The 109,739-nt window shown below is 68.2% G+C and carries 104 protein-coding genes, 1 tRNA gene, 1 other RNA gene and 1 riboswitch (1 of these 107 cut by a window edge); of the genes, 53 read left to right on the top strand and 53 right to left on the bottom strand.

Annotated features, from left to right (window positions below):
• Positions 1-17: 17 nt before the first annotated feature.
• The 4 genes from AC3WLY_RS21640 to AC3WLY_RS21625 all read left to right on the top strand — a co-directional run bounded on the left by AC3WLY_RS21640 (position 18) and on the right by AC3WLY_RS21625 (position 3,648).
• Positions 18-1,187 (top strand): ABC transporter permease subunit, encoded by a 1,170-nt coding sequence (locus tag AC3WLY_RS21640; protein WP_175961873.1) that lies wholly within the window; start codon positions 18-20, stop codon positions 1,185-1,187.
• 23 nt (positions 1,188-1,210) lie between these two features.
• Positions 1,211-1,987 carry an ABC transporter ATP-binding protein gene (locus AC3WLY_RS21635; RefSeq protein ID WP_034178806.1) on the top strand — a complete coding sequence of 259 codons (777 nt, stop codon included), beginning with the start codon at positions 1,211-1,213 and terminating at the stop codon, positions 1,985-1,987.
• Positions 1,987-2,703 carry an ABC transporter ATP-binding protein gene (locus AC3WLY_RS21630; protein WP_034178805.1) on the top strand — a complete coding sequence of 239 codons (717 nt, stop codon included), beginning with the start codon at positions 1,987-1,989 and terminating at the stop codon, positions 2,701-2,703. Before AC3WLY_RS21635 ends, AC3WLY_RS21630 begins: the two co-directional genes overlap by 1 nt.
• 273 nt (positions 2,704-2,976) lie before the next feature.
• Positions 2,977-3,648 (top strand): DUF2278 family protein, encoded by a 672-nt coding sequence (locus AC3WLY_RS21625; RefSeq protein ID WP_175961872.1) that lies wholly within the window; start codon positions 2,977-2,979, stop codon positions 3,646-3,648.
• A gap of 27 nt (positions 3,649-3,675) precedes the next feature.
• Here AC3WLY_RS21625 and AC3WLY_RS21620 read toward each other — a convergent pair whose 3' ends face one another.
• From AC3WLY_RS21620 to AC3WLY_RS21610, 3 genes are all read right to left on the bottom strand, one after another.
• Positions 3,676-4,131 carry a GNAT family acetyltransferase gene (locus tag AC3WLY_RS21620; RefSeq protein ID WP_492309237.1) on the bottom strand — a complete coding sequence of 152 codons (456 nt, stop codon included), beginning with the start codon at positions 4,129-4,131 and terminating at the stop codon, positions 3,676-3,678.
• A 13-nt stretch (positions 4,132-4,144) separates the two neighbouring features.
• A complete protein-coding gene (locus AC3WLY_RS21615; RefSeq protein WP_034178802.1) occupies positions 4,145-5,329 on the bottom strand; it encodes an acetylornithine transaminase in 1,185 nt (394 codons plus the stop codon).
• Positions 5,330-5,615: 286 nt separating this feature from the next.
• Positions 5,616-6,647, bottom strand: coding sequence for a CDP-6-deoxy-delta-3,4-glucoseen reductase (locus AC3WLY_RS21610; protein WP_492309236.1), 1,032 nt, complete (start codon positions 6,645-6,647; stop codon positions 5,616-5,618).
• Between the two features lie 107 nt (positions 6,648-6,754).
• Here AC3WLY_RS21610 and AC3WLY_RS21605 point away from each other — a divergent pair, with 107 nt between their 5' ends.
• Positions 6,755-7,792, top strand: a complete 1,038-nt coding sequence (locus AC3WLY_RS21605; protein WP_492332716.1) for an NAD-dependent epimerase/dehydratase family protein — start codon at positions 6,755-6,757, stop codon at positions 7,790-7,792.
• Here the strand turns inward: AC3WLY_RS21605 and AC3WLY_RS21600 are convergent.
• Positions 7,775-7,963, bottom strand: coding sequence for a hypothetical protein (locus tag AC3WLY_RS21600; protein ID WP_072444863.1), 189 nt, complete (start codon positions 7,961-7,963; stop codon positions 7,775-7,777). The two genes, AC3WLY_RS21605 and AC3WLY_RS21600, sit on opposite strands and share 18 nt — an antisense overlap.
• A gap of 105 nt (positions 7,964-8,068) precedes the next feature.
• On the bottom strand, positions 8,069-8,785 hold the full coding sequence (locus AC3WLY_RS21595; protein WP_492309235.1) for a pseudouridine synthase: 717 nt from the start codon (positions 8,783-8,785) through the stop codon (positions 8,069-8,071).
• A 104-nt stretch (positions 8,786-8,889) separates the two neighbouring features.
• On the opposite strand from AC3WLY_RS21595, the gene copC reads away from it, so the two are divergent.
• The 4 genes from copC (at position 8,890) to AC3WLY_RS21575 (ending at position 11,906) form a co-directional block, all read left to right on the top strand.
• Positions 8,890-9,264, top strand: a complete 375-nt coding sequence (gene copC / locus AC3WLY_RS21590; protein ID WP_492309234.1) for a copper homeostasis periplasmic binding protein CopC — start codon at positions 8,890-8,892, stop codon at positions 9,262-9,264.
• A gap of 65 nt (positions 9,265-9,329) precedes the next feature.
• The gene (locus AC3WLY_RS21585; protein ID WP_072444858.1) at positions 9,330-9,830 is read left to right on the top strand and encodes a DinB family protein; all 501 of its coding nucleotides are present in this window, start codon (positions 9,330-9,332) and stop codon (positions 9,828-9,830) included.
• 179 nt (positions 9,831-10,009) lie between these two features.
• Entirely contained in the window at positions 10,010-10,783 is a 774-nt protein-coding gene (locus AC3WLY_RS21580; protein ID WP_310139039.1) for an SDR family oxidoreductase, read from the top strand.
• 187 nt (positions 10,784-10,970) lie between these two features.
• On the top strand, positions 10,971-11,906 hold the full coding sequence (locus AC3WLY_RS21575) for a LysR family transcriptional regulator (RefSeq protein WP_425131450.1): 936 nt from the start codon (positions 10,971-10,973) through the stop codon (positions 11,904-11,906).
• A gap of 40 nt (positions 11,907-11,946) precedes the next feature.
• On the opposite strand, the gene AC3WLY_RS21570 is transcribed toward AC3WLY_RS21575, so the two are convergent.
• Positions 11,947-12,843: a LysR family transcriptional regulator gene (locus AC3WLY_RS21570; RefSeq protein ID WP_425131449.1), complete on the bottom strand. Its 897-nt coding sequence runs from the start codon at positions 12,841-12,843 to the stop codon at positions 11,947-11,949.
• A gap of 106 nt (positions 12,844-12,949) precedes the next feature.
• On the opposite strand from AC3WLY_RS21570, the gene AC3WLY_RS21565 reads away from it, so the two are divergent.
• The gene (locus AC3WLY_RS21565; protein WP_492309233.1) at positions 12,950-13,840 is read left to right on the top strand and encodes an alpha/beta fold hydrolase; all 891 of its coding nucleotides are present in this window, start codon (positions 12,950-12,952) and stop codon (positions 13,838-13,840) included.
• On the opposite strand, the gene AC3WLY_RS21560 is transcribed toward AC3WLY_RS21565, so the two are convergent.
• Both AC3WLY_RS21560 and AC3WLY_RS21555 read right to left on the bottom strand, forming a co-directional pair.
• Entirely contained in the window at positions 13,741-14,118 is a 378-nt protein-coding gene (locus AC3WLY_RS21560; RefSeq protein WP_425131447.1) for a Rossmann-fold NAD(P)-binding domain-containing protein, read from the bottom strand. The two genes, AC3WLY_RS21565 and AC3WLY_RS21560, sit on opposite strands and share 100 nt — an antisense overlap.
• A gap of 171 nt (positions 14,119-14,289) precedes the next feature.
• Positions 14,290-15,027, bottom strand: a complete 738-nt coding sequence (locus AC3WLY_RS21555; RefSeq protein WP_310139029.1) for an SDR family oxidoreductase — start codon at positions 15,025-15,027, stop codon at positions 14,290-14,292.
• Positions 15,028-15,144: 117 nt separating this feature from the next.
• On the opposite strand from AC3WLY_RS21555, the gene AC3WLY_RS21550 reads away from it, so the two are divergent.
• Positions 15,145-16,047 (top strand): LysR family transcriptional regulator, encoded by a 903-nt coding sequence (locus tag AC3WLY_RS21550; RefSeq protein WP_175961862.1) that lies wholly within the window; start codon positions 15,145-15,147, stop codon positions 16,045-16,047.
• A gap of 39 nt (positions 16,048-16,086) precedes the next feature.
• Here the strand turns inward: AC3WLY_RS21550 and AC3WLY_RS21545 are convergent, their stop codons facing one another.
• The 4 genes from AC3WLY_RS21545 to AC3WLY_RS21530 form a co-directional block, all read right to left on the bottom strand.
• Positions 16,087-16,254 (bottom strand): hypothetical protein, encoded by a 168-nt coding sequence (locus tag AC3WLY_RS21545; protein WP_165948135.1) that lies wholly within the window; start codon positions 16,252-16,254, stop codon positions 16,087-16,089.
• 152 nt (positions 16,255-16,406) lie between these two features.
• Positions 16,407-16,491 (bottom strand) — tRNA-Leu (locus AC3WLY_RS21540).
• Positions 16,492-16,586: 95 nt separating this feature from the next.
• On the bottom strand, positions 16,587-17,744 hold the full coding sequence (locus AC3WLY_RS21535) for an ABC transporter substrate-binding protein (RefSeq protein WP_492309232.1): 1,158 nt from the start codon (positions 17,742-17,744) through the stop codon (positions 16,587-16,589).
• A 172-nt stretch (positions 17,745-17,916) separates the two neighbouring features.
• Complete coding sequence (locus AC3WLY_RS21530; protein WP_175964192.1) at positions 17,917-18,858, bottom strand: CysB family HTH-type transcriptional regulator; 942 nt, start codon at positions 18,856-18,858, stop codon at positions 17,917-17,919.
• A gap of 215 nt (positions 18,859-19,073) precedes the next feature.
• Between AC3WLY_RS21530 and AC3WLY_RS21525 the strand changes: the two genes are divergently transcribed.
• The 6 genes from AC3WLY_RS21525 (at position 19,074) to cobA (ending at position 25,262) form a co-directional block, all read left to right on the top strand.
• Positions 19,074-20,753, top strand: coding sequence for a nitrite/sulfite reductase (locus tag AC3WLY_RS21525; RefSeq protein WP_492309231.1), 1,680 nt, complete (start codon positions 19,074-19,076; stop codon positions 20,751-20,753).
• A 25-nt stretch (positions 20,754-20,778) separates the two neighbouring features.
• Positions 20,779-21,321 carry a DUF934 domain-containing protein gene (locus AC3WLY_RS21520; protein WP_492309230.1) on the top strand — a complete coding sequence of 181 codons (543 nt, stop codon included), beginning with the start codon at positions 20,779-20,781 and terminating at the stop codon, positions 21,319-21,321.
• Positions 21,318-22,061, top strand: coding sequence for a phosphoadenylyl-sulfate reductase (locus AC3WLY_RS21515; protein ID WP_425131444.1), 744 nt, complete (start codon positions 21,318-21,320; stop codon positions 22,059-22,061). The genes AC3WLY_RS21520 and AC3WLY_RS21515 overlap by 4 nt, the downstream gene beginning before the upstream one ends.
• Positions 22,062-22,135: 74 nt before the next feature.
• Positions 22,136-23,098, top strand: coding sequence for a sulfate adenylyltransferase subunit CysD (gene cysD, locus AC3WLY_RS21510; protein WP_072443575.1), 963 nt, complete (start codon positions 22,136-22,138; stop codon positions 23,096-23,098).
• 22 nt (positions 23,099-23,120) lie between these two features.
• Entirely contained in the window at positions 23,121-24,437 is a 1,317-nt protein-coding gene (locus AC3WLY_RS21505) for a sulfate adenylyltransferase subunit 1 (protein ID WP_425131443.1), read from the top strand.
• A 75-nt stretch (positions 24,438-24,512) separates the two neighbouring features.
• Positions 24,513-25,262, top strand: a complete 750-nt coding sequence (gene cobA / locus AC3WLY_RS21500; protein ID WP_175964196.1) for a uroporphyrinogen-III C-methyltransferase — start codon at positions 24,513-24,515, stop codon at positions 25,260-25,262.
• A gap of 78 nt (positions 25,263-25,340) precedes the next feature.
• Here cobA and AC3WLY_RS21495 read toward each other — a convergent pair whose 3' ends face one another.
• The 3 genes from AC3WLY_RS21495 to lptF are packed head-to-tail and all read right to left on the bottom strand — an operon-like array spanning position 25,341 to position 27,998.
• Positions 25,341-25,724, bottom strand: coding sequence for a sirohydrochlorin chelatase (locus AC3WLY_RS21495; RefSeq protein WP_034178781.1), 384 nt, complete (start codon positions 25,722-25,724; stop codon positions 25,341-25,343).
• 27 nt (positions 25,725-25,751) lie between these two features.
• A complete protein-coding gene (lptG, locus tag AC3WLY_RS21490) occupies positions 25,752-26,900 on the bottom strand; it encodes an LPS export ABC transporter permease LptG (RefSeq protein ID WP_175964197.1) in 1,149 nt (382 codons plus the stop codon).
• 3 nt (positions 26,901-26,903) lie between these two features.
• Positions 26,904-27,998: an LPS export ABC transporter permease LptF gene (gene lptF / locus AC3WLY_RS21485; RefSeq protein WP_072443565.1), complete on the bottom strand. Its 1,095-nt coding sequence runs from the start codon at positions 27,996-27,998 to the stop codon at positions 26,904-26,906.
• A 122-nt stretch (positions 27,999-28,120) separates the two neighbouring features.
• On the opposite strand from lptF, the gene AC3WLY_RS21480 reads away from it, so the two are divergent.
• From AC3WLY_RS21480 to AC3WLY_RS21470, 3 genes are read left to right on the top strand one after another with little or no spacing between them, the layout of a single operon-like run.
• The gene (locus AC3WLY_RS21480) at positions 28,121-29,632 is read left to right on the top strand and encodes a leucyl aminopeptidase (RefSeq protein WP_175964199.1); all 1,512 of its coding nucleotides are present in this window, start codon (positions 28,121-28,123) and stop codon (positions 29,630-29,632) included.
• A gap of 34 nt (positions 29,633-29,666) precedes the next feature.
• Positions 29,667-30,083, top strand: a complete 417-nt coding sequence (locus AC3WLY_RS21475; protein ID WP_034178777.1) for a DNA polymerase III subunit chi — start codon at positions 29,667-29,669, stop codon at positions 30,081-30,083.
• Between the two features lie 25 nt (positions 30,084-30,108).
• A complete protein-coding gene (locus AC3WLY_RS21470; RefSeq protein ID WP_492309229.1) occupies positions 30,109-30,849 on the top strand; it encodes a DUF2486 family protein in 741 nt (246 codons plus the stop codon).
• Positions 30,850-30,979: 130 nt separating this feature from the next.
• On the opposite strand, the gene AC3WLY_RS21465 is transcribed toward AC3WLY_RS21470, so the two are convergent.
• Positions 30,980-31,306 (bottom strand): c-type cytochrome, encoded by a 327-nt coding sequence (locus tag AC3WLY_RS21465; protein ID WP_175964201.1) that lies wholly within the window; start codon positions 31,304-31,306, stop codon positions 30,980-30,982.
• A 127-nt stretch (positions 31,307-31,433) separates the two neighbouring features.
• On the bottom strand, positions 31,434-33,107 hold the full coding sequence (gene ilvD, locus AC3WLY_RS21460; protein WP_175964202.1) for a dihydroxy-acid dehydratase: 1,674 nt from the start codon (positions 33,105-33,107) through the stop codon (positions 31,434-31,436).
• Positions 33,108-33,242: 135 nt separating this feature from the next.
• Between ilvD and AC3WLY_RS21455 the strand changes: the two genes are divergently transcribed.
• Positions 33,243-34,157: a LysR substrate-binding domain-containing protein gene (locus AC3WLY_RS21455; protein ID WP_310138983.1), complete on the top strand. Its 915-nt coding sequence runs from the start codon at positions 33,243-33,245 to the stop codon at positions 34,155-34,157.
• Between the two features lie 89 nt (positions 34,158-34,246).
• Positions 34,247-35,137 carry a prolipoprotein diacylglyceryl transferase gene (lgt, locus tag AC3WLY_RS21450; RefSeq protein ID WP_310138980.1) on the top strand — a complete coding sequence of 297 codons (891 nt, stop codon included), beginning with the start codon at positions 34,247-34,249 and terminating at the stop codon, positions 35,135-35,137.
• 111 nt (positions 35,138-35,248) lie between these two features.
• Here the strand turns inward: lgt and AC3WLY_RS21445 are convergent, their stop codons facing one another.
• The 5 genes from AC3WLY_RS21445 to AC3WLY_RS21425 form a co-directional block, all read right to left on the bottom strand.
• Positions 35,249-35,989: an SIMPL domain-containing protein gene (locus AC3WLY_RS21445; protein WP_492309228.1), complete on the bottom strand. Its 741-nt coding sequence runs from the start codon at positions 35,987-35,989 to the stop codon at positions 35,249-35,251.
• 193 nt (positions 35,990-36,182) lie between these two features.
• Positions 36,183-36,644, bottom strand: coding sequence for an EVE domain-containing protein (locus AC3WLY_RS21440; protein WP_425131439.1), 462 nt, complete (start codon positions 36,642-36,644; stop codon positions 36,183-36,185).
• Between the two features lie 111 nt (positions 36,645-36,755).
• Positions 36,756-36,937, bottom strand: a non-coding RNA gene (gene ssrS, locus AC3WLY_RS21435) — 6S RNA.
• A gap of 81 nt (positions 36,938-37,018) precedes the next feature.
• Entirely contained in the window at positions 37,019-37,333 is a 315-nt protein-coding gene (locus AC3WLY_RS21430; RefSeq protein ID WP_011352906.1) for a cell division protein ZapA, read from the bottom strand.
• Entirely contained in the window at positions 37,330-37,680 is a 351-nt protein-coding gene (locus AC3WLY_RS21425; RefSeq protein WP_006478092.1) for an ATPase, read from the bottom strand. Before AC3WLY_RS21425 ends, AC3WLY_RS21430 begins: the two co-directional genes overlap by 4 nt.
• Positions 37,681-37,834: 154 nt before the next feature.
• Positions 37,835-38,088: riboswitch (cobalamin riboswitch) on the top strand.
• 62 nt (positions 38,089-38,150) lie between these two features.
• Between AC3WLY_RS21425 and AC3WLY_RS21420 the strand changes: the two genes are divergently transcribed.
• The 6 genes from AC3WLY_RS21420 to cobC are packed head-to-tail and all read left to right on the top strand — an operon-like array spanning position 38,151 to position 44,348.
• Positions 38,151-40,049 carry a TonB-dependent receptor domain-containing protein gene (locus AC3WLY_RS21420; protein WP_492309227.1) on the top strand — a complete coding sequence of 633 codons (1,899 nt, stop codon included), beginning with the start codon at positions 38,151-38,153 and terminating at the stop codon, positions 40,047-40,049.
• Between the two features lie 39 nt (positions 40,050-40,088).
• The gene (locus AC3WLY_RS21415) at positions 40,089-41,087 is read left to right on the top strand and encodes a FecCD family ABC transporter permease (protein ID WP_175919237.1); all 999 of its coding nucleotides are present in this window, start codon (positions 40,089-40,091) and stop codon (positions 41,085-41,087) included.
• Positions 41,084-41,905, top strand: coding sequence for an ABC transporter ATP-binding protein (locus AC3WLY_RS21410; protein ID WP_425131437.1), 822 nt, complete (start codon positions 41,084-41,086; stop codon positions 41,903-41,905). The genes AC3WLY_RS21415 and AC3WLY_RS21410 overlap by 4 nt, the downstream gene beginning before the upstream one ends.
• 52 nt (positions 41,906-41,957) lie before the next feature.
• Complete coding sequence (cobT, locus tag AC3WLY_RS21405) at positions 41,958-43,013, top strand: nicotinate-nucleotide--dimethylbenzimidazole phosphoribosyltransferase (RefSeq protein ID WP_492309226.1); 1,056 nt, start codon at positions 41,958-41,960, stop codon at positions 43,011-43,013.
• Between the two features lie 13 nt (positions 43,014-43,026).
• Positions 43,027-43,779 carry an adenosylcobinamide-GDP ribazoletransferase gene (locus AC3WLY_RS21400; RefSeq protein ID WP_492309255.1) on the top strand — a complete coding sequence of 251 codons (753 nt, stop codon included), beginning with the start codon at positions 43,027-43,029 and terminating at the stop codon, positions 43,777-43,779.
• Positions 43,764-44,348: an alpha-ribazole phosphatase gene (gene cobC, locus AC3WLY_RS21395; RefSeq protein ID WP_492309225.1), complete on the top strand. Its 585-nt coding sequence runs from the start codon at positions 43,764-43,766 to the stop codon at positions 44,346-44,348. The genes AC3WLY_RS21400 and cobC overlap by 16 nt, the downstream gene beginning before the upstream one ends.
• A gap of 102 nt (positions 44,349-44,450) precedes the next feature.
• On the opposite strand, the gene AC3WLY_RS21390 is transcribed toward cobC, so the two are convergent.
• From AC3WLY_RS21390 to cobU, 4 genes are read right to left on the bottom strand one after another with little or no spacing between them, the layout of a single operon-like run.
• Positions 44,451-45,368: a cobalamin-binding protein gene (locus tag AC3WLY_RS21390; RefSeq protein WP_492309224.1), complete on the bottom strand. Its 918-nt coding sequence runs from the start codon at positions 45,366-45,368 to the stop codon at positions 44,451-44,453.
• Entirely contained in the window at positions 45,365-46,384 is a 1,020-nt protein-coding gene (cobD, locus tag AC3WLY_RS21385; RefSeq protein ID WP_425131434.1) for a threonine-phosphate decarboxylase CobD, read from the bottom strand. Before cobD ends, AC3WLY_RS21390 begins: the two co-directional genes overlap by 4 nt.
• Complete coding sequence (gene cbiB / locus AC3WLY_RS21380; RefSeq protein WP_425131433.1) at positions 46,377-47,321, bottom strand: adenosylcobinamide-phosphate synthase CbiB; 945 nt, start codon at positions 47,319-47,321, stop codon at positions 46,377-46,379. Before cbiB ends, cobD begins: the two co-directional genes overlap by 8 nt.
• Positions 47,315-47,869, bottom strand: coding sequence for a bifunctional adenosylcobinamide kinase/adenosylcobinamide-phosphate guanylyltransferase (cobU, locus tag AC3WLY_RS21375; protein WP_175964215.1), 555 nt, complete (start codon positions 47,867-47,869; stop codon positions 47,315-47,317). Before cobU ends, cbiB begins: the two co-directional genes overlap by 7 nt.
• 74 nt (positions 47,870-47,943) lie before the next feature.
• Here cobU and AC3WLY_RS21370 point away from each other — a divergent pair, with 74 nt between their 5' ends.
• The 4 genes from AC3WLY_RS21370 (at position 47,944) to AC3WLY_RS21355 (ending at position 51,031) form a co-directional block, all read left to right on the top strand.
• Positions 47,944-49,446, top strand: a complete 1,503-nt coding sequence (locus AC3WLY_RS21370) for a cobyric acid synthase (protein ID WP_492309223.1) — start codon at positions 47,944-47,946, stop codon at positions 49,444-49,446.
• 80 nt (positions 49,447-49,526) lie between these two features.
• Entirely contained in the window at positions 49,527-49,670 is a 144-nt protein-coding gene (locus tag AC3WLY_RS21365; protein ID WP_175964185.1) for a hypothetical protein, read from the top strand.
• A 151-nt stretch (positions 49,671-49,821) separates the two neighbouring features.
• On the top strand, positions 49,822-50,235 hold the full coding sequence (locus tag AC3WLY_RS21360) for a DoxX family protein (RefSeq protein WP_492309222.1): 414 nt from the start codon (positions 49,822-49,824) through the stop codon (positions 50,233-50,235).
• A 136-nt stretch (positions 50,236-50,371) separates the two neighbouring features.
• The gene (locus AC3WLY_RS21355; protein ID WP_175964218.1) at positions 50,372-51,031 is read left to right on the top strand and encodes a ParA family protein; all 660 of its coding nucleotides are present in this window, start codon (positions 50,372-50,374) and stop codon (positions 51,029-51,031) included.
• Between the two features lie 136 nt (positions 51,032-51,167).
• Here the strand turns inward: AC3WLY_RS21355 and panD are convergent, their stop codons facing one another.
• The 4 genes from panD to AC3WLY_RS21335 all read right to left on the bottom strand — a co-directional run bounded on the left by panD (position 51,168) and on the right by AC3WLY_RS21335 (position 53,775).
• The gene (panD, locus tag AC3WLY_RS21350; protein ID WP_031398432.1) at positions 51,168-51,554 is read right to left on the bottom strand and encodes an aspartate 1-decarboxylase; all 387 of its coding nucleotides are present in this window, start codon (positions 51,552-51,554) and stop codon (positions 51,168-51,170) included.
• A 44-nt stretch (positions 51,555-51,598) separates the two neighbouring features.
• A complete protein-coding gene (panC, locus tag AC3WLY_RS21345) occupies positions 51,599-52,438 on the bottom strand; it encodes a pantoate--beta-alanine ligase (RefSeq protein WP_174384252.1) in 840 nt (279 codons plus the stop codon).
• A 271-nt stretch (positions 52,439-52,709) separates the two neighbouring features.
• On the bottom strand, positions 52,710-53,582 hold the full coding sequence (locus AC3WLY_RS21340; RefSeq protein ID WP_034178758.1) for a segregation and condensation protein A: 873 nt from the start codon (positions 53,580-53,582) through the stop codon (positions 52,710-52,712).
• 4 nt (positions 53,583-53,586) lie between these two features.
• Positions 53,587-53,775, bottom strand: coding sequence for a DUF3460 family protein (locus AC3WLY_RS21335; RefSeq protein ID WP_034178757.1), 189 nt, complete (start codon positions 53,773-53,775; stop codon positions 53,587-53,589).
• A gap of 252 nt (positions 53,776-54,027) precedes the next feature.
• On the opposite strand from AC3WLY_RS21335, the gene AC3WLY_RS21330 reads away from it, so the two are divergent.
• Entirely contained in the window at positions 54,028-55,842 is a 1,815-nt protein-coding gene (locus AC3WLY_RS21330; RefSeq protein ID WP_492309221.1) for an autotransporter assembly complex protein TamA, read from the top strand.
• Positions 55,843-55,870: 28 nt separating this feature from the next.
• Positions 55,871-59,902 carry a translocation/assembly module TamB domain-containing protein gene (locus AC3WLY_RS21325; RefSeq protein WP_492309220.1) on the top strand — a complete coding sequence of 1,344 codons (4,032 nt, stop codon included), beginning with the start codon at positions 55,871-55,873 and terminating at the stop codon, positions 59,900-59,902.
• Between the two features lie 25 nt (positions 59,903-59,927).
• Here AC3WLY_RS21325 and AC3WLY_RS21320 read toward each other — a convergent pair whose 3' ends face one another.
• The 4 genes from AC3WLY_RS21320 to AC3WLY_RS21305 all read right to left on the bottom strand — a co-directional run bounded on the left by AC3WLY_RS21320 (position 59,928) and on the right by AC3WLY_RS21305 (position 65,608).
• On the bottom strand, positions 59,928-61,064 hold the full coding sequence (locus AC3WLY_RS21320) for a DNA methyltransferase (protein WP_175962790.1): 1,137 nt from the start codon (positions 61,062-61,064) through the stop codon (positions 59,928-59,930).
• The gene (locus tag AC3WLY_RS21315; RefSeq protein ID WP_492309219.1) at positions 61,048-62,256 is read right to left on the bottom strand and encodes a radical SAM protein; all 1,209 of its coding nucleotides are present in this window, start codon (positions 62,254-62,256) and stop codon (positions 61,048-61,050) included. The genes AC3WLY_RS21320 and AC3WLY_RS21315 overlap by 17 nt, the downstream gene beginning before the upstream one ends.
• A 203-nt stretch (positions 62,257-62,459) precedes the next feature.
• Positions 62,460-64,613, bottom strand: a complete 2,154-nt coding sequence (gene metG, locus AC3WLY_RS21310; protein ID WP_492309218.1) for a methionine--tRNA ligase — start codon at positions 64,611-64,613, stop codon at positions 62,460-62,462.
• 350 nt (positions 64,614-64,963) lie between these two features.
• Positions 64,964-65,608 carry a YiaD family glycine zipper/OmpA-like lipoprotein gene (locus tag AC3WLY_RS21305; protein ID WP_096471514.1) on the bottom strand — a complete coding sequence of 215 codons (645 nt, stop codon included), beginning with the start codon at positions 65,606-65,608 and terminating at the stop codon, positions 64,964-64,966.
• Positions 65,609-65,957: 349 nt separating this feature from the next.
• Between AC3WLY_RS21305 and apbC the strand changes: the two genes are divergently transcribed.
• The 5 genes from apbC (at position 65,958) to AC3WLY_RS21280 (ending at position 71,675) form a co-directional block, all read left to right on the top strand.
• Entirely contained in the window at positions 65,958-67,049 is a 1,092-nt protein-coding gene (apbC, locus tag AC3WLY_RS21300; protein ID WP_492309217.1) for an iron-sulfur cluster carrier protein ApbC, read from the top strand.
• Positions 67,050-67,182: 133 nt separating this feature from the next.
• Positions 67,183-67,719 carry a superoxide dismutase [Cu-Zn] gene (gene sodC / locus AC3WLY_RS21295; protein ID WP_175962792.1) on the top strand — a complete coding sequence of 179 codons (537 nt, stop codon included), beginning with the start codon at positions 67,183-67,185 and terminating at the stop codon, positions 67,717-67,719.
• Between the two features lie 195 nt (positions 67,720-67,914).
• Complete coding sequence (gene dcd / locus AC3WLY_RS21290) at positions 67,915-68,484, top strand: dCTP deaminase (RefSeq protein WP_006398615.1); 570 nt, start codon at positions 67,915-67,917, stop codon at positions 68,482-68,484.
• A gap of 81 nt (positions 68,485-68,565) precedes the next feature.
• Entirely contained in the window at positions 68,566-70,845 is a 2,280-nt protein-coding gene (locus AC3WLY_RS21285; RefSeq protein WP_034178750.1) for an arginine/lysine/ornithine decarboxylase, read from the top strand.
• Positions 70,845-71,675, top strand: coding sequence for a lysozyme inhibitor LprI family protein (locus AC3WLY_RS21280; protein ID WP_175962793.1), 831 nt, complete (start codon positions 70,845-70,847; stop codon positions 71,673-71,675). Before AC3WLY_RS21285 ends, AC3WLY_RS21280 begins: the two co-directional genes overlap by 1 nt.
• Positions 71,676-71,781: 106 nt before the next feature.
• Here the strand turns inward: AC3WLY_RS21280 and AC3WLY_RS21275 are convergent, their stop codons facing one another.
• From AC3WLY_RS21275 to AC3WLY_RS21265, 3 genes are all read right to left on the bottom strand, one after another.
• On the bottom strand, positions 71,782-72,465 hold the full coding sequence (locus tag AC3WLY_RS21275) for an HAD family hydrolase (protein WP_175962794.1): 684 nt from the start codon (positions 72,463-72,465) through the stop codon (positions 71,782-71,784).
• Between the two features lie 94 nt (positions 72,466-72,559).
• Positions 72,560-73,969, bottom strand: coding sequence for an argininosuccinate lyase (argH, locus tag AC3WLY_RS21270; RefSeq protein WP_175962795.1), 1,410 nt, complete (start codon positions 73,967-73,969; stop codon positions 72,560-72,562).
• 128 nt (positions 73,970-74,097) lie between these two features.
• Positions 74,098-74,907 carry a helix-turn-helix transcriptional regulator gene (locus tag AC3WLY_RS21265; RefSeq protein WP_034178744.1) on the bottom strand — a complete coding sequence of 270 codons (810 nt, stop codon included), beginning with the start codon at positions 74,905-74,907 and terminating at the stop codon, positions 74,098-74,100.
• Between the two features lie 264 nt (positions 74,908-75,171).
• Between AC3WLY_RS21265 and AC3WLY_RS21260 the strand changes: the two genes are divergently transcribed.
• Positions 75,172-75,924, top strand: a complete 753-nt coding sequence (locus tag AC3WLY_RS21260) for a class I SAM-dependent methyltransferase (RefSeq protein ID WP_492309867.1) — start codon at positions 75,172-75,174, stop codon at positions 75,922-75,924.
• A 137-nt stretch (positions 75,925-76,061) separates the two neighbouring features.
• Here AC3WLY_RS21260 and ppc read toward each other — a convergent pair whose 3' ends face one another.
• Entirely contained in the window at positions 76,062-79,076 is a 3,015-nt protein-coding gene (ppc, locus tag AC3WLY_RS21255) for a phosphoenolpyruvate carboxylase (RefSeq protein WP_425132774.1), read from the bottom strand.
• A 207-nt stretch (positions 79,077-79,283) separates the two neighbouring features.
• Between ppc and hemC the strand changes: the two genes are divergently transcribed.
• The 3 genes from hemC to AC3WLY_RS21240 are packed head-to-tail and all read left to right on the top strand — an operon-like array spanning position 79,284 to position 83,445.
• The gene (gene hemC, locus AC3WLY_RS21250; RefSeq protein WP_175962798.1) at positions 79,284-80,285 is read left to right on the top strand and encodes a hydroxymethylbilane synthase; all 1,002 of its coding nucleotides are present in this window, start codon (positions 79,284-79,286) and stop codon (positions 80,283-80,285) included.
• Positions 80,285-82,255 carry a fused uroporphyrinogen-III synthase HemD/membrane protein HemX gene (gene hemDX, locus AC3WLY_RS21245; RefSeq protein WP_492309866.1) on the top strand — a complete coding sequence of 657 codons (1,971 nt, stop codon included), beginning with the start codon at positions 80,285-80,287 and terminating at the stop codon, positions 82,253-82,255. The genes hemC and hemDX overlap by 1 nt, the downstream gene beginning before the upstream one ends.
• Positions 82,256-82,257: 2 nt before the next feature.
• The gene (locus AC3WLY_RS21240; RefSeq protein WP_175962800.1) at positions 82,258-83,445 is read left to right on the top strand and encodes a heme biosynthesis protein HemY; all 1,188 of its coding nucleotides are present in this window, start codon (positions 82,258-82,260) and stop codon (positions 83,443-83,445) included.
• A gap of 119 nt (positions 83,446-83,564) precedes the next feature.
• Here AC3WLY_RS21240 and AC3WLY_RS21235 read toward each other — a convergent pair whose 3' ends face one another.
• From AC3WLY_RS21235 to AC3WLY_RS21220, 4 genes are all read right to left on the bottom strand, one after another.
• Entirely contained in the window at positions 83,565-83,930 is a 366-nt protein-coding gene (locus tag AC3WLY_RS21235; protein WP_492309865.1) for a DUF4180 domain-containing protein, read from the bottom strand.
• A 40-nt stretch (positions 83,931-83,970) separates the two neighbouring features.
• Positions 83,971-85,275, bottom strand: coding sequence for an MFS transporter (locus AC3WLY_RS21230; RefSeq protein ID WP_492309864.1), 1,305 nt, complete (start codon positions 85,273-85,275; stop codon positions 83,971-83,973).
• Positions 85,276-85,501: 226 nt separating this feature from the next.
• Complete coding sequence (locus tag AC3WLY_RS21225; protein WP_492309863.1) at positions 85,502-86,260, bottom strand: SDR family oxidoreductase; 759 nt, start codon at positions 86,258-86,260, stop codon at positions 85,502-85,504.
• A gap of 84 nt (positions 86,261-86,344) precedes the next feature.
• The gene (locus AC3WLY_RS21220; protein ID WP_175962804.1) at positions 86,345-87,784 is read right to left on the bottom strand and encodes an aldehyde dehydrogenase family protein; all 1,440 of its coding nucleotides are present in this window, start codon (positions 87,782-87,784) and stop codon (positions 86,345-86,347) included.
• A 192-nt stretch (positions 87,785-87,976) separates the two neighbouring features.
• On the opposite strand from AC3WLY_RS21220, the gene ppa reads away from it, so the two are divergent.
• Positions 87,977-88,504 (top strand): inorganic diphosphatase, encoded by a 528-nt coding sequence (gene ppa / locus AC3WLY_RS21215; protein ID WP_034178734.1) that lies wholly within the window; start codon positions 87,977-87,979, stop codon positions 88,502-88,504.
• Positions 88,505-88,559: 55 nt separating this feature from the next.
• Here the strand turns inward: ppa and AC3WLY_RS21210 are convergent, their stop codons facing one another.
• Together AC3WLY_RS21210 and AC3WLY_RS21205 are read right to left on the bottom strand one after the other, a co-directional pair.
• Positions 88,560-89,453: a GIY-YIG nuclease family protein gene (locus tag AC3WLY_RS21210; RefSeq protein WP_492332715.1), complete on the bottom strand. Its 894-nt coding sequence runs from the start codon at positions 89,451-89,453 to the stop codon at positions 88,560-88,562.
• Positions 89,454-89,502: 49 nt separating this feature from the next.
• The gene (locus AC3WLY_RS21205; protein WP_492309861.1) at positions 89,503-90,537 is read right to left on the bottom strand and encodes a helix-turn-helix transcriptional regulator; all 1,035 of its coding nucleotides are present in this window, start codon (positions 90,535-90,537) and stop codon (positions 89,503-89,505) included.
• A 151-nt stretch (positions 90,538-90,688) separates the two neighbouring features.
• On the opposite strand from AC3WLY_RS21205, the gene AC3WLY_RS21200 reads away from it, so the two are divergent.
• Positions 90,689-92,947 carry a glycoside hydrolase family 3 C-terminal domain-containing protein gene (locus AC3WLY_RS21200; RefSeq protein ID WP_492309860.1) on the top strand — a complete coding sequence of 753 codons (2,259 nt, stop codon included), beginning with the start codon at positions 90,689-90,691 and terminating at the stop codon, positions 92,945-92,947.
• Positions 92,948-93,042: 95 nt separating this feature from the next.
• Here the strand turns inward: AC3WLY_RS21200 and AC3WLY_RS21195 are convergent, their stop codons facing one another.
• Positions 93,043-94,221 carry a GNAT family N-acetyltransferase gene (locus AC3WLY_RS21195; RefSeq protein ID WP_310138889.1) on the bottom strand — a complete coding sequence of 393 codons (1,179 nt, stop codon included), beginning with the start codon at positions 94,219-94,221 and terminating at the stop codon, positions 93,043-93,045.
• A gap of 108 nt (positions 94,222-94,329) precedes the next feature.
• Here AC3WLY_RS21195 and AC3WLY_RS21190 point away from each other — a divergent pair, with 108 nt between their 5' ends.
• The gene (locus AC3WLY_RS21190) at positions 94,330-96,036 is read left to right on the top strand and encodes an NAD+ synthase (RefSeq protein ID WP_492309859.1); all 1,707 of its coding nucleotides are present in this window, start codon (positions 94,330-94,332) and stop codon (positions 96,034-96,036) included.
• Between the two features lie 77 nt (positions 96,037-96,113).
• Positions 96,114-96,452 (top strand): P-II family nitrogen regulator, encoded by a 339-nt coding sequence (locus AC3WLY_RS21185; protein WP_006398637.1) that lies wholly within the window; start codon positions 96,114-96,116, stop codon positions 96,450-96,452.
• A gap of 140 nt (positions 96,453-96,592) precedes the next feature.
• Here the strand turns inward: AC3WLY_RS21185 and AC3WLY_RS21180 are convergent, their stop codons facing one another.
• Both AC3WLY_RS21180 and AC3WLY_RS21175 read right to left on the bottom strand, forming a co-directional pair.
• Positions 96,593-97,678 carry a porin gene (locus tag AC3WLY_RS21180; RefSeq protein WP_175962810.1) on the bottom strand — a complete coding sequence of 362 codons (1,086 nt, stop codon included), beginning with the start codon at positions 97,676-97,678 and terminating at the stop codon, positions 96,593-96,595.
• 556 nt (positions 97,679-98,234) lie between these two features.
• Positions 98,235-99,161 carry a LysR family transcriptional regulator gene (locus AC3WLY_RS21175; protein WP_175962911.1) on the bottom strand — a complete coding sequence of 309 codons (927 nt, stop codon included), beginning with the start codon at positions 99,159-99,161 and terminating at the stop codon, positions 98,235-98,237.
• 133 nt (positions 99,162-99,294) lie between these two features.
• Between AC3WLY_RS21175 and AC3WLY_RS21170 the strand changes: the two genes are divergently transcribed.
• Positions 99,295-99,792 (top strand): GNAT family N-acetyltransferase, encoded by a 498-nt coding sequence (locus AC3WLY_RS21170; protein ID WP_072440889.1) that lies wholly within the window; start codon positions 99,295-99,297, stop codon positions 99,790-99,792.
• A 62-nt stretch (positions 99,793-99,854) separates the two neighbouring features.
• On the opposite strand, the gene AC3WLY_RS21165 is transcribed toward AC3WLY_RS21170, so the two are convergent.
• The 4 genes from AC3WLY_RS21165 to AC3WLY_RS21150 form a co-directional block, all read right to left on the bottom strand.
• Entirely contained in the window at positions 99,855-100,634 is a 780-nt protein-coding gene (locus tag AC3WLY_RS21165) for an ABC transporter ATP-binding protein (protein ID WP_175962812.1), read from the bottom strand.
• A gap of 18 nt (positions 100,635-100,652) precedes the next feature.
• Positions 100,653-101,366 (bottom strand): ABC transporter permease, encoded by a 714-nt coding sequence (locus AC3WLY_RS21160; protein WP_034184765.1) that lies wholly within the window; start codon positions 101,364-101,366, stop codon positions 100,653-100,655.
• Positions 101,363-102,052, bottom strand: a complete 690-nt coding sequence (locus AC3WLY_RS21155) for an ABC transporter permease (protein WP_034184766.1) — start codon at positions 102,050-102,052, stop codon at positions 101,363-101,365. Before AC3WLY_RS21155 ends, AC3WLY_RS21160 begins: the two co-directional genes overlap by 4 nt.
• A gap of 229 nt (positions 102,053-102,281) precedes the next feature.
• Positions 102,282-103,064 (bottom strand): ABC transporter substrate-binding protein, encoded by a 783-nt coding sequence (locus tag AC3WLY_RS21150; protein WP_143155758.1) that lies wholly within the window; start codon positions 103,062-103,064, stop codon positions 102,282-102,284.
• A gap of 373 nt (positions 103,065-103,437) precedes the next feature.
• On the opposite strand from AC3WLY_RS21150, the gene AC3WLY_RS21145 reads away from it, so the two are divergent.
• Complete coding sequence (locus AC3WLY_RS21145; RefSeq protein WP_492309858.1) at positions 103,438-104,133, top strand: pirin family protein; 696 nt, start codon at positions 103,438-103,440, stop codon at positions 104,131-104,133.
• Between the two features lie 72 nt (positions 104,134-104,205).
• Here the strand turns inward: AC3WLY_RS21145 and AC3WLY_RS21140 are convergent, their stop codons facing one another.
• Entirely contained in the window at positions 104,206-104,754 is a 549-nt protein-coding gene (locus AC3WLY_RS21140; protein ID WP_492309857.1) for a Spy/CpxP family protein refolding chaperone, read from the bottom strand.
• A gap of 224 nt (positions 104,755-104,978) precedes the next feature.
• On the opposite strand from AC3WLY_RS21140, the gene AC3WLY_RS21135 reads away from it, so the two are divergent.
• Complete coding sequence (locus AC3WLY_RS21135; RefSeq protein WP_009693256.1) at positions 104,979-105,704, top strand: response regulator; 726 nt, start codon at positions 104,979-104,981, stop codon at positions 105,702-105,704.
• The gene (locus AC3WLY_RS21130) at positions 105,688-107,004 is read left to right on the top strand and encodes an ATP-binding protein (protein WP_105392925.1); all 1,317 of its coding nucleotides are present in this window, start codon (positions 105,688-105,690) and stop codon (positions 107,002-107,004) included. The genes AC3WLY_RS21135 and AC3WLY_RS21130 overlap by 17 nt, the downstream gene beginning before the upstream one ends.
• A 42-nt stretch (positions 107,005-107,046) precedes the next feature.
• Here AC3WLY_RS21130 and AC3WLY_RS21125 read toward each other — a convergent pair whose 3' ends face one another.
• Entirely contained in the window at positions 107,047-107,313 is a 267-nt protein-coding gene (locus tag AC3WLY_RS21125; RefSeq protein WP_011545926.1) for a double-stranded DNA-specific endonuclease, read from the bottom strand.
• A 515-nt stretch (positions 107,314-107,828) separates the two neighbouring features.
• Here AC3WLY_RS21125 and AC3WLY_RS21120 point away from each other — a divergent pair.
• Positions 107,829-109,586 carry an ABC transporter permease gene (locus AC3WLY_RS21120; protein WP_175962815.1) on the top strand — a complete coding sequence of 586 codons (1,758 nt, stop codon included), beginning with the start codon at positions 107,829-107,831 and terminating at the stop codon, positions 109,584-109,586.
• A 22-nt stretch (positions 109,587-109,608) separates the two neighbouring features.
• On the top strand, positions 109,609-109,739 hold the 5' end (the start) of the coding sequence (locus AC3WLY_RS21115; protein ID WP_034184771.1) for an ABC transporter ATP-binding protein. The gene runs 1,207 nt beyond the window's last position; the window shows 131 of its 1,338 coding nt (coding positions 1-131); the start codon lies at positions 109,609-109,611; its stop codon lies off the right edge, out of view.

Raw genomic sequence — 109,739 nt, 5'->3', positions numbered from 1 at the left:
GGAAGGGAGCAAACAACATGACATCCATTCAACCGATCGAATCCTCGACGTCGCTCGTCGAAGAGCGCAATACCGCCAAGACCGTCATCATCGGCATCCTGACCGCTGTGTTCGTGATCGCCGCGCCGATCATCATCGGCTCGGCCGGCGGCAACTACTGGGTCCGCGTGCTCGACTTCGCGATGCTGTACGTGATGCTCGCGCTCGGCCTGAACGTGGTGGTCGGCTTCGCCGGCCTGCTCGACCTCGGCTATATCGCGTTCTACGCGGTGGGCGCGTACACGGCGGCGCTGCTGTCTTCGCCGCACCTGACCTCGCAGTTCGAGTGGATCGCGGCCCTCGCGCCCGGCGGGTTGCACATCCCGTTCCTGATCATCGTGCCGATCGCGATGGCGCTGGCGGCCACCTTCGGGATTCTGCTCGGTGCGCCGACGCTGCGCCTGCGCGGCGACTACCTGGCGATCGTGACCCTCGGCTTCGGCGAAATCGTCCGGATCTTCATGAACAACCTCGACCGTCCGGTGAACATCACCAACGGCCCGAAGGGGATCACGGGCATCGATCCGGTGCATGTCGGCGGCTTCAACCTGTCGCAGACGCACTCGCTGTTCGGCCTCCAGCTGCCGTCGGTCTACATGTACTACTACCTGTTCGTGCTGTGCTCGCTGCTGGTGATCTGGACGTGTACGCGCCTGCAGCACTCGCGTATCGGCCGCGCATGGGCGGCAATCCGCGAGGACGAGATCGCGGCGAAGGCGATGGGCATCAACACCCGCAACGTGAAGCTGCTCGCGTTTGCGATGGGCGCATCGTTCGGCGGCCTGTCGGGCGCGATGTTCGGTTCGTTCCAGGGCTTCGTGTCGCCTGAATCGTTCACGTTCTGGGAATCGATCGTGGTGCTGGCGTGCGTGGTGCTGGGCGGCATGGGCCATATCCCGGGCGTGATCCTGGGTGCGGTGCTGCTCGCGATCTTCCCGGAATTCCTGCGCTCGACGATGAGCCCGCTGCAGCATGCGCTGTTCGGTCATGACATCGTCGATACGGAAGTGATCCGTCAGGCGCTGTACGGCCTCGCGATGGTGATCATCATGCTGTACCGCTCGGAAGGCCTGTGGCCCGCGCCGAAGCATGAGGACAAGATCGCGAAACTGGCGAAGCGCGCCAGCAAGAAGCCGGTGCGCGCGTAACGAACGGACAAGGGGATACACACATGAGCGACAAGCAAATCCGACTGTCCGTGCAGGGCGTGAACAAACGCTTCGGCGGCCTGCAGGCACTGTCCGACGTCGGCCTGCAGATCAAGGAAGGCGAGATCTACGGTCTGATCGGCCCGAACGGCGCCGGCAAGACGACGTTCTTCAACGTGATCACGGGCCTCTACACGCCGGACTCCGGCGACTTCAAGCTGGACGGCCAGAACTACACGCCGACGGCCGTGCACCAGGTCGCGAAGGCCGGCATCGCGCGCACGTTCCAGAACATCCGCCTGTTCGGCGGGATGACGGCCCTCGAGAACGTGATGGTGGGCCGCCACGTGCGGACCAAGCACGGCCTGCTCGGCGCGGTGTTCCAGACGCCGGCCGAACGCCAGGAAGAGCGCGAGATCAAGGAACGCGCGATCGAGCTGCTCGAATACGTGGGCGTGCTGCAGTACGCGGACTACACGTCGCGCAACCTGTCGTACGGCCACCAGCGCCGTCTCGAAATCGCGCGGGCGCTGGCGACCGACCCGAAGCTGCTCGCGCTCGACGAGCCGGCGGCCGGGATGAACGCGACCGAGAAGGTCGAACTCACGCGCCTGCTCGACAAGATCCGCTCCGACGGTCGCACGATTCTGCTGATCGAGCACGACGTGAAGCTCGTGATGGGGCTGTGCAACCGGATGACGGTGCTCGATTACGGCAAGGTGATCGCCGAGGGTCTGCCGCAGGACGTGCAGAAGAATCCGAAGGTGATTGAGGCATATCTCGGCGCAGGGGTGCACTGATGGCAGCGGCAATGTTGAAAATCAAGGGCTTGCAGGTCAACTACGGCGGCATCCAGGCCGTCAAGGGCGTTGACATGGAAGTCCGTCAGGGCGAGCTCGTGACGCTGATCGGCGCGAACGGCGCAGGCAAGACCACGACGATGAAGGCGATCACGGGTCTGAAGCCGTATTCGGCGGGCGACATCGAGTACGACGGCAAGTCGATCAAGGGCATCCCGGCGCACGAGCTGCTCAAGCGCGGCCTCGCGATGGTGCCGGAAGGCCGCGGGATCTTCGCGCGGATGTCGATCGTCGAGAACATGCAGATGGGCGCGTACCTGCGCAACGACACCGAGCAGATCAAGAAGGACGTCGACCGGATGTTCGGCTTCTTCCCGCGCCTGAAGGAGCGTGCATCGCAGCTCGCGGGCACGCTGTCGGGCGGCGAGCAGCAGATGCTGGCGATGTCGCGCGCGATCCTGTCGAAGCCGAAGCTGCTGCTGCTCGACGAGCCGTCGATGGGGCTGTCGCCGATCATGGTCGAGAAGATCTTCGAAGTGGTGCGCGAGATCTCGAAGGAGGGCATCACGGTGCTGCTCGTCGAGCAGAACGCGCGCCTCGCGCTGCAGGCGGCCGACCGCGGCTACGTGATGGACTCGGGCATGGTCACGATGGAAGGCGATGCGAAGCAGATGCTCGACGATCCGAAGGTGCGGGCCGCGTATCTGGGTGAGTAAGTGAATGAATGAGCGGGCCCGGTGACGCGCGGCGGCAGGCGCCGCGCGCGTCGTGCAAGGGCTTTCGAAAGGCTGTCACGGGATGCCGTGACAGCCTTTTTTTCGTGTTGTGCGATTCGTGTCGAACTGTGCGTGCGAAGGCGACTCCATTCGACTGTTGCGCTGCGTACATGGCGCGGGAAACGACAGGACCGGTCGCCCGCAGCCGGTCGCCCGCAAACCGACACACGGGCCGCGTAGCATCGACAGCCCGTCGGCACACGGAGAACACGCATGAGTCTGGACTACGGTTTCGTGAAGGCGAAGGTGACATCGGTGGCGAAGCTGAAGGGCTCGCCGCACGGCAGCGAGATCCAGTATCACATCCACCTGACGCTGGCGCTGCCGGCCGGCGACTGGGATGTCGCGATCAACGTCGGCACCAGCGATGCGGACGACTTGCTGAACTACAAGCTGGTCTACGATTTCCACCATCCCGTCACGCAGACGCTCGCGGCTGCGGCGGAGGGCTACACCGACCTCACCGGGCAGGCCGCGCTGCCCGCGCTCGACTACCTGCGCAGCGACATCCTGAACGAGACGGGCGCGTGGCGCGCGAGCGCGGTGATGGACGGCACCGAGAACCCGGAGCCGATCCCGTCGCTGCTGCGGCTCGTGAGCGCCGCGCAGTCGCAGGGCCTCGACGTCGTCGTGTTCGGCCGCACGTATGCGGAAGGCAACGGCATTCACGACACGCACATGAACCAGGGCTCGACGGGCTCGAACTACCTGCATCGCGCAGGCGACGACCATAACGACCACAACGACGTCTGGCAGGACGGCGCGCTGATCGTGCGCGTGAGCGATACGCAGTGGGCCGCGTATTTCGCGGCGTTCGAACAGCAGGCCGTGCCCACCGACGCGCTCGGCAATCCGCTGCCGGGCGCGGGGCCGATCACGCGCTGAGGCCGGCCGCTGTCGCGGCCGGCTGCATCACGCGGCCGGCAGCGTCTTGCCGAACGAGATGCGCTCCTCGACGCGATAGCCGAGCGCCGCATAAAAGCGGCACGCGTCGTCGTTGCCGGGCAGCACCTGCAGGTTGATCTTCAGGCAGCCGCGCGCGGCGAGCGCGCTTTCCGCGTGCGCGATCAGCGCGCGGCCGACGCCGAGCCGCCGCGCGTCGTTCGCGACGCCGAACGAGTAGAGCCAGCCGCGATGTCCGTCGAAACCCGCCATCAGCGTGCCGACGACGCGCGCGCCGCTGGTCGCGACGAAGAACAGCTCGGGCTGCGTCGCGAGCTTCAGTTCGATCGATCGCAGCGGATCGCGGTGCGGCGGCGCGCCGGCTTCGTCGTACTGCGGGAACGCGTCGCGCCATACCGCCAGCACGGCATCGGTGTCGGTGCGTTCGAACGGGCGGATCGCGACAGCATCGGCAGCGGCATCCATCGCGGCGGTCTCCTTAGAGCGTGTCGAGGATCGACCGCAGCATCGCCATCATCTGGTCGATCTCGTCGGTCGTCACGTTCAGCGCGGGCATGAAGCGCAGCAGGTTCGGCCGCGCGGCGTTCAGCAGCAGGCCGTCGGGCTGCATGTCGCGCGCCTTCTCGACGATCTGCGGGCCGATATCCTTGCCAAGCAGCAGCGCGCGCAGCAGGCCTTCGCCGCGTTCGCCTTCGAAGCCGCGCTCCTCCGACAGCTCGAGCAGCTTGCGCTTCAGGTATTCGCCGCGTGCGCGCACGCCTTCGAGGAAGCCGGGCGCGACGAGCTGCGAGATCACCGAATAGCCGGCCGCCGTCATCAGCGGGTTGCCGTTGTACGTGCCGCCCTGGTCGCCGGCCTCGAACACCGCGACGTCGGCCTTCGACAGCAGCGCCGCGAGCGGCACGCCGCTGCCGATACCCTTGCCGAGCGTCATGACGTCCGGCTCGATGTCGGCGAGCTCGTACGCGAACAGCGTACCCGCACGGCCGCAGCCGCTCTGCACTTCGTCGACGATCAGCAGCAGGTTGTGCTGCTTCGTCAGCGCGCGCAGTTCGCGCATGAACTCGCGCGTTGCCGGGATCACGCCGCCTTCGCCCTGGATCGGTTCGAGCATCACGGCAACGGTCTTGTCGGTGATCAGCTTCTCGACCGAGTTGATGTTGTTCAGCTCGGCCTTCGGGAAGCCCGGCACCTGCGGCGCGTAGATCGTGTCCCAGCCCGGCTTGCCGCTGGCCGACATCGTCGCGAGCGTGCGGCCGTGGAAGCTGTGGTCGAACGTGATGATCTCGTATGCGCCGTTGCGGAACTTGCGGCCCCACTTGCGCGCGAGCTTGATCGCGCCTTCGTTCGCCTCGGCGCCGCTGTTCGTGAAGAACACCTTGTCGAACACGCTGTGCTGGGTGAGCAGGCCCGCGAGCTTCGCCATCGGCTCGTTGTAGAACGCCGGCGACGGGTTCAGCAGCTTTTCGGCCTGCGTCTTCAGCGCTTCGACGACACCGTCGTTGCAGTGGCCGAGGCTGTTGACGGCCCAGCCCTGGATGAAGTCCAGATAGCGCTTGCCCGTGTGATCGTAGAGCCACGAACCCTTGCCGTGCGTAAACACGATGTCGGGGCGGTTCGTGATGTACATCAGCGAGTCGATCGGGTAATCGTTCAAGGGCATGGCAGCAGACTCCAGCGGACGTTGAAAGGGAAACGGGCAATAAAAAAGCCACGGAAGGCCGTGGCTGGTGGGTTCGAACAGCTTGTGCGTAACCGGTGAAGCAGTGTGGGGTTACGCGCGAGTCCGTGACGAGCCTGCGGCATCCGGGCGGAGCGGCGAGCGGCGACGTCGAAGAGCGGACAGGAAGCGGTTCATGTGCGCAAGCATAAGGCATCCGGCGCCCCACTGTAAACCGCCGCGACGCCACGGATGTGACAGCGCGGCGCGGAACGCGGGTGTGCCGTACTCAGACCGGATGCGCGAGATCGGCAGCGCTCGTGAACGAGTCCGCGTAGAACTCGTCGGCCGGCAGCGCGTGGTGCTGCGTGAAGTCGCGCTGCGCGGATTCCACCATCACCGGCGCGCCGCACGCGTACACCTGGTGACCCGACAGATCGGGCAGGTCCTCGATCACCGCGCGATGGACGAAGCCCGTGCGACCCGTCCACTGGTCGCCGTCGTCGGGCTCGGAGAGCACCGGCACGTACTTGAAGTTCGGGATTTCGCCGGCCCACTGCTCGGCGAGCTCGCCGAGGTAGATGTCCTTCTTGCGGCGTGCGCCCCAGTAGAGCGTCATCGGGCGCGTGATGCCGCGGTGCTTTACGTGTTCGATGATCGCCTTGATCGGCGCGAAGCCCGTGCCCGATGCAAGCAGTACGATCGGCTTGTCGGAATCCTCGCGCAGGAAGAACGTGCCGAGCGGGCCTTCGAAGCGCAGGATGTCGCGCTCCTTCATCGCGCCGAACACGTGGTCGGTGAACTTGCCGCCCGGCATGTGGCGGATGTGCAGCTCGATCGGGCCTTCCTCGTACGGCGCGTTCGCCATCGAGTAGCTGCGGCGCGAGCCGTCCTTCAGGATGAACTCGACGTACTGGCCCGCGAGGTACTGCAGGCGCTCGTTGGCAGGCAACTGCAGCTTCACGACCATGACATCGTCGGCCTTGCGCTCGAGCGCGGCGATCCGGCACGGCAGCTTCTTGACCTGCACGCCGTCGACGCCGGCGATTTCGCGCACGTCGATCTCGAGATCGCACTGCGCCTTCGAGCAGCACAGCAGCGCGAGGCCGCGCGTGCGCTCGTCATTGGACAGGGCCGACGCGGCATGCGGGCCCTGTTCGATCTGGCCCGACACGATCTGGCCCTTGCAGGAGCCGCACGCGCCGTTCTTGCAGCCGTACGGCAGATGGACGTTCTGGCGCAGCGCGGCCGCCAGCACGGTTTCGTCCGACTCGACCTGGAATTGCCGGCCGCTTTGCTTGAGAGTGACGTTGAATGCCATAGAACCAAACTAGAACAAAATGTGGGGACCGTGCATGTCGAGCACGGCAGCTACAATGCAAATCCGTTGCGCGTCGCGCAACGGTGGCTACTGATTTCGCAACCAACATGATCGCGACACGAATCCTGCGCCGGCCGCGCGCACTGATCGTCGGCTGCGGCGACGTCGGCATGCGCTGCGTCGCGCAATGGCGCGACACGCGCCGCAATCTGCGGATCTTCGCGCTGACGAGCCACCCGGCCCGCCGCGACGAGCTGCGTGCCGCAGGCGCGACGCCGATCGTCGGCGACCTCGATCGCCCGGCGACGCTCGGCCGCCTCGCGGGCCTTGCCCGCACGATCCTGCATCTCGCGCCGCCGCAGTCCGACGGCCGCGACGACCGGCGCACGCGTGCGCTGATCGCCGCAACGACCGTGCCCATGCGGCGACCGTCGGCACCGCCGGCCCCTGCGGTCGGCCGGCTCCGAACGCTGCGCGCCGCTGCCCGGCAGGCCGGCGCGCCCGTTCGGGCAGCGCGTATTGTACCCGACGGTCTTCGCGCGCCGAGGCTCGTCTACGCGAGCACGACGGGCGTATACGGCGATTGCGGCGGCGCGCGCATCGACGAAACGCACCCGCTGCGTCCCGCGAATCCGCGCGCGTTCCGGCGCGTGTCGGCCGAGCGGCAACTGCGCGCGGCGACGGTGCGCGGCGTGCTGTCCGCGCGCATCGTGCGCATTCCCGGCATCTACGCGGCGAACCGTCTGCCGGTCGCGCGGCTCGAGCGCGGCACGCCGGCGCTCGAGCCGCGCGACGACGTCTACACGAACCACATCCACGCCGACGATCTCGCGGCGATCCTGCGCCGCGCGGCCGAGCGCGGCAGGCCGGCGCGCACCGTGCACGCGTCGGACGACAGCGAACTGCGGATGGGGGAGTATTTCGACCGGGTCGCGCAGGCGCTCGGCCTGCCGCGGCCGCCGCGCGTCAGCCGCGCGGACGCCGAACGCCAGCTCGAACCGGCGCTGCTGTCGTTCATGCGCGAGTCGCGGCGCCTGTCCAACACACGGCTCAAGGCCGAATTGTGCGTGACGTTGCGTTATCCGACCGTAGACGATTTCCTTCAAACGCTCGCGCCGGGCAGCGCGTCAGGTCAGCGCCGGTAACGCCTCGATCAGCAGGAAGCACAGCAGCGCGCCGATCAGCGCGCCGATCAGGTTCGGATGATATTTGTGCTTCCGGTGCATCGCGGCCAGCAGCCCGCCGATCACGATGACACCGACGACCGCGAACGCGATCATCACGTACGGCAGTTCGAAAGAATGGTTGATGTTCATGACGTCTCCCCTGCATCGCTGCTCGTGCAGCTTGTGATTCGAGTATAGCGGGGGATCGTGCGGCCGAGACGCGGCCGGACATCGAACGGTCGTGCGGATTTTCCCTTACAGGGTTTTGACGGGATTGCGCAACGCTGAAAGGTCGGCGTCATCGAGCCACCGCCACGCGCCGGGTTCGAGGTCGTCCGGCAGCGCGAAGCCGCCGATGCTTTCGCGGTGCAGCAACTCGACGCGGTTGCTTGCCGCCGCGACCATGCGTTTCACCTGGTGATACTTGCCTTCCAGAACGGTCAGCGCGAGCGCGTGCGTGTCGCGCGCATCGGCGGCGACCGCCGCGATCGGCTTCGGCTCGCCGTGGAGCTGCACGCCGGTGCGCAGCGCATGCAGTTGCGCGTCGTCGAGCGGATGGCGCACGGTCGCCACGTAGGTCTTCGGCACCTTGCGCTTCGGCGACGTGTACGCGTGCACGAACTGGCCGTCGTCGGACAGCAGCAGCAGGCCCGTCGTGTCCTGGTCGAGACGGCCGACGCACTGCACGCCGCGCGCGACGAGCGGCGCGGGCAGCAGGCTGAACACGCTTGCATGATGTTGCGGATCGCGCGAACACTCGTAGCCGGCCGGCTTGTTGAGCGCCAGATAGGCACGTGCGTGGAACGGCCAGGCCGTATCGTCGACCGAGAATACGAGGCCGTCGGTGTCGAACGACGCGTCGGGGTCGGTCGCGCTGGCGCCCGCGACGGCGACGCGGCCCGCTTCGATCAGGCCGCGGCACTGGCGGCGCGAGCCGAAGCCCTGGGTGTAGAGAATGCTTTCGAGATCCATAGCGCGCGCATTCTATCAAGCGGCGCGCGGTCGGCATGAACACGCATGCGCTGGTAAGCTCCCGGAACGCCGCGCGGCGCTCGTTCATTCTTCACGGAAAGTCCATGCATTTCGATTCGTTCCCGTTCGGCCGCAAGGCTGCCGCCGTCATCCTTGCCGCGACCGTTTCGTCGGCCGCGTTCGCGCATGCGCATCTCGCGAAGAGCGATCCGGCGGCGGGCGCGGCGCTGGCCGCCGCACCGGCCGCCGTCACGATCGACTTCACCGAGCCGCTGGAGCCGGCGTTCAGCTCGATCGTCGTCGTCGACGGCGACGGCAAGACGGTGTCGGACGGCAACGCGCGCATCGATGCGTCGAACCGCAAGCGGATGACGGTGCCGCTCACGGCGATCGGCACCGGAGCCTATACGGTGAAATGGGTGGCCGTCGCGACCGACGGGCACCGCACGCAAGGTGCATACGGCTTCGGCGTGAAGTGACGCAACGGCGGCGGCAGGTCCGTGCCAGGGTTGCCGCCGCTCTTATCCGACAGGGAGTTTCCCGCATGAATCCGACGACGCTCGATGCACTCGCCGATTTCCCCCGTCTGCTCGAAGCCCATTTCGCGGCCGTGCCCGACGGCTATGCGCGCTGGACACCCGACGACTGGGCCGGGATCCCGAGCGAGCACTTCTCGCCGCTCGGGCAGCTCTGTCATGTGCGCGACATCGAGATCGACGGTTATCACGTGCGGCTGCGGCGGATGCTCGACGAAGATCGGCCGCTGCTCGTGTCGATCGACGGCGACGCGCTCGCGGTCGAGCGCCGCTACAACGATGCCTATGCGTCCGACGTGCTCGCGGCGATCCGCGAAGCGAGACGCGAGACGCTGGACCTCGTGTCGCGCCTCACGCCCGAACAGTTCGAGCGTATCGGCGAGTTCGACGGCTACGGCTCGCTGACCGTGCGCGGGCTCGTCCATTACCTGTGCAGCCACGATCAGCAGCATCTGGCCGGCATGCAGTGGCTGCTCGGCAAGATCGACGCGGCGCTGTACGCACGCTGAACCGGCCGGCGCTCGCGCCGCCGCGAGCGGATTCCGGCGCCGCCGTCGGTGCGGCAGGGCACACTGCGGCGTTCCGATTGGATCGGTTTTCTGGATAATCCATCCAGCCGCGACCGGCTGACCGACGCGGCGCGCGTGCCTACACTCCAAGCTTCGTTCAACGAAAAAAGGAGTCAACCGTGACTACTCACACGCTCGCAGACAAGGTCGTCCTGATCGCAGGCGGCGCAAAGAATCTCGGCGGCCTGATCGCGCGGGACCTGGCGGGCCATGGCGCGAAGGCGGTGGCGATTCACTACAACAGCGCGGCGTCGCAGGCGCAGGCCGAGGAGACGGCCGCCGCGGTGCGCGCGGCCGGCGCCGAGGCCGCGACGTTCCAGGCCGACCTGACGACGGCCGCCGCGGTCGAGAAGCTGTTCGACGATGCGAAGCAGCGCTTCGGCAAGATCGACATCGCGATCAACACGGTCGGCAAGGTGCTGAAGAAGCCGTTCACCGAGATCAGCGAAGCCGAGTACGACGAGATGTTCGCGGTCAACAGCAAGTCGGCGTTCTTCTTCATCAAGGAAGCGGGGCGGCACCTCGAGGATCACGGCAAGCTCGTCACGCTCGTGACGTCGCTGCTCGGCGCGTTTACGCCGTTCTATGCGGCGTACGAAGGGTCGAAGGCACCGGTCGAGCACTTCACGCGCGCGGCGTCGAAGGAGTACGGCGCACGCGGGATTTCGGTGACGGCCGTCGGGCCCGGCCCGATGGACACGCCGTTCTTCTATCCGGCCGAGGGCGCCGATGCGGTCGCATATCACAAGACGGCGGCCGCGCTGTCGCCGTTCAGCAAGACGGGCCTGACCGACATCGAGGACGTCGTGCCGTTCATCCGCCATCTCGTGACCGACGGCTGGTGGATCACGGGCCAGACGATCCTGATCAACGGCGGCTATACGACCAAGTAAGCGATCACGTAACGGGTCGCGCTGGCCGCCGCCGCGGGTGCGCGGAGCACCGCAATGGCTCGTTTGCGTGGACAATGGACGGGCGCGCAGCCGCGAGGCCGCGCGCCCGTTTTCTCTGTGCCGCCGGGCGCTGCCGCGATGCGCGACGGCTGCCGGCGACGGTCGTCCGAACCCATGTTCCCCGCCGATGGACAAGCTGGATCAGGTCAGAATCTTCCTGCAGGTTGCCGAGATGGGCAGCTTCATCAAGGCCGCGCATACGCTCGACGTGCCGCGCGCGACCGTGTCGGCGGCCGTCCAGCAGCTCGAGGCGGAGCTCGGCACGCGCCTCTTGCACCGCACGACGCGCCAGGTGCAGTTGACCGCCGACGGCGCGCTGCTGCTCGAACGCGGCCGGCGCCTGCTCGCCGAGGCCGACGAGCTCGATCGACTGTTCCGCCGCCGCGACCGCGACGTGGTCGGGCGGCTGAACGTCGACGTGCCTAGCCGGATCGCGCGCCGCGTGGTCGCGCCCGCGCTGCCGTCGCTGTTTCGCCGCTACCCGAAGCTGCAACTTTCGCTCGGCTCGACGGACCGCTCGATCGACCTCGTACAGGAGGGCGTCGACTGCGCGATCCGCGTCGGGCGGCTTGCCGACAGCAGCCTCGTCGTGCGGCCGCTCGGGCAGTTCACGCTGATCAACTGCGCGAGCCCCGACTACCTGCGCGAATGCGGCGTGCCCGAGCATCCGGATGCACTCGCGCACGGGCACTGGGCGATCGGCTATGCGTCGCCGACGACGGGGCGCGAGCTCGACTGGGAATACTGCGTGGACGGCGAGCGGTACACGCTGACGCTGCCGAGCCGCGTGATCGTCAACAACGCCGAAACCTATATCGCCGGCTGCATCGCCGGGATGGGGCTGATCCAGATTCCGCGGTTCGACGTCGAGCATCTGCTGGACAGCGGCGCGCTCGTCGACGTGATGCCCGGCCACCGCGCCGAGCCGATGGACGTGTCGGCCGTGTACCCACACCGGCGGCACCGGTCGCGCCGGCTCAACGCGTTCGTCGATTGGTTCGGGGAGCTGATGGCGGATGCGTTGACGGGGGCGGCGGCCGGGAAGGGCGCGGAAGGCGATTGACCGGGGCGGCCGGTTTGCGTCGTGCGCCGTCGCGCGTGTTTCAGTCGGCCAGCGCTGCGAACCGCCGGTTGCGCCCGACTTCCCGCACCGCTTCGATCAGCGCCGCGCCGGTGCCGTCCGGCTTCGACGCGAACGCATAAAAACGCGCGGCCGGCAGCGCGGGCAGGCCGTCCTGCGGCCCGCATGCGCGCAGCCCGTCGCGCAGCTGGCTGCGCGCCAGTGCAGTGACCGCGAAGCCCGCGAGCGCGGCCGACACGCAGCCGGCCATGCTGCTGCTCTCGAACAGCACGCGAAACGGCCGCAGCGCGGCGGCGAGCGCCGATACGGCGGCTTCACGATAGACGCACGGTTCCGGAAACAGCGCGAGCGGCACTTCGCCGCCGGCGTCGAGCGTGCGGTCCGACGCGAATGCCCAGACGAGCGGTTCTTCCCACAGCAGTTCGCCCGACGCGTCGACCTGCCGGCACTGCTTGCCGAACACGACATCGAGCCGGCCGAGCGCCTGCTCGCGCAGCAGCGACGCGGTGATCCCGACCTTCAGCTCGATCGCCGTACGCGGATGGCGGTCGCGGAACGTGCGCAGCACGTGAGGCAGCCACGCACCCGCGAAATCCTCCGATGCGCCGACGCGCAGCCGCCCGTGCGCCGGCGCGCCGCGCAGCCTCGCGCGCACTTCGCGCTCCATGTCGACGATGTTGCGCGCGTACGCGTACAGCGTGTCGCCGGCCGGCGTGAGCGCGATACGGCGCGTCGTGCGCGCCAGCAGCACGGTGCCGGTCGCCTGTTCGAGCCGCTTGATATGGCCGCTGACGGCGGACGGCGTCAGCGCGAGGCGTTCTGCTGCCGGCGCGAACCCGCGGCTGTCGACGACTTCGAGGAAGGTGCGCAGCAGCGCGATGTCGAGCGAGGTCGACGCGGGGTCGGTCAGCGGTTCCATAGGTCAATTAAACGCAATATTCGATGAATGAATCATGATACTCCGTGAATCGTGATGAAAGGCCGACCTACCATCGTTTGCTCAAGTTGACCCGACGGAGAACACGATGACTGCCTATGCGTATGCGACGACCGCGTCGCTCGATATCGCCTATCTCGAATGGAACCCGCGCGGCGAACGCGTGGCCGTGCTGCTGCACGGCTGGCCGGACAGCCCGGTCGGCTGGGAGCCCGTGGCGGCGGCGCTTGCCGCGCGCGGCTACCGCGTACTCGCGCCCGCGCTGCGCGGCTTTGCGCCGACGCGCTTTCGCGACGCATCCGTGCCGCGCAGCGGCGAGCTCGCGGCGCTCGGGCGCGACCTGCTCGAATTCGTCGATGTGCTCGGCGTCGAGCGGCCCGTGCTGGTCGGGCACGACTGGGGTGCCCGTGCGGTCGCGAACGCGTGCGGGTTGCGCGACAGCGTCGCATCGCATCTGGTGATGCTGTCGGTCGGGTACGGCACCAACGATCCCGGTCAACCGCTGTCGCTGCAGCAGGCGCGCAACTACTGGTATCACTGGTTCATGGCGACGCCGCGCGGCGAGCAGGCGCTGCGCGACGATCGCCGCGCGTTTGCCCGCGTGATGTGGGACACGTGGTCGCCGCCCGGCTGGTATCGCGACAGCGATTTCGATGCGGCCGCCACAGCGTCCGACGGGCCCGACTGGATCGACGTCGTGCTGCATTCGTACCGGCATCGCTGGGGTTTCGCGCCGGGCGCGCCGGCCTATGCCGACGACAACGCGCGGCTGAATCCGGCGCCCGTGCTGTCGGTGCCGACGCTCGTGCTGCACGGCGGCGCGGACACCTGCAATCATCCGGACAGCTCGGCTGGGCGCGAACGGTTCTTCGCCGGGGGCTACGCGCGGCAGGTGCTGGACGGCGTGGGGCATTTTCCGCAGCGCGAGGCGCCGGCGGCGGTCGCCGACGCGATCCTCGGGTTCTGCGAGCGCGGCTGACGCGCGCCGGCCGGCCCGGCGACGAGGTCGGCGATCGCCGTCGCGACGGCGCCGGCATCGGCGTCCGTGGGTTCGAGCGCGGCGAGGCCCTGCAGCGCCTGCTCGGCGACGCCCGCGTACGGCCCGCTGTCGTAGGCCGCCTGCACGATGGCATCGGCCGGCTTGCCCGCGTGGACGAAGTGATTCGTGCCCCGGGTGAACGCGCCCGGCACGACGATCGACGTTTCGATGCCCCAGCGGGCGAGCTGGGCCGCATACGACACCGCGAGCGAATCCATCGCGGCCTTCGCGGCGAAGTAGGGCGCGAGGAACGGCGGGGTGCCGCCGCGCCGACTAGGACGATACCCCGGACGAGCAGGCCGCGGCCCTGGCGGCGCCGGTGACGAGAATGACTTCCTTCATGATCGATCTCCTGCAAGCGTGAGGGAGCGGGCGCGGCGTGCGGTTCGTCAGCACATGCCGCCGTTGGCACGCAGGACCTGGCCGTTGACCCACGCGCCGTCGGGGCCGGCGAGGAACGCGACGACGCCGGCGATGTCCCCGGGCTGGCCGAGCCGCTCCAGCGGATTCATCTTCGCCATCCGGTCGACGAGTTCGGGGCTCTTGCCCTGCAGGAACAGCTCGGTCGCGACCGGCCCCGGCGCGACCGCATTCACGCTGATGCCGCGGCCGCGCATCTCCTGGGCGAGAACCTGCGTCAGGCCTTCGACGGCCGCCTTGGTTGCGATGTACACGCCGTAGGTCGGCAGGCGCATGCCGATCACGCTCGACGTCAGGTTGACGATGCGGCCGCCGTCGCGCACGCGCTTCGCCGCCTCGCGGCTGACGTTGAACGCGCCCTTCAGGTTGATTGCGACAACCTGGTCGAAAGCCGCGTCGTCGACGTCGGCGATGGCGGCGAGCTTCATCACGCCCGCGCTGTTGACGACCACGTCGACGCGGCCGAACGCGCGCTCGGCCGCGTCGAACAGCGCGGCGGTCGCCGCGGGGTCGGCGACGTCCGCCTGCACCGCGACGGCTTCGCCGCCGTCGGCGACGATCGCGTCGACCACTTCCTGCGCGGGGCCGGCGCTGCCGGCATAGTTCACGACGACCCTGAAACCGTCCCGGGCGAGACGGCGGGCGATTTCCGCGCCGATGCCGCGCGATGAACCCGTGACGAGGGCGACCTTTTCCGATGTGCTCATGTCCTGCTCCTTGGTTCGTGAGTGCCGTACGAGCCGGCGACAGGACTAATGTAGGCTTCCTCGATCAATAAAAATAATGAATAATGATCAGATCAAGAATGACTAAAAGTATGTCTCATGGCATTCGACAGCAGGCTCCTGAGCGGCATCGGCGTGCTCTCGGCGGTGATCGAGGCCGGCACCTTCGCGCGCGCGGGCGAGGCGATGGGGCTGACACAGCCGGCCGTGAGCCGCGCCGTCGCGCGGCTGGAAGAACGCGTCGGCATCCGGATCTTCAACCGGACGGCGCGCGCGATCACGCTGACCGACGAAGGGCGGCGCTTTTACGAGGCGGTCGCGCCGCTGCTGGCCGGCATCGAGGAGGCGGCGGTCGACGCAGGCCGTTCCAGGGCGCGCGTCAGGGGGCGGTTGCGGGTCAACGTGGACGGCACCTTCGGCCACTACGTGCTGGCGCCGCGGATGGCGGAATTCCTCGATCGCTTCCCCGAACTGTCCGTCGAAATCAGCGTGCGCGACCGGATGGGCGATCTCGTCGCCGACGGCTTCGACGTGGCGGTGCGCTTCGGCATTCCGGAGCCGTCGTCATACCGCGCGCGGCTGCTGCTCGAGACGCGAGTGCTCACCTGCGCGTCGGCGGCCTATGTCGCGCGTCACGGCGAACCGCGGCATCCGCGCGATCTCGCGGACGGGCATCGTTGCGTGCTGATCCGCGATCCGGTAACGGGGCGGCCTTTCGAATGGGTTTTCCGTCGCGGCAACGAGGTGGTGCCGTTCGATGCCGGCGGCCGGCTGATGGTCAACGACACGGGCGCGCTGCTCGGCGCCTGCCTCGGCGGCGCGGGCGTCGCGCAGCTGCTGGAACTCTACGCGCGGGACATCCTCGCCGACGGGCGGCTGGTCCTGCTGCTGCCGGAATGGGCGGACGAGACGTTCCCGCTTTATGCGTATCACCACGCGTCGAACCTCGTCTCCGCGAAGGTGCGGGTGTTTCTCGACTTCGTTCGCGAGCTGATGGCCTGAGGTTGCGCGGCGGCGAAAGGCGGCCGGGCGGCCGTCGGGTCATTCGGTGCGATGGGGGATGTTGTCCGGGAACGGATAGGGCGCATGCGGTCCCGGCCAGTCGGGCACGGGCGGCGCGCTCAACACGTCGCATCCGCCCAGCATGAGCGACAGAACCGCGGCGAGCACGCCGCGGCAAATCGGGCTTGAAATGGCGCGCGTGCACATGGCCTGCCTCCATGCTGCGTTCCCTGATGCTTGGACTGCCAGGCGAGGTCACGCGTTGCGGTGCACGTTGCGCGCGGCAAAAAACAAAAAACCCGCGAAGCCGTGAGCTTGCGCGGGTTTCGACAGGTGCAGCGCATGACGCTGCGAAATGCTGGTGCCCAGGGCCGGAATCGAACCGGCACGCCTTGCGGCGGGGGATTTTGAGTCCCCTGCGTCTACCAATTTCACCACCTGGGCTTGTTCCTGGCCGCGCATGCGATTGTGTGCGGCGAAACGCGGATTATGGCGGAAATCCGGATGCCGGGCAAGCTACCCGGTTGCCGACGCGCGAGTTACTGGCTCAGGTAGACGAACCGGCCCTGCTTCACGATGCCCATCACGCTCGCGCGCTGGTCGAGCCCGACGTGATCCTTGTCGCTGGTGTTGACGACCCCGTTCGGCACGACGAGCTCGTGCGCGCGTTCGAGTTCGCGGCGCAGCGCCGCGCGGAACGCCGGCGTGCCGGGCTGCGCGGTCTTCAGTGCGCGGCCGACCGCGTCGGCGAGGCGCGGGTAGACGCCCGCCGCGTCGCCCGCGAACTGCGTGACCGTGCCGGCACCGTACTTCGCCTCGTACGCATCGACGAACGCGAGCGCGGCCTTGCGCGCCGGATGGTCGGCCGGCAGCGTGCGCGCGACGACGACCGGCTGGGTCGGAAACAGCGTCCCGTCGACGTCCTTGCCGCCGAGCTTGATGAATTCCGGCGTCGCGATCCCGTGGGTCTGGTAGATCGCGCCCTTGTAGCCGCGCTCGATCAGCGTGCGCTGCGGCAGCACGGCCGGCGTGCCCGAGCCCGCGATCAGGATCGCGTCGGGCTTCGCCGCGATCAGCTTCAGCGCCTGGCCCGTGACGCTCGCATCGGTGCGGTTGAAGCGCTCGGTCGCGACGACGCGGATCTTGCGCAGGTCGGCGAAGCGCGTGAACTCGTTCAGCCAGCTGTCGCCGTAGCTGTCCGCGAAGCCGATGAAGCCGACCGTCTTCACGCCGTGGTTCGACATGACGCGCGTCATCACGTCGGCCATCGCGCGGTCGCTCTGCGCCATCTTGAACGCCCAGGTCCGCGCGCCTTCCTGCGGCTCGACGATCGCGCCGGAGCCGACCAGCGTGATCATCGGCGTCTGCCCGGCGGCCACCGCGTCGAGCGCCGCGAGTGCGGCCGGCGTGATGTTCGGCCCGACCACGACGTCGACGTGATCCTCGTCGACCAGCTTGCGGATGTTGCGCACCGCGGTGCCCGGGTCGGACGCATCGTCGAGCACCGTTACCTGCACCGGCTGCCCGGCGATCGTCTTCGGCCACATCAGGATCGCGTTCTTGCTCGTGATGCCGATCGCGGCGGCAGGGCCGGTCGACGACAGGTCGACGCCGACCTTCAGGTCGGCATGCGCGGCCGCGCAGGCCAGCACGAGGGCGGCGCCGGCGGTGCGGCGCAGCAGGGCGGGAAGCGTCATGCGGGAATCTCCGTCGGGCAGCAAAAAGGGGGCGCGATATGCGCCCCTGTATTTATACACGCCGATTTCAGGAAAACGCCGGGCCGCCCCAAGTTTTCCGCCCCGAAGGAAGTCCCCTAGGGGGATGGCCCCGTCCGGGGGCCTGGCGCGAAGCGACAGGTCCGGGGGGCGCTTACAGTTCGTACGATTCGGATTCGCCCTTGAGCGCCTGCTCGATCAGCTTGCGGTTCAGCGTCGGCGACAGCAGTTCGACGAGCGTATACACATAGCTGCGCAGGTAGGCGCCCTGCTTGAGCGCGACGCGCGTCACGTTGCTGCCGAACAGGTGGCCGACCGGGATCAGGCGCAGGTTGCGGTCGCGCTCGGGATTGAACGCGATGTCGGCCATGATGCCGACGCCGAGGCCGAGTTCGACGTAGGTCTTGATCACGTCGGCGTCGATCGCCTCGAGAACGATGTCCGGCGACAGCCCGCGCAGCGCGAACGCCTGGTTGATCTTCTTGCGGCCCGCGAACGCGTCGTCGTACGTAATCAGCGGATATTGCGCGAGATCGTCGAGCGACGGCGGCTTGCGTTCGAGCAGTGGGTGATCGGCCGGCACGACGGCCGCGTGGTGCCACTGGAAGCAGGGCAGCGACACGAGTTCCTTGTAGTCGGAGATTGCCTCGGTCGCGATCCCGAGATCGGCCTGGTCGTGGATCACCATCTCGGCCACCTGCGTCGGGCTGCCCTGCAGGATCGACAGGTGCACCTTCGGGAAGCGCTTCTTGAATTCGGCGATCGCGGCCGGCAGCGAGTAGCGGGCCTGCGTGTGGGTGGCCGCAATGGTCAGGTTGCCCTGGTCCTGCGCGGCGTAATCCTTCCCGACCCTTTTAAGGCTTTCAACCTCCTGCAGGATCCGCTCGACCGATGCGAGGATGATCCTGCCCGGCTCGGTGAGCGAGCGCACGCGCTTGCCGTGCCGCGTGAAGATCTCCACGCCCAGCTCGTCCTCGAGCTCGATGATCGCCTTCGATACCCCCGGCTGCGACGTGTAGAGCGCCTTGGCGGCCTCGGTGAGGTTGAAATTCTGCCGGACGGCCTCGCGCACGAAGCGAAATTGGTGCAGGTTCATTTATAACCCTTCCGCATATCAACAGAATTTTTTAGTCGTTTGAAATATAAGGCGAGTTTATTACGATTCACCGGAGTTTTTCAAATATGGATATCTGTTTTCGTCATTAGCAATCCACCCGGCAGCGGATGGCGGCAGTGGCGACGGAACGGAGATTCGGGCGCGACGTGGCTAGGACGTCGCGCGGTCACCACGAAAACCCCTGGGGTCCCCGAATGTATCAGTACGACCAATACGACCAGACGATCGTTGACGAGCGTGTCGCGCAATACCGCGATCAGGTGCGCCGCCGCTTGTCGGGCGAGTTGAGCGAAGACGAATTCCGTCCGCTGCGTCTGCAGAACGGCCTGTACATGCAGCGCCACGCGTACATGCACCGCATCGCGATTCCGTACGGCAACCTGCGCAGCGACCAGCTCCGGATGCTGGCGCGCATCGCCCGCGAACACGATCGCGGCTACGGCCACTTCTCGACCCGTTCGAACATCCAGTTCAACTGGATCCAGCTCGAAGACACGCCCGAGATCCTCGCGAAGCTCGCGTCGGTGCAGATGCACGGCATCCAGACCTCGGGCAACTGCATCCGCAACATCACGGCGGACCAGTTCGCGGGCGTCGCCCAGGACGAGGAGATCGATCCGCGTCCGTGGTCGGAAATCCTGCGCCAGTGGTCGACGTTCCATCCCGAATTCGCGTGGCTGCCGCGCAAGTTCAAGATCGCGGTGTCGGGCTCGAAGCACGACCGCGCGGCCGTGCAGATCCACGATCTCGGCGTGTACCTGAAGAAGAACGCGCAGGGCGAGGTGGTCGCGAGCATCCTCGCGGGCGGCGGCCTCGGCCGTACGCCGATCATCGGCGCGGTGATCAAGGAAGACCTGCCGTGGCAGCACCTGCTCACCTACTGCGAAGCCGTGCTGCGTGTGTATAACCGCTTCGGCCGCCGCGACAACCTGTACAAGGCGCGCATCAAGATTCTCGTGAAGGCGCTGTCGCCCGCGAAGTTCGCGCAGCAGGTCGAGGAAGAGTGGCAGCACCTGAAGGATGGCCCGTCGACGCTCACGCAGGCGGAAGTCGACCGCGTGTCGCAGTATTTCAAGCCGCCCGTCTACGAGAAGCTGGCCGACACCGACGCATCGTTCGAACAGCACCTGCTCGAGAACAAGGCGTTCGCGCGCTGGGTCGAGCGCAACGTCGCGCCGCACAAGGTGTCCGGCTACGCGGCCGTCACGCTGTCGCTGAAGGATCACCGCGTGGCGCCGGGCGACGCGACCGACCAGCAGATGGAGCTGGTCGCCGACTGGGCCGACGCATACTCGTTCGGCGAGCTGCGCGTGTCGCACGAGCAGAACCTGATCCTCGCGAACGTGAAGAAGCGCGATCTGTTCGCGGTGTGGGAAAAGGCGAAGGCGGCCGGTTTCGCGACGCCGAACATCGGCCTGCTGACCGACATCATCGCGTGCCCGGGCGGCGATTTCTGCTCGCTCGCGAACGCGAAGTCGATCCCGATCGCGCTGGCGATCCAGCAGCGCTTCGACGATCTCGACTACGTGTACGACCTCGGCGACCTGTCGCTGAACATTTCCGGTTGCATGAACTCGTGCGGCCATCACCACGTCGGCAACATCGGCATCCTCGGCGTCGACAAGGACGGCGCCGAGTGGTACCAGGTGTCGCTCGGCGGCGAGCAGGGCACGGGCCGCGACGGCGCGCGCCTCGGCCGCGTGATCGGGCCGTCGTTCTCGGCGGAAGAAGTGCCGGGCGTGATCGCGAAGCTGATCGACACGTTCGTCGAAGCGCGCATCGACGGCGAGCGTTTCGTCGACACGTACGACCGCATCGGCATCGCGCCGTTCAAGGAGCGCGTGTATGCGGCGCGCCAGGCAGTGAACGCGTAACCAACCGGGTACAAGGAATTTGCAGATGGCTTCGATTATCAAGAATCGCGCAGTGATCGACGATGCATGGCAGGTCGTGCGCGCGACGGAAGACGGTGCGCTGCCCGCGGTCGACGCGTTGCCGGCCGGCAAGGTGCTGGTGCCGTTCGCGTTGTGGCAGGCCGAGCGCGCGGCGCTCGTCGCCGCGAAGACGAAGGACGAACTCGGCGTGTGGCTCGCGCCGGACAGCGAGCCGGCCGATCTCGCGGCCGATTTCGGCGCGATTTCGCTGATTGCCGTCGACTTCCCGCGCTTTGCGGACGGCCGCGGCTACAGCATCGCGCGCCTGCTGCGCGAGCGTTACGGCTGGACGGGCGAGCTGCGCGCGATCGGCGACGTGCTGCGCGACCAGTTGCTGTACATGTCGCGTTGCGGCTTCGACGCATTCGCGGTGCGTGCCGACAGGGACATCCACGACGCGCTGAATGCGTTCACGGAATTCACGCAGCGCTACCAGGGCGCGTTCGACGAGCCGGCGCCGCTGTTCCGCCGCCGCGCCGCCGCAGCCGACGCCAAGGTGGGCGCATGAGTACCGCTACCGCGCTGACGCCGGAACTCGCCGCGAAGGTCGAGCGCCTCGACGCGCTGCTCGCGCAGATCGGCGCACGTCACGAGAAGGTGAAGTTCGCGAGCAGCCTCGCCGCGGAAGACATGCTGCTCACGCACGCGATCCTGTCGAAGGGCGTGTCGATCGGCATCTTCTCGCTGAACACGGGCCGTCTGCACGCGGAAACGCTCGGCATGATCGACCGCGTGCGCGAGCGCTACGGCTACGAGATCGAGCAGTTCCATCCGCAGCAGGATGCGGTCGACCAGTACGTCGCCGAGCACGGCCTGAACGCGTTCTACGAGAGCGTCGAGCTGCGCAAGTCGTGCTGCCACATCCGCAAGGTCGAGCCGCTGAACCGTGCGCTGGCCGATGTCGGCGCGTGGGTCACGGGCCAGCGCCGCGAGCAGTCGGTCACGCGTGCGGAGCTGCACGAGGAAGAACAGGACGAAGCGCGCGGGATCGCGAAGTACAATCCGCTCGCCGACTGGACGGAAGCCGATGTATGGGCGTACCTCGGAGCGTTCGACGTGCCGGTCAACCCGCTGCACGCGCGCGGTTATCCGAGCATCGGCTGCGAGCCGTGTACGCGCGCGATCCGCCCCGGCGAGGACAGCCGCGCGGGCCGCTGGTGGTGGGAATCGCGCGACACGAAGGAATGCGGGCTGCACATCACGATCACGCCGATTCCCGCGACCGCCGAAGCAGGCGCTGCGCACTGAAAGCCTGACAAGAAACTGAATATTGCGCCGCCTGCGACAGCGGGCGGCACGAACCCAGAAGAAGGACTGAAATCATGAGCACGACGCTCGAGCAATCCGCCTTTGCCCCGGCCACCGGCGGCGACAGCCGCATGGGCCACCTCGACTGGCTCGAAGCCGAGTCGATCCACATCCTGCGCGAACTGGTCGCCGAATGCAGCAAGCCGGCGCTGTTGTTCTCGGGCGGCAAGGATTCGGTCGTCGTGCTGCATCTGGCGCTGAAGGCGTTCGGTCTCGGCGCGAACCGCAAGACGACGCTGCCGTTCCCGCTCGTGCACATCGACACGGGCCACAACTACGACGAAGTGATCGATTTCCGCGACCGCCGCGCGCAGGAGCTCGGCGCCGAGCTGATCGTCGGCCACGTCGAGGATTCGATCAAGCGCGGCACGGTCGTGCTGCGCCGCGAAACCGATTCGCGCAACGCCGCGCAGGCCGTCACGCTGCTCGAGACGATCGAGCAGCACGGCTACACCGCGCTGATCGGCGGCGCGCGCCGCGACGAAGAGAAGGCACGTGCGAAGGAGCGCATCTTCTCGTTCCGAGACGAATTCGGCCAGTGGGACCCGAAGGCGCAGCGCCCTGAGCTGTGGAGCCTCTTCAACGCACGGCTGCATAAAGGCGAACACCTGCGCGTGTTCCCGATCTCGAACTGGACCGAGCTCGACGTGTGGCAGTACATCGCGCGCGAGAACCTCGAGCTGCCGTCGATCTATTACGCGCATCAGCGCGAGATCGTGCGCCGCAACGGTCTGCTCGTGCCCGTCACGCCGCTTACGCCGATGCGCGACGGCGAGACGAGCGAAGTCGCCCAGGTGCGCTTCCGCACGGTCGGCGACATCAGCTGCACGTGCCCGGTCGAGAGCGACGCGGACGACGTCGAGAAGATCATCGCCGAGACGGCGGTGACCGAGATCACCGAGCGCGGTGCGACGCGGATGGACGACCAGACCTCCGAAGCCGCGATGGAACAGCGCAAGAAGCAAGGTTATTTCTGAAGCACACGAGGACATTCACATCATGAGCATCATCGAAAATCACGAAGACCTCGGCGTGCTGCGCTTCATCACCGCGGGCAGCGTCGACGACGGCAAGAGCACGCTGATCGGCCGCCTGCTGTACGACAGCAAGGCCGTGCTGTCGGACCAGCTGTCCGCACTGTCGCGCGCGAAGAACAAGCGCACGGTGGGCGACGAGCTCGACCTCGCGCTGCTGACCGACGGCCTGGAAGCCGAGCGCGAGCAGGGCATCACGATCGACGTCGCATACCGCTACTTCGCGACCGCGAAGCGCAAGTTCATCATCGCCGATACGCCCGGCCACGAGCAGTACACGCGCAACATGGTGACCGGCGCGTCGACCGCGCACGCGGCGATCATCCTGATCGACGCGACGCGCGTGACGGTCGAGAACGGCGTTGCCGAACTGCTGCCGCAAACGAAACGCCACAGCGCGATCGTCAAGCTGCTCGCGCTGCAGCACGTGATCGTCGCGATCAACAAGATGGACCTCGTCGACTACAGCGAGGCGCGCTTCAACGAGATCCGCGACGCGTACGTCGCGCTCGCGAAGCAGCTCGGCCTTGACGACGTGCGCTTCGTGCCGGTGTCGGCGCTGAAGGGCGACAACATCGTCGGCGCGAGCGAGCGCATGCCGTGGTACGCGGGCGAGCCGCTGCTCGACGTGCTCGAGTCGCTGCCGGTCGAGACGCAGGCGCATGACGCGCTGCGCTTCCCGGTGCAGTGGGTCGCGCGCCAGGACGGCAGCTCGGCCGACGATTTCCGCGGCTATATGGGCCGTATCGAGTCGGGTGAAGTGAAGGTCGGCGACGAGATCGTCGTGCTGCCGTCGAACCGTACCGCGACGGTGGCCGAGATCGTCGCGCCGGTGCCGGGCGGCACCGCGTCCGTCGCGCAAGCGTTCGCGGGCCAGACGGTGACGATCCGTCTCGAACAGGATGTCGACGTGTCGCGCGGCGACATGTTCGTCACGACCGTCGAGCCGGTCGAGCCGGCCAAGAAGCTCGAGGCCGACCTGTGCTGGTTCGACGAAGCGCCGCTGTCGCAGCAGCGCAAGTACCTGCTGAAGCAGACCACGAGCACGGTGTTCGCGAAGATCGGCGCGGTCAAGCAGGTGCTCGACGTGCATACGCTGTCGCACGCGACCGACCGTCACGAACTGAAGATGAACGACATCGGCCGCGTCGCGCTGACGCTGCAGAAGCCGATCGTCTGCGACACGTACGACGCGCATCCGGGCACGGGCGCGTTCGTGCTGATCGACGAGGCGACGCACCACACGGTCGCCGCGGGCATGATCCGGGCGTTCTCGGCGTAACCACCGGCGAACCGCGCCGCCATGCGGCGGCGCGGGCCGGACGCCGCCGTCCGCAGGACAAGCGAAGCGACAAACATGGGCAAGGTATATCTGATCGGAGCAGGGCCGGGCGCAGCGGACCTCATCACGGTGCGCGGCGCGCGGCTGCTGGCGCAGGCCGACGTCGTGCTGCACGACGCGCTGGTCGAGCCCGCGATGCTCGACTACGCGCCGAACGCGCGCAGGATCGCGGTCGGCAAGCGCTGCGGGCAGCGCTCGACCGCGCAGCACTTCATCAACAAGCAGATCGTCGATGCGGCGCGCGAGCATGCGTGCGTCGTGCGGCTGAAGGGCGGCGACCCGATGCTGTTCGGTCGCGCCGAAGAGGAAATGCGCGCGCTCGATGAGGCCGGCATCGACTACGAGGTCGTGCCGGGCATCACCGCAGCGCTGGCCGGCGCGGCGACGCTGAAGCGTTCGCTGACGCTGCGCGGCGTGTCGCGCAGCGTCGCGTTCGCGACGCACAGCCGTGCGCCGGGCAGCGACGAGATCCGCGAAGCCGCGCGCGCCGATTCGATCGTCTACTACATGGGCCGCGACAGCGCCCCCGGCATCGCGCAGGAGCTGATCGATGCCGGCCGTGCGCCGGCGACGCCCGTGGCGATCGTCGAGGCATGCAGCACCGCGCGCGAGCGCTCGCTGACGCTGACGCTCGCGCAGATGGCGGCGGGCGACGCGCAGGCGTGGCTCGATCCCGCGGAACCGAGCCTGCTGATGATCGGCGACGCATTTGCCGAGCGCGCACGGCACGCGAAAACGGGCGATCCGCTGCGGGATGCGGCTTGAGCGGAATCCGGCCGTAGTCCGAAACGAAAAAAGCGCTGGCGGAAGCCAGCGCTTTTTCATTTGGAGCCGCCGTTGCGCTTACGCGTCGTCGCCGATCCGGTCGATGCAATAGCGTGCGATCGCGTCGAGCACGCCGTCGTCTTCGCCGACAGCCGTCGCGCAGCGGATCTCGACGCCCGGATGCGCGGCGCGGCACGCATCGACGAGCTGCGGCAGGTCGCGGCGGATATGGCCGCCCTGGCCGAAGAACACGGGTACCACGGTGATGCGCGTGCAGCCGGCGGCGACTTGCGCGGCCACGGCCTCACCGAGCGACGGCGTCATCAGTTCGAGGAACGCGAGCGACACGTGCGACGCAGGGGAGCCGGCGCCGCGCAGCCGCGCGGCGAGCCGCTCGAACGGCTCGGCCCAGCGCGGATCGCGGGCGCCGTGGCCGAACAGGACGATGCCGTGCGAGCTCATGTCGAAGTCTCCGTCGTGATGCGGCGCTCAGTGCCGGTCGACCCACTTTAGCGCGAACAGGCCGAGCGCGAGATAGATCAGGCCCGGCGTCGCGGCGGTGAGCGGTGCGGGCCACGTGTTCAGCGTGCCGATGTGCGAGAACAGCGTATTGAGCAGCTGGAAGCTCATGCCGAGCATGATGCCGCCGAACACCTTCACGCCGACCACGCCGGCGCGCGTGTGCAGGTACGCGAACGGCAGCGACAGCACGAGCATCACGAACACCGCGAACGGATACAGCAGCTTGCGCCACAGCGCGATGTCGTAGCGCTGCGTGTCCTGCTGGTTCTCGCGCAAGTGCTGGATGTAGCGGAACAGGTTGATGATCGACATGCGCTCCGGCGACACGAGCAGAACCGACAGGATCTGCGGCGTCAGGTCCGAACGCAGCCGGTATTCGGGCAGCGATACCTGCTGCGACCGGTAGACGGGGTTCAGCGCGTCGGCCGGCTGGCCGCTGATCGGCTTGATCGGCGTGAGCTCCGTTTCGGTGACACCCGTCAGCAGCCAGTGGCCGGGCGGCTCGTAGCGGCCCGTCTGCGCGATCCTCACGTTCTGCAACTGGAATTTCGAGTCGAACTCGTAGATGCGCACGTTGCTGATCGTCGAGTCGGGCGACAGGCTGCCGACGTTGACGAAGCGGGTGACCTGTTCGCCGTTTTCGCGGGCCGCGAGCGTGTCCTTCACCCACACGCCCGACTGGAAGTTCGACGACACCGACGCGCCGAGCGCCTGCAGCCGCACGCGTTCGGACAACTGGTCGGCGTACGGGCCGACGAATTCGCCGATCAGGTAGGTGACGATCACGAGCGGCACGCCGATCTTCAGCAGCGAGCGCAGCGCCTGGTTGGTCGCGAGGCCCGACACGCGGAAGATCGTGAATTCCGAATTCGCGGCCATCTGCGCGAACACGTAGATCGCGCTGATCAGCGCGGCGACCGGGATGATCTCGTAGAAGCGCGACGGCGTCTGCAGCGCGACGCGCATCACCGCGTAGCCGAACTTGTAGTTGCCGTGTCCGACCGAGTTCAGTTCGCTGATCAGGTCGAAGAAGAAGAACAGGCCCGAGAACGCGAACAGGATGAAGATGAACGTGACGTAGATCTGTCGCGCGAAGTACTTTTCATAGAGCCGCATCGATCATGCTCCCGAGCGGCCGAACAGCGCGCGTGTAAACAGCGGACGATTGCGCACGCGCAACCAGAAGATGACGGCGACGATCGCCGCGACGAGCGCATGCAGGCCGACGAGGCCGACGCCGAACGACATCTTGCCCTGCTCGATCTGCGCCTGCACGACGTTCAGCAGGTTCGAGTAGGTGAGGTAGATCAGCACGGCCATCACGAGGTTGATCGTGCGGCTGCGGCGCGGGTTCTGGTACGCGAGCGGGATGCCGAGCACCATCAGGTTGAGCGCGATCAGCGGCAGCCCCGCGCGCCACGCGAATTCCGCGAGGTTGTCGCGCGTCGGGTTGCGCAGCAGCTCGGGCGTCGGCGTGCTGTTGGTGGTCTGCACGTTCACGACCGGCTTGCTGGTGATCTTCACGCCGTAGCGCTCGAACTCCATGATCTTGAAGTTCGGCTGGCCGGGCGTGCCGTCGTAGCGGCGGCCGTCTTCCAGGACGACGAAGCGGTCGCCGTCCTTCGACGTTTCCGTATGGCCCGTCTGCGACACGACGACGTTGACCTTGCCGTTCTCGGTCGACGTCACGAACACGTTCTGCACCTTGCTCTGGTCGGGCGTCATCTTCTCGATGAAGAACACGCGATGGTTCGAGGCCGACTCGCGGAACTGGCCCGGCGCGAGCAGCGAGATCTCGTCGCGCTGCTGGAAGCGTGCCTTGATCATCTTGCTCTGCTGGTTCGACCACGGCCAGCCGACGAACGCGAAGAACGCGATCAGCAGGATGATCGGCGTGGCGAACACGCCGATCGGCTTGATGAGGCGCGTGAGGCTCACGCCCGACGCGAGCCACACCACCATTTCGGAGTCCCGGTACCACCGGGTCAGCACGAACAGGATCGACACGAACAGCGTGACGACGAGCATCACGGCGAGATAGCCGATCACGGTCAGGCCGATCAGCACGAGCACGTCCCGCGGGTCGATTTCACCGGACGCGGCGTAACCGACGATGCGGATCATCATCGTCGTGAGCATGATCGTGAGCAGCACCATGAACACGGCGCCAGCCGTATACGCAAGCTCGCGCTGGAGGGAGCGTTCGAAGATCATTCTTGATGAGAAGAGGGCGGGAGGCTGCGCACGCGTGGTGGAGCGCTCGCGCCGCCACGGGAAAAATAGCGGATAATTGCGGCTTTCATCCTTAGCCCAGATTTTATCCGAGGACAAGCGCGATGGACTTTAGCATAAAAGGCTGTGATTGGAGCAAAGGCGAGGCCAAGGGGTTCCTGACCGGGAAGTCCGACTGCATCGTCCTCGGCATCTTCGAGGCGCAGACGCTTTCCGGCGCGGCGCTCGACATCGACACGGCCACCAAGGGACTGATTTCGCGCGTGGTGAAGGCCGGCGACATGGACGGCAAGCGCGGCAAGACGCTGTTCCTGCACGAAGTGTCGGGCATCGGCGCGTCGCGCGTGCTGCTCGTCGGCCTCGGCAAGCAGGATGCTTTCAATCAGAAAGCCTATAACGACGCGGCCACGGCCGCCTGGCGCGCGCTGCTGGCGACCAAGGTCGTCCAGGTCACGTTCACGCTCGCGCAACTGCCGGTCGACGAGCGCAGCTCCGACTGGGGCGTGCGCGCGGCAATCCTCGCGCTGCGCAACGAGACCTACCGCTTCACGCAGATGAAGAGCAAGCCGGAACCGGCGTCGCACACGCTCAAGCGTGTCGTGTTCAGCGTCGATCCGTCGGACGAAAAGGCCGCGAAGGTCGCCGTCAAGCAGGCCGTTGCGCTCGCGAACGGGATGGATCTCACCCGCGACCTCGGTAACCTGCCCGGCAACGTCTGCACGCCGACCTATCTCGGCAACACCGCGAAGAAGCTCGCGAAGGATTGGGGCCTGAAGGCCGAAGTGCTCGGGCTCAAGCAGATCCAGGCGCTGAAGATGGGCTCGTTCCTGTCGGTCGCGCGCGCGTCGGTCGAGCCGCCGCAGTTCATCGTGCTGCACTACCAGGGCGCCGCCGCGAAGGCCGCGCCGGTCGTGCTGGTCGGCAAGGGCATCACGTTCGACACGGGCGGCATCTCGCTGAAGCCGGGCGAGGGCATGGACGAGATGAAGTACGACATGTGCGGCGCCGGTTCCGTGCTCGGCACGATGCGCGCGGTTGCCGAGATGGGCCTGAAGATCAACGTCGTCGCGATCGTGCCGACCTGCGAGAACATGCCGGGCGGCAACGCGACGAAGCCGGGCGACATCGTCACGAGCATGAAGGGCCTGACGATCGAGGTGCTGAACACCGACGCCGAAGGCCGCCTGATCCTGTGCGACGCGCTCACGTATGCGGAGCGCTTCAAGCCGGCCGCGGTGATCGACGTCGCGACGCTGACGGGCGCGTGCATCATTGCGCTCGGCCATCACAACAGCGGCCTGTTCTCGAAGGACGACGCGCTCGCGGGCGAACTGCTCGACGCGTCGCGCGAGGCGGGCGACCCGGCATGGCGCCTGCCGCTCGACGACGAGTACCAGGATCAGCTGAAGTCGAACTTCGCGGATCTCGCGAACATCGGCGGACGTCCGGCCGGCAGCGTGACGGCCGCGTGCTTCCTGTCGCGCTTCACCGAGAGCTACCCGTGGGCCCACCTCGACATCGCGGGCACCGCGTGGAAGAGCGGCGCCGCGAAGGGCGCGACTGGCCGTCCGGTGCCGCTGCTCGCGCAGTTCCTGATCGACCGCGCCGGCCAGTGATGGCGGTGCTGACGACGATACGGGTGCGCGGGCAATGACGCGGATCGATTTCCACTCGAACGTCGGCGATTCGCTCGCGTACGCGTGCCGGCTGCTGCGCAAGGCCTACCAGGCCGGGCAGCCGGTCGTCGTGCTCGCCGAGCCCGCGCGCCTGCGCGCGCTCGACGAGCGGCTCTGGACGTTCTCGCCGCTCGATTTCATTCCGCATTGCGGCGTCGACAGCGAGCACGCGGCCGGGACGCCGATCGTGCTGGCCGCCGATCTCGACAAGGCGCCGCATCATCACGTGCTGCTGAACCTCGGCGCGACCGTGCCCGCGCAGTTCGCCCGCTTCGAGCGCCTGCTCGAAGTGGTCGGCAACGCGCCGGACGAACTGGCCGCGGGCCGCGACCGCTATCGCTTCTACCGCGATCGCGGATACGCGCTGAACAACTACAAGCAGGGCAGCTAGCCGCAACCGTCGACGGAGCGTTCCCGTGACACAAGCCGATTCATCCTCGATCCCGACGCTGACCGACGTGTTGGTGCCGGGCAAGCCGGTGCCGGCGCGCTCGCCCGCGCCCGACGCGCCGCAGCCGCACGCCGGCGCGGCGATTCCGGTGTTGACCGACGTGATCGCGCCGGCCGATTCCGCGAAAACCGAGGCCGACCCCGAATTCGTCGTGATCGAACCCGTGCCGACGCTGCACGTGCCGGCGGTCGAGCTGCCGGGCGACGTCGCGACGGCTGCTGCGGCGGCAATGGGCGAGACCGATGCGCCGGCCGAACCGGGCGCCGCGGAGCACGTGGTCGCCGCGGACGCAGCGGTCATGAATGCGCCGCTCCGGTCGTCGCTGGCCGACGACGATGCGTCGCAGCATGCGTTCGCTGCGGTGGCGCGCGACGCGGCCGGGCACGCGTCTGACGCGGTCATGCCGGAGGCGGTCGTACCGGCCGCGGCGCCGCAGCCGGATGGGCAGGCAGCCGTCGGGCTGACGCCGGAAGATGCGCAGCATATCGCCGAGCGCCTGCGCAATCGGCTGACGAGCTATCTGACCGGAGCAGGGCGCGAGGCCATCGAGGCTCGCTGCCGCGACGCGCTGCACGAGCATTCGGCCTGGCTGGTCGGCCAGGTCACGCGCGAGGTGGCGCTGACGCTGGAAACCGAGGTCATTGACTGGGTCCGCGACGCGGTCGACGAAGAGATCGCGCGCCGCCGCGCCGGTCATTCGGGCTGAACACCCGGCCGTTCCGGCGATAGAAAAAAGGGGCGGTTCCAGTAAGTGCCGGCGAAGCTGCCGGCGACGGGCAAGCCCGCCTGTCGGCGGCACCCGGCACAACGGTTGTGCCCCGTCCGGGGCATCCGGTTCAACGCAGCGACAGCACCCACTGCGCGAGTGCGTGGGCTTCGCCGCTCGTCAGTTGCGTATTGGCGGGCATCGGCACGCTGCCCCATACACCGACGCTGCCTTTCACGATCGATTGGGCAAGGTAATCGACGGCATCGCCGCGCGTCGCATACTTGCCGGCGATGTCGCGGAACGACGGGCCCATCAGCGGCTTGCCGACCGCGTGGCAGGCCATGCAGTTCTTGCGCTGCGCAAGCGCGAGCCCGTCGGCCTGATCGGCGCGCGCCGCCGCTGCGCCGCCGGTCAGCAGCATCACGAGCAGCGCGCGCAATATCGTCTGTTTCATGCGGTTCTCCGCCGGCGGGGACGGCCGGCTTCATGGTCCGCGCATTATAAAAGCAAAGGGAACGCACGTTTTGCGCGTTCCCTCGGCGGCCATTTCCATTGGGGTCGCATGATGCGGCGATATCGCGTCAACCCGTGACGGCGCCCTGGTTCGCCGGCCGGGCGAGGGCCGCGAATTTCGCGAGCACGCCGCGCGTGTAGCGCGGCGCCGGCTGTTTCCACGCGGCGCGACGGCGCGCGAGCTCGGCATCGTCGACGTTCAGTTCCAGCAGCAGCCGGTGCGCGTCGATCGTGATCGAGTCGCCTTCCTGCACGAGCGCGATCGTGCCGCCGACGAACGCCTCGGGCGCGACGTGGCCGACCACCATGCCCCACGTGCCGCCCGAGAAGCGGCCGTCCGTGATGAAGCCGACCGATTCGCCGAGCCCCTTGCCGATGATCGCGGACGTCGGCGCGAGCATTTCCGGCATGCCGGGGCCGCCCTGCGGGCCGAGGTAGCGCAGCACGAGTATGTCGCCGGCGCGGATCCGGTCGCCGAGGATCGCATCCATCGCGCTCTGCTCGTCGTCGAACACGCGTGCCGGGCCCGTGATCACCGGGTTCTTCAGGCCGGTGATCTTCGCAACCGCGCCGTCTTCCGCGAGATTGCCCTTCAGGATCGCCAGGTGACCCTCCTTGTACAGCGCGCGGTCGATCGGGAAGATCACGTCCTGGTCCGCGCGCGGCACGCTCGGCACGTCCTTCAGTTCGTCGGCGATCGTGCGGCCGGTGATCGTCATGCAGTCGCCGTGCAGCAGCCCCGCATCGAGCAGGATCTTCAGCACCTGCGGAATCCCGCCGGCCCGGTGCAGGTCGGTCGCGACGTACCGGCCCGACGGCTTCAGGTCGCAGATCACGGGCACGCGCTTGCGGATGCGCTCGAAGTCGTCGATCGTCCAGTCGACCTCGGCCGCATGCGCGATCGCGAGATAGTGCAGCACCGCATTGGTCGAGCCGCCGGTCGCCATGATCACCGACACCGCGTTCTCGATCGACGCCTTCGTGATGATGTCGCGCGGCTTCAGGTCGCGCTTCACGGCCTCGACGAGCACGCGCGCCGATTCGGCCGCCGAATCGACCTTCTCCTGGTCGGGGTTCGCCATCGTCGACGAGTACAGAAGCGACATCCCGAGCGCCTCGAACGACGAACTCATCGTGTTCGCGGTGTACATGCCGCCGCACGAACCCGACGTCGGGCACGCGTTCTGCTCGACGCCTTCGAAATCCTCCTGCGTCATCCGGCCCGCGGTGAATTCGCCGACGGCCTCGAACGACGACACGATCGTCAGGTCGCGGCCCTTCCAGTGGCCGGGGCGGATCGTGCCGCCGTACACGTAGATGCCGGGCACGTTCAGGCGCGCGAGCGCGATCATGCCGCCCGGCATGTTCTTGTCGCAGCCGCCGACGACGACCACGCCGTCCATCCATTGCCCTTGCACGCAGGTTTCGATGCAGTCGGCGATCACCTCGCGCGACACGAGCGAGTACTTCATGCCCTCGGTGCCCATCGACATGCCGTCCGAAATCGTCGGCGTGCCGAAGATCTGCGGGTTCGCGCCGGACGCCTTCACGGCCGCGACGGCCGCGTCGGACAGGCGCTGCAGGCCGGAATTGCACGGCGTGATCGTCGAATGGCCGTTCGCGATGCCGACCATCGGCTTGTCGAAATCGTCCTTCTGGTAGCCGAGTGCGTAATACATCGAGCGATTCGGCGAACGGGCCACGCCTTGCGTGATGTGCTTCGAGCGACGGTTGTACGGCATGGGGGACTCCATCGTTGTCTGGGCGACGCCCGTGAGCGGCGCGCCGGTTCGGATGAAACAAGAATGGAGTGTCCGGATTGGGATGTCCAATATATTATTTGTCGCCTATTAAGTCGTTTTACGAATGAGTGACGTATGGCTGATCCGACACCCGACCTGCGCCAGTGGCGCTATTTCGTGACCGTTGCCGACGAGCGCCATTTCGGCCGCGCGGCCGAACGCCTGTCGATGACGCAGCCGCCGCTGTCGCAGGCGATCCGGGCGCTCGAGGATGCGCTCGGCGTCGCGCTGTTCGTGCGCACCAAGCGCTCGGTGGCGTTGACCGCGGTCGGCGCGGCGCTGTTGCCCGACGTGCGCCGGCTGCTTGCGTCGGCCGATGCGCTGCCGCCGCTCGCGCGACGGCTCGCGCGCGGCGAGGCCGGCTCGCTGTCGCTCGCGTTCGTGTCGACCGCCGATTACGGGCTGCTGCCGTCGCTGTTGCGCGCGTTCGGCGCGCGCTATCCGCAGGTGCGCCTGCAGCTCGCGGAGGCGACGAGCGACGTGCAGATCGACGAGCTCGTCGCCGGCCGCATCGACGCAGGGCTCGTCATTCCGCCGGTGCCGCCGCGTCACGCGGCCGGGCTGTCGTACTTGCCCGTCGTGCGCGAGCCGCTGGTGGTCGCGATGCCGGCCACAGCGTGCGACGCGCCCCAAGACGAACCCGTGCATCTCGCCGATATCGCCGCATTGCCGCTCGTGATCTTTCCGCGTCGTTTGGCGCCCGGCTTTTATGACATCATTACGGGCTGCTACGGCGCGGCGGGGGAAACTCCGCGCATCGGCCAGGAGGCGATCCAGATGCAGACGATCGTCAGCCTCGTGTCGGCCGGCATGGGCGTCGCACTGGTGCCGCAATCGCTGCGTAACCTGCGGCGCACCGGCGTGGTCTACCGGCCGCTCGCCGGTCACGCGCCGGTCGTCGAGACAGGCCTCGTGTGGCGCACGGGCGACGTGAGTCCCGTGCTCGCCGGCTTCATCGACGTCGTGCGCGCGCAGGGCCTCGCCGCGTGACGTGAACGATGGAGCGCCGGTGCCGTCCAACGCGCGGTGCTGCGCGTTCGCGACGGCCGTACCGCATTCGAAAACTTCTTCGCTAACCCATGATCATTCACCCGAATTTCGACCCCGTTGCGATCCATCTCGGGCCGCTGGCCGTGCGCTGGTACGGCCTCATGTATCTCGTCGGCTTCATCGCGGCGATCGTCGTCGGCCGGGTCCGCCTGAAACTGCCGCACGTCGCGGCGCAGGGCTGGACCGCGAAGGACATCGACGACATGATGTTCTACGGCGTGCTCGGCACCGTGCTCGGCGGCCGGCTCGGCTACGTGCTGTTCTACAAGGCCGATTTCTACTTCTCGCATCCGCTCGACGTGTTCAAGGTGTGGGAGGGCGGCATGTCGTTTCACGGCGGCTTCCTCGGCGTGACGCTCGCGATGATGCTGTTCGCGTGGCAGCGCAAGCGCCACTGGCTGCAGGTCACCGATTTCGTCGCGCCGATGGTGCCGACGGGGCTCGCGGCCGGGCGTCTCGGCAACTTCATCAACGGCGAGCTGTGGGGCCGCGTGACCGACCCGGCGGCGCCGTGGGCGATGCTGTTCCCGGGCGCGATGCGCGACGATGCGGCTTGGCTGCCGAAGCATCCGGCGCTCGTCGAGAAGTGGCATCTCGCCGACGTGTTCATGCAATACCAGATGCTGCCGCGCCATCCTTCGCAGCTCTACGAAATTGCGCTCGAAGGCATCGCGCTGTTCTTCGCGCTGTTCTTCTTCTCGCGCAGGTCGCGGCCGATGGGCGCCGTGTCCGCGCTGTTTCTGATCGGCTACGGCCTCGCGCGTTTCACGGTCGAGTTCGCGCGCGAGCCCGACGACTTCCTGGGCCTGCTTGCGCTCGGCCTGTCGATGGGGCAGTGGCTGTCGCTGCCGATGATCCTCGGGGGCATCGCGCTGATGGTTTGGGCGTATCGTCGCCGCGCGGCGAATGCGGCTGCGTGATGCGATATCGATGCGCGCGCAACTGGCGCGTGCATCGGCAACACGCATGCAAATGAAAAACGCCGACCCGAGGGCCGGCGTTTTGCGTTTCCGACAGCCGCGCGTTGCGCGTTACTTCATCTGCACCGAGCCGTTGACGGTGACCGACACGGTGGCCTTGCCGCCTTCGACCGCGATCGGTGCGCTCATCTTCGCGCTGTCCATCGGCGCCGCGGCCATCGCCATCATGCGCGGGTACGGCTGCACGTTGCGGCCGCTGCCGACGTTGACGTCGCGGATCGTGTAGCTGCTGTAGCCGAACGCCTTCGCGGCTTCGTCAGCGCGGGCGCGGAACGACTTGATCGCTTCGGTCGTGAGCTTCTGCTCGGCCGTGCGCTGCGCTTCAGGCGACAGCGAGAACTCGACGTTCGCGACCTGCATCAGGTTCGACAGTTGGCCTGCAAGCTTCGACGCCGCGGCGAAATCGCGCGATTCGAGCGCGACCTCGGTGCGGCCGCGCCATGCGGAGATCTTCCCGTCGCGATCGGTGCTCGGATACACGGAGAATGCACCCGTGTGCGCGGTGACGCCCGGTACGCCCTTCGCTTGCGACAGCGCGGCATCGGCACGCTGGTTCAGCGCGGACGTGAGGCTGCCCGGATCCTTTGCCTGCTGCTCGTAGAACAGCGTGATGTGGATGATGTCCTGCGGCACGTCGGCGCTGGCCTGCGACGAAAGCGACAGCACGCCCGCCGGTTCCGGGAAGTGCGGGTTCGCGGTCTGCGCGTGCGCGGCGGGCGACGCGAGCGTCAGCGCGACGGGAACGGCGGCGGCGAGTGCGAGCGACAGCGCGAGTGCGGATTTCTTGGTCATTGTTGGACTCCTTGTGCGAGGGCGCGCACGCGGATCACGCGTGCGCGACGCGGGCGTACCGCGCGAAAAAAACAACAGCCGGCCCGATTGGCCGACAGCGGTTGCTTAGGCTGCGCGAAAGACCCGCGAGTTCCGCGGCGGCAGCGCGTGCTGACCAGATTTGACGTTTGGCGCGTGCGCCTACTGCGTGCGCCTACTTCATCAGCTTTTCGGTGATGAACCGCCATTCTGCGCGCGTGACCGGTGTGATCGACAACCGGTTGCCGCGTGCGAGCACGCGCATGTCGGCGAGTTCGTCGTGTTCGCGCAGTGCGGCGAGCGGCACGAGCGGCGACTTTTTCACATAGCGCACGTCGACGAGCAGCCAGCGCGGCGCTTCCTGCGTCGACTTCGGGTCGTAATAGGGGCTTTTCGGATCGAACTGCGTGGGATCGGGGTAGGGCGTCGACGATACTTCGGCGACGCCTGCGATGCCCGGCTCGGGGCAGCTCGAGTGATAGAACAGCACGCCGTCGCCGATCTTCATCGTGTCGCGCATGAAATTGCGCGCCTGATAGTTACGCACGCCGGTCCACGGCAGCGAGCGCTGCGGTGCGTTGGCGAGATCGTCGATGCTTGCTTCGTCCGGTTCGGACTTCATCAGCCAGTATTGCATGGATCGTGATCGACGCAGTAGGAGGCATGAGGGTCTGTTTGCATGCGCGTTGCACATGCAAACAGACCCTGAAAAAGAAAACGGCACCGGGACTCGCCCGATGCCGTTGGATAGGCCCCCGCCTTGGCCGCTAGGCCGGCATCCTGAACCTGAGGTTCAGAATTGGTCGCAGTTAGCAGCACTTCGGGTACATCAGACAGAGTGACGCGCGCGCCCGTGCTACAAATTTCCGCAACCGTGCACATGGCATTGGTTCAAGGAATATATGACCTTGGCGAACCAGGCAGGGAAGCTGACTGAACTGTGTTTCGATGCGCCAATTTGACCACCGTTGATCGCCGAGATCAAGGGGAATCGACGCATCGATTAAAACGTTACTGCGTCTCGTGCTGTGCGAGCACCGCGCCGAGCTGTTCGTTCATCTGGTGCATTGTACGACGGATTTCCTCCGCCGGAAATGCTTCACCGTGACGCACGCTCGTTTGCAGCCGCAGCAATTCCGATGCGAGCGACAGTGCCGCCATCACCGCGATGCGATCGGTGCCGCGTACCGAGCTGTTCGAGCGGATTTTCGACATTTCGGCGTCGACGCGCGCGACCGCCTCGAGCAGCGCCGCTTCGGTCTCGGCCGAACAGGCGAGACGATACGCCTGACCGAGAATCGAGACTTCGATCTGCTTGGTACTCATGCATGTTCTCCGTGGCTGGCCGCGTCATCGCCATCCGTACGCGCCTGCGCATCCAGCAGGTCGAGCTGGTTGTCGGCTTGCTCCGCGCTTTTCGAGCGCGGCAGCTTTTCGAGAATCGCGTTCAGTTTCACCTGTGCGTCGTCGATCTTTGCCGACAGCGTGTCGCGCTCGGCCGCGAGCGCATTGCGTTCATCGCGCAGTTGCGCGAGTTCCGCGCGGACCGTGTCCGCTTCCGCGCGCAATTGCGCGACCTGCTCCTCGAGCGCGAGCCGTTCCGAGTGATAGCGCTTGTTCAGCGAAATCAGACGGCCAATATTTTGAGATAGGGTTTCGAGTTCGTTGAGCATTTGCTGCGTCCTCTAAAGACCCAGCATTTTAGCGCGGAATAACGCGCAATCCGACATCTGTAACGTTTCCAGTCGTAACACCCCCGCTTCTTGCCGCGAATAGGCGCGCCACGTGCGGGTCCGGACGCTTCCTTGACGCTCGCGCGAGCGGCTCCTAAACTGGCGCCGCCTCGGTGCTCGCGCGTGGAACGCGCGGTTAAACGGGAAGCAGGGAGCGGGCTCCGCCGGGAGGCCGCCAACCTGCGCTGCCCCCGCAACGGTAAGCGGCCGCGTCCAGTGACGCAGGCCGGCTCAGGCGCGTTCCGCGTGCAGGTTTCGCACGCGGGCGCGGGCCACTGCGCGTCATCGCGCGGGAAGGCGAGCCGGTACGCCGCCAGCCCGGATACCGGCCGAGGCGGGGAGCCCGCACGGGCTTCGTGACGCGCGGCCTGCGGGGAGGCGGGGCGCGCAGTGCTTCACGGGATATCTTCATGCTGACCCCAATCGTCCGCACGGCGCTCGGCGCGCTCTGCGGACTGCCGCTTGCCGCCGCCGCGCAGACCTCGGCGCCCGCCGTACCCGCGGCAACGTCCGCCGCGCCAGCGGCCCGGCCTGCCGCTGCGACCATGCTCGAACCGGTCGTCGTCACCGCGCAGCGCGCGCCGCAGGCGCTGGCCGACACGATTCCGCAAACCACCGTATTCGACGCGCAGGATATCGCCGCGCATCCGGGCGCCGATCTGCCGACGTTGCTCGCGTTCGCACCCGGCGCGCAGATCGTGCGTAACGGTGGCCCCGGCGCGAGCGCGACGATGTTTCTGCGCGGCGCGGAGTCGACGCAGTCGCTCGTGCTGATCGACGGCGTGCGGGTCGATTCCGCGAGTCTCGGTGCCGCGCAACTGAGCCAGCTGCCGCTCGATCAGATCGAGCGCGTCGAGATCGTCAACGGCAACGTGTCGTCGCTGTACGGCTCGGGCGCGATCGGCGGCGTCGTGCAGGTGTTCACGAAGGACGGCGGCAATCATCCGCCGCGCTTCAACTTCGCGGTCGGAGTCGGCAGCTACGGCACTCAGACGCAGCAGGCCGGCGTAGCGGGCCGGCTCGACGGCGACGGGAAGACGACGTTCAGCGTGTCGATCGCACGCGACAAGGACAACGGTTTTTCCGCGCTCGACCCGGCGAAGAAGCCGAATGCGAACCCGAATGCGAACGGCTACCTGAACGAGAGCATCACCGCGGCGCTGCGCCACCGCTTCAACGACCGCTGGGATGCGGGCGTCAGCTACTTCCAGTCGAATGGCAACGACAGCTACGACAATGCGTGGGGCGTGCCGACCGACCTGAACAACCTCTATTCGCGCGTGCAGCAGGTGCGTGCGTTCGCGAACGGCAAGCTGACCGACTGGTGGACCGCTCACTTGAGCGTGTCGACCGGCAACGATCGCAGCCAGTCGGCGCTGAACGGCGTCTATACCGATCACTTCAATACCGACAACCGCCAGTACACGTGGCAGAACGATTTCCGGATCGCACCGGATCACCTGATCCAGGCCGGCTACGAGCGGCTCGACCAGCAGTTCATGTCGAATGCGTATGCCGCGCCGCAGCGTCACGTGAATTCCGGCTGGATCGGTTATTCGGGGCGCTTCGGCCGCCAGCAGTTCCAGGCGAACCTGCGCCGCGACCAGTACTCGGACTTCGGCGGCGCCAATTCCTACTATCTCGGCTACGGCCTTGAACTGACCGATCGCTGGAAGGTGACCGCGAGCTATTCGGACGCGTTTCGCGCGCCGAGCTTCAACGACCTCTATTACCCGATGGCCGGCAATCCGTCGATCCAGCCGGAGCACAGCCATTCGATCGAGGCCGCGCTGCAGTATGCGTCCGATGCGGTGGGCGTGATGCGGCTCACCGCGTTCCAGACGCGCTACGCGAACCTGATCAACTATCGGCCCGACGGGAGCGGTTTCTACTATATTGCGCAGAACGTCGGCAGCGCAAAGGTGCAGGGGCTCGAAGGATCGTGGCAGGGGCATGTCGGCGCGACCGACGTACGGGTTGCCGCCACGTTGCAGAACCCGGTCAACGAAACGCAGAATCAGGATCTCGACCGCCGCGCGCGACGTTTCGCGTCGATGGCCGTGAACCGCGCATTCGGCGCGTGGCGTGTCGGCGGCGAATGGCTCGTGAGCGGCGCGCGCAACGATCCGGGCGGCGGGCGGCTCGGCGGCTACGGGATCGTCAACCTGTCCGCGCGCTACAACATCACGAAGTCGTGGTACGTCAGCGCGCGCATCGATAACCTGCTCGACAAGGACTACGAGCTTGCATACGCCTACAACACGCCGAAGCGCGGCGCCTATGTCACGCTCGGCTGGCAGCAGCAGTAAGCGGATGCGCCGCGCGTCGTGCGCAGCGCCGTGCGCGGCATGAGCGCCGCGCGCGCCGCCGCGATCTGGGCCGCGCTGGCCGCCGCGGTCGCGTTGCTGTTCGTCGCGTCGCTGTCGATCGGCAGCGTGCCGATGTCGCCGTGGCAGGCGCTCGCGTCGCTCGTGCCGCATGGCGGCGACGCGCTGTTCGCCGACATCGTCCGCACGCTGCGCCTGCCGCGCGCGCTCGCGGGCTTTGCATGCGGCGCGCTGCTCGCGCTTGCCGGTGCACTGCTGCAGGTGCTGCTGCGCAACCCGCTCGCGGAACCGTACGTGCTCGGCGTGTCCGGCGGCGCGGCCGGGTTTGCGCTTGTCGCGATGATCGCGGGCGGTGCGTGGTGGCTCGTTGATGCGTCGGCGTTCGCCGGCGCGCTCGTGTCGGTTGCGCTCGTGCTCGGCCTCGCGCGCCGCGAGCTGTGGCGCGGCGACTCGCGTGACGCGTCGCCGCGGCTGCTGCTTACCGGTGTCGTGATCGCGGCAGGGTGGGGCGCGCTCGTCACGCTGCTGCTGTCGCTCGCGCCCGATGCGCGGTTGCGCGGGATCATCTTCTGGCTGACGGGCGACCTGAACGGCGTGACCGCACCGTGGTTCGCGTGGGGCGCGCTGCTATTGGCCGCATGTGTCGCGCTGCCGGCCGCGCCGCAATTGAACGTGCTGCTGCGTGGCGACGCGACCGCGCTCGCGCTCGGCGTACCCGTCGCGCGCCTGCGCGTGCGGATCTATCTCGTCGCGTCGCTGGCCGCGGCGGCCGCGGTGACGACGGCCGGCACGATCGGCTTCGTCGGCCTCGTCGTGCCGCACGCGCTGCGGCTCGCATTCGGCAACGACCAGCGCATGCTGCTGCCGGCCGCGATGCTCGCGGGCGGCGGCGGCGTGATGGCGGCCGACCTGCTCGCGCGCACCGCGATCGCGCCCGCGCAACTGCCGGTCGGCGTGATGACCGCGTTGATCGGCGTGCCGGTGTTCCTGTGGATGTTGCTGAGGAGGCCGATGCGATGACAGGCACTGCGCAGTACGCCGCTGCTTCCGGCAACGACATGGCCTGCGCGACCGTCGACCTGACGCTGAAGGCCGGCGCGCGCACGCTGCTCGACGGCTTTACGCAGGCCTTCCGCCCCGGCGAAATCTGGTGCGTCGCGGGGCCGAACGGCGCGGGCAAGACGACGCTGCTCGCGACGCTCGCGGGGCTGCACCCGCCGGCCGGCGGCCGGGTCGAGGTCGATGGCCGGCCGCTTGCCGCATGGCCGCCCACGCAGCTCGCGCAGCGTCGCGCGCTGATGCCGCAGCAACTGCACGATGCATTCAGCGCGACCGTGTTCGACACGGTGCTGCTCAACCGCTTTCCGTATCTCGGCGGCTGGGGCTGGGAGCGCGACGGCGACCGCGCGGCCGCGCGCGACGCGCTTGCGACCTTCGACCTGACCGCGCTCGCGTCGCGCGACGTGCTGTCGCTGTCGGGCGGCGAGCGGCAGCGCGTCGCGCTGGCCGCGACGCTGTGCCAGGATGCGTCGCTGATGCTGCTCGACGAGCCGCTCGCGCATCTCGACCTGCATCACCAGATCGACTGCCTGACCGCGCTGGCCGCATGGCTCGACGCGGGCCCGCGCACGGTGCTGTTCTCGTGCCACGACCTGAATCTCGCGCGGCGTTTCGCGACGCATGCGCTGTTGCTCGACGGCCGCGGCCATGCGTGGGCCGGCCCCGTGCACGACGTGCTGACGCCCGAGCGTGCGAGTGATGCGTTCGGCTATCCGCTCGTGCTGATCCGCGAGCATGGCCGCGACGCGCTGCTGCCTGCATGGCCTGAGCGACAATGACCTTTTCCTTTCCGATGCGCGGCGCAGGCCGCGCCAACGACACGGCTTCCCGATGACGACTCCGACCCACTTTCCACCCGCGATCGCGCCGCTCGACGACGCGCTGCGCAAGCGCCTGCAGCATGTGATCGACCACAAGACCAAGCCGCCCGGCAGCCTCGGCCAGCTCGAGGCGGTCGCGCTGCAGATCGGCCTGATCCAGCGCACCGAGCGGCCGACCGTGCAGCGCCCGGTGACGATCGTGTTCGCCGGCGACCACGGGATCGCGGCCGAGGGCGTGAGTCCTTACCCTCAAGCGGTGACCGCGCAGATGGTTGCGAACTTCCTGGCCGGCGGCGCGGCGATCAACGCGTTCTCGGGCGTCGCGCAGAGCACGCTCGAGATCGTCGATGCGGGCGTTGCGTCGCCGCTTCCGCTGTCCGACCGGCTGGTGTCGCTGCCGGTCGCGCGCGGCACGCGCAACTTCGCAACGGAGCCGGCGATGACGCACGACGAGGCGATGACGGCGCTCGCGGCCGGTGCGGCGCGCGTGCGCCTGCACGCGTCGCTCGGCACGAACGTGATCGGCTTCGGCGAGATGGGGATCGCGAACACGTCGTCGGCCGCGTGCCTGATGAGCCGCCTGCTCGACGTGCCGATCGATGCATGCGTCGGGCGCGGCACGGGCCTCGACGACCAGGGGCTCGCGCACAAGCGCGCGGTGCTCGGCCGCGCGCTCGTCAAGCACTCGCACGCGATCGCGCCGCTCGACGTGCTCGCGACGTTCGGCGGCTTCGAGATCGCGATGATGACGGGCGCGTATCTCGCGGCCGCGAGCGAGCGGATGACGATCCTCGTCGACGGCTTCATCGCGACGGCCGCGCTGCTCGTCGCCGAGCGCATCGCGCCCGGCGTGCGCGACTACTGCGTGTTCTCGCATACGTCGCACGAGGCCGGGCACCGGCGCATGCTCGAGCATTTCGGCGCGAAGCCGCTGCTCGCGCTCGACCTGCGGCTCGGCGAAGGCACGGGCGCGGCGCTCGCGCTGCCGCTCGTGCGCGCGGCGGCTGCGTTCCTCAGCGAGATGGCGAGCTTCGAGTCCGCCGGCGTCGACAATCGTGACGCCTGATCGCGCGAGCGGCATGCGTGCCGAACTGCGCTACTTCTTCGTCGCGCTCGGCTATTTCACGCGCGTGCCCGTGCCGCGCGCGATCGGTTACGCGGCCGGCGATCTCGACCAGGCCGCGCGCTATTTCCCGCTCGTCGGCGCATGCGTCGGCGCGTGGGGTGCGCTCGTCTATCTCGTCGCGTTGCGCGTGCTGCCCGCGTCGATCGCGGTCGGGCTGTCGATGGCCGCGACGCTGCTCGCGACCGGCGCTTTCCACGAGGACGGCCTCGCCGACAGTTGCGATGCATTCGGCGGCGGCTACACGCGCGACGACGTGCTGCGCATCATGCACGACTCGCGGATCGGCACGTTCGGCGCGGTCGCGCTCGTGATCGCGCTCGGCCTGAAATGGCAGGCGCTCGCGGCCATGCCGCCGCTGCGCGCCGCTTGGACGATGATCGCCGCGCATGCGGCGAGCCGTGCGGCGGCCGTCAGCCTGCTGATGTCGCTCGACTATGTGCGGCCCGAAGGCAAGGCGAAGCCGGTCGCGCAACGGATGGGCGCACGCGCGGCGTGCGTCGCGGCGGTATTCGGGTTGCCGTGGCTGTTCTGGCCGGACTGGCGCACGGGTGTCGCCGCGGGCGTCGCGCTCGTGCTCGTGCGCGCGTGGGTGGCCCGCTACTTCGTGAAACGGATCGGCGGATATACGGGCGACTGTCTCGGCTTCGCGCAGCAACTGAGCGAACTGGCGATCTATCTCGTGGTGCTCGGATGGACGTCGTCCTGATCCGTCATCCGGCCGTCGCCGTCGAGCCGGGCATGTGTTACGGACGCAGCGACGTGCCGCTCGCCGCGTCGGCCGATGCCGGCGCGCATGCCGTGCGCGCGCATCTGTCGGCTATCGGCGCGCCGCCGCCCGAACAGCTCTGGACGAGCCCGCTGACGCGATGCGCGTCGGTTGCCGAACGGCTCGCGCACGCATTCGATGTGCCGCTGCAGCGCGATGCAGGCTGGCAGGAAATGGATTTCGGCGCGTGGGAAATGCGGCGCTGGGACGATATCGACCGTGCGGCGCTCGATGCGTGGGCGGCCGACCTGATGCATGCGTGTGCGCATGGCGGCGAAAGCGTCGCGCGGTTCGCCGCGCGGGTTGCACGGCGGGCCGACGCGGTTATGCAGACCGATCGGCCGCAATGGGCGGTCACGCACGCGGGCGTGATCCGCGCGTTCGCATCGCATGTGTTGCGTGTGCCGCTCGATACGCTGCTGTCGCGGCCGGTGCCGACAGGCGGTGTCGTCTGGCTGCGTGCGGATGACGTGGCGCGAACATGGGAAGTCGTGCACTGGGATGAATAGGCTTGTCCGAGCCCGCATGTGAACGATGCGACGCGCGGTCAAACCGTCTCAAGGTACCGGACGCATCGATATGTGTGCGTCAAACGCGCAAGTCGCCGGAAATCAGCGCGCCGACCGCCGCGCACGCGCGGCATCGAGATCCTCGCACAGCGCGGCCGCGCCCTGCGCGATCCGCGGCGACGGCCGCGTCAGCAGGTCGCCGTCGATCGCGAACAGGTTGTTGCGCGCCACGGCCGTCAGCGCGGGCCACGCGCGCCAGCGTGCAAGGCTCGGCAGCGGTTCGTCCGAGCGCGTCGCGCCGGCGCTCGTCGTCACGATCGCTTCCGGATTCGCGGCGAGCACGGCCTCGTCGGTAACGCTTGGCGCGAGCGGCTTGAGCGACGCGAACACGTTGCGGCCGCCGCATAGTGCGATCACGTCGTTGATCAGGTGCGCGCCGTTGAGCGTCGTCAGCGGACGGTCCCAGACCTGGAAGAACATCGTGACAGGCGGACGCGCGGCGTAGCGTGTGCGCAGCGTCGCGATGTCGCGCGCAAAGGACGCCGCGGCCGCATCGGCTGCCGGCTGCGTGCCGAGCAGCGTGCCGAGCCGGCGCAGCGACGACGACACGTCGTCGAGATGTTTCGGTTCGCTGAAGAACAGCGGGATGTGCAGCGCGCGTAGCGCATCGGTCTGCCGCTCGGCGTTGCCGTGCCGCCAGACGACGATCAGGTCGGGCTTCAGCGCTGCGATTCGTTCGAGGTCTAGCGCCTTGTTGTCGCCGACGCGCGGCACCGCTTGCGCGGCGGGCGGATAGTCGCTGTACGTGACGGTGCCGACGAGCTTCGTACCGCCGCCGGCCGCGTAGATCAGCTCGGTCGCGTGCGGCGCGAGGCTGATCACGCGCTGCGCGGGCGCGGGCAGCGTAACCGTATTGCCGGCGTCGTCGCGCGTCGTGACATCGGCGTGGACGAGCGGCGCATGAACGAGCGCGGCCAGTGTCGCAGCCGGCGCCAGCCGGCGGAACTTGCGTGGGCTCATGCGGATTCCTGTTGCAGCGTCGGCACGCAGTGCGCGAGCGCAACACCGAGGCGCTGCCATTCGGCTTCGCTGCCCGGCAGGCCGATGCGCACGCTCGACGGCTTCGCGAAGTATCGCGTCCAGATCCCGCGTGCCGCGAGCGCCGCATGCAGCGCCGCGGCGCGCGGATCGTCGGTCCAGCTGAAGAGCGGTGTCGCGCGAACCGTGAAGCCGTGCGTGCGCAACAGCGCGGCCAGCCGCTCGCCGTCGGCCGCGAGCCGTTCGCGGGCGGCGGCCTGCCATGCGCGATCCGCGAATGCCGCGGCGACCGCGTGACGCGCGGGGCCGCCGACCGTCCATGCGCCGAGCATGTCGCGCAGCGCGGCGATCCGTTCGGGGCATGCGAGCACGAAGCCCGCGCGGATACCGGCGAGACCGAAGAACTTGCCGACCGAGCGCAGCACGACGAGCCCGGGCCGATTAACCTGCGGCGCGAGCGATTGCGTCGCGCCCGTATCGGCGAACGCCTCGTCGACGATCAGCGTGCCGCCGCGGGCCGACAACTGCGCATGCCAGCCGAGCAGGCGTTCGGCCGGCACGAATTCGGCGGTCGGATTGTTCGGATTCCCGACGATGACGTGACGCAGCGTCGCCGGCAGCGTATCCGTGCCGATGTCGAGCGAAACGACGCGATGGCCGTGACGCGCGAACGCGGGTGCGTATTCGCCGTACGCGAGCGACGCGACGCCGGCGTCGCCGGTCGGCAGCAATGCGGGCAATGCGCGGATCGCGGCCTGGCTGCCGGCGACCGGCAGCACGTGTGCGGGATCGGGCGCGCGGTAGTACTGCGCGGCACAGGCCGCGAGGCCGTCGCCGTCGTCGGGCAGCCGGCGCCACGCGTCGGCCGGGACGGGCGGCACCGGATAGCCGACCGGATTGATGCCGGTCGACAGGTCGAGCCACGCGTCGTACGGAATGCCGTGGCGGCGTGCGGCTTCATGCAGGTTGCCGCCGTGCGCGATGCGTGTGTCAGACATGATGGGTGGCCATGACGAGAGCGCCGCTCGCGACCAGCAGCGCGAGCCACAGTGCGAGCGTACGTGTGACGAGCGACAGCGCGGCGACGATGTGGACGGCGGTCGCGGTTGCACCGGTGCCGAGCGCCGGACGATCCTCGATTTCGCCGTGATAGACGGCCGGGCCGCCGAGCTGCACGTTCAGGCTGCCGGCGCCCGCGGCCATCACCGGGCCTGCGTTCGGGCTGTCCCAGTGGCGCGCCTGCGTGCGCCAGCAGCGCCATGCGGCGGCCGTGTCGCCGAGCAGCGCGTAGCTCGCGGCCGTGAGGCGAGCGGGAATCCAGTTCAGCGCGTCGTCGAGCCGCGCGGCGGCCCAGCCGAAGGTCAGGAAGCGTGGTGTGCGGTAGCCCCACATCGCGTCGAGCGTGTTAGCGAGCCGGAACAGCAACGCGCCGGGGCCGCCCGCGACGACGAACCAGAAGAGTGCGCCGAAGATCGCGTCGTTGCCGTTCTCGAGCGCCGATTCGACGGCCGCGCGCGACAACGCGCCTTCGTCGGCGTCGCTCGTGTCGCGCGACACGATGCGCGCGGTCAGCTTACGCGCGGCGTCGAGGTCGCGCCGCAGCAGCGCCGCGGCGATCGGCGCGACGTGGTCGGCGAGGCTTTTCGCGCCGAGCGCGAACCACAGCAGCGCGACGTGCAGCGCGGCCGCGAGCGGCCACGGCAGCACGGCCACGAGCCATGCGGCGACGGCCACCGGCGGCACGACGGCCGCGGCCCACGCGCCGACACCGACCACGCGGCCGCGCCGGCCCGTATTCAGAGCGCCTTCGATGCGCGCGGCAAGCCGGCCGAACGCGACGAGCGGATGCCAGCCGGCGGGTTCGCCGATCGCGCGGTCGACGATCGCGGCCGCGACCGCAAGCATCGCGACGACGGGCAGCGACAGCATCAGCATGACGGCGCTCCCGTCTTGAGGTCGAGCGGCAGCCCGGCGACGAGCAGCGTCACGCGCGTCGCGAGCGCGGCGACGCGCTGGTTCAGGCGCCCGAGTTCGTCGACGTAGCGGCGCGTGACCGACCCGAGCGGTACGACGCCGAGCCCGATCTCGTTGCTGACGACGATCACCTTCGCGCGCGCGCCGCGCAATGCGTGTTCGAGCCGCTCGACCTGCGCCGTGTACTGCGCATCGTCGAGCGGCTCGCCGTCGGCCGGGCACAGCAGGTTCGTGAGCCACAGCGTCAGGCAGTCGACCAGCAGGCATGCGTGCGGATCGTCGAGCCGAGCGAGCGTGCCGGCGAGGTCGACGCTCGCCTCGGCGAACCCCCATTCGGCCGGCCGGCGCGCGCGATGATGCGCGATGCGCTGCGCGAATTCGGCATCGGCGGCGGTCGCGGTCGCGATGTAGGTGACGGGGCGGCCGCTGTCGGCCGCGAGCCGCTCGGCATGCGCGCTCTTGCCCGAGCGCGCGCCGCCGAGGACGAAGGTGAGGTCGTGCGGAATCATCGCGTGATTGTAACGGCGCGGGCGTACCGGCGCGGGCGATAATGCGTCCTTTGCTTCGCGACGACCTTTACACGATGAATGCACCCGAGCCGCGGCCACGCGGCACGCTGATGATCCAGGGCACGACCTCCGACGCGGGCAAGAGCACGCTCGTCGCGGGCCTGTGCCGCCTGGCGTGCCGTGCCGGCGCGCGCGTTGCGCCGTTCAAGCCGCAGAACATGGCGCTCAACAGCGCGGTGACGGCCGACGGCGGCGAGATCGGCCGCGCGCAGGCGCTGCAGGCGCTGGCCGCGGGCGTCGCGCCGCATACGGATTTCAACCCCGTGCTGCTGAAGCCGACGAGCGACCGCGGCGCGCAGGTGATCATTCACGGCAAGGCGCGCACGAACCTCGACGCGCGGGCGTATCACGGCTACAAGCCGGTCGCGTTCGACGCGGTGCTCGAGTCGTACGCGCGCCTGCGTGCCGGTTACGACACGGTGATCGTCGAGGGCGCCGGCAGCCCGGCCGAGATCAACCTGCGCGACGGCGACATCGCGAACATGGGCTTTGCCGAACGCGTCGACTGCCCGGTCGTGCTCGTCGCCGACATCGACCGCGGCGGCGTGTTCGCGCATCTGGTCGGCACGCTCGCATGCCTGTCGGACAGCGAGCGCGCACGCGTGCGCGGCTTCGTGATCAACCGTTTCCGCGGCGACTTCAAGTTGCTCGAACCGGGGCTCGACTGGCTGCGCGCGCACACCGGCAAGCCCGTGTTCGGCGTGCTGCCCTACCTGCACGGGCTGCTGCTCGATGCGGAGGACATGCTGCCCGCGCAGGCGCGCAGCGCCGCCGCGCGTGGCGACGCCGGCGTGCTGCGCGTCGTCGTGCCCGCGCTGCCGCGCATCAGCAATCACACCGATTTCGATCCGCTGCGCGCGCATCCGCAGGTCGAGTTCACGTACTGGAAGAGCGGCCCGGTGCCGGATGCCGACCTGCTGATCCTGCCCGGCTCGAAGAGCGTGCAGCGCGATCTCGGATGGCTGCGCGACGCGGGCTGGGACGCGGTGATCCGTCGCCACCTGCGCTACGGCGGCAAGGTGATCGGCATCTGCGGCGGGATGCAGATGCTCGGCCGCACGCTCGACGATCCGCTCGGCCTCGAAGGCGCGCCCGGCAGCGTGCCGGGGCTCGCGCTGCTCGATTTCGACACGACGCTGCAGCCCGACAAGACGCTGAAGAACGTGACCGGACATCTCGCGCTGCCGGGCGGGGCCGCCGTGCGCGGCTACGAGATCCATATGGGCGACACGCGCGGGCCCGCGCTCGCCGCACCCGCGCTGGCGCTGGCAGCCGACGCCGCGCAGGACGGCGCGCGCCCGGACGGCGCGGTTTCCGCCGACGGCCAGATCCTCGCGACCTACGTGCACGGGCTGTTCGACGCGCCCGACGCGTGCGCGGCGCTGCTCGCGTGGGCCGGGCTCGACGGCGCGGAGCGCATCGACTATCCGGCGCTGCGCGAGGCATCGCTGGAACGGCTGGCCGACACGTTCGCCGAACATCTCGACCTCGACGCGCTGTACGCCGAGTTTCGCTGAAGCGGCGCCGGGCCGTCCTCGCTTTTTCCGCCGGATCGCGTACAACACAAGGAGGGCGGAGGTCCGCCTGGAGGAGTCCGATGATGAAGGTTCGATGGTGGTGGAGCGTGCTGCTCGCGGCGCTGCTGGGCGCATCGGCGGTTGCGCACGCGTGCGATTCGTACACACCGGGCGGCGGCCAGTCTGGTTCCGGCGACGCCACGCAAGGCAAGAGCGGTTACTGACGCGGGTATCGGGGCATGATCGGTCGTGCCCCTTTTTTACGGCCTTATTCGTTCCTGTTGGGAATCAGTTAAAGCGGATTGGCATGTTTATCGGCCAAATCGGTTCGAATAGAGTGGGGCCCATTCGCATCCACTCATGAAGGAATCCGCCATGAACCCCAATCGCCTGAACGATTTCGCCGCGACGCTGCTGCGCGTCGCGCTCGGCGTGCTGTACCTCGCGCACGTCGCGCAGAAGGTGTTCGTCTTCACACTGCCCGGCACCGCGCAGTTCTTCGCGTCGATCGGCCTGCCGGGCTGGCTCGCATACCTGACGACGTTCGTCGAACTGGCCGGCGGCCTGGCGCTGCTCGCGGGTTTCCGCGTGCGGGTTGCAGCGCTCGCGCTGCTGCCGTTCATGCTCGGCGCGACGGCCGCGCATCTGCCGAACGGCTGGAGCTTCTCGTCGCCGAACGGCGGCTGGGAATATCCGGCCTTCTGGGCCGTCACGCTTGCCGTGCAGGCGCTGCTGGGCGGCGGCGCGTTCGCGATCGGCGCCCGGGAGGCCGCGGTTCAGCGCGTGTAAGGAAGTATCAGGGGCGCGCGGTTCGGCGCGACCCGTTCCGGTGATCCCCCGTTTGCCGATATCATCGCTCCCTGTATCCGCAATCGAGCGGCGCCAGCCATGCGGCCGGCGCCGCGTGGCTTTTTCGGGGGAATTCATGACGGTGATCGTGGTGGCGAATCCGAAGGGCGGCGTGGGGAAAAGCACGCTGTCCACCAATCTTGCCGGCTATTTCGCGGCGCAAGGCGCGTGGGTCGCGCTCGCCGACCTGGACCGGCAGCAGTCCGCGCATGCGTGGCTCGACCTGCGACCGGCCGGCTTGCCGGCGATCGAATCGTGGGATCTCGATCCGGACGCGCCGTCGAAGCCGCCGCGCGGCCTCGAATATGCGGTGATCGATACGCCGGCCGGCCTGCACGGCAACCGGCTCGGCGTCGCGCTGCAAGTGGCCGACAAGGTGATCGTGCCGCTGCAGCCGTCGATGTTCGATATTCTCGCGACCCAGCAGTTTCTGGAGCGCCTCGCTGGCGAGAAGGCCGTGCGCAAGGGCGGCGTCGAGGTCGGGATCGTCGGGATGCGGGTCGATGCGCGCACGCGCTCGTCGGACCAGCTGCACCGCTTCGTCGAAGGGCTCGGCCTGCCGGTGCTCGGCTACGTGCGCGACACGCAGAACTACGTGCAGATCGCCGCGCACGGCCTCACGCTGTGGGACGTCGCGAAGAGCCGGGTCGAAAAGGATCTCGAACAGTGGCGGCCGATCGTCGAATGGGCCGAGCGCGTTGCGCCGAAGGCGGAGAAGGCCGCCAAGGCGTCCTGATCCGATCGCGCGGCCCCGAGGCCGGCGCGCGCTGAAATGAGAAAGGGCCGGATCCCGTGTCGCACGGGATCCGGCCCTTCGACCGCAGGCGGCGCAGCCGCTCCCGCGCGCCACGGCACGCGGGCGGCCGGTCAGGTTAGGTCCAGTTCTGCGTCGGCACGTGATCGCGGTGGCCCTTGATCTTGTTGCCGTCGTCGATGAACACGAGCTTCGGCTTCCAGCCGGCCTGCAGTTCGGCTTCGTCGACCATCGCGAACGCCGCGATGATCACGAGGTCGCCAAGCTGCGCACGGCGCGCGGCCGAGCCGTTCAGCGAGATCATCCCGCTGCCGCGCTCGCCCTTGATCGCGTACGTCGAGAAGCGCTCGCCGTTGTTGATGTTCCAGATGTCGATCCGTTCGTTTTCGACGATGTTGGACGCTTCGAGCAGGTCTTCGTCGATCGCGCACGAGCCTTCGTAATGCAGCTCGCAGTGCGTGACTGCCGCGCGGTGGATCTTCGATTTGAGCATGTGGCGCTGCATGGTGTCTCCGTGATGCGTCGTGAGAGGCGCGGGCAGGCGGCCCGTCAGATTTCCAGGTTGTCGATGAGGCGCGTCGCGCCGAGCTTCGCGGCCGCGAGCACGACGAGCGGCTCGCCGGCTTCGAGTTCGGCGGCGCTCGGCGCGATCAGGTTCGCGCGGCGGCGGATCGACAGGTAGTCGGGCGCCCAGCCGCGCTCGGCCAGATGCGTGCGCGCCTGCTGCTCGAGCTTGCCGAGGTCGCGCTCGCCGCCGAGCACGCTTTCGCGCATGCGCTGCAGCGTCTTCGCGAGTTCGGGCGCTTCCCTGCGCTCGTCGGCCGACAGGTAGCGGTTGCGCGACGACAGCGCGAGGCCGTCCTCGTCGCGCACGGTTTCGGCCGCGATGATGTCGACCGGCAGCGCGAGCTGCTGGCACATGCGGCGCACGATCATCAACTGCTGGTAGTCCTTCTTGCCGAACACGGCGACGCGCGGCTGCACGCAGGCCATCAGCTTCGACACGACCGTGCACACGCCGGTGAAGAAGCCGGGCCGGAATTCCCCTTCGAGGATCCCGCCGAGATCGTCCGGCGGCAGCACGCGGTATTCCTGCGGCTCCGGGTACATGTCGCGCTCGGTCGGCGCGAACAGCACGTAGACGTTTTCCTTCTGCAGCTTCTCGATATCGTCCTGCAGCGTGCGCGGGTACTTGTCGAAATCCTCGTTCGGGCCGAACTGCAGCCGGTTGACGAAGATGCTCGCCACGACCGGGTCGCCGTGCTGGCGCGCGAGGCGCATCAGCGACAGGTGCCCTTCGTGCAGGTTGCCCATCGTCGGCACGAACGCCGTGCGGTTCTGTCCGCGCAGCTGGTCGCGCAGTTCATGGATCGAGCTGATGACTTTCATGATCGGGTAGCGGGTTCCTCGCGCATGCGCGCGTTGGCGCCGCAGCAGCGGCGTCGGGGTCGAAGCGGAGAACGCCGGCGCGCGGGCGGCGCATCGGGCGTCGGCGGATTGTAGAGGATTTGGCCGCCAAACGCATCGAAAAGAGAACGATCGTTCACTTTTTAATCGGGCGTGCCGGAAACGGGCGGCGGCCTGGGGGCGCGGCCACCCGCCGCGGCGAAGCGGCGAGCGTCGCGGTCAATCGGGAGAACGGGAAGGGCGGGCGCGGGCCTTACGCGGGGAGGTACGCGAGGCGCACGTAGATCGGCGCGAACGGCTCCGGCTGCGTGATCTCGACGAGCGATTCGCGCGCGAGTTCGAGCATCGCGATGAAGTTCACGACGACGACCGGCACGCCGCGCGACGTGTCGAACAGGTCGGCGAACTCCATGAAGCGCGCGTTTTGCAGCCGGCGCAGGATCAGGCTCATGTGTTCGCGCACCGACAGCTCCTCGCGGGAGATCTTGTGGTGCTGGACGAGCTTCGCGCGCTTGAGCACGTCGGCCCACGCGGCACGCAGGTCGTCGGAGTTCACGTCGGGGAAGCGCGGCGTGATGCTTTGCTCGATGTAGACCTCGGCGCGCAGGAAGTCGCGGCCGAGCTGCGGCAACTGGTCGAGGCGCTGCGCGGCAAGCTTCATCTGCTCGTATTCGAGCAGGCGGCGCACGAGTTCGGCACGCGGATCCTCCGCTTCGTCGCCGGTGTCGGCCTTCTTGACCGGCAGCAGCATCCGCGACTTGATCTCGATCAGCATCGCGGCCATCAGCAGGTATTCGGCGGCCAGCTCGAGGTTCGACGTGCGGATCTGGTCGACATAACCCAGGTATTGCGCGGTGACCTGCGCCATCGGGATGTCGAGCACGTTGAAGTTCTGCTTGCGGATCAGGTACAGCAGCAGGTCGAGCGGGCCTTCGAACGTCTCGAGGAAGATCTCGAGCGCGTCGGGCGGGATGTAGAGATCCTGCGGCAGCTTGAAGAGCGGCTCGCCGTACAGGCGCGCGAACGCCGCGACACCGTCGACCGTGTCGGGCGTCGAATCGGCGCCCGCGGGCGCGGCGATCGCGTCGTCCTGCCGGGCGGCGCTGGCCTCGTCGGCGGCGCTCACGTCGTCAGAAGTTCTGGTAGTAGACGTACGACGTTTGCTTCACGCGCGATTCCTGCTGGTCGGCGCGCTCTTCGAGGTCGATCGGCTGCTTGTCCCACAGCAGCGAACGGCCCTTGCGCTGCTCTTCCTCGAGCGTCGGCTTCTGCTGCTTGAGCTGGTTCAGGAACTGCGTGACGTCGGACTGGTACGGCATGGCTGGATTTTCCGTTTCGGGCGGCGCACGATGCGCCGGATTCGCGTTGGCGGGATTTTACCGCATCGCGGGAACGGCCGGCGCCAATCGCGCGTCGAATCCGCGGGCCCGCACCTGCGGCGAAGCGGCCCGGGCCCGTGTGCGCGCCGTTGCGCGCAAGCGTCAAAGCCCCGCGCGTGCGGGCATGGCCGCTGCCCTGTGGTCAAATACAGGGTTTCCACGAAACCGTGACAACCGAGGGCGAGGTCATATTTGGCGGGGCAGTCGAACCAGCAAGCACACATGGCGCATGACCCGGGCCCGCGCGTGGCACGCAAGCGCGCCGGCGCCGCGGCCCGCGCCGCGCGGGCGGCCCTCGCGGGGTGCGTCGCCGCATTCTTCGCGTTGCCTGCCTACGCGAAGTACGACGTCGACATCGACGCGCCGCGTTCGATCCGCAAGCTGCTCAAGTCGCATCTCGATATTGCGCGCTTCGCGAAGCGCGACGACATCAGCGAAGACCAGTTCGACTTCCTCGTGACCGCCACGCCGCAGCAGGTGCGCGACCTGACCGCGACGGCCGGTTATTTCTCGCCGGTCGTGCGCACCGACGTGCGTATGCGCGACGGCAAGCGCGACGTGCGCATCGCGGTCGATCCGGGGCCGCAGACCGTCGTGTCGACGGTCGACCTGACGTTCAAGGGCCCCGTCGACACCGAAGATCCGAAGCAGGAGGCCGCGACCCGCTTCGCGTTCTCGCTGAAGCCGGGCGACCCGTTCACGCAGTCCGACTGGGACGGCGCGAAGGGCGCGGCGCTCAAGCAACTGCAGTCGCGCCGCTATCTCGGCGCGAAGATCGTGTCGTCCGAGGCACGCGTCGACCCGCGCACGCAGCGCGCGACGCTCGCGGTCGCGTTCGACAGCGGCCCGACGTTTACGATCGGCAAGGTCGATGTCGACGGCGTGCGCCGCTATCCGGAGAAGATCGCCACGAACGTCAATCCGCTGTCGGAAGGCGAGATCTACGACGCGCAGCGGATCACCGAATTGCAGCGGCAGTTGCAGAACACGCCGTACTACGCGAGCGTCGCGATCGACGTCGGCGACGATACGACGAAGCCCGAGCGCACGCCCGTGCACGTGAAGGTCAGCGAGTTCCCGTACAACAACATCCGCGGCGGCGTTGGCTATGCAACCGACACGGGCCCGCATGTGCAGGGCTCCTATACGTATCTCGACACGTTCGGCGCCGCGTGGCCGCTGACCGTGTCGGGCCGGCTCGACCAGATCCAGCAGTACGGGCAGGTCCAGCTGTCGATGCCGCCGGGCGAGAAAGGGTGGACCAACAGCGTGCTCGCGTCGTATACGAACACCAACGTGTCGGACACGCGCATCTACAGCGCGCGGGTCGGCGTGCAGCGCACGCGCACCGGCCAGTTCATCGACTATGCGTATTCGCTGATGTTCTACCAGGACCGGCTTGACCAGAACGGCGCGGGGCCGACCACGAGCCGCGCGCTCGTGCCGCAATGGGCCTGGACGCGCCGCAACGTCGACGATCCGCTGTTTCCGCGCTCGGGCAACCTGATCCACGCGGAGGCCGGCTTCGCGATCAAGGGCGTGGCAACCGACCAGACTTTCATCCGCGGCTACGCGCGCGGTCAGCAGTACCTGCCGATCGGCAAGCGCGACCTGTTCGTGTTCCGCGCGGAGCTCGGCGGCGTGTTCACGAGCGGCAGCTCGACCGGCGTGCCGGCGTCGCTGCTGTTCCGCGCGGGCGGCTCGAACTCGGTGCGCGGTTACGGTTACCAGAGCATCGGCAACAGCGTCGCCGGCTCCGTGCTGCCGACCAAGTACCTGATGACGGGCACCGCCGAATACCAGCACTGGTTCAACCGCGACTGGGGCGCCGCCACGTTCTTCGACATCGGCACCGCGACCGATGCGTGGGGCGAGAAGGTGTTTTATCCGGGCGTCGGCATCGGTGCGCGCTGGCGAAGCCCCGTCGGCCCGATCAACGTCGATGTCGCGTACGGGTTGCGCAACCACAGCGTGCGTCCGTACCTGACGCTCGGCATCGCTTTCTGAACGTACCGTTTCATCCACGACGAACCGCATGACGAAGGACCCGAACGACACGCCGCCGCCTCACGATCCGGACTCGCCCGACGGCGCGCCCGACGCGCCGCCGCGCCGCGGCCGCGCGGTGCGCGTCGTCGCGTGGACGCTCGCCACGGCCGTGCTGCTCGTCGTGCTGGCTGCCGGGCTCGTGCTGGCCGCGGCGACGACCGAGCGCGGCACGCGGCTCGCGTGGCAGGTGGCCGGGCGCGTGCTCGGCGCACGGCTCGCGGGCACGCTCGAAGGCGGCTCGCTTGCGACCGGCGTGCGGTTGCGCGGCTTCGCGTGGACGAGCCCCGACGGCACCGGCACCGAGGTCCGCATCGACCGGCTCGACGGCCGCTGGGCATTGACCCGCGCGCCGTGGCGGCTGTCCATCGCCTATCTTCGCGCAGGCACGATCGACGTGCGGATCGCGCCGGGGCCGTCGACGCCGAGCACGACGCCGCAGGATCTGAGCCTGCCGCTGCAGTTGCGGATCGACGATCTGCGCGTCGATCACCTCGCGATTCACGACGGCGGTTCGACGACGCAGCTCGACCGCCTCGCGCTGAACGGCCGCAGCGACGGCCGTCATCATGAACTCGTGCTCGGCGGCGTCGATACGCCGTACGGCGCGCTGACCGCGCGCGCGAAGCTCGACGGCGTGAAGCCGTTCGCGCTGACGGGCGAAGCCACCTACGCGGGCAAGCTGTCCGACGAGCCGGTCGACGCGCGGGCCCGCGTGTCGGGCTCGCTCGAGGCGCTCGTCGCGGACGTCGATGCGAGCGGGATGAAGCTGAGCGGGCGCGCGCACGTCGAGGCCGCGCCGTTCGGCGCGGTGCCGCTCACGCGCGCGTCGCTCGCGTTCGATCACGTGAACCCGCAGGCGCTCGCACCCGGCGCGCCGGCCGCCGATCTCGCGGTGCGCGCGGAGCTCGCGCCCGTGACCGCGCCTGCCGGCACCGCACCCGCGAAGGGTTTCGCGGTGACGGGCCCCGTGTCGATCGTCAACGCGAAGCCCGGCACGCTCGGCGATCACCTGCTGCCGGTGATCGACGCGCACGCGAACGTGCATCTCGACGCGCACGCGCAGCGGATCGACGATCTCGCGCTGAAGCTGATCCGCGACGGCAGCGTGACGGGCAACGGCACGCTGACGGGCGGCAAGGGCCGCTTCGACCTGAAGGTCGCGAACCTCGACCTGAACGCATTCGTCGCCGAGTTGCGGCCGATGCGCCTGGGCGGCCCGCTCGGCGTGACGCTCGCGGGCGACGTGACGACCGTCGATTTCGACCTGAACGACCCGAAGCTCGCGCTCGGCGCGCGCGCGAAGGTCGCGCTGACGCCGCAGCAGACCGTGCTGACCGACGCGCGCGTGACTGCGGCCAAGGGTCGTATCGACCTGACGGGCGTGTTTCGCCACGACGCGCACTCGAGCTACGACGCGAAGGCGACGCTGACGGCGTTCGATCCGCTGCTGCTCGCCGCGATGAGCGCGCCGAAGGCCGGCGGCGGCAAGGCGGCCGCCAACGCAAAGGCGCCGGCCAGGCGCGGCGAGACGCGCGTGTCGGGCACGCTGACCGCGTCGGGCGCGTTTGCGCCGCAGGTGTCGACGAAGGCGACCTTCAAGCTCGGCGACAGCCTGTACGACGGCGTGCCGCTGACCGGTGCCGGCGTCGTGCAGCTCGCCGGCTCGCGAATCCTGCCGAGCAACGCGAACCTGTCGATCGCGGGCAACCACGTCGATTTGCGCGGCAGCTTCGGCGCGCCCGGCGACCGGCTGCGCTTCGTCGTTGACGCGCCGCAGCTCGACCGGCTCGGCTTCGGCGTGGAAGGGCTCGTGCAGGCGCAGGGCGACCTGACCGGCAGCTTCGCGCACCCGAACGTGACGGCCACCTACAAGGCCGAGCGCGTCGTCGTCGGATCGAACCGGATCGGCGCCGCACAGGGCCGCGCGGACATCCGCGACGGCGCGCACGGCGCACTCGTGTTCACGGCCGACGCGACCGACATCGCGCTCGGCTCGCAGAAGCTGAAATCGCTGCGCGCGAATCTGAACGGCACGCGCGCGAAGCACACGCTCGACGCATCGGCGCTCGGGACGACCGGCGGCCGCGTGATCGACGTGACGCTCGCGGCGAACGGCGGCGTGATCGAGAACCGCGACGGGATGCGCTGGGACGGCACCGTCACGCGCCTTGCGAACCGCGGCACGCCGGCCGTCGCGCTGCAGGCGCCGCTCACCGTGTCGGCCGGCGCCGGCCGCGTGGCGCTCGGCGCGACGCGGCTCACGCTCGAAGGCGCGGCGATCGACCTGAAGTCGTTCGTGTTCGATCACGGCCAGATGCGCTCGGCGGGCTCGGTGAGAGGCGCATCGGTCGCACGCTTCTTCGAGGTCCGCCAGGCGCTGACGGGCCAGCGGCCGCCGGTGCGCACCGACGTCGTGCTCGATGCCGACTGGGATTTCTCGCTCGGCGCGAACGCGACGGGCTACGTGCAGGTGAAGCGCCGCGGCGGCGACGTGACGATCGAGAGCGGGCGCGGCATCGCGTCGCTCGGGCTGACCGACCTGTCCGCGCGCGCGAGCTTCGCGCCCGGCAACCGGCTCAACGTGACGGCGCTCGCGAAGGCGAACCGGATCGGCACGCTCGATGCGAACGTCACGGTGCCGTTCGCGCTGCGCGACGGCGTGTTCGGGGTCGTCGACGACGGCCCGCTGTCGGGCCGCATCGACGCCGATATCCCGTCGCTGAAAGCGACCGGCAATCTGTTCGGGCCGAGCTACCTGCTCGGCGGGCGCGCGGCGCTGAAGCTGACGGTCGCCGGCACGCCGGTGAAGCCGAACCTGTCGGGGATGCTGACGGGCGACGACCTGTCCGCGACGCTCGTCGACCAGGGCGTGCAGTTGAAGGACGGCATCGTGCGCGTGAAGCTCTCGGAAAACCTCGTCGAATTCCAGCAGGTCGAGTTCCACGGCGGCGACGGCACGCTGCGCGCGCTCGGCCGCGTGCGCCTCGACGGCGAGGCGCCCGACCTGACCGCGAGCATCGTCGCGGACAAGCTCGAACTGTTCGCGGCGCCGGACCGCAAGCTGTCGCTGTCGGGCAAGGCGACGGTCGCGAACGACGGGCCGCGTGGCGCGCTGTCGATCGACGGCAAGTTCGTCGTCGACCGCGCGCTGTTCGACCTGCCCGAGGAAGCGGCGCCGCACCTGTCCGACGATGTCGTGATCGTGCGGCCGGACGGCACGGTGCGCGGCGAGACGCCGACCGGCACCGCGGTCGCGAAGCCGCCGCCGGCCACGGACAAGCCGGCGCCGTCGCTCGCGCCGCGCGCGAACATCGACATCGGCCTCGGCAACAACTTCCGATTCAAGGGCCACGGCGCGGATCTCGGGCTGCGCGGCACGATCACCGTGATGAGCGCGCCGGGCGTGCCGCTGCGTGCGGTCGGCAACGTGCGCGTGACCGAAGGATCGACGTACACGGTGTTCGGCCGCAAGCTGGCGATCGAGAACGGCTTCTTCACGTTCAACGGGCCCGTGTCGAACCCGGGCGTCAACATCCTCGCGATGCGGCGCAACCAGGAGGTCGAGGCCGGCGTGCAGGTGACGGGCATGATCCAGTCGTCGACGGTCAAGCTCGTGTCCGAGCCGAACGTCACCGACAACGAGAAGCTGTCGTGGCTGCTGTTCGGGCACGGCACCGACCAGGGCAACAACGTCGGCCAGCAGGGCGCGATGACGGCCGCGCTCGCGCTGCTCGGCAGCGCGACCGGCAAGCGCGTCGCGCAGACCATCGGCCTCGACGAATTCTCGATCGGCCGCAGCGACGTCGGCCTGACCGATCCCCAGGTCGTGCAGGTGTCGAAGGCGATCAACGAGCGCTTCGTGCTCGGCTACGAGCAGGGGCTGCAGTCGGCCAGCAACGCGTTCAAGGCGACGATCAACCTGACGCGCTTCTGGTCGGTGTCCGCGTACGGCGGCACGTTCCAGGGCGTCGACCTGAACTACACGCGGCGCTTCGATCGCTGGTTCGGTCAGCGGTGATCAAGGGGCGCGCTCCGGCCCCCGCTCAGCCCGACGCGCCCGGCCTCGGGTCGGCGCGCAGGCATGCGTCGAAGGCTTCGCGCGTAGCGGCGACCGTCACGTCGACCTGCAGCCAGCGGCCGCGTGCATCAAGCCGCCGTGCGCGGAAGTAGTGGCGGTATTGCAGCGCGGCAGCCGCGACCGGCGGCGTCACCCGCGCATTCCACGATTCGATCGAGAAGCCGTCGGCGTCGAGCCGTTGCAGCAGCCGTGACAGATCCGCATCGTCGGGCGGCACGACGAGGTCGACGTCGTTCAGCGGCGCAGCGGCGGCATCGTCCGCTGCCGCCGCGAGCCGTTGCGCGAAGCCGCCGATCACCGCGAACGCGAAGCCCTCGCGCGTCAGCGCGGCCACCAGCGCGCGGGCTGCGTCGACGTCACTCGCGAGCGGCGCCTTGCGGCACACGAGCGCGTATTCATGCGTGCGGTCGGTGGCGCCGGCGCCGTGCGGCGCCGGGCCGTCGGCGCGTTCGTAGATCAGCACGCGTTCGTCGTGCAACACGAAGCGCTCGCCGAGCAATCGCGCGACATCCCATGCCAGCGGCACGAACCGGCCGCCGACCCGCAGGTTCTGCGCCATCGCGATGCACCAGCCGCCCGGCTCGAGCAGCGCATGCACGCCGGCGAACACGTTGCGCATCCGCTCGAGATACGGCGCATAGCAATCGACGCCGTACAGTTGCCCGTCGCGCGGGCTGTCGGGCAACCCCGTGCAGCCGAAGTAGGGCACGCTCGTCAGGCACAGCGTGAACGGGCCGCCGGCGCGGCGTGCCGCGGCCTGCGTCGCGTCGCTCGACAGGTCGCCGGCCAGCACCGGATAGCGGGCGGGTGGCGCGCCCGTGCGCGCGAGTCGTTCGCGTGCGAATGCGACGCGCGCCGGGTCGATCTCGACGCCGAGCGCCGGCACGCCGCATCGCGCGGCGGCGACGAGCGTCGTGCCGAAGCCGCCGAACGGATCGACGATCCAGCCGCCCGGCGTCGCGTGGCTGCCGATGAATGGCATCATCTGCTCGACCCAGCCGCAATCGCGCGCGGCAAACGCATCCCGCGCGCGCAGGTCGGCGGGCAGGGTGGTGTCGGCGGCCTCGTCGGTCAGGCGCAGCCAGCTAGTCACGACGGTCATCGTTGCTCCACAGGATGTCGCGCGCCGGATGCCAGCCGGCGCACAGGTTGCCGTTCGGGTGGAACACGAGCTTGTACACGGCATCGCGCAACTCGTGCTCGCGCATCGCGCCGTAGTCGGACGTCTCGAACACGACCTCGAAGCCGTCGCGATGCGTCCAGCGCGCATTCCAGAAGTAGTAGCCGCCCGTCAGCGCGATCGGTTCGTACTGCGCGGAAAACGCGGCGTCCGCCGCGCAGGCGAGCAGCAGCGCGTCGATCGGAACGCGCGTGCGGTCGATGTAGCGCCGCGTCGCGTTGTGCCGATAGGTGTCGGGCAGCGCGGAGAACTCGCGGAAGATCACCGAGCGGGCCCCGAGCGCGCGTGCATGGGCCAGATAGCGGAGCACGTCCGCCGGCGTCTCGATGCCGCCGCGCTGCACGATGCAGACGAGCTTGACCGGAAAGTGCGCGCGCGCGGCGGCAAATGCCGTTTCGAACGCGTGCTGGTGCCTCACGTGCCGGCCTGGCCGAAAGCGCATGATCGACTGGTTCACGTCGTCGCGGTCGTGATGACGCGACCATTCGAGCCATGAGATGCCGAAGTCCGCGAGGGCCGGCAGCAGCGCGTCGCCGTGTTCGACGAGCCCGGCGCCGTTTGTGTACAGCACGCTGCCGGTTGCGTCCGGACCGTCGTCGCCGGCCGCGCCGAGCGTCGCGACGAGCGACAGCAGCCAGCGCGGATCGTCCGTGTTCTCGAGCCCGGACAGCGAGTACGACAGCGGCACGCCGCGCAGGGTGCTCAGCGCACGCCGCAGCGTGTCGAAATAGTCGGCCGCCGGGCGCAGGCCTGCCGCTACCGGGCCCGACGCGGTTTCGTCGACCAGCGTTTCCGAGCAGAACCGGCAACGCGCGGAGCAGGGCTGCGCCGCCGCGTATGGCGTGAACGTGAGCGGCTGCGCGAAGCGGATCGTTCGGCCGGCAACGGTATGGACATGCCAGCGGCGGCTGTCGTCGGCGGGCGGCTCGCGCAACGCGAGCCACGCGAAGCGCCGGGCGAGCGTGTCGAACGCGCGGCTGCGCGCGACGAGCGGCGCGACGGCGTTGGCGTGCGCGATCGGCACGAGCGGAATCGTGATCGGGGCGCGGGCACGGCTCGCGCGCGGCGAAGCACGCGTGCGTTCCGCTGGCGGGGCGTCGGAAGTGTGTGTCATGTCGTTATTCTTGGGTGGGGCCTGCCGCCACGGCCTGGGTGGACCGCTGGATGCGGTCTTCGGAATCCGGCGGGCCCGATGTCGTCGCCATGTTAGCCGAACTCGCGCGCTGCGCGTCGGACGGTGCTGCGCGCGCCACGCCATGAAAAAAAGCCCCGCACGTATCGTGCGAGGCTTTCTTCTCAAGCAGTGGCGTGTGCTGCTTACTTCACGCGCATGCCGGGCTTCGCGCCGCTGTGCGGCTCGAGGATGTAGAGGCCCGGCTCGGACTTCTCGTCGGTTGCCGACGCCGCGAGCACCATCCCTTCGGACAGGCCGAACTTCATCTTGCGCGGCGCGAGGTTCGCGACCATCACCGTCAGCTTGCCGACGAGCTGCTCGGGCTGGTACGCGGACTTGATGCCCGAGAACACGTTGCGGGTCTTTTCCTCGCCGATGTCGAGCGTGAGCTGCAGCAGCTTGTCCGAGCCTTCGACGGCCTGGCACGCGACGATCTTCGCGATGCGCAGGTCGATCTTCGCGAAATCGTCGATCGAGATGGGGGCGTCGTCGGCGCCGTTCACGACGGCCGGCTTCGCGTTCGCCTTGGCGTTCTTCGCATTCTTCGAGTCCTTCGCGGCGTTCGCGCTTGCAGCGGCCGCGTCGGCCTGCAGCGAATCGCGGTTCGCGGCGAGCAGCGCGTCGATCTGCTTCGCGTCGACGCGCGTCATCAGGTGCTGGTAAGCCTTGATCGGCTGTTCCGACGACAGCGGCTTCGCGGCATCGGCCCACGTGAGCGGCGCGATCCCGAAGAACGACTCGACGGATTCGGCGACGCGCGGCATCACCGGCTTCAGCGCGAGCGACAGCAGGCGGAACGCTTCGAGGCTCACGCTGCAGGTTTCGTGCAGCGCGACCGCGTTGGCCGGATCCTTTGCGAGCTCCCACGGCTTCGCGCCGTCGACGTACGCGTTCACGTCGTCCGCGAGCTCCATCGTGTGGCGCAGCGCGCGGCTGTATTCGCGTGCTTCGTAGTTCGCGGCGATCGCGGGAATCGCATCGCGCAGCTTCGCGACGAGCGGATGGTTCATCGCGCTGTCCTGCACGCGGCCGTCGAAGCGCTTGAGCAGGAAGCCGGCCGCGCGGCTCGCGATGTTCACGTACTTGCCGACGAGGTCGCTGTTCACGCGCGCCTGGAAGTCGTCGAGGTTCAGGTCGATGTCTTCCATCGTCGCGTTCAGCTTCGCGGCGAAGTAGTAGCGCAGCCATTCCGGGTTCAGGCCCGTGTCGATGTAGCTCTGCGCGGTGATGAACGTGCCGCGCGACTTCGACATCTTCGCGCCGTCGACCGTCAGGAAGCCGTGCGCGAACACGTTGGTCGGCGTGCGGTGGCCCGAGAACTCGAGCATCGCGGGCCAGAACAGCGTGTGGAAGTACAGGATGTCCTTGCCGATGAAGTGGTACTGCTCGGCCTTCGAGCCCGCGCGGATCCACGCGTCGAAATCGATGCCGTTGCGGTCGCACAGGTTCTTGAAGCTCGCGTAGTAGCCGACCGGCGCGTCGAGCCACACGTAGAAATACTTGCCGGGCGCGCCCGGGATCTCGAAGCCGAAGTACGGCGCGTCACGCGAGATGTCCCAGTCGGCGAGCTTGGCCTCGCCGGCGTCGCCGAGCCATTCGCGCATCTTGTTGGTCGCTTCGGGCTGCGCGAGGCCGCTCACCCATTCGCGCAGGAACGCCTCGCAGCGCGGGTCGGACAGGCGGAAGAAGTAGTGCTTCGACGTCTTGCGCACCGGCGTCGCGCCCGACACCACCGAATACGGGTTCAGCAGCTCGGTCGGCAGGTAGGTCGAGCCGCACACCTCGCAGTTGTCGCCGTACTGGTCCTTCGCGTGGCACTTCGGGCACTCGCCCTTGATGAAGCGGTCCGGCAGGAACATTTCCTTGACCGGGTCGTACGCCTGCTCGATCTCGCGTTCGGCGATCAGGCCGGCTTCCCGCAGCGCGAGGTAGATCTGCTCGCTCAGCACGCGGTTCTCGTCCGAGTCGGTCGAGTAGAAGTTGTCGAACGACACGCCGAAGCTGTCGAAGTCGCGCTTGTGCTCGGTCCAGACGCGGTCGATCAACTGCTTCGGGCTCAGGCCTTCCTTCTCCGCGCGCAGCATGATCGGCGTGCCGTGCGTGTCGTCGGCGCCGATGTAGTAGACCTCGTGACCGTGCATTCGCAGCGTCCGCACCCAGATGTCGGTCTGGATGTATTCGACCAGGTGGCCGATGTGGATCTGCCCGTTGGCATAGGGCAGTGCGGACGTAACGAGGATCTGGCGCGCGCCTTGCGGCGCCGCAGCCTGCACGGAAGTGAGGTCGGTTGCGGACATAAGGTCTGTAGAGGAACGGCGGAAATACGACGGGAAACTGCGATTCTAGCAGGGGCGCGGGCCGGGGAGGCGGGCCGGCGCCGCGTGGCGGGCGCCGGAACCGGCGGTGCTGCTGCGCTGCAGCATGAATTCTGCAGGCAAAAAAAAACCGGGGCGGATACGGCCCCGGAGCAACAACGACAAGAGGAGAATGGTGACGCGCCGGCAACTCCCAGCCGCGTACCGTAAATACTGACCACGGCCCGCGACGGAAGTTCGAAATTTTTTTCGATTTGTTACCGGCCCCGACGGAAGCCTTGTCCCGCGGGGCTGCGCGGGCGGCGTGCCCGCGTCTTCCCCTCGTCGTGCGCTTATTGCGCCTGCGCTGCGCGCAGGTAGATTTCGACGCGGCGGTTCTGTGCGCGGCCGGCTTCGGTCGCGTTGTCCGCGATCGGGTTCGACGGGCCCATGCCCTGCGCCGACAGGCGGCCGGCGTTGACGCCGCGCTGCGCGAGCGCGTTCACGACGCTTTGCGCGCGGTTCTGCGACAGCGTCTGGTTCAGCTGCGCCGAGCCCGTGCTGTCCGTGTAGCCGACGACCGATGCCGTCACTTGCGGGTTCTGGTTCAGCGTCGTCGCCAGGTCGTTCAGCAGCGGCGTGAATGCCGGCGTGATCGCGTACTGGTTCGTCGCGAACGTCACCGAGCTCGGCACGTTCAGCTTCAGCGAGCCGTCCGGCTGCTCGGTCACCTGCGTGCCCGTCTGCGCTGCCGACGGCGCGAGCTTGTTCCTGATCGCCTGCCAGTTGTAACCCGTCACGCCGCCGACCAGCGCGCCGACGCCCGCGCCGATCGCCGCGCCCTTGCCGCCGCCCGCCAGTGCGCCGATGCCCGCGCCCAGCGCCGCACCCGTGCCGGTACCGACGGCCGTGTTGGTGCCTTGCGGCGATGCGCAGCCGGCCAGCACTGCACCGGCCAGGGCGAAGACGGACAGGCGAGTCGCGATTTTCATGTTCATCTTGGATTCCTCTCTTGGTTGAACGAGTCGACAACGACAACTACAGTTACGGCTCCCCGCACAGGCCGCCCGAAAAAGGAGGGCGGGCCCGGCGCTCGCGGCAGCCGCCGAGGCGGCCGCATGCCCTGTCCGTCAACATGGCTGTTCGGACAGCGCGACGCGTCAGCCTCTACAATATAGGCGGTTAGTGGCCGATTTGGCCCCATAGCGTGCCGCACGCGAAGAGTGCGCCGGGTCGCGCGTTCGCGCAATGGCATGCAACAGATTCTTTCACTTTTCCCGATTTTCGCAGCGTAATTTGATATTTTTTGACGTTTGCGCGCGAAAAAAACGTTTTCACGGAGTTTCGATGAGCATTGACCGGGCACAAGTCGACGCCGCACTGGCGGCTGTCGTCGACCCCAATACCGGCCGGCCGTATGCGGCGAACAAGGGCGTGCGCAACGTCGCGATCGACGGCGATGTCGTGGCGCTCGACGTGGTGCTCGGTTATCCCGCGCGCAGCCAGCACAACGACGTGCGCGCACGCGTTGCGGCGGCGCTCCAGGCAGTGCCGGGCGTGCGCGACGCGCGCGTCGCCGTGTCGCAGGAGATCGTCGCGCACACGGTGCAGCGCGGCGTGAAGCTGCTGCCGAACGTGAAGAACATCGTCGCGGTGGCGTCGGGCAAGGGCGGCGTCGGCAAGAGCACGACGGCCGTGAACCTCGCGCTCGCGCTCGCCGCGGAAGGCGCATCGGTCGGCATTCTCGACGCCGACATCTATGGCCCGTCGCTGCCGACGATGCTCGGCATCCACGGCCAGCGCCCCGAGTCGCCCGACAACCAGTCGATGAACCCGCTCGTCGGTCACGGGCTGCAGGCGAACTCGATCGGCTTCCTGATCGAGGAAGACAACCCGATGGTGTGGCGCGGCCCGATGGCGACCTCCGCGCTCGAGCAGTTGCTGCGCCAGACCAACTGGCGCGAGCTCGACTACCTGATCGTCGACATGCCGCCCGGCACGGGCGACATCCAGCTGACGCTCGCGCAGCGCGTGCCCGTCACGGGCGCGGTGATCGTCACGACGCCGCAGGACATCGCGCTGCTCGACGCGAAGAAGGGCCTGAAGATGTTCGAGAAGGTCGGGATTCCGATCCTCGGCATCGTCGAGAACATGAGCATCCACATCTGCTCGAACTGCGGCCACGAGGAGCATATCTTCGGCGCCGGCGGGGCCGAGCGGATGGCGAAGGACTACGATGTGAACGTGCTCGGCAGCCTGCCGCTCGACATCGCGATCCGCGAGCGGGCCGACAGCGGCACGCCGACGGTCGCGGCCGATCCGGACGGCGCGCTGGCGCGTCGCTACCGCGACATCGCACGCGGGGTCGCGCTGGCGATTGCCGAGCGCGCGCGCGACATGACGTCGAAGTTCCCGACCATCGTTGTTCAAAATACGTAAAACCCTTGCGGGGCGGGGCCTCACGCTGTTTACGGCGCCGCGAGGCGCGGTATCATGGCGACTTTTCCCGGGTCCCTTTACCCGCCCGGCATGGCCGCCGTGTCAAACGGCCGTCAGCCGGCATGAGGATCGAATGAAACAACGACATCACGGGGTGCGCGCCGGCCGCGCGCGGCACGCGCTGCTGGCCGTCGCCGCGCTGGGCCTGCTGGCCGGCTGCACCTCCTTTTCCTCGTCGCACGAAAAACGGGCCGACGCACAACTGCAGCCGACGGTCGGTTCGCAGGCGCGCGGCGCGGTGACGTTCGTCGAGCGTCCGGACGGCGTCCAGGTCACCTACAACCTGGTCGGCCTGCCGCCGAACAGCGATCACGCGCTGCAGGTGCACGAGCGCGGCGACTGCAACGCGGGCGACGGCTCGAGCGCCGGCCAGGTGTTCGCGCCGGCCGCCGACCGTCTGCGCGCGGGCGCCCGCGTCGCCGGCGACCTCGGCAACATCCATGCGGATGCGAACGGTGTCGCGGCCGGCTTCATCGTCGCTCCCGATCTGGCCCTCGATGGCGTGCGCTCGGCGATGAGCCGCTCGGCGCTGGTGCACCGCGACCCGAGCGATCCCGCGTTTGCGCAGCATGGCGCGGGGCCCGCGCTCGCCTGCGGCGTGATCCGCTGACGGCTGCCGCGTGCGCGGGCCGATGATCGCGTAAAATGTCCGCCTTTCCCGGCCGCCGCCTCGCGCGAGCGGCCCTCCCTGACTGTCACGCAGCGTTTCCTGGCGCCCCGATATGAATCGACCCTCACGCTCACTTTGTTCGCTGCCCTCCGAGGGGGCGGTCAGCCTCCTTGGGACGGCCCGGCGGAGGCTGACATGAGCATCAAGTCCGACAAGTGGATTCGGCGCATGGCCGAAGAGCACAAGATGATCGAGCCGTTCGTGCCCGATCAGGTTCGCGCGTCCGAGGACGGCCGCCGGATCGTCAGCTACGGCACGTCGAGCTATGGCTACGACATCCGCTGCGCAGACGAATTCAAGATCTTCACGAACATCAACTCGACGATCGTCGATCCGAAGAACTTCGACGAGGGTTCGTTTGTCGATTTCAAGGGCGACGTGTGCATCATCCCGCCGAACTCGTTCGCGCTGGCCCGCACCGTCGAATATTTCCGCATCCCGCGCACCGTGCTGACGGTCTGCCTCGGCAAGTCGACCTATGCGCGCTGCGGGATCATCGTCAACGTGACGCCGTTCGAGCCCGAGTGGGAAGGCTACGTCACGCTGGAATTCTCGAACACCACGCCGCTGCCCGCGAAGATCTACGCGAACGAAGGCGTCGCGCAGGTGCTCTTCTTCGAGAGCGACGAAGTGTGCGACGTGTCGTATGCCGATCGCGGCGGCAAGTATCAGGGGCAGCGCGGTGTCACGCTGCCGAAAACCTGATCTGGTTGCATATCGTCTCACCAGTTTCCGGGTGACCGCTGCGCGTGACGCGCCGCGGTCGTTCTTTTTGGAGAATCGCCCATGAAGTTTCGTTTCCCCGTCGTCATCATCGACGAAGATTTCCGCTCCGAGAACATCTCGGGCTCCGGCATCCGGGCGTTGGCCGAAGCGATCGAGAAAGAGGGCGTCGAAGTCCTCGGCCTCACGAGCTACGGCGATCTGACGTCGTTCGCGCAGCAGTCGAGCCGCGCGTCGTGCTTCATCCTGTCGATCGACGACGACGAACTCATGCTCGGCGAAACCGGCCCGGACGGCGAGCTGCCCGAGCTCGCGACCGCGATCATCGAGCTGCGCGCGTTCGTCACCGAAGTGCGCCGCCGCAACGCGGACATCCCGATCTTCCTGTACGGCGAGACGCGTACGTCGCGGCATCTGCCGAACGACATCCTGCGCGAGCTGCACGGCTTCATCCACATGTTCGAGGACACGCCGGAGTTCGTCGCGCGCCACATCATCCGCGAGGCGAAGGTCTATCTCGACTCGCTCGCGCCGCCGTTCTTCAAGGAACTCGTCAAGTACGCGGACGAAGGCTCGTACTCGTGGCACTGCCCGGGCCACTCGGGCGGCGTCGCGTTCCTGAAGAACCCGCTCGGCCAGATGTTCCACCAGTTCTTCGGCGAGAACATGCTGCGCGCGGACGTCTGCAACGCGGTGGACGAACTCGGCCAGCTGCTCGATCACACGGGCCCGGTCGCGGCGTCCGAGCGCAATGCGGCGCGCATCTTCAGCGCCGATCACCTGTTCTTCGTGACCAACGGCACGTCGACGTCGAACAAGATCGTCTGGCACGCGACGGTCGCGCCCGGCGACATCGTGCTGGTCGACCGCAACTGCCACAAGTCGATCCTGCACGCGATCACGATGACGGGCGCGATTCCGGTGTTCCTGACGCCGACGCGCAACCATTTCGGCATCATCGGGCCGATCCCGCGCGACGAATTCAAGCCGGAGAACATCCGCAAGAAGATCGAGGCGAACCCGTTCGCGCGCGAGGCGCTGCGCGAGAACCCGGACATGAAGCCGCGAATCCTGACGATCACGCAGAGCACGTACGACGGCGTCGTCTACAACGTCGAGATGATCAAGGACCTGCTCGGCGACCTGCTCGACACGCTGCACTTCGACGAAGCGTGGCTGCCGCACGCGACGTTCCACGATTTCTATCGCGACATGCACGCGATCGGCGACGGCCGCCCGCGCACGGGCGCGCTCGTGTTCGCGACGCACTCGACGCACAAGCTGCTCGCCGGCATCTCGCAGGCGTCGCAGATCGTCGTGCAGGATTCGGAGAACCGCACGTTCGACAAGCACCGCTTCAACGAGGCGTACCTGATGCATACGTCGACGAGCCCGCAGTACGCGATCATCGCGTCGTGCGACGTCGCGGCCGCGATGATGGAGCCGCCGGGCGGCACCGCGCTCGTCGAGGAATCGATCGCGGAAGCGATCGACTTCCGCCGCGCGATGCGCAAGGTCGACGCCGAATACGGCGACGACTGGTTCTTCAGCGTGTGGGGCCCGGACAACCTGTCGGAAGAAGGCATCGGTTCGCGCGACGACTGGATGCTGAAGCCGAACGACCACTGGCATGGCTTCGGCCCGCTCGCGGAAGGCTTCAACATGCTCGACCCGATCAAGGCGACGATCATCACGCCGGGGCTCGACGTCGACGGCGAGTTCGGCGAGACGGGCATTCCGGCCGCGATCGTCACGAAGTACCTGGCCGAGCACGGGATCATCGTCGAGAAGACCGGCCTGTACTCGTTCTTCATCATGTTCACGATCGGCATCACGAAGGGCCGCTGGAACTCGATGGTGACCGAGCTGCAGCAGTTCAAGGACGACTATGACAACAACCAGCCGCTGTGGCGCGTGCTGCCGGAATTCGTCGCGCAGCATCCGCGCTACGAGCGCGTCGGCCTGCGCGACCTGTGCACGCAGATCCACGACGTGTACCGCGCGAACGACATCGCACGCCTGACGACCGAGATGTACCTGTCGGACATGGAACCGGCGATGAAGCCGTCGGACGCGTTCGCGAAGCTCGCACACCGCAAGATCGACCGCGTGCCGCTCGACGAGCTCGAAGGCCGCGTGACGAGCATCCTGCTGACGCCGTACCCGCCGGGCATTCCGCTGCTGATCCCGGGCGAGCGCTTCAACAAGACGATCGTGAACTACCTGCGGTTCGCGCGCGACTTCAACGAGCGTTTCCCGGGCTTCCACACCGACATCCACGGCCTCGTCGCGGAAGAGGTGAACGGCCGCGTCGAGTACTACGTCGACTGCGTGCGCGACTGATGGCGACGCACGGACGATTCCGGGCGATGCGCGTGGCGGTGGCCGCGCTCGTCGTCTGGGCGGCAGGGGTGGCGGGGCTGGCGGGGCCGGGCGTCGCACACGCGGAAGTCGCGGCGGCCGACCCGATCGACGTCGCGATGCGGCAATGCCTCGCGCGGCGCGACCGGTCGTCGACGGCCGGCCAGATCCAGTGCATGGGCGAAGCGCAGCAGCAGTGGCAGGCGGTGATGGACGGCGCGTACCAGCGCCTGTTGAAGGATGCGCCGGCCGATGCGAAGCGCGGCTGGCAGGACAGCCAGCGCCGCTGGGTCACGTGGCGCAAGGATGAAGTTCTTCTGCTGAAGGCCGTGTACGACACGACGCGCGGCACCGCGTACACGATGTCGAGCGCCGACATGCAGTTGCAGCCCGTGCGCGATCGCGCGCTGGCGCTGCGCGGCGCGGCCGATCGTTATGCGCCGCCGCCCGCCGCCGTACCGGTCGCGGCCACGAGCGGCACGAGCGCGGCCGAGGGCGCGGCCCAGGGCGGGGCCGCGCCGAACGGCAAGCCGGCGGCGAACGCACCGCGCGATCCGGCCGTGCGCCGCGTGCGGCCGTGCGAACAGGATGCCGCGTGCGAGCACGCGCTGTTCGACCTGAACCGCTATTACCAGAAGCTGCGCCGCAAGATGCCTGCGCATTCGGCCGCGACGCTGGTGCGCGCGCAGCGCGCATGGGTCGCGTTCCGCGATGCGACGGCGCCGCTCGTCGGCGAGGACGGTCGCGTCGACCTGATCGGCGCGCGCATCGCGACGATGAAGCGGCTGTCGGAGACGGCCGGCAACAACTAGAAGCCGTCGCGACGTCAGTCGTTCGTCGGCAAGGCAAAACGGGCACCCTTGGGTGCCCGTTTGCATTCGGCGGTGCGCAACGCACCGTGTTTCGCGCTCGCGTGCGCTACGCGGGCTTCTGCGTATCGTACCGGCCGAACCACGACGGCACGAGCGCGACCGCATCGTCGAGCGACGCGAGCACGTGCAGGCTCAGCGCGACGATTTCGGGCGTCGGCGCCTTCAGGTCGGGCACGGTGACGACCGACGCGCCCGCGCCGGCGGCCGATTGCGCGCCGAAGTCGCTGTCCTCGAACGCGACGCACGTATGTGCCGGCACGCCGAGGCGTTCGGCCGCGAGCCGGTAGACGGCCGGGTCGGGCTTGCCGCGCGCGACTTCGTCGCCGCCCGCGATCGCGCGGAAGAACGGCAGCACGCCGACCGCGTCGAGCCGCGCGCGGATCACGTCGCACGCGGACGACGACGCGACCGCGCACGGAATGCCGGCCTGCGCGAGCGTGTCGAGCAGCGCGAACGCGCCGGGCTTCAACGGGAACTTCGGATGGGGCTCGGGCGACGCGAGCTGTTCGCGTACGCGGATGCGCACGGCGTCGAACGTATCTGGGTTTCCGATCAGCCGGGCCAGGATGACCTGGCCCTCGGCGAACGAGCGGCCGACGATCTGCAGGTAGTCGGTGGCGGTCAGCGCGACACCGTGTGCGTTCGACACGTCGATCCACGTGTTCATGATGGTCCGCTCGGAATCGACGAGCAGGCCGTCCATGTCGAAGAGCGCGGCGGAAAAGGTCATCGGCGACATCCGGGAAGCGGGGCGGGCGATGGGCGGCGCGACGGCCGCCCGAATGAACGACGGACGCCGAAGGCATCCGTCCGGAACAGCGGGCTTACCGGCCGAGCGCGGCGCGGGCAGCCGTGACCGCCGCACGCACCTGGTCGGGTGCGGTGCCGCCCGGATGGTTGCGGCTGGCGACCGAACCCTCGAGCGTCAGGTAGCCGAACACGTCGTCGCCGATCAGGTGCGCGACGTTCGGCAGTTCCTGCTTCATCTCGTCGAGCGTCAGGTCGGCGAGATCGATGCCGCGGTCGTCGCAGATCCGCACCGCGTGCGCGACGGCTTCGTGCGCGTCGCGGAACGGCAGGCCGCGTTTCACGAGATAGTCGGCGAGGTCGGTGGCGGTCGAGAAGCCCTGCAGCGCGGCTGCGCGCATCGCGTCCGGCTTCACGGTGATGCCCGCGACCATTTCGGCGAAGATCCGCAGCGTGTCGGCGACGGTGTCGACCGTGTCGAACAGCGGTTCCTTGTCTTCCTGGTTGTCCTTGTTGTACGCGAGCGGCTGGCCCTTCATCAGCGTCAGGAGCGCCATCAGGTGGCCGTTCACGCGGCCCGTCTTGCCGCGCGCGAGCTCGGGCACGTCCGGGTTTTTCTTCTGCGGCATGATCGAGCTGCCGGTGCAGAAGCGGTCGGCGATGTCGATGAAGCCGACGCGCGGGCTCATCCACAGCACGAGTTCTTCGGAGAAACGCGACACGTGCGTCATCACGAGCGCGGAGGCCGCCGTGAATTCGATCGCGAAATCGCGATCCGACACGGCGTCGAGCGAGTTCGCGCAGATGCCGTCGAAGCCGAGCGTCTTCGCGACCGCGTGACGATCGATCGGGTAGCTCGTGCCCGCGAGTGCGGCCGCGCCGAGCGGCAGGCGGTTCACGCGCGTGCGGCAGTCGCGCATGCGCTCCGCGTCGCGCGAGAACATCTCGACGTACGCGAGCAGGTGGTGGCCGAACGTGACGGGCTGCGCGACCTGCAGGTGCGTGAAGCCCGGCATGATCGTGTCGGCGTTCTGTTCCGCGAGGTCGAGCAGCGCGCCGCGCAGGTCGTTCAGCAGGCCGCCGATGCGGTCGATCTCGCCGCGCAGCCACAGGCGGATGTCGGTCGCGACCTGGTCGTTGCGCGAGCGGCCCGTGTGCAGGCGCTTGCCGGCATCGCCGATCAGCGCGGTCAGGCGCGCCTCGATGTTCAGGTGGACGTCCTCGAGATCGAGCTGCCATTCGAATTCGCCGCGCTCGATCTCGCCCTTGATCTGCGCCATTCCGCGTTCGATCGCGGCCAGGTCGTCGGCGCTGATGATCTTCTGCGCGGCGAGCATGTTCGCGTGCGCGAGCGAGCCGGCGATGTCGACGAGCGCGAGGCGCTTGTCGAAAAACACCGACGACGTATAGCGCTTGACCAGCTCCGACATCGGTTCCGAGAAGCGGGCCGACCAGGCCTCGCCCTTTTTGTGCAGTTGGGACGTCATGGCGATTCTTCGAAGGGGAGTTGGGCGGCGTGCGCCGCCGAGGGAATCCTGCAATTCTAACATTCGCGGGGCTGGCGGCCGAGGCGCGCAGCCGTTCGCGACGGTCCGCCGGCCATTGCAGGCGGGGCTCAGTCGCGCACCAGCACGACCAGCTTCAGGTCCTCGCGGTGCGCGGGCTTCAGCGTGATCTGCTGGTACACGAGGCGGCCGTCGGCCGGATGGTCGAATTCGCGCAGGCCGCCTTCGCGCTCGAACACGTCCTGCGACGCCCAGTACTGCGCGAACGCGTCGCTGCCGGCAGTCAGCGCGTCGATCAGCGCGCGGGTCGGCGCGTCGGCCAGATGGCGGATCGAATCGGCGCGGAATTCGGCCGCGAGGCGCCGCGCGCGCGTTTCCCAATCGACGATCAGCGTGCGCGCGGCCGGCGACATGAACGTGAAGCGCAGCAGGTTGCGGTCGTGCTCGCCGTCGAGCCAGCCGGAAAACAGCGCGGCGGCCGGCGCGTTCCACGCGAGCGCGTTCCATTGCCGGTCGAGCACGTACGCGGGTGTCGCGATCGCCGCGACGGTCGCGGCGAGCGTCGGCGGCAGGTCGCCGCCCGCGACGTCGGGCTCGGCCGGATCGCGCTGCGCGGCCAGTTCGAACAGGTACGCGCGCTCGGCCTTCGACAACTGCAGCGCGACGGCGATCCGCGCGAGCGCGTCGGCCGACGCCGACACCGGGCGGCCCTGTTCGATCCACGTGTACCAGGTCGGGCTGACGCCGCACAGTTGCGCGACTTCCTCGCGTCGCAGCCCCGGCGTGCGGCGGCGCGGGCCGGGCGGCAGGCCGACGGCCTGCGGCGACAGCCGCTCGCGGTGGGCGCGGATGAATTCGCCGAGCGCGCGGGCGGGCGTGGCGTCGAGCGGCGGGACGGGAGCGGAGGACGGCTGGTTCATGCGGAAACGGCGAAGTGGGGGCGAGAACGCGGCAACGATCAGACAGGTGTATCGAATACCAGAATAACTGCTTAACTTGTACTGGTACAAGCGCAGGCCTATTGTAGCGGCTCGCGCGCTGGCAGGCAGCGGGCGTCCCACAAAACGCGTTGCAAGGGGGGCGGAGCAAGCGCTGAAGTGCCCACTCCGGTCAACCGCACAAGGCATCGGGCCGGAGCAAGCGCTGAAGCGCCCACTCCGGTCGACAGCACAAAGGAGCGAACGATGAAACACCACGACCAGGTCGCCGACGCATTCGGCACGACGGCCGCCGCCTATCTGACCAGCGCGGTCCACGCGACGGGCGCCGATCTGCAGACGCTCGCCGACGCGGTGCGCGCGACGCCCGATGCCGCCGTGCTCGATCTCGGCTGCGGTGCCGGCCACGCGAGCTTCGCGGTCGCGCCGCACGTGCGCGACGTGGTTGCATACGATCTCGCCGCGCCGATGCTCGCGACCGTCGACGCGGCCGCGCGCGAGCGCGGGCTCGCGAACATCCGCACGCAGCAGGGCCCGGCGGAACGGCTGCCGTTCGACACGGCGACGTTCGACTGGGTCGTGAGCCGGATGAGTGCGCACCACTGGCACGACATGCGCGCGGCGCTCGCCGAGGTGTGCCGTGTGCTGAAACCGGGCGGACGCGTGCTGATGATCGACATCGCGGGCAACGACCATCCGCTGCTCGACACGTACCTGCAGGCGGCCGAAGTGCTGCGCGACGCGTCGCACGTGCGCGACTACCGCGCGGACGAATGGCTCGCGATGTTCCGCGATGCCGGTTTCGACGCGCACGTGCACAGCCGCTGGCGGCTGCCGATCGATTTCGACACGTGGGTCGCGCGCATCCGCACGCCGGCCGATAGCGTCGCCGGCATTCGCGCGCTGTGGGCGCATGCGCCCGACGAGGTGCGCGGCTACTACGGGGTGCGGCCCGACGGTTCGTTCGAGCATGACGCGCTGCTGATCGACGCGCATTGACCGGGCCGGCCGGCGCGGCACGCCGATGCCCGCCGGCCTTCCGATGAAAAAAGCCGCGATACGCACCGTGGGTACGGTGGCGTAGCGCGGCTTTTGCGATGCCGGCTGGCGCGGAACGGGTCCGCGCCGCATGCGGATCAGCCGGTGTTGCGCAGGCCGGCCGCGATCCCGTTGATCGTCAGGTGAATCCCGCGGCGCAGCCGCGCGTTCGTGTCGCCCGCGCGGTGACGCTTGATCAGCTCGACCTGCAGGTGATTCAGCGGATCGAGGTACGGGAAGCGGTTCTTGATCGAGCGCGCGAGCAGCGGGTTGGTCGCGAGGCGGCCTTCGTGCCCGGTGATTTCCGCCAGCGCGTTCGACGTGCGCTCCCATTCCGCGACGATCCGCTCGAACACGTGCTTGCGCAGCTTGCGGTCGGAGACGAGCTGCGCGTAGCGCGACGCGACCGCGAGGTCGGTCTTCGCCAGCACCATGTCCATGTTCGACATCAGGTTCGAGAAGAACGGCCAGGTCTTGTTCATCTTCTTCAGCAGCGCGACGCGCTTCGTGCGCTCGGCTTCATCCTGCGCGCCGTCGAGATACGCGCTCACCGCGCTGCCGAAGCCGTACCAGCCCGTCAGCAGCAGCCGGCACTGGCCCCACGAGAAACCCCACGGAATCGCGCGCAGATCCTCGATCTTGCGCTGCTTCGGATCCTGCAGCTTGCGCGAAGCCGGGCGGCTGCCGATGTTCAGCTCGGCGATCTCGGTGATCGGCGTCGACGAGAAGAAGTAGTCGGTGAAGCCGGGCGTTTCATAGACGAGCGCGCGGTACGCGGCCATCGCCGAGTCGGACAGCGTCTGCATCGCAGCCTCGAACGCGGGCAGTTGCGCAGGGGCGTTCGACTGCGGCAGCAGCGACGCCTCGAGCGTCGCGGCGACGACTGTCTCGAGGTTGCGCCGGCCGATCTCGGGGTTCGCGAACTTGCTCGCGATCACCTCGCCCTGCTCGGTCAGGCGGATCTGGCCGTTCACGGTGCCCGGCGGCTGCGACAGGATCGCCTGGTAGGTCGGGCCGCCCCCGCGGCCGACCGTGCCGCCGCGGCCGTGGAACAGCCGCAGCGTGATCTTGCGGTCGCGGAACAGGTCGACGAGCGCGAGTTCCGCGCGATACAGCTCCCAGTTCGACGTGAGGAAGCCGCCGTCCTTGTTGCTGTCCGAGTAGCCGAGCATCACTTCCTGCTCGGCGCCCTGGTGCGCGATCAGCGCGTCGACGCCCGGCAGTGCGAAGTATTCGCGCATGATGCGCGACGCGTCGCGCAGGTCGGGGATCGTCTCGAACAGCGGGATCACCATCAGGCTGTTCCTTGCATGGCCGCCGGGCACGCCGAGCGCACCTTCGAGCAGCCCCGTCTCCTTCTGCAACAGCAGCACCTCGACGAGGTCGCTGACGGTTTCCGTATGCGAAATGATGTAGTTGCGCACCGCGCGCGCGCCGAATTGCGCGCGCACCTCGCGCGCTTTCTCGAACACGCCGAGCTCGCTCTGCGCGAGCGCCGAGTATTCGAAGTACGGCGAGCGCAGCGGGCGCGGATCGGCGAGCGCGGCGAGCAGCACGCGGAGTTTGTCTTCCTCGGCGAGCGCCGCGTAGTCGGCCTCGACGCCCGCGCGCGCGAACAGTTCGGCGACCACCGCTTCATGGATGTCGGAGCTCTGGCGCAGGTCGATGCTCGCGAGATGGAAGCCGAACACTTCGGCCGCGCGTACGAGCGGCGCGAGGCGCGGCGCAGCGAGCGACGTGCCGTGGTGTTCGTCGAGCGACGCGGTCAGCACCTTCAGGTCGGCGACGAACGCTTCGGAATCCTCATACGGGATCGCACGCACGGGCGGCGCGCCGCGGCCCGCGCTGCGCACGGGCACCGTGCCTTCGCCCAGGCGCACGCGTGCGCTCGCGGCGAGCCGCGTATAGATGCCGATCAGCGCGCGGCGATACGGTTCGTCGACGCGGTGCGGCGACTGGTCGGGCGAGGCGGCCGCGAGCGCCTTCACCGCGTCGTTCGCGCCGACCAGCAGGTTCGACACCGACAGCTCGGCGCCGAGCTTGTGCACCTGTTCCAGATAGTGCTCGAGGATCACCGCGGCCTGGCGGTGGATCGCCTCGTCGAGCGTCGGCGCCGTCACGTTCGGGTTGCCGTCGCGATCGCCGCCGATCCAGCTGCCCATCTGGAAGAACGCGGGCACGCGCGCGGACAGGCCGTGCTCGGCGAGCGCGGCCTCGATGTCGCCATATAGCGCGGGCAGCTCGTCGAGGAACGTCGCGCGGTAGTACGACAGCGCGTTCTCGATCTCGTCGCCGACCGTCAGGCGCGCGTCGCGCAGCATGCGCGTCTGCCACAGCGCGGTCACGCGCGCGCGCAGCATCGATTCGTTGTGCTGGCGCTCGCGCGCGGTCAGCTCCTGGTCGCGCTCGGCGAGCAGGCGCGCGATGTCGTGCTGTGCGTCGAGGATGCTCTTGCGCTGCACCTCGGTCGGGTGCGCGGTCAGCACCGGCACGATCAGCGCATCGTCGAAGAAGCGCTGCAGCAGGCGCTTCGACGCGTTGCCGGTCGTCTTCAGCTGATCGAGCGCGTACGCGACCGTGCCGGGCTGCGGCGCGGAGCCGGCCAGCGCGTGGATGCGGCGGCGGCGGTTGTGGTGGCGGTCTTCCGCGATGTTCGCGAGATGCGAGAAATAGCTGAACGCGCGCACGACGCTCACCGTCTGCTCCGGCGTCAGCTTGCGCAGCTTCTTCTCGAGCGTCTGCGCGGCTTCGCTGTCGTCCTCGCGGCGGAACTTGACCGCGGTCTGGCGGATCGTCTCGACGACGTCGAACACGGTGTCGCCTTCCTGCTCGCGCACGACGTCGCCGAGCAGGCGACCGAGGAAGCGGATGTCCTCGAACAGCGGGCCGTCCTTGTCCTCGCGCGTGCGCGTGCCGGACTTCGGCGCGCCGGCCTTGCGGGCAGCGGGGCCGGCGGCTTTCGTCGTGCGTTTTGTCTGACGTATCGGGTCTTTCGGTTTCGTTGCCGTTTTCGCACGGCCGTTCGCGGCGGTGGCGACGGTGTCCGTCGGGGCGTCGGAGGAGGACAGGGCAGCATTGCGGCGCGCCGTACGCGCCGATCCGGAAGACTTCACGATGGGTTTCCTTGGGAAAGCTCGAGTCAAAAGGAACTGCGAAACTGCGGGAACTGCGGTCAAGCAACCAGCTACGTGCGGCACATCCGCGCATCGGCGCCGCGACCCGCTCGGCGGCCGGCCGGGCGCAGGCTCCGGGCCCGGGCGGGCCGGGGCGTGCGTGCTACCATTGTTCGGTCTTCAATCCCGTCCTTCGATGTTCCAGCAATGAATTCCGAGACCCTTGCGGCCGGGCCGCAACAGGCACAGCCGCCCGCGACGTTGACGATTGCTTCGCGCGAGAGCCGCCTGGCAATGTGGCAAGCCGAACATGTGCGTGATGCGCTGCGCAAATTATATCCAGCTTGTGACGTGAAAATCCTCGGGATGACGACTCGCGGCGACCAGATTCTCGATCGCACGCTGTCGAAGGTCGGCGGCAAGGGCCTGTTCGTGAAGGAACTGGAGAGCGCGCTGGCCGACGGCCGCGCCGATCTCGCCGTGCATTCGCTGAAGGACGTGCCGATGGTGCTGCCCGACGGCTTCTCGCTTGCCGCGATCATGGAGCGCGAGGACCCGCGCGACGCGTTCGTGTCGAACGACTACGCGTCGCTCGACGCGCTGCCGGCCGGCGCGGTCGTCGGCACGTCGAGCCTGCGCCGCGAAGCGATGCTGCGCGCGCGCTATCCGCACCTCGACGTGCTGCCGCTGCGCGGCAATCTCGATACGCGCCTCGCGAAGCTCGACCGCGGCGACTACGCGGCGATCATTCTCGCTGCGGCCGGCCTGAAGCGCCTCGGCCTCGAAGCGCGAATCCGCACACTGCTCGACGTCGAGACCAGCCCGCCCGCGGCCGGCCAGGGTGCGCTCGGCATCGAGATCGCCGCGCACCGCGACGACGTCGCCGCATGGCTCGCGCCGCTGCACGACCCGCGGACCGCGCTCGCGGTCGAGGCCGAGCGGATGGTGTCGCGCGCGCTCGGCGGCAGCTGCGAGGTGCCGCTCGCCGCGCACGCGGTGTGGCGCGCGGGCGAACTGTACCTGACGGGCCGCGTGTCGACGACCGACGGCAAGCGTGTGCTGACGGCCGAGGAGTGCGGGGCCGTCATGACCGTCGCCGATGCGCTCGCGCTCGGCCGCGCGGTGTCCGACGAACTCGAGGCGCAAGGCGCGCTCGACATCGTCAAGGCGCTGCTCGCCGGCTCGCAGGCCGACAAGGACGACGCCTGATGGCGGGCGGCGCGCGCGCGTTCACCGCTGTCCTGACGCGTCCGGACGGCCAGTCGGACGCGCTTGCGTCGCAACTGGCCGATGTCGGCTGCGACGTGCTCGAATTCCCGCTGATCGACATCGCGCCGGTTGACGATCCGGCGCCGCTCGACGCCGCGTTCGCGGCGCTTGCCGACTACGCGCTCGTGATTTTCGTGTCGCCGAACGCGATCGACCGCGCGCTCGCGCAGTACGGTGCGATCTGGCCGAATGCGCTGCCGGTCGGCGTGGTCGGGCCCGGCAGCGTCGCGGCGCTCGAGCGGCACGGCATCGCGGCGCCCGCGCATCGCGTGATCGCGCCGCAGGCGCCGGCCGACGGCGGCGTGCCCCGTTACGATTCGGAAAGCCTGTTCGCGTGCATCGAGGCTGCGTTCGGCGGCGCGCAGGCGCTGGCGGCCAAGCGCGTGCTGATCGTGCGCGGCGACGGCGGGCGCGAATGGCTTGCCGACCGGCTGCGCGACGCCGGCGCGGACGTCACGCTCGTCGCCGCGTACCGGCGCGTCGTGCCCGAGCCGCGCGTCGGCGCATGGGAGCGCGTGCATGCGCTGCTCGACGGCGCACCGCATGCGTGGCTCGTCACGAGCTCGGAAGGCGTGCGCAACCTGCATGAACTCGCGCGGGCGCACCTGAACGATGCCGAAATCGACGCGCTGAAGCATGCGCCGCTCGTGACGCCGCACCCGCGGATCGAGCAGACCGCGCGCGCATTGGGTTTTGATAGGATTACGCTGACCGGCGCGGGCGATGAGCGCATCGTCCGCGCGTTTCGAACGATGGCCGACGAGGCCGTCCAACCGGCGACAGCCGCACCGGTGACTAAACGCATGACAGATACCAACGATTCCAAAAGCGTCGCTTCCCAGCCGGCCGCTGCATCCGCACCGCCGTCCAGTTCCCCTTATCTCGCGCCCGAGCCGCGCGCGCGCCGCGGTGGCAGCGCGCTGCTGTGGTTCGTCGTCGTCGTGCTCGGCTGCGCGGCGGGCGTCGGCGGCTATGCGTTGAACCGCAAGATCGACCGGCTCGACGGCACGTTCGTCGCGCGCCAGAAGGCGCTCGACGCGCAGGCGGCCGAGACGCGCATGAAGACCGAGCAGGCGCTCGCGAGCACGCACCAGGTCGACACGCAGCTCGCGCAGCTCGACGGCAAGCTCGCCGACGCGCAGAGCGCGCAGCAGGCGCTGCAGCAGCAATACCAGGACCTGTCGCGCAACCGCGATGCGTGGATGCTCGAGGAAGTCGACCAGATGCTGTCGAGCGCGAGCCAGCAGCTTCAGCTGACCGGCAACACGCAGCTCGCGCTGATCGCGTTGCAGAACGCCGACGCGCGTCTCGCGACGTCGCAGAGCGCGCAGGCCGTCACGGTGCGCAAGGCGCTCGCGCTGGACATCGAGAAGCTGAAGGCCGCGCCGGCGGCCGATCTCACGGGCCTCGCGATCAAGCTCGACGACGCGATCGCCAAGATCGACGCGCTGCCGCTGTCCGGCGAGGCGATCGTACCGCATGCGGCGCCGAAGGCCGCGCCGGCCGCCGCCGCATCGACGGCCGTGGCCGGCGAGCCGCGCTGGAAGGTCTGGTGGCACGACTTCTCGGCCGGCCTCGGCCAGCAGTTGAAAGGCCTCGTGCAGGTACGCCGGATCGACAACGCGGACGCGATGCTCGCGTCGCCCGACCAGGGCTACTTCGTGCGCGAGAACGTGAAGCTGCGCCTGCTCACCGCGCGGCTGTCGCTGCTCGCGCGCAACGACAGCGCGATGAAGGCCGACCTGCACGCCGCACAGGCGTCGCTCGGGAAGTATTTCGATCAGGCGTCGAAGGACACGCAGACCGTCGAGGATCTGCTCAAGCAGGTTGACGGCGCATCGCTGACGGTCGCGGTGCCGAACCTGAACACGAGCCTGAACGCCGTTCAGCAGTTCAAGAGCCGGGGGTAACGATGACGCTTCGAGGAATCGTCTGGCTCGCGATCCTGTTCGCGATCGCCGCGGCGCTCGCCACCGTCGGCCGTTTCGACGCGGGGCAGGTGCTGCTCGTCTATCCGCCGTACCGGATCGACGTGTCGCTGAACCTGTTCGTGATCGCCATCGTCGTGCTGTTCATCGTCGTGTATGCGCTGCTGCGCATCGTGCGCAACATCTGGCGCATGCCGCAGCGGGTCGCCGCGTATCGTGCGCGTTCGCGCAACGAGAAGGCGCAGGCGTCGCTGCGCGATGCAATCTCGAACCTGTACGCGGGCCGGTTCTCGCGCGCGGAGAAGGCCGCGCGCGACGCGCTGTCGGTCGACGCGAACCTGGGCGCCGCGAGTCTCGTCGCGGCTACCGCCGCGCACCGGATGCACGAGTACACGCGCCGCGACGACTGGCTGTCGAAGGTCGACGCGCCCGAATGGCAGGACGCACGCTTGCTCGCCGCGGCCGACATGCGCGCGGACGCGCGCGATGCCGACGGCGCGCTTGCCGCGCTGGCCGACATGCAGGCGGGCGGCAAGCGCATCCATGCGCAGCAGGTTGCGCTGCGCGCGCAGCAGCAGTTGAAGAACTGGGCCGAGGTGCTGAAGCTCGCGAAGGCGCTCGAGAAGCGCGAGGCGCTGCATCCGGCCGCGGCCGTGCGGCTACGCCAGCAGGCCGCGGAAAACCTGCTGCGCGAACGCCGGCACGACCCGGACGCGCTGCTCGAGGTGTGGCAGTCGCTGTCGCCGGCCGAGCGCCAGTCGCCGCGTCTTGCCGATCTCGCGGCCGACCTGCTCGTGTCGCTCGAGCGTCGCAACGAAGCGCGCCGCATCGTCGAGGAAGCGCTCGCGCACAACTGGGATGCGCGCCTGCTGCGCCGTTACCCGGACACGGCCGGCGCCGATGCGCTGCCGCTGATCCAGAAGGCGGAAGGGTGGAAGAAGGATCACCCGGAGGATGCCGACCTGCTGTTCGCGCTCGGCCGTCTCTGCCAGCAGCAGCAACTGTGGGGCAAGGCGCAATCGTTCCTCGAGGCGGCGCTGAAGCTGGCCGACAACGAGGCGCTGAAGGTGCGTGCGCATCGCGCGCTCGCGCGTCTGTTCGAGCAGCTCGGCGAAACCGACAAGGCCGCCAAGCACTACCGCGAAAGCGCGCTCGCGATTACCGTGGTCTGACGCAAGCCGCGGCCGCCTGCTGCCGGCGGCCCGCTGCGCTGCGCAACATGCCCCGAACGCCGGATGGCCTTCGGGGCATATTCTTGTCCGCTGCGCGCCGGCGCCGGACGCGTTATACGTTACGCGCCGAGCCTGCGCAGCAGGTCGTCCTCGTTCGCGACGAACCACACCGATTTCCCGCGATTGGACTCGCGAACGAGCGCGCGTAGCGCTTCGCTGCGCGCGAGCCAGCGGTCGATGTCGCCGACCACGCCGAGCTGCACGCCGTAGTTGACGAGTTTCTGCAGCACCGCGCCGGCCAGTCCGCTGTCGAGCCGGTAGAAGTCGTCGTGCAGCGCGTCGGCGGGGACCGCGACCCAGTCGGCTTCATGCTCGTGCGCGAGCGCGACGAGGTCGAGCGCATCGCTTTCCCGCTGCACGCGGCCGGCGGAAGGATCCAGGACCAGTACGCGGCTGTCGGCCGCCTGAACGATTCGGTGGGGCATGAGGGTTGGCTCCGTCGACATGATCGTCATGCCCCGCGCATCACTTGTCGACCAGCCGCTTCGGCACCGACAGTGCGAGCAGTCCGCCGAGCACGAGGAACCCCGCGAGCATGTACATGCCCGCATCGTTGACGCCCGTCGCCTGCTTGAGCCAGCCCATCAGGTAGGGGCTCAGGAAGCCTGCGAGGTTGCCGATCGAGTTGATCATCGCGATGCCGGCCGCGGCGGCCGCACCGCCGAGGAACGCGGTCGGCAGGCTCCAGAACAGCGGCAGCGTCGTCAGGATGCCGATCGTCGCGAGCGTGAGGCCGAACATCGCGAGCGCGGTCTGGTGCGCCCAGATCACCGACAGCACGAGCCCCAGCGCACCGATCGCGGCCGGAATCGCGAGGTGCCAGCGGCGCTCGCGGCGCTTGTCCGCGCTGCGCGCGATCAGGATCATCGCGACCACCGCAGCCGCATACGGAATCGCCGACAGCAGGCCGATCGCGAACGTGTCGGTGACGCCCGTCGCCTTGATGATCGTCGGCAGCCAGAAGCCGACGCCGTAGAGCCCCATCACGAACGAGAAGTAGATCAGCGCCATCAGCCACACGCGCGGGCTCGACATCACGGCGCCGAGCGGCAGGTCTTCCTTTGTCGCTTCCTCCGCATCGACGTTGCGCGCGAGCAGCGCCTTTTCTTCGTCGGTCAGCCAGTTCGCCTTCGCGATCCGGTCGTCGAGCTTGAAGAACACGAGCACGCCGACCAGCACCGACGGGATGCCTTCCAGCAGGAACAGCCATTGCCAGCCGTGCCAGCCGCTGATGCCGTCGAACGCTTTCAGGATGAAGCCCGACAGCGGCCCGCCGATCACGCCGGACAAGGCGACTGCCGTCATGAAGAAGGTCGTCATCCGGCCGCGCCGGTGTGCGGGATACCAGTAGGTGAGGTAGAGGATCACGCCGGGGAAGAAGCCGGCTTCGGCGAGCCCGAGCAGGAAGCGCATCACGTAGAACATCGTGGGCGTCGTGACGAACATCGTCAGGATCGAGATCACGCCCCACGTCGCCATGATGCGTGCGATCCACACGCGCGCGCCGACCTTGTGCAGGATGATGTTGCTCGGCACCTCGAAGAGGAAATAGCCGAAGAAGAAGATCCCGGCGCCGAGCCCGTAGACGGTATCGCTCAGGTTCAGGTCGCTCGCCATCTGCAGCTTTGCGAACCCGACGTTCACGCGGTCGAGATACGCGACCACGTAGCACAGCAGCAGGAGCGGCGTGAGCCGCCACGACACCTTGCGGTAGGTTGCTTCCTCGAATGCGCCGGACGAGCCCGGCAGCGATTGCGTCGATGTTGCCATGTTGTCTCCTGTCGACCCAAGTTGGCGCTTTAGCGCTTACTTGGGTCCCATGCTATGCGGTCGACCCAAGTTGGCGCTTTAGCGCTTACTTGGATCCCATGCTTTGCGGTTTTTATGGTTGACCGGAGCCGATACATCGGCACCCGATCCGGTTTCGTGCGAAGCAATACATGAATGCCGTGCCGGCCGGTGAATCCCGACGCGGCACGCGAACAGCCCGGTGCGGCTAGATGCAGCGTCCGCCGTCGACTTCGAGGCAGACGCCCGTGATGAATTCGGCCTCGTCGGACGCGAGGTAAAGCGCCGCGTTCGCGATGTCCTGCGGGGTCGAGAAGCGGCCGAGCGGGATCGTCGCGAGGAAGCGGCTGCGGTTGTCGGGCGTGTCCTCGCAGCCCATGAATTCGGTCATCAGGGCCGTCTCGCCGAGCACGGGATTGATGCAGTTCACGCGGATGCGGTCGGCGCCGAGCTCGGCCGCGAGCGACTTGCTCGCGGTGATCATCGCGCCCTTCGTGCTGTTGTACCAGACGAGGCCCGGGCGCGGCCGCACGCCGGCCGTCGACGCGACGTTCACGAACACGCCGCCGCCCTGTGCGCGGAAGTACGGAACGAAGGTCTGCACGGACCAGAACAGGCTCTTCATGTTGACCGCGTACACGCGGTCGAACTCGGCTTCCGTCACGTCGAGCACCGGCTTGTTGCGGTGCGTGGTGCCTGCGTTGTTCACGACGATCTGCACCGAATGGAAATCGTCGAGCGCGGCCTGCAGCAGCGCGTGCCAGTCGTCCTGCTTCGACACGTCGCCCGCGACCGCGATCGCCTTGCCGCCCGCGAGCGCGATCTCGCTCGCGACGCGCTCGGCCGCCGCGCCGTTCAGGTCGTTGACGACGACGTTCGCGCCTTCGCGCGCATACGTCTTCGCGATGCCTTCGCCGAAACCCGAGCCGCCGCCCGTGACGATTGCCGTTTTGCCGCTCAACCGCATGGTGTGTCTCCTGTGCTGGTTATGAGAGTCGTCGTGTTGCGCGTGCGGCCGGCCGCTGCCGGCCGCGTTTCGCGTGCCGCGCGTTCAGCCGTGCCGGATCGCGATCGTCTTCAGTGCGGTAAAGCCATACAGCGCCTCGAAGCCTTTTTCGCGGCCATGACCCGAGTGGCCGACGCCGCCGAACGGCAGTTCGACGCCGCCGCCCGCGCCATAGTTGTTGATGAACACCTGGCCCGCGCGCAGGCGCCGCGCGACGCGCATCTGGCGCGCGCCGTCGCGCGTCCAGATGCCCGCGACGAGGCCGTACGGCGTGCCGTTCGCGAGTGCGACGGCTTCGTCTTCGTCGACGAAGCGCATCGCAGCGAGCACGGGGCCGAACACTTCCTCCTGCGCGAGCCGGTGCGACGGCGGCACGTCGCGCAACAGCGCGGGCGCCTGGTAGAAGCCGCTTTCGGGCGCGTCGGCGACGACCTGCCCGTGCGCGGCCATCGGAATGCCGTCGTGCTGCGCGTCGGACAGGAAATCCCACACGCGCTGCTGCTGCTTCGCGTTGATCAGCGGGCCGCAGTCGAGGTCGGCGCGGCTCGGGCCGACGCGCAGCCCGTTGAACGCGGTGGCGAGGCGCTCGAGGAGCGGCTCGTAGACCGCACGCTCGACCAGCACGCGGCTGCCGGCCGAGCAGGTCTGGCCGCCGTTCTGCACGATCGCCGACACGAGCACGGGCAGCGCCGCTTCGAGATCGGCATCGGCGAACACGATCTGCGGCGACTTGCCGCCGAGTTCGAGCGTGACCGGCACGTGGTTCTCGGCCGCCATCTGCGTGACCAGCTTGCCGGTGGCCGGCGAACCCGTAAACGAGATGTGGTCGATGCCCGGATGGCGCGCGAGCGCGGCGCCGGCTTCATGGCCGTAGCCGGTGACGATGTTGAGCGCACCGGCCGGCAGCCCGGCCTCGGCGGCCAGCTCGGCGACGCGCAGCAGCGACAGGCACGCGTCCTCGGCCGGCTTGACGACGCAAGCGTTGCCGGCCGCGAGCGCCGCGCCGACGCTGCGCCCGAAGATCTGCATCGGGTAGTTCCACGGCACGATGTGGCCCGTGACGCCGTGCGGCTCGCGCACCGTCAGCACCGTATAGCCGGCCTGATAGGGGAGGGTCTCGCCGTGCAGCTTGTCGGCGGCGCCTGCATAGAACTCGAAGTAGCGCGCGAGCGCGGCCGCGTCGGCGCGCGCCTGCTTCAGCGGCTTGCCGGTGTCGCGCGCCTCGATCGCCGCGAGTTCCTCGATGGAATCGGCCACGCGCGCCGACAGCCGCATCAGCACGCGGCCGCGCTCGGCGGCGCTCGCGGCGCCCCATGCGCCTGCGAACGCATCGCGGGCCGCGGCGACCGCGCGCTCGATGTCGGGCGCGGTGCCGCGCGCGATCGTCGCGAACGGCTGGCCGTCGGATGGGTCGACGACCGCGATCGTTTCCAGTTGCGCGGGCAACGTCCATTCGCCCGCGATGAAGTGCTTCGCCTCTTCCATGCCTGCTCCTGTCGACATGCAACGCCGCTTGTGGTTCGACGGCCGGACATCCGGAACGATTATCGCGCCGATCGTCATCCGGACGCCACCGGTCGATTGGCTATAATGGCGCATTCCGTTGAGGGACGCCTGCGGCGGTGCATCGGCCGCGGCGCCCTGTCCCGAATTCCCATCGACCTACAGAGAGCGCTCATGAGCTTCAATCATGTTCCGGCCGGCAAGGACCTGCCGCAAGATTTCAACGTGATCATCGAGATTCCCGCGCAAAGCGATCCGGTGAAGTACGAGGCGGACAAGGAGCTGGGCCTCCTCGTCGTCGACCGCTTCATCGGCACGGGCATGCGCTATCCGGTGAACTACGGCTACATCCCGCAGACGCTGTCGGGCGACGGCGATCCGGTCGACGTGCTGGTGATCACGCCGTTCCCGCTGCTGGCCGGCTCGATCGTGCGTTCGCGCGTGCTCGGCATGCTGCAGATGACCGACGAGTCGGGCGTCGACGCGAAGCTGGTCGCGGTGCCGCACGACAAGATCTGCCCGATGACGGCGAACCTGAAGTCGATCGACGACGTGCCCGAGTACCTGAAGGACCAGATCAAGCACTTCTTCGAGCAATACAAGGCGCTCGAGAAGGGCAAGTGGGTGAAGGTCGAAGGCTGGGCCGGCATCGAAGCCGCGCACAAGGAAATCACCGACGGCGCCGCGAACTACAAGAAGTAAGCGGCGCGCCGGCGGACGGCCGGTTCGTGTGAAACGCAAAACCGCGCGTGTCTCTTCAGGAGGCCGCGCGGTTTTGTTTTGCGCGCGCGGTTTTCTTGCGTGCGGAAGGCAATGCGGGCGCGGGCGGGGTGGCGGTATCCGGTGTGTCCTTCGCGCGTTTGGCGCGGCGACGGACAACGGAGATTTCGGTGGTTTCGGCGGATTTCGTGGCCGACGGACGGCGGCGAACCGGTGCGGGCGCGACGGCGTCGCGTCCGTTCGTGACGGGTTTGCTGCTGGCTGCCGACGTTTTTCTTTTCGACGACGGGGACGCGGCCTGTTGGTCTTTTTTTGCCGGTGTGCCGCGCGACGAGGTCTTTTTTACGACCGCATCGCCGCCGGTCTTCACGTTCTTCGCGATCGGCGCGGCTTTTGCCGCCTTTGGAGCATTGGCGGCTTGTCGGGTCTTCGCGGTTTTCGCAGACTTGATGGCTTTCTCGGCTTTCTCGGCTTTCTCGGCTTTCTCGGCTTTCTCGGCTTTCTCGGCTTTTGCGGCTTTTGCGGTCTTCGCGGCAGGCTGCTCCGTTTCAGCCGTCTTCGTCGCGCTATCGACGTTCTCCGCCTTTGTCTTCACCTTCTTCCGCCCGCGCGCCCCCACCTTCAACCCGGCAACCTCACCACTTCCGTCGACCGTCACACCAACCGGCAGCACCGATTCCAGCGTCCGCAACCCGGCCGCTAGCTCGCGCTTCTGCGTGGGCGTGAGTCGCTTCACCCAGTATTCGGCGCGCGACGCGCTCGACCGGTCGGGCAGCGGAAACGACGCGAGCACCGCGCGCGGCTTGCGCGAGCGCGTGTAGCGCGCGCCCTTGCCGGCGGCATGCTCGTCGAAGCGCGCGGCGACGTCGGTCGTGATGCCCGTGTAGACGCTGTCGTCAGCGCATTCGATCAGATACAGAAACCAGGACATGGCAGGGCGGCGGGATGCGAAGCCGCCAGTGTCTCAGAAAAGGCGTGCGTCAACGCCACCGCTCGCCGTGTCCGTCGCGGAAGCGGCTCGGCGCCGCGCCGAGTTCGCGCGTGAAGAAGCGCGTGAACGCGCTGGTGGACCGGAAGCCGACGCGCACGCCGATCTCGCCGATCGGCAATTGCGTATTCAGCAGCAGGTCGCGCGCCTCGCCGAGCCGCGCCTGCGCGACGAGCGCGTGAAAGCCGACGGCTTCGCGATGCAGCCGCCGGCGCAGCGTCCAGCGCGACATCGCGAAGCGCGTGCACACGTGCTGCATCAGCGTGTCGGTCGGCACGTCGGCGTCGTCGGAGGTACGCAGCCAGTCGCGCACGCATTGCTCGACGGACGAGCCGAACGTCGAGCGCACGCGAACCCGGTCGCGCGCGGCGTCGGCCGCATGACGCTGGATGCCGGCGAGCGGCGCGTTGTAGCGCTCGAACGGCGTGTCGAAGTGCGCGGAGCGCAGCACGATGCGGTTGTGCGCGGCGTCGAACGACACCGGCGCGCCGAGCATGTCGCGCAGCGCGGCCGCGGGCGCGAACGCACGACCGGCGAATTCCGCGTCGTCGACGCGCACGCGCGGATCGTACAGGCGCGCGAGCGCCGCGAGGATCGCGAGGTTCGCGAGCGCGCTGCCCGCGTGCCGGCCTTCTCCTTCGTTCACGTATTCGAGCGCGATCGCATCGCCGTTCTCGTGCGCGAAGACCCAGTCGACGTTGCCGATCAGCTCGCGATAGTGCAGGTAACCGTGCAGCGCGTCGCGCAGCGTCGCCGCGTTGCACGTGACGCCCGCGAGCTCCGGGAACGGCACGAGCCACGGCACGGCCTGCGGCGGCGAGCGGTGCCAGGACAGCGGCCATCCGCTCGTCAGCCGCATCGCGGCGACGTGCCGGTCGCCCGCGATGCGGCGCGTGTCGTCGGCCAGTTCGGCCGGGCCGATGCCGAGCGTCTCGTACAGCGGCGCGATGTCGATGCCGTTCGCGCGCGCGTCTTCGCACAGCCAGCGGTAGATCCGGACGGATACCGATTTCTGTCGCAACTCCATGTCTGTCTCCCTGTCGTCATGCCGTTCGGGTTTGTCCCCGCTGCGAGAGGTCAACGCATGCTCCTGCCGGTCAAGCGTGGTGACCGGTCGATTTTTAGACTCGGACGCTGGAGTGTGGCGACAAGTACAACAGATCGATTCAGGAGGATCAATGAAAACTTCGCTGTTCCGGTGTTCGACGATCGCGTCCGCGTGCGCGCTCACGGTGTTGCTCGCGTCGTGCGGCGGCGACGACATTCACGCAGGTCCCGTCGCGCCGGCCGACCCCGATGCCGCTGCCGACCAGCGCGCGGCCTCGCTCGTCGCGCAGCTGACGACCGACGAGAAGCTGCAGCTCGTGCACGGCACGGGCATGCCCGCGCTCGACCTGGGCGGCCCGTTTCCGGCCGACGCGCTGAACGGCGCGAGCTACATCCCGGGCGTGCCGCGGCTCGGCATTCCGGGCGTCAGCAGCGCCGATTCGGCGGGCGGCGTGAACGTGAAGAACGCGCGCGTGACCGCGCTGCCCGCGCCGGTTGCGCTCGCCGCGACGTGGGACCCGGCGCTCGCGGGCACCTACGGCAAGCGCATCGCGCTCGAACTGCGCGCGCTCGGTTTCGCGGAAGGGCTCGGCGGCGGCGTGAACCTCGCGCGCGAGCCGCGCAACGGCCGCACGTTCGAATACATGGGCGAGGATCCGGTGCTCGCGGGCACGCTGAGCGCCGCGCGCACGAATGCGACGCAGGCGCAGAAGGTGATCGCGACGATCAAGCATTTCGCGTTCAACGACCAGGAAACCAACCGGATGACGATCGATTCGGTCGTCGACGAGCGGACCATGCGCGAGGCCGAGCTGCTCGCGTTCGAGATCGGCGTGAAGGACGGTCAGCCGGGCAACGTGATGTGCTCGTACAACAAGCTCAACGGCGTGTATGCGTGCGAGAACCCGTATCTGCTGACGACGGTGCTGAAGAACGAGTGGGGCTTCAAGGGCGTCGTGCAGTCGGACTGGGGCGCGACGCACTCGACGGTCGCGGCCGTGCAGGCGGGGCTCGACGAGGAACAGCCGGGCGCGGCCGACGACGGCAACGCGCCGCTCGGCTCGTACTTCAATACGAAGCTGCGCGCGGCGCTGCAGGCCGGCAGCGTGTCGGTCGCGCGGCTGAACGACATGGTGCAGCGCAAGCTGCGCACGCTGATCCGTATCGGCGTGATGGACGCGCCGCCGAAGCCGGGCGGTGCGATCGACGAAGCGGCGGGCAACGCCGATGCGCTCGCGATCGCGCGGCAATCCGCGGTGCTGCTGAAGAACGCGGCCGCGCCCGGCGACGCGCAGCCCGTGCTGCCGCTGGCGGCCGGCGTGCTCAAGTCGGTCGTCGTGATTGGCGGGCGTGCTGACGTGGGTGTGCTGTCGGGCGGCGGCTCGGGTGCGGTGCCGGCGATCGACGGCAATGCGGTGACGACCTGCCGGCAGCCGGCCGGCACGCTGTTCGGCGGCTGCGCGACCTGGTACAAGTCCGCGCCGCTCGCAGCGATCCGCGCGAAGGCGCCGAACGCGTCGGTCAGCTATCTCGACGGGACGGACGCGAATGCCGCCGCGACCGCGGCTGCGCAAGCCGATGTCGCGATCGTGTTCGCGACGCAATGGCAGACGGAAGGGCTCGACCTGGCGAGCCTGTCGCTGCCCGATGCGAAGGCCGATCCGTACAACCAGCAGTACGACCAGAACGCGCTGATCGCGGCAGTCGCGGCGAAGGCGAAGCGCACGATCGTCGTGCTCGAGAACGGCAGCCCCGTGCTGATGCCGTGGCTCGCGAACGTGCACGGCGTGCTCGACGCGTGGTATCCGGGCGTGCAGGGCGGCCAGGCGATCGCGGACCTGCTGTTCGGCGACGCGAACCCGTCGGGCCGGCTGCCGCTGACGTTCCCGAAGCAGGAGGCCGACCTGCCGCAACGGGCGATCGACCCGGCGAGCCAGCAGTCGGTCTATGCGGAAGGCCTTGCGTACGGTTATCGCTGGTTCGACGCGAAGGGGATCGAGCCGCTGTTCCCGTTCGGCTACGGGCTGTCGTACACGACATATGCGCTCTCCGGAATGACCACGCGGGCCGACGCATCGGGCAACGTGACGGTTGGCGTGACGGTGACGAACACGGGCGCGCGGGCCGGCGTGCAGACGGTGCAGATCTATGCGGCGTTGCCCGCATCGCTCGGCGAACCGCCGAAGCGGCTCGTCGGCTGGACGAAGGTCGCGCTGCAGCCGGGCGAGTCGCGCGCGCTCGGCATTGCGATTCCGTCGCAGCGTTTCGCGACCTGGGACGTGAACACGCATGCATGGCGGGTGAGCGCGGGCAGCTATACGCTCACGGCCGCCGCGTCGTCGCGCGATCCGCAGGCGCTGTCGCAGGCGATGTCGCTCGCGGCGCGCTGACCGGCCGCATCATGTGCAGGGCAGGCCCAGGGCGGCGCCCCGGCCGGCCCTGCGCCGAATTCGCCCGATGCGGGCGGCGCACGAGCCGACTCGCGCTACTCGGTGCCGCGCCGGAACGGATCGTGTTCGCGCAGTTCGTCGACGTACGCGTGGATATGCTCGGTCTCGCGTTCGAGAAAGCGCGCGACCGCATCCGAGAACGCGGGGTGCGCGAGCCAGTGCGCGGAGTGCGTGACGGTCGGCAGGAAACCGCGCGCGAGCTTGTGCTCGCCTTGCGCACCGCCTTCGAACGTATCGAGCCCGGCCTCGATGCAGAATTCGAGCAGCTGATAGTAGGCCGTTTCGAAATGCAGGCAGGGCACGTGCTCGATCGCGCCCCAGTAGCGGCCGTACAGCGTGCCGCCGCCGTGCTCGCCGCGCCGATAGATGGCGAGCGCACTCGCGATCGGTTTGCCGTCGGCTTCCGCGATCACGAGCAGCAGGTTCTCGGGCATCGTCGCGCCGATCGTGCGGAAGAAGTCGAGGTTCAGGTACGGGCTCGAAAAGTGTTCGCGGTAGGTCTGCCGGTAGCAGCGCGAGAAGAAGCGCCAGTCGGCGTCGGTGATCCGGTCGCCGGTCAGCCGCCGGAACGTCACGCCCGCATCGTGCACCTTGCGCCGTTCCGCGCGGATGTTCTTGCGCTTCTTCTGCTCGAGCGTGGCGAGGAAATCGTCGAAGTGGCGGTAGCCGTCGTTGATCCAGTGAAACTGCACGCCTTCGCGCAGCATCATCCCCATCGATTCGAGGAGCCGCGCTTCGTCGCCGGTCGGGAACAGCACGTGCAGCGACGACACGTCGCTCTGCTCGGCGAATGCGAGCAGCGTGGCCGCGAGCCGGCGGCGCGCGTCGTCGTCGGCCGCGAGCAGGCGCGTGCCCTGCACCGGCGTGAACGGCACCGCGCACAGCAGCTTCGGGTAGTAGGGCAGGTCGTTGCGCTGGTACGCGTCGGCCCATGCCCAGTCGAACACGTATTCGCCGTACGAATGCTGCTTCGCGTAGACGGGCGCGGCGGCAACGAGGCGGCCGGTGCCCGCATCGGTCAGCGTGACGAAGTGCGGCGACCAGCCGGTGTCGTCGACCGCGCAGCGCGCGACGTGCAGCGCGTCGAGGAATTCGTGGCGCAGGAACGGCGTCGGCTGCGCGTCGCGCGCGAGCAGCGCGTTCCATTCTTCGGCCGGCACCTCCGCGGGGGACGACAGGATGCCCGTGCGATAATCGATGCGTTCGTGTTTCAAGCGTGAATCCGTACCGTTGGATGTTGCCGGACGCGTGCCGCCGTGGCCCGCGCCCGGTCGATTTCGTCAGCCGTTCAGGGCGCGCCGCCGGGCTGCGCCGATCCCGTCATGAAGACCCGACTCGCTCTCGCCCAGATCAACGTCACCGTCGGCGATTTCGCCGGCAACGTCGCGCGCATCGTCGCAGCCGCGCGCGCCGCGCACAACGATGGTGCGCACCTGATGGTCGCGCCCGAACTCGCGCTGTCCGGCTATCCGCCGGAAGACCTGCTGCTGCGGCCCGCGTTCTACGCGGCGGCCGCCGCCGCGCTCGACTCGCTCGCCGACGCGCTGAAGGCGTTCGACGGGCTCGCGGTGCTGGTCGGCCATCCGTTGCGCGGCGTGGGCGGCGCTCCGCTTGCGCCAGCCGTCGATGGTAATGCAAACCGCCCGATCGAGCGCGGCGTGCCGCCCACCGACACTTTCAACGCGGTGTCGCTGATCGTCGGCGGCGAGATCGTCGGCACCTACCGCAAGCAGGATCTGCCCAACGCCGAGGTGTTCGACGAGAAGCGCTATTTCGCGACGGACGCCGAGCCGCTCGTGTTCGAGCTGAACGGCGTGAAATACGGCGTGATCATCTGCGAGGACGCGTGGCACGCGTCGGCCGCGCAGATCGCGAAGGCGGCCGGCGCGCAGGTGCTGCTGATCCCGAACGGCTCGCCGTACCACATGAACAAGGAAGCGGTGCGCATCGACATCCTGCGCGCGCGGATTCGCGAGACCGGGTTGCCGATGGTGTACGTGAACCTCGTCGGCGGCCAGGACGAGCTCGTGTTCGACGGCGGCTCGTTCGTGCTCGACGCGCAGGGCGCGCTCGTCGCGAAGATGCCGCAGTTCGACGAAGGGCACGCGATCGTCGAATTCGACGGCGCGCGGCCGCTGCCCGGCGCGATCGCGCCCGAGCTATCGACGGATGCGCAGGTGTACCGCGCGCTCGTGACCGGCGTGCGCGACTACATCGGCAAGAACGGGTTTCCCGGCGTGCTCGTCGGGCTGTCGGGCGGCGTCGATTCGGCGCTGGTGCTGGCCGTCGCGTGCGATGCGCTCGGGCCCGAACGCGTGCGCGCGGTGATGATGCCGTCGCGCTTCACGGCCGACATCTCGACCACCGATGCGGCGGAGATGGCGCGGCGCGTCGGCGTGCGCTACGACGAGATCGCGATCGCGCCGATGTTCGACGCGTTCCGCGCGTCGCTCGCGGGCGAGTTCGCGGGCCGCGCGGAAGACGCGACCGAGGAGAACATCCAGGCGCGCATTCGCGGCACGCTGCTGATGGCGCTGTCGAACAAGTTCGGCTCGATCGTGCTGACGACCGGCAACAAGAGCGAGATGGCGGTCGGCTACTGCACGCTGTACGGCGACATGGCCGGCGGTTTCGCGGTGATCAAGGATATAGCGAAGACGCTCGTGTACCGGCTCTGCCGCTATCGCAACGAGACGGCCGACTACGGGCTGCGCGACGTGATCCCCGAGCGGATCCTGACGCGCGCGCCGTCGGCCGAGCTGCGCGAGAACCAGACCGACCAGGACAGCCTGCCGCCGTATGACGTGCTCGACGCGATCATGCGGATGTACATGGAAGAAGACCGGCCGCTCGCCGAGATCGTCGCGGCCGGTTACGCGCAGGCCGACGTCGAACGCGTGACGCGGCTCATCAAGATCAACGAATACAAGCGCCGCCAGGCGCCGATCGGCATCCGCGTCACGCATCGCGCATTCGGGCGCGACTGGCGCTATCCGATCACGTCACGCTTTACCGAGCGTCTCGACTGACCCGTGTGCGGCTTACCGCGCGGCTTACAATCGGGATCGCGATTTTTCATCCAAACGAGCATTGAGGGACAACCATCATGAAACGCATCACAGCCATCATCAAGCCGTTCAAGCTGGACGAAGTCCGCGAAGCGCTCGCCGAAGTGGGTCTCACGGGCCTGACCGTGACGGAAGTGAAGGGCTTCGGTCGCCAGAAGGGGCATACCGAGCTGTATCGCGGCGCCGAATATGTGGTCGACTTCCTGCCGAAGATGAAGATCGAGGTGGTCGTCGCGGAAGCGCAGGTCGACCAGGTGATCGACGCGGTGATCGGCGCGGCGCGCACCGGCAAGATCGGCGACGGCAAGATCTTCGTGTCGGACGTCGAACGCGTGATCCGCATCCGTACCGGCGAAGAGAACGAAGCGGCCGTCTGAGCACCGTATTCGTCAGTGGGCCGTGCGAAACCGGCCCGCCAATAAAAAACGGTGCGATACCCGGTTGGGTACCGCACCGATACGCGCCTCTCGCAGCAGCGTGGAAAGTGTTGTCGAATCGTTCTCTGGACGGCGCCTGATCAGAACAGGTGCTGGATGCCGGCGTAGACGCCGGTCTGGCTGCCGCCCGGATGCGGGTTGCCGGTCGATACGGCCGTGCCGGCGCCGTTGGCGTTCAGGCCGAAGTTGGCCGTCGAGCTGTTGCGCACCGTCGCGACCTGCACGTCGAACAGCGTGCGCTTCGAGATGTTGTACGAACCGCCGACCGTGTAGATGTTCGCGTTGCCGCCGCCGTGGTTCGCGTTCACGTGATACACGGCCGCGATCAGCGCCGCTGCCGGCGTGGCCTGCCACGTCACGCCGCCCCAGACCTGCTGGGTGCCGGTGATACCGTTGTTGACTGCCGGGCCGCCGCTGCCGTCCGCGTGCGACGACTGGTAGGCGGCCTGCAGCTTGAACTGGCCGAGGAACACGTTCGCGCCCGCGAAGTATTCACGCGAGTAGTTGAACACGTCCGAGAAGCGGCCGTTGCTGTCGCGCGTTTCGTCGTAGATGCCGCGCAACTGGAACAGCGAGTTCGTGTAGGTGATCTGCGCGCCGGCTGCACGGCCCGGCTGGCCGGCCGTCGTGTTGCCGTTGAAGCTGGTGGAGTTCGAGAATGCGAACTGGCCGTAGAAGTCGAAGCCGTAGAACTGCGGCGACTGGTACGACACGTTGTTGCTGGTCTTGTTCCAGTTGCGGCCGCGCACGAGCGATGCCGACGACCAGCTCGACTGGCCCAGCGGATCGAAGTCCCACACGCCGTTCGCGATCGCCAGTTCGCGACCGAACAGCAGCGTACCGTAGCGGTCGTTCGAGATGCCGACCGTCGCGAAACGATCCCAGATCGAGCCGGACGTGCCGAGACCGCCCGTCATCGTGTTGAACGCGCCTTCGAGGTGGAACAGGACCTTGTTGCCGCCGCCGATGTCCTCGCTGCCCTTCAAGCCCCACAGGCTCGTGCCCCAGTCGCCGCTTTCCGCGCGTACTTGGTGGCCGTTTTGCAGGCCGTTCAAGTACTCGATGCCGGCATCCAGACGGCCATACAGCGTGACGCTGCTCTGCGCGTGCGCCGTCACCACCCCAGCAGCCATCAGCGCGGCCGCGACCAAAGCTTTCTTCATCATCTCCTCCATACCCTGTCAAAAAGTCAACCCAGACTGCACGAGATGCCCGGAGCGCGAGCGCCGGGCAAAAGCGGGATAACCAGGGAGACCTCGTGCAGGGCCGGTAAGCGCGGCACGCGGGCAAGCAGACGGAAAACCGTTGAGCGGTCCCGCGCAGCCGGGTCGGCCTGCGGGGTCTCCTTGTTGTGTCGTGAAGCTAAACTACATTTCACGAACTTCGTTTTGCTACTTTGGTTACTAATTTAGCAAAAATACAATTTTGTGGCGATGGAAATCGTTGTTTGACTAACACCTGTCGCCAATTTGCCATGCAACACAGTGCGCAACGGGTGGCATAGGGGTTCGCAATTACCGGAAAACCCTTGTCCCGCAAGGGAGACATGAATTCCGCGTACATGGGTCAAGGATTGCCACTATTGACGTTGCAGAGGCGCGGGCGTAAGCGCGAAAGACGTGAAATCGGTAAGTATTTCGTAATGATTCGGCGGCCGCCGGATGCCGCTGTCCGTGCCTGCAACGCCCGCCGCATAAGGCGTGCGGCTGCGGCGTATCGAGTTCAGCCCGGGCCCGGTCGTGCGTCGAGCAGCTGCGCGCGAATCCAGCGGTGCGCATCGGTGCGCGCATGCTTCGCGTGCGAGTAGACCTTCAGCGTGTAGCGAGGGATTTCGAACGGCGCGGGGAAGATGCGGATCGGCGCCGCGTGCCGCAGCGCCTGCGCGGCGCGGTTCGGCACGGTCATCAGGAGTGCGGATTCCGCGATCACGAACGGCGCGGCGAGCACGGTCGGCAACTGCACGGCGACCTGCCGCGCGAGGCCGAGCCGGTCGAGCACGTAGTCGACGACGCCGCGCGCTTCGTTCCACGGCGTGACGACTACGTGGCGGGCCGCCAGGTACTGGTCGAGCGTCAGCCGCCGGCGGATGTCCGGATGCGCGGCGCTTGCGATCACGACGTAGTCGTCGGAGAACCAGTCGAAATCCTCGATGCCCGGCGCGTCGGCCGTCGATTCCTCGTGGTAGCCGAGCGCGAAATCGATGCGGCCGGCCGCCAGCTCGTCGACGGAAATCTTCCGGTCGGAATGCACGACGCGGATCCGCAGCCGCGGCGCGACGTGCTGGATGCGCGCGAGGAACGCCGGCAGCACCGCGAATGCCGTGTAGTCGGTCGCGGCGAACACGAACGTGCGGTCGCTTTGCGCGGGATCGAAGCGGCGCGCGCGGGCGAGCCCCTTCGACATCGCGTCGAGCGCGTCGCCGGCCCACGTGGCGATGTCGTCGGCGCGCACGGTCGGCTGCATCTCGTTGCCGAGGCGCACGAACAGCGCGTCGCCGATCGCGTCGCGCAGCCGCGCGAGCGCGTGGCTCAGCGCGGACGGGCTCATCGCGAGCTCGTGCGCGGCCGCGGAGACCGACCGGTGGCGGTACAGCGCGTCGAACGCGAGCAGCAGGTTCAGGTCGAGACGGCGCAGGTCGGGATGCATCATGTTCAGGTCAAGATGAAGAAACTGCACTTCCTGCAGGCATGGCATGAACGTAGCATGACGGTCTGATCGGCGCCAGCGCGGTTGCGCGGCGCCGTTTTCCGTTTCAAGTCCGGGCCGAAGGAGGGCCCAACCCGTGCAAATCGACATCCGTACCGCTACCGTCGCCGACGTGCCGCTGATCCTGCGTTTCATTACCGAGCTGGCCGTCTACGAGAAGGCGGAGCACGAAGTGATCGCGACACCCGCGTCGCTCGAGCGCAGCCTGTTCGGCGAAGGTTCACCGGCGCGCGCGCTGGTGTGCGAGGTCGACGGCGAGCCGGCCGGCTTCGCCGTGTATTTCTTCTCGTATTCGACCTGGCTTGCCCGGCAGGGGCTGTATCTGGAGGATCTGTACGTGTCGCCGCGCTTTCGCGGCGCGGGCGCCGGGTTGCGGCTGCTGAAGGCGCTCGCGCGGATCGCGGTCGAATCGGGCTGCGGGCGATTCGAATGGAGCGTGCTCGACTGGAACGAGCCGGCGATCCGTTTCTACGAGAGCGTCGGCGCCGCGCCGCAGAGCGAATGGGTGCGTTACCGGCTCGCGGGCGACGAACTGCGCGCGTTCGCCGACGGCGCGCCGGTGAGCGCCGCGTAAACGCAAAACGGGCGCCCGCGGGGCGCCCGTTCGCACGTCGCGCGTTGCGTACGTTACCTGCGTTACTTGAGGCTGCCCGACAGGAACCCGCGCAGGCGTTCGCTCTTCGGGTTGGCAAACACCTCGGCCGGCACGCCTTCTTCCTCGACGCGGCCCTGGTGCAGGAACATCACGTGGTTCGACACGTTGCGCGCAAAGCCCATCTCGTGCGTGACGACGATCATCGTGCGGCCTTCCTCGGCAAGCTTCTGCATCACCTTCAGCACTTCGCCCACCAGCTCCGGGTCGAGCGCCGACGTCGGCTCGTCGAACAGCATCACGTCCGGGTGCATTGCCAGCGCGCGCGCGATCGCGACGCGCTGCTGCTGGCCGCCCGACAGGTGCGACGGATACTGCTTCTCGACGCGCGGCGCGAGGCCGACCTTCTCGAGATATTCGCGTGCGCGATCCTCGGCTTCCTTTTTCGGGATGCCGAGCACGTTCACCGGTGCTTCCATCACGTTCTCGAGCACGTTCATGTGCGACCAGAGATTGAAGTGCTGGAACACCATCGACAGCTTGGTACGCACGCGCTGCAACTGCTTCGGATCGGCCGCGCGCAGCGCGCCGGCCTTGTCGAGGGCGGTGCGCACTTCCTCGCCGTCGACGAAGATGCGGCCGGCGTTCGGCTGTTCGAGGAAGTTGACGCAGCGGAGCATCGTGCTCTTGCCGGAGCCGGACGAGCCGATCACGCTGATCACGTCGCCGGCGTTCGCCTTCAGCGACACGCCCTTGAGCACCTCGTTGCTGCCGTAGCGTTTGTGGAGATCGTCGACGAAAAGCTTCTGGGTCTGGGAATTCATCAATAGTCCTGCGGAAACTTACTTGCCTTGCGGGCGCAGATACGCGAGCCAGCGGCGCTCGGCCTGGCGGAACAGCCACACGAGCGCGAACGAGATCACGAGGTAGAGCAGGGCGGCGATGCCGAACGCGTGGAACGACATGTAGGTGGCCGAGTTCACGTCGCGGGCGATCTTCAGGATGTCCGGCACGGTCGCGGTGAACGCCACCGTCGTCGCGTGCAGCATCAGGATCACTTCGTTGCTGTACAGCGGCAGCGCGCGGCGCAGCGCCGACGGCAGGATCACGCGGCGATACATCGTGAACGGCGTCATCCCGTACGCGCGCGCGGCTTCGATCTCGCCGTACGACGTCGCCTTGATCGCGCCCGCGAAGATCTCGGTGGTGTACGCGCAGGTGTTCAGCGTGAACGCGAGCAGCGTGCAGTGCATCCCGTCGCGGAAGAACGCGTCGAGCATCGGCGTGCCGCGCACGGCCTGCAGGCTGTAGAGGCCCGTGTAGCAGAGCAGCAGCTGCACGTAGAGCGGCGTGCCGCGGAACACGTACGTATAGAGCCACACGGCGCTCGACAGCCACTTCCTCTTCGATACGCGCGCGACCGCGAGCGGTACCGACAGGCAGAAGCCGAGGCCGATCGACACGACCAGCAGCCACAGCGTGATCGCGACGCCGGTGATGCGATAGCCGTCGGTGTAGAGATAGTTGCGCCAGTATTCTTGGATGAGTTCGATCATAGGTCAGCCTTGCGGACACCGGTCGAGTAGCGCTTTTCGAGCCACATCAGCACGAAGTTCGAGATCGTCGTGATGGCGAGGTAGACCGCTCCCGCGATCAGCGTGAAGAAGAAGAACCGCAGCGTGCCCTTGCCGGCGTCCTGCGACGCCTTCACGACGTCGGCCAGGCCGATGATCGACACGAGCGCGGTCGACTTCACGAGCACCTGCCAGTTGTTGCCGATGCCCGGCAGCGCGAAGCGCATCATCTGCGGGAACATGATCCGCGTGAACACCTGCCAGTTCGTCATCCCGTACGCGCTGCCGGCCTCGAGCTGGCCGCGCGGCACCGACAGGAACGCGCCGCGGAACGTCTCGGTGAAGTACGCGCCGTAGATGAAGCCGAGCACGAGCACGCCGGCGAGGAACGGGTCGATGTCGATCTGGTCCCAGCCGAGCGCGTCGGTCGCGATGTTCAGCCAGATCTGCAGGCTGTAGAACAGCAGCAGCATCAGCACGAGGTCGGGCACGCCGCGGATCAGCGTCGTGTAGACGGTGCCGATGCCGTGCGTCACGCGATTGCGCGACAGCTTCGCACCCGCGCCGAGCAGACCCAGCAGGAACGACAGCGCAAGCGAAAGCACCGCCAGTTTGACGGTTTGCCAGGTGCCTGCGAGGATCAGCGGGCCGTAACCTTGTAGAAACATATGTGGTCCCTGGTGTGGTCCCTGAGGGCGCACGCGGTGCGCCGCGAAAGACGCGCCCGCCAAGCTGCGCGGAACGCCCCGTGCGTATCATGACCGTCCGCCCCGGCAACGGTGCCGGGCCAGCCCGTCGCGCGAGCGGCGGGCAAGGGGGCGGGCGGCGCGTGGTTGACTGCCTGTACTGCCCGGACGCAGGGCCGCCCCCGCATCCGTTGCTTCTTCTTGTCGGCGCTCAGCGGGCCGAAGCCGAATAGACGCTGAACGAGAAGTACTTGTGCGACAGCCGGTCGTACGTACCGTCCTTGTGCATGTCGGCCAGCGCGTTGTTGATCTTGAGCTTCAGGTCCGTATCTTCCTTGCGCAGGCCGATCGCGGTGCCGTCGCCGATCGTTTTCGGATCCTTCACTTCCGGCCCGGCGAATGCGAAGCCCTTGCCGCGCGGCGTGCGCAGGAAGCCGTAGTCGGCCTGCAGTTCGTCCTGCAGCGTCGCGTCGAGGCGGCCCGAGCCGAGATCGGTATAGACCTGGTCCTGATTCTGGTAAGGAATGACTGTCACGCCCTGCGGTTCCCAGTACGCCTTCGCGTAGGTTTCCTGCGTCGAGCCCTGCTCGACGCCGACGCGCTTGCCTTTCAGCGACGCGACCGTCGGCAGCAGCGGCGAGCCGGTCTTTGCGATCATCCGCGCCGGTGCGTCGTACACCTTGTCGGAGAAGTCGATCTGCTCGCGGCGCTTGTCCGTGACGGTCAGCGACGACACGATGACGTCGTACTTCTTCGCCTTCAGCGCCGGGATGATCCCGTCGAGGTCCTGCGCCACCCACACGCATTTCACGTTGATCCGCTTGCAGATCTCCTTGGTGAGATCGACGTCGAAACCGACGATCTCGCCGCTCGGCGCGGTCGACTCGAACGGCGGGTAGCTGGCATCGACGCCGATCCGCACGGTCTTCCACTCCTTCGCGAAGGCGCTGCCTGCCACGAGGGCGAGGGCGGCGCACAGGGCGGCCTTCTTCATTTCCATCCTTCTGTTGCTGACTTTCCGGGGGCGCTCGCGGCCGGTCGGACCGGGCGCCGCGGCGTATTCTAGACGGCCAAAATTCGCCGATCGGCGTTCTGGCGATGGCGGCCGCCGGACGGGCGAACGCCAAAAGGGCGGTATTTTACCCGAACGCGATACCCGGAAAACGGCAATCCGGCGCGATCGATCGATTCTTCGATTCTTCGATTCGGCTGTTGCGACAATCGCGGTATTCGCAACGAATATTTCGGCAATTGAATGTGCGGGTGCAACGATGCGGTGCGCGGGCGGCGGATTGTGGCGCCGTCGGCGCGCCCCTACAGTGGAGGTAAACCCGAAAAGAGACCCCGCCTCCCGGAGTGCCCGCCCCATGTTCCAGATCCGTCGTGCCGCCGATCGCGACCAGCGCAGCCACGGCTGGCACGAATCCCATCACAGCTTTCCCGACGCCGCCGGTCGCGGCGGCGCGCCGGCGTTCGGCGCGCTGCGCGAACTGAGCGAGGAGTGCATCGCGCCGACCCGCGGTTTCGGCATGCGTCCGTACCGCGATGCGGAAATCGTCACCTACGTGCTCGACGGCACGCTTGCGTACCGCGACAGCCTGGGCAGCGGCGCGATCGTCCGCGCGGGCGGCGTGCAGCGCACGAGCGCCGGCACGGGCATCCTGCTGAGCGAAACCAACGCGTCGCGCGACCAGCCGCTGCGCCTGCTGCGGATCCGGCTCGCAGCGGCCGGGCCGGGCGGCCGGCCCGGCTATGCGCACACGCGCTTTGCCGACGACGAGAAACGCGGCCGGCTGCGGCTCGTCGCGTCGCCGGACGGCGACGACGGCTCGCTGCCGGTGCGCGCGGATGCGCGAATCTTCGCGGGATGGATCGACGGGGACGAGCGGGCGGCGTTCGACGTGCCGGCCGGCCGCCGCGTTTACGCGCATGTGGCGCGCGGCGAGGTGGAGATCAACGGCCGCGCGCTGGCGGCGGGCGATGGCGCGGGCATCGGCGGCGTGGACGCGGTCACGTTCGCGCGCGGCCGCGCGGCCGAGGTGCTGCTGTTCGACGTCGCGTGAAACAAAAAAAAGGGGGACGCGGGCCGGTGCCCGCGCCCCCTTCGGCGCCGCTCCGCGGAGCGGCCTGCCGGCTTACTGCGCCGGCGCCGACGCGCCCTTGGCCGCGCGATGCTGTTCCCAGCGCTCCTTCATCTTCTCGTGGCGCTGCTGCATCTGCGCGTACTGCTGCTTGAGCGCCGTGCTGACCGTGGTCTTCTGCTGGTCGTTCAGTCCGTTGTAGAACGCGAGCCACGCGGCGGACGTCTGTTCGCGCAGTTGCGCGTTCTGCTGTTCGGCCTGCTGGCGCGCGGCGTGCATCGCGTTCAGGTCGAGGATCGGCTGGTTCTGCTGCGCCTTGAACTGCTCGCGCATCTGCTCGTGGCTCTTGCGCATCGCATCACGGTTCTGCTTCATCGTGTTGACGGCCGTCTGCCATTGCTGTTCCTGCGACGCGTTGAGCTTCAGTTGATCGTGCAGTTTCATGATTGCGCCGAACGGGCCGCCGTCGTGCCCGTGCATCTGGTGCATGCCGGGGCCGCCCGGCGGCGGCATGTCGGTGGGCTGCGCGGCATGCGCGGTGCCGAATGCGAGGGCGAGCACAGTGGCGGCCGCGATGGCCACGCGGGAAGTCTTCTTATACATTTCAGAAACTCCTTGTATCCAGAGGGTCCGGCGATGCGATACGGGGAAAGCCGCGTACCGCATCCGGTAAGACGCAGGTTAGCGATGCCGGCCCCGGCCGGTGTTACGTGGGGCGGCGGCCCGGTTACCGCGCATTACAGTTCCCTTGCGCGGTAACCCGCAGTAACCCTTTCATCCCTTTGTTTCGTTCTTCGACTCCGCCCTCGCGCGGTAAACTTCGAGCCATGACTACCCAGATCCTCATCGTCGACGACGACCAAGAACTCCGAGACCTGCTGCGCGACTATCTCGTGCGCCAGGGGATGGAAGTGTCCGTGCTGCACGACGCGGCGACGCTCGAGAAGCGTCTCGAGCGCGAGCGGCCCGACCTGATCGTGCTGGACCTGATGATGCCGGGCGTGGACGGCCTGACCGCGCTGCGCCAGTTGCGCGCGGCCGGCGACGACATTCCCGTGATCATGCTGACCGCGCGTGCGGACGACGTCGACCGCATCGTCGGGCTCGAACTCGGCGCGGACGACTACCTCGGCAAGCCGTTCAACCCGCGCGAGCTGCTCGCGCGCGTGCAGGCCGTGCTGCGCCGCCGCCGCGCGACGCCGTCGGCGGCCGCGCCCGAACAGCGCGAACCGTTCGCGTTCGGCCGCTTCGTGCTCGACTTCCAGGCGCGCACGCTGTCGGTCGACGGCAAGCCGGCGACGCTGTCGAGCAGCGAATTCGCGCTGCTGAAGATCTTCGTGAACCATGCGCTGCGCACGCTCACGCGCGAGCGGCTGCTCGAGCTGCTGCACGGGCCCGAGTACGACGGCACCGACCGCGGCATCGACGTCCAGGTGTGGCGCCTGCGCCGCATCCTCGAAACGGATCCGTCGACGCCGCGCTTCATCCAGACGGTCCGCGGGCGCGGCTACGTGTTCGTGCCCGACGGCGAGGCCCATGCGCAAACCCATTGATTCGCTGTTCGGGCGGCTCGCGCTGCTCGTCGTCGGCGTCCTGCTCCTGTCGCACTTCGCGTGGTTTTTCGCGATGCGGCTCGAGCGCAACCAGATGCAGACGCGCTACGCGGTCGAGGAGGCCGCGTTCCTAGTCGACGCGGTGCGCCAGCACGTCGAACGCACGCCTGACCAGCCGTTGCCGTCGCGCGTGCGGCTCGTGACGCCGGACAGCGCCGACGTGCCGAACGGCGATCTGTCGAACCTGCCGGCGGCGCTCAAGCGGTTCCGCGACGATGTCAGCGAGCGGATGCCGCCCGGTACGCGCGTCGAGATCGGCGCGCCGGGCCATCCGCCGGTGCTGTGGGTCAAGGAGCCGACCGACCGCAACTGGATCGTGGTGCCCGTGCAGCCGCTGCGTCCGCCGCGCTCGCTGGACCGGATGCTGTTGTGGCTCGGCACGATCTTCTCGGCCGGCGTGATCGCCGCGCTGTTCGCGGCCTGGCAGCTGCAGCAGCCGCTGCGCTCGCTCGCGCGCGCGGTCGCGCGCTTCGGCCGCGGGCAGCCGGTGCCGCCGCTGCGCGAGCGCGGCCCGCGCGAGCTGCGCCAGCTCACGCATGGCTTCAACCAGATGGTCGAGCAGGTGTCGCAGGCCGACAACGACCGCGCGGTGATGCTGGCGGGCGTTGCGCACGACCTGCGCACGCCGCTTGCGCGGATGCGCCTGCGCGCGGAAATGATGGACGACGCGCGCTTGCGCGACGGCGTCGTGCGCGACGTCGACTCGATGTCGCACATCGTCGATCAGTTTCTGGTGTTTGCGCACGGCGGGTCCGATCGCAGCGAGCCGGTGCCGGTCGACCAGGCGTGCGAGCGGATCGCACGCAGCTATCGTGCGGTCGCGCCGAACGCACCGACGGTCCAGACGCGGCTCGACGCCGATCCGGGCTTCCGGCTGCCGACGGCGACGCTCGACCGGATCCTGTCGAACCTGCTGGACAACGCGCATGCGTACGGCGCGCCGCCCGTATTCGTCGAGACGGCGCGCACGCCGACCGGCTACGTGCTGGCGGTCAGCGACAGCGGCGGCGGGATCGCGCCGCGCGACCTCGCGGTCGCGACGCGGCCGTTCGTGCGGCTCGACCCCGCACGCGGCGGCAACGGCCACAGCGGGCTCGGGCTTGCGATCGTCGAGCGGCTCGTGCTCAGGCTGGGCGGGGCGTGCGACATCGGCAACCGCCCCGAAGGCGGCCTGCGCGTCGCGATGACGTTCCCGTTCGAGGTCGTGCCGAAGGACGAGCCCCACGCTCAGGCGGCGTAAGCGGCTGCGGCGCCTGCCCGGGCAGGCAAGCGCCGCGCGGCGTCATTCGCCGAACAGCGTGCCGAGCGTCTCGGCTGCGTTGCTGTCGATCGTGTTGTAGGTCACGGTGGTGGCCTCGAAGATGTAGACGGTCGTATAGCGGCCGAGGCGCTCCAGGATTTCCTCCTGCAGCGATTCCGGCACGACGTTCATGTTCAGGTACCATGCCGTCGACGACAGCCGCGTCTGGAACGACCCGTACTCCTGCATCAGTTCGTAGAACGCGTCGGCATCCTGATCGCGGCAGACGATCACCAAGTTTCCTGCCATTCCCTTCCTCCCGCTCGTCGGTCGATCCTCGAAGTCTGTTTACATGTGGAACGGGCATGCGTTGCCACGAGAACGGCTGCAACAGACCCTAAGGGCTAGTCCCGATCATACCCGCTTCGCGGTATCCGTCTGCTGACGCCCGACACGGTTTGCACACGCGTGCGGCGAGCGGGTTCACGGCCGGGCCGGATCACGGCATAATTCGGGCCTGCATGCCGGCCGAAGGACTGCGGCCGGGTTGCTCCGTCACGCGCACCCGCGGTCCGCCCCGCGGGCCGGGCACGATCCGTGCGCCGCCTGCGCCGTCCCCGGACGGTTGTACCTGAAATACAGGTTGGTGTAGTGTCGTGCCGTCGCGGGCCGACTCGACCGCGACCGCGCGGGGCGCAGCTTGCACGCACGGCGCATTGCGCCCGCGCGAGATCGTCAGTCAATCGAATTACCGCGCCCGTGCGCTTTGCCATGAATCAACATCGACTGCCGGCTTCGTTCGGCCTTACCGGGGAGGGCGCCTGATGGACGTCGGATTCTTCAATCCGAACCGGACCGCCAACGCGTCCGCGTGGCGCGTTCTGCCGAACCGGTGGGACTTCATCGCGTTTCCGCTGATCATCTGCCTGATCGCGATGGCGGTCGTCGGTTTCCACGAAACGATGGCGCCGATCGGCGTGCTGCAGACGCAGAAAATCTCGCTCGATCCGTCTAACCTGCCCGAATACGCGTTGCGCACCACGCTGCGGATGCTTGCCGCGATGGTCGCGGCGCTCGTGTTTACGCTCGTCTACGGCACGCTCGCGGCCAAGAGCCGTCGTGCGGGCATGGTGCTGATCCCGATCCTCGACATCCTGCAGTCGGTGCCGGTGCTCGGGTTCATCTCGTTTACGGTCACGTTCTTCCTCGCGCTGTTCCCGAGCCGTGTGCTCGGCGCGGAGCTTGCGGCGATCTTCGCGATCTTCACGAGCCAGGCGTGGAACATGACGTTCAGCTTCTACCAGTCGCTGCGCACGGTGCCGCGCGATCTCGACGAAGTGTCGCGGGGCTTCCACCTGACGTCCTGGCAGCGCTTCTGGAAGCTCGAGGTGCCGTTCTCGATGCCGGGCCTGATCTGGAACATGATGATGTCGATGTCGGGCGGCTGGTTCTTCGTCGTCGCGTCGGAGGCCATCACGGTCGGCAACCAGACGATCACGCTGCCGGGAATCGGTGCGTATCTCGCGCAGGCGATCTCGGAGAAGAACTTCGGCGCGATCGGCTGGGTGATCCTCACGATGACGGTCGTGATCCTCGCCTATGACCAGTTCCTGTTCCGCCCGCTCGTCGCGTGGGCCGACAAGTTCCGCATGGAGAACACGAGCTCGGGCAATGCGCCGGAGTCGTGGCTGCTCGACCTCGTACGCCGCACGCGCCTGATCCATCAGTTGCTCGTGCCGGCCGGCTGGTTCTTCGCCAAGGCGGCGCGGATTCCGCTGCGCCTGCCGCTGTCGGGTGCGATGCGCTTCACGCTGCCGCGCGTCGAGAAGAAGGCGTCGCGCACGGTCGACATCGCATGGGCGACCCTCGTGCTGATCGGCACGGCCTATATCGTGTGGCGGGTCGTCAGTTTCGTTTCGACCGGCGTGACGATGGCCGAGGTCGGCCATGTGCTCATGCTCGGACTCATCACGCTGCTGCGCGTGGTCGTGCTGATCGCGATCGCATCGGTGATCTGGGTGCCGATCGGCGTGTGGGTCGGGCTGCGCCCGAGGCTGGCCGAGAAGCTGCAGCCGCTCGCGCAGTTCCTCGCCGCGTTCCCGGCCAACCTGCTGTTCCCGGTGTTCGTGATCGTGATCGCGCGCTTCCACCTGAACCCCGATATCTGGCTGTCGCCGCTGATCGTGCTCGGCACGCAGTGGTATATCCTGTTCAACGTAATCGCCGGCGCAACGTCCTACCCGAACGACTATCGCGAAGCGGCGACGAACTTCCGCATCCGCGGCTGGCAGTGGTGGCGGCAGGCGATCCTGCCCGGCATCTTCCCGTACTACGTGACCGGCGCGATCACCGCATCGGGCGGCGCGTGGAACGCGAGCATCGTGTCGGAAGCCGTGCAGTGGGGCAACACCAGGATCGAGGCGCACGGCCTCGGCGCGTACATCGCACAAACGACCGCCGCCGGCGACTTTCCGAAGATCATCCTGGGCATCGCCGTGATGTCCCTGTTCGTCACCCTGTTCAACCGTCTGCTGTGGCGTCCGCTGTATGCCTTCGCCGAAGCGAAGCTGCGGCTCGACTGAGACCGATTGAGAGCGAAACGCGATGCACAATCCGAATGCTGTAAACGCCCCCGTCCAGACGTCCCAGCCGCCGCGCCTCGGCGAGGAAATCCTGCGCGTCGATCACGTCTGCCGCGGCTTCAACAAGACGCAGGGCGAGCTGCTGGTGCTCGA

It is taken from the genome of Burkholderia sp. FW306-1C-G01B, assembly GCF_058781685.1.
This window is presented reverse-complemented; position numbering and strand designations above follow the sequence as displayed.

Excerpts from the sequence above, each read along its gene's own strand:
- AC3WLY_RS21640 (WP_175961873.1), top strand. The coding sequence starts at position 18 with ATGACATCCATTCAACCGATCGAATCCTCGACGTCGCTCGTCGAAGAG.
- AC3WLY_RS21635 (WP_034178806.1), top strand. The coding sequence starts at position 1,211 with ATGAGCGACAAGCAAATCCGACTGTCCGTGCAGGGCGTGAACAAACGC.
- AC3WLY_RS21630 (WP_034178805.1), top strand. The coding sequence starts at position 1,987 with ATGGCAGCGGCAATGTTGAAAATCAAGGGCTTGCAGGTCAACTACGGC.
- AC3WLY_RS21625 (WP_175961872.1), top strand. The coding sequence starts at position 2,977 with ATGAGTCTGGACTACGGTTTCGTGAAGGCGAAGGTGACATCGGTGGCG.
- AC3WLY_RS21620 (WP_492309237.1), bottom strand. The coding sequence starts at position 4,131 with ATGGATGCCGCTGCCGATGCTGTCGCGATCCGCCCGTTCGAACGCACC.
- AC3WLY_RS21615 (WP_034178802.1), bottom strand. The coding sequence starts at position 5,329 with ATGCCCTTGAACGATTACCCGATCGACTCGCTGATGTACATCACGAAC.
- AC3WLY_RS21610 (WP_492309236.1), bottom strand. The coding sequence starts at position 6,647 with ATGGCATTCAACGTCACTCTCAAGCAAAGCGGCCGGCAATTCCAGGTC.
- AC3WLY_RS21605 (WP_492332716.1), top strand. The coding sequence starts at position 6,755 with ATGATCGCGACACGAATCCTGCGCCGGCCGCGCGCACTGATCGTCGGC.
- AC3WLY_RS21600 (WP_072444863.1), bottom strand. The coding sequence starts at position 7,963 with ATGAACATCAACCATTCTTTCGAACTGCCGTACGTGATGATCGCGTTC.
- AC3WLY_RS21595 (WP_492309235.1), bottom strand. The coding sequence starts at position 8,785 with ATGGATCTCGAAAGCATTCTCTACACCCAGGGCTTCGGCTCGCGCCGC.
- copC (WP_492309234.1), top strand. The coding sequence starts at position 8,890 with ATGCATTTCGATTCGTTCCCGTTCGGCCGCAAGGCTGCCGCCGTCATC.
- AC3WLY_RS21585 (WP_072444858.1), top strand. The coding sequence starts at position 9,330 with ATGAATCCGACGACGCTCGATGCACTCGCCGATTTCCCCCGTCTGCTC.
- AC3WLY_RS21575 (WP_425131450.1), top strand. The coding sequence starts at position 10,971 with ATGGACAAGCTGGATCAGGTCAGAATCTTCCTGCAGGTTGCCGAGATG.
- AC3WLY_RS21570 (WP_425131449.1), bottom strand. The coding sequence starts at position 12,843 with ATGGAACCGCTGACCGACCCCGCGTCGACCTCGCTCGACATCGCGCTG.
- AC3WLY_RS21565 (WP_492309233.1), top strand. The coding sequence starts at position 12,950 with ATGACTGCCTATGCGTATGCGACGACCGCGTCGCTCGATATCGCCTAT.
- AC3WLY_RS21560 (WP_425131447.1), bottom strand. The coding sequence starts at position 14,118 with ATGGATTCGCTCGCGGTGTCGTATGCGGCCCAGCTCGCCCGCTGGGGC.
- AC3WLY_RS21555 (WP_310139029.1), bottom strand. The coding sequence starts at position 15,027 with ATGAGCACATCGGAAAAGGTCGCCCTCGTCACGGGTTCATCGCGCGGC.
- AC3WLY_RS21550 (WP_175961862.1), top strand. The coding sequence starts at position 15,145 with ATGGCATTCGACAGCAGGCTCCTGAGCGGCATCGGCGTGCTCTCGGCG.
- AC3WLY_RS21545 (WP_165948135.1), bottom strand. The coding sequence starts at position 16,254 with ATGTGCACGCGCGCCATTTCAAGCCCGATTTGCCGCGGCGTGCTCGCC.
- AC3WLY_RS21535 (WP_492309232.1), bottom strand. The coding sequence starts at position 17,744 with ATGACGCTTCCCGCCCTGCTGCGCCGCACCGCCGGCGCCGCCCTCGTG.
- AC3WLY_RS21530 (WP_175964192.1), bottom strand. The coding sequence starts at position 18,858 with ATGAACCTGCACCAATTTCGCTTCGTGCGCGAGGCCGTCCGGCAGAAT.
- AC3WLY_RS21525 (WP_492309231.1), top strand. The coding sequence starts at position 19,074 with ATGTATCAGTACGACCAATACGACCAGACGATCGTTGACGAGCGTGTC.
- AC3WLY_RS21520 (WP_492309230.1), top strand. The coding sequence starts at position 20,779 with ATGGCTTCGATTATCAAGAATCGCGCAGTGATCGACGATGCATGGCAG.
- AC3WLY_RS21515 (WP_425131444.1), top strand. The coding sequence starts at position 21,318 with ATGAGTACCGCTACCGCGCTGACGCCGGAACTCGCCGCGAAGGTCGAG.
- cysD (WP_072443575.1), top strand. The coding sequence starts at position 22,136 with ATGAGCACGACGCTCGAGCAATCCGCCTTTGCCCCGGCCACCGGCGGC.
- AC3WLY_RS21505 (WP_425131443.1), top strand. The coding sequence starts at position 23,121 with ATGAGCATCATCGAAAATCACGAAGACCTCGGCGTGCTGCGCTTCATC.
- cobA (WP_175964196.1), top strand. The coding sequence starts at position 24,513 with ATGGGCAAGGTATATCTGATCGGAGCAGGGCCGGGCGCAGCGGACCTC.
- AC3WLY_RS21495 (WP_034178781.1), bottom strand. The coding sequence starts at position 25,724 with ATGAGCTCGCACGGCATCGTCCTGTTCGGCCACGGCGCCCGCGATCCG.
- lptG (WP_175964197.1), bottom strand. The coding sequence starts at position 26,900 with ATGCGGCTCTATGAAAAGTACTTCGCGCGACAGATCTACGTCACGTTC.
- lptF (WP_072443565.1), bottom strand. The coding sequence starts at position 27,998 with ATGATCTTCGAACGCTCCCTCCAGCGCGAGCTTGCGTATACGGCTGGC.
- AC3WLY_RS21480 (WP_175964199.1), top strand. The coding sequence starts at position 28,121 with ATGGACTTTAGCATAAAAGGCTGTGATTGGAGCAAAGGCGAGGCCAAG.
- AC3WLY_RS21475 (WP_034178777.1), top strand. The coding sequence starts at position 29,667 with ATGACGCGGATCGATTTCCACTCGAACGTCGGCGATTCGCTCGCGTAC.
- AC3WLY_RS21465 (WP_175964201.1), bottom strand. The coding sequence starts at position 31,306 with ATGAAACAGACGATATTGCGCGCGCTGCTCGTGATGCTGCTGACCGGC.
- ilvD (WP_175964202.1), bottom strand. The coding sequence starts at position 33,107 with ATGCCGTACAACCGTCGCTCGAAGCACATCACGCAAGGCGTGGCCCGT.
- AC3WLY_RS21455 (WP_310138983.1), top strand. The coding sequence starts at position 33,243 with ATGGCTGATCCGACACCCGACCTGCGCCAGTGGCGCTATTTCGTGACC.
- lgt (WP_310138980.1), top strand. The coding sequence starts at position 34,247 with ATGATCATTCACCCGAATTTCGACCCCGTTGCGATCCATCTCGGGCCG.
- AC3WLY_RS21445 (WP_492309228.1), bottom strand. The coding sequence starts at position 35,989 with ATGACCAAGAAATCCGCACTCGCGCTGTCGCTCGCACTCGCCGCCGCC.
- AC3WLY_RS21440 (WP_425131439.1), bottom strand. The coding sequence starts at position 36,644 with ATGCAATACTGGCTGATGAAGTCCGAACCGGACGAAGCAAGCATCGAC.
- AC3WLY_RS21430 (WP_011352906.1), bottom strand. The coding sequence starts at position 37,333 with ATGAGTACCAAGCAGATCGAAGTCTCGATTCTCGGTCAGGCGTATCGT.
- AC3WLY_RS21425 (WP_006478092.1), bottom strand. The coding sequence starts at position 37,680 with ATGCTCAACGAACTCGAAACCCTATCTCAAAATATTGGCCGTCTGATT.
- AC3WLY_RS21420 (WP_492309227.1), top strand. The coding sequence starts at position 38,151 with ATGCTGACCCCAATCGTCCGCACGGCGCTCGGCGCGCTCTGCGGACTG.
- AC3WLY_RS21415 (WP_175919237.1), top strand. The coding sequence starts at position 40,089 with ATGAGCGCCGCGCGCGCCGCCGCGATCTGGGCCGCGCTGGCCGCCGCG.
- AC3WLY_RS21410 (WP_425131437.1), top strand. The coding sequence starts at position 41,084 with ATGACAGGCACTGCGCAGTACGCCGCTGCTTCCGGCAACGACATGGCC.
- cobT (WP_492309226.1), top strand. The coding sequence starts at position 41,958 with ATGACGACTCCGACCCACTTTCCACCCGCGATCGCGCCGCTCGACGAC.
- AC3WLY_RS21400 (WP_492309255.1), top strand. The coding sequence starts at position 43,027 with ATGCGTGCCGAACTGCGCTACTTCTTCGTCGCGCTCGGCTATTTCACG.
- cobC (WP_492309225.1), top strand. The coding sequence starts at position 43,764 with ATGGACGTCGTCCTGATCCGTCATCCGGCCGTCGCCGTCGAGCCGGGC.
- AC3WLY_RS21390 (WP_492309224.1), bottom strand. The coding sequence starts at position 45,368 with ATGAGCCCACGCAAGTTCCGCCGGCTGGCGCCGGCTGCGACACTGGCC.
- cobD (WP_425131434.1), bottom strand. The coding sequence starts at position 46,384 with ATGTCTGACACACGCATCGCGCACGGCGGCAACCTGCATGAAGCCGCA.
- cbiB (WP_425131433.1), bottom strand. The coding sequence starts at position 47,321 with ATGCTGATGCTGTCGCTGCCCGTCGTCGCGATGCTTGCGGTCGCGGCC.
- cobU (WP_175964215.1), bottom strand. The coding sequence starts at position 47,869 with ATGATTCCGCACGACCTCACCTTCGTCCTCGGCGGCGCGCGCTCGGGC.
- AC3WLY_RS21370 (WP_492309223.1), top strand. The coding sequence starts at position 47,944 with ATGAATGCACCCGAGCCGCGGCCACGCGGCACGCTGATGATCCAGGGC.
- AC3WLY_RS21365 (WP_175964185.1), top strand. The coding sequence starts at position 49,527 with ATGATGAAGGTTCGATGGTGGTGGAGCGTGCTGCTCGCGGCGCTGCTG.
- AC3WLY_RS21360 (WP_492309222.1), top strand. The coding sequence starts at position 49,822 with ATGAACCCCAATCGCCTGAACGATTTCGCCGCGACGCTGCTGCGCGTC.
- AC3WLY_RS21355 (WP_175964218.1), top strand. The coding sequence starts at position 50,372 with ATGACGGTGATCGTGGTGGCGAATCCGAAGGGCGGCGTGGGGAAAAGC.
- panD (WP_031398432.1), bottom strand. The coding sequence starts at position 51,554 with ATGCAGCGCCACATGCTCAAATCGAAGATCCACCGCGCGGCAGTCACG.
- panC (WP_174384252.1), bottom strand. The coding sequence starts at position 52,438 with ATGAAAGTCATCAGCTCGATCCATGAACTGCGCGACCAGCTGCGCGGA.
- AC3WLY_RS21335 (WP_034178757.1), bottom strand. The coding sequence starts at position 53,775 with ATGCCGTACCAGTCCGACGTCACGCAGTTCCTGAACCAGCTCAAGCAG.
- AC3WLY_RS21325 (WP_492309220.1), top strand. The coding sequence starts at position 55,871 with ATGACGAAGGACCCGAACGACACGCCGCCGCCTCACGATCCGGACTCG.
- AC3WLY_RS21320 (WP_175962790.1), bottom strand. The coding sequence starts at position 61,064 with ATGACCGTCGTGACTAGCTGGCTGCGCCTGACCGACGAGGCCGCCGAC.
- AC3WLY_RS21315 (WP_492309219.1), bottom strand. The coding sequence starts at position 62,256 with ATGACACACACTTCCGACGCCCCGCCAGCGGAACGCACGCGTGCTTCG.
- metG (WP_492309218.1), bottom strand. The coding sequence starts at position 64,613 with ATGTCCGCAACCGACCTCACTTCCGTGCAGGCTGCGGCGCCGCAAGGC.
- AC3WLY_RS21305 (WP_096471514.1), bottom strand. The coding sequence starts at position 65,608 with ATGAACATGAAAATCGCGACTCGCCTGTCCGTCTTCGCCCTGGCCGGT.
- apbC (WP_492309217.1), top strand. The coding sequence starts at position 65,958 with ATGAGCATTGACCGGGCACAAGTCGACGCCGCACTGGCGGCTGTCGTC.
- sodC (WP_175962792.1), top strand. The coding sequence starts at position 67,183 with ATGAAACAACGACATCACGGGGTGCGCGCCGGCCGCGCGCGGCACGCG.
- dcd (WP_006398615.1), top strand. The coding sequence starts at position 67,915 with ATGAGCATCAAGTCCGACAAGTGGATTCGGCGCATGGCCGAAGAGCAC.
- AC3WLY_RS21285 (WP_034178750.1), top strand. The coding sequence starts at position 68,566 with ATGAAGTTTCGTTTCCCCGTCGTCATCATCGACGAAGATTTCCGCTCC.
- AC3WLY_RS21280 (WP_175962793.1), top strand. The coding sequence starts at position 70,845 with ATGGCGACGCACGGACGATTCCGGGCGATGCGCGTGGCGGTGGCCGCG.
- AC3WLY_RS21275 (WP_175962794.1), bottom strand. The coding sequence starts at position 72,465 with ATGACCTTTTCCGCCGCGCTCTTCGACATGGACGGCCTGCTCGTCGAT.
- argH (WP_175962795.1), bottom strand. The coding sequence starts at position 73,969 with ATGACGTCCCAACTGCACAAAAAGGGCGAGGCCTGGTCGGCCCGCTTC.
- AC3WLY_RS21265 (WP_034178744.1), bottom strand. The coding sequence starts at position 74,907 with ATGAACCAGCCGTCCTCCGCTCCCGTCCCGCCGCTCGACGCCACGCCC.
- AC3WLY_RS21260 (WP_492309867.1), top strand. The coding sequence starts at position 75,172 with ATGAAACACCACGACCAGGTCGCCGACGCATTCGGCACGACGGCCGCC.
- hemC (WP_175962798.1), top strand. The coding sequence starts at position 79,284 with ATGAATTCCGAGACCCTTGCGGCCGGGCCGCAACAGGCACAGCCGCCC.
- hemDX (WP_492309866.1), top strand. The coding sequence starts at position 80,285 with ATGGCGGGCGGCGCGCGCGCGTTCACCGCTGTCCTGACGCGTCCGGAC.
- AC3WLY_RS21240 (WP_175962800.1), top strand. The coding sequence starts at position 82,258 with ATGACGCTTCGAGGAATCGTCTGGCTCGCGATCCTGTTCGCGATCGCC.
- AC3WLY_RS21235 (WP_492309865.1), bottom strand. The coding sequence starts at position 83,930 with ATGCCCCACCGAATCGTTCAGGCGGCCGACAGCCGCGTACTGGTCCTG.
- AC3WLY_RS21230 (WP_492309864.1), bottom strand. The coding sequence starts at position 85,275 with ATGGCAACATCGACGCAATCGCTGCCGGGCTCGTCCGGCGCATTCGAG.
- AC3WLY_RS21225 (WP_492309863.1), bottom strand. The coding sequence starts at position 86,260 with ATGCGGTTGAGCGGCAAAACGGCAATCGTCACGGGCGGCGGCTCGGGT.
- AC3WLY_RS21220 (WP_175962804.1), bottom strand. The coding sequence starts at position 87,784 with ATGGAAGAGGCGAAGCACTTCATCGCGGGCGAATGGACGTTGCCCGCG.
- ppa (WP_034178734.1), top strand. The coding sequence starts at position 87,977 with ATGAGCTTCAATCATGTTCCGGCCGGCAAGGACCTGCCGCAAGATTTC.
- AC3WLY_RS21210 (WP_492332715.1), bottom strand. The coding sequence starts at position 89,453 with ATGTCCTGGTTTCTGTATCTGATCGAATGCGCTGACGACAGCGTCTAC.
- AC3WLY_RS21205 (WP_492309861.1), bottom strand. The coding sequence starts at position 90,537 with ATGGAGTTGCGACAGAAATCGGTATCCGTCCGGATCTACCGCTGGCTG.
- AC3WLY_RS21200 (WP_492309860.1), top strand. The coding sequence starts at position 90,689 with ATGAAAACTTCGCTGTTCCGGTGTTCGACGATCGCGTCCGCGTGCGCG.
- AC3WLY_RS21190 (WP_492309859.1), top strand. The coding sequence starts at position 94,330 with ATGAAGACCCGACTCGCTCTCGCCCAGATCAACGTCACCGTCGGCGAT.
- AC3WLY_RS21185 (WP_006398637.1), top strand. The coding sequence starts at position 96,114 with ATGAAACGCATCACAGCCATCATCAAGCCGTTCAAGCTGGACGAAGTC.
- AC3WLY_RS21180 (WP_175962810.1), bottom strand. The coding sequence starts at position 97,678 with ATGATGAAGAAAGCTTTGGTCGCGGCCGCGCTGATGGCTGCTGGGGTG.
- AC3WLY_RS21175 (WP_175962911.1), bottom strand. The coding sequence starts at position 99,161 with ATGATGCATCCCGACCTGCGCCGTCTCGACCTGAACCTGCTGCTCGCG.
- AC3WLY_RS21165 (WP_175962812.1), bottom strand. The coding sequence starts at position 100,634 with ATGAATTCCCAGACCCAGAAGCTTTTCGTCGACGATCTCCACAAACGC.
- AC3WLY_RS21160 (WP_034184765.1), bottom strand. The coding sequence starts at position 101,366 with ATGATCGAACTCATCCAAGAATACTGGCGCAACTATCTCTACACCGAC.
- AC3WLY_RS21155 (WP_034184766.1), bottom strand. The coding sequence starts at position 102,052 with ATGTTTCTACAAGGTTACGGCCCGCTGATCCTCGCAGGCACCTGGCAA.
- AC3WLY_RS21150 (WP_143155758.1), bottom strand. The coding sequence starts at position 103,064 with ATGAAGAAGGCCGCCCTGTGCGCCGCCCTCGCCCTCGTGGCAGGCAGC.
- AC3WLY_RS21145 (WP_492309858.1), top strand. The coding sequence starts at position 103,438 with ATGTTCCAGATCCGTCGTGCCGCCGATCGCGACCAGCGCAGCCACGGC.
- AC3WLY_RS21140 (WP_492309857.1), bottom strand. The coding sequence starts at position 104,754 with ATGTATAAGAAGACTTCCCGCGTGGCCATCGCGGCCGCCACTGTGCTC.
- AC3WLY_RS21135 (WP_009693256.1), top strand. The coding sequence starts at position 104,979 with ATGACTACCCAGATCCTCATCGTCGACGACGACCAAGAACTCCGAGAC.
- AC3WLY_RS21130 (WP_105392925.1), top strand. The coding sequence starts at position 105,688 with ATGCGCAAACCCATTGATTCGCTGTTCGGGCGGCTCGCGCTGCTCGTC.
- AC3WLY_RS21125 (WP_011545926.1), bottom strand. The coding sequence starts at position 107,313 with ATGGCAGGAAACTTGGTGATCGTCTGCCGCGATCAGGATGCCGACGCG.
- AC3WLY_RS21120 (WP_175962815.1), top strand. The coding sequence starts at position 107,829 with ATGGACGTCGGATTCTTCAATCCGAACCGGACCGCCAACGCGTCCGCG.